Genomic DNA, 114,436 nt, shown 5'->3' on the forward strand with positions numbered 1-114,436 from the left:
TGGCCGCGAGCTACGACGCCGACCACCGCCGCAAGACGGCGAAGGACCCACTCGGCTTCAGCCCTGAAGTCTGGAAGCAGTTCGCCGAGCTCGGCTGGCTGGCGTTGCCGATCCCGGAAGAGTTCGGCGGCCTCGGCGGCGGTCCGGTCGAGATCGGCATCTTGATGGACGCGTTTGGCCGCGGGCTGGTGTCCGAGCCGTACATCGCAACGGTCGTGCTCGGCGCCGCGTTGATCGAGCGATGCGGCGGGACGGAGCAGAAGCAGGCGAACCTGCCCAAGATCGCGGACGGAACATTGAAGCTCGCCTTCGCGCATTCCGAGCGTGCCGCGCGGTTCGATCTTGCCAAGGTCGCGACATCGGCGACCAAGACGGCACAAGGCTGGCACCTCACCGGCAGCAAGATCGCCGTGCTCGACGGCCATGCGGCCGACGAGATCATCGTGTCAGCGCATCTGCATGATCATCGGGGACCATCAGGACGGATCGGGCTGTTTATGGTGCCGGCGACGGCAGCGGGGCTCGCGATTTCCGATTACCAACGTCTCGGCGGGGGACGAGCCTGCAACATCGAACTCTCCGACGTGCAGTTGCCGGACGACGCCCTGCTCGGCGGTGGCGCAAACGCACTGCCGGCGATCGAATGGGCCGTCGATCGTGCGATGGCTGCGCTTGGTGCCGAGGCTGTCGGCATCATGCAGACGCTGCTCGACACCACGCTTGACTACACCAAGATCCGCAAGCAATTCGGCCGGCCGCTCTCCGCCAACCAGGTGATCCGCCATCGCCTGGCCGACATGGCCATTCAGGTCGACGAGGCGCGCTCGATGGCGCTGCGCGCCGCGCTGAAGGCCGACAGCGCGCCGGTCGAGCGGGCCCGCGCTGCATCGGCTGCGAAGGCGAAGATCGGCAAATGCGCCCGCTTCGTCGGCGAGCAGTCGATCCAGCTTCACGGCGGCATGGGCGTCACCGAGGAGCTCGAGGTCGGCGCCTATTTCAAGCGGCTCGTCGCCTTCGATACGCTGTTCGGCGGCAGCGCGCACCATTATGCCCGCCATGCCCAGCTCGGCCGCACGACTTCACCCGCCTGACACAGGAGCGCATCATGGACCTGTCGTTCAATGCCGAGGAGCGCGCCTTCCAGAGCGAGGTGCGCAGTTTCATCGCCAAAAATCTCTCCGAGGAGATGAAGCGTGCCACCGCGCTGACGCCCTCGGTGTTCTCCGATCCGGACATCGGCATGGCCTGGCAGCGTGCGCTGCATAAGCAGGGTTGGGGTGCGCCGGGCTGGCCGGTCGAATATGGCGGCCCGGACTGGACGCCGGCGCAGCGCTGGATCTTCGAGAGCGAGTGCGCGCGCGCCGGCGTGCCGAATGTGAATGTGATGGGCGTGAAGATGGTCGGGCCGGTCATCATCGGCTTCGGCTCGCCCGAGCAGAAGACTTTCTACCTGCCGCGGATTCTCTCCGGCGAGGACTATTGGTGCCAGGGCTATTCCGAGCCGGGCTCGGGCTCCGATCTCTCCTCGCTCAAGACGCGCGCGGTGCGCGACGGCGAGGATTACATCATCAACGGCACCAAGATCTGGACCACGCATGCGCACCATGCCAACCGCATGTTCGCGCTGGTGCGCACCAGCGAGGGACCGCGGCAGCAGGACGGCATCAGCTTCATCCTGATCGACATGAAGGCACCGGGCATCACGACGCGCCCGATCCTCACCATTGGCGGCGACCACGAGGTCAACCAGGTGTTCTTCGACGACGTGCGCGTACCCGTCGCCAACCGCGTCGGCGACGAAGGCAAGGGCTGGACCTACGGCAAATATCTGCTCGAATTCGAGCGCGGCTCCGGCATTGCATCAGCCAAGCTGCGCGAGGGACTGCGCGCGATCACCGAGCTTGCGGAGTCCGATCTCACGGGCCGCGCGATCGTGAGCCCTGACATCGCGTTCCGCATCTCCGAGGTCGAGGTCGACATCGATGCGCTTGAAATGACCGAGCTGCGCGTGCTCTCTGCGCTGCAGACCGGACAAAATCCCGGCGCGGTGTCGTCGATCCTGAAGCTGCGCAACAGCGAGATCCGGCAGGCCGTGACGCGGCTCGGCGTCGACGTGATCGGCCATGATGCGCTGGCGGTCGAGCCGATGCGTCCGCTCTACAAGCTCAACCACGAGCCGGCGCTGCCGGAGGACATGCTGACGGTGGTGCCGGAATATCTCAACGGCCGCGCCTACACGATCTTCGGCGGCACGTCGGAGATCCAGCGCGACATCATCGCCAAGATGATGCTGGGGATTTAGCCCTCTCCTCCGCACTTGAAAGGGCTAGCCCGCCAGCTTCGCATCCCGGATCGCCTGCCAGATCTTCTGCGGCGTCAGCGGCGTGTTCAACTGGGTGATGCCGAACTCGGCAAGCGCGTCCATCACGCCGTTGGTGACGCAGGGCGGACCGCCGATGGCGCCGGATTCGCCGCAGCCCTTGGCGCCGAGCGGATTGGTGCGGCAGGGCGCGGAATCATCCAGCGTCACCACGATCGGCGGCACATCATCGGCGCGCGGGATACAGTAATCCTGATAGCTCGCGGTCAGCAGCTGGCCGTCGGCATCATACGCCACGCCTTCATACAGGGCCTGGCCGATGCCCTGCGCGACCCCACCATGGATCTGGCCGGTGACCAGCATCGGGTTCACGGCAACGCCGACGTCGTCGACGGTGGTATAACGCACGACCTTGGACACGCCGGTCTCAGGGTCGATCTCGACCTCGCAAATATGCGTGCCGTTCGGCCAGCTCGGCCCGTCAACCTCGCCCTCGGAATCGACGCTAAGTTTTGCACCGGCCTCCTTCTCGGCAATGTCGAACAGGCTGATGCGGCGGTCGGTGCCGACCACGGTCAGCATGCCGCCCTGATACTCGATGTCCTCGACCGAGGTCTCGAGCACATTCGCCGCCCTTTCGCGCGCCTTCTGGATCAGATCGTTGGAGGAGACCGCGACCGCCGTGCCGCCGACGAACAGCGAGCGCGAGCCGACGCTGCCAAAGCCCGTGGCGAGATCGGTATCGCCCTGGACGACGTCGATCTTGTCCATGGCGATGCCGAGCGTGTCGGAGATCATCTGCGTGTAGGTGGTCTGCAGCCCCTGCCCCATCGCCTGGGTGCCGGAATGCAGCACGACGCGCCCCTGCGAGGTTGCTTGCAGCGTGACCCTTTCGGTATGCGCGCGGCCGCCGGTCCATTCGATGTAGGAGGCGAGGCCGCGGCCGTAGAGCAGGCCCTTTTTCTTCGCTGCCTTCTTGCGCGCGGCGAAGCCGTCCCAGTCCGCGAGCTTGACCGCACGGTCGAGCATGTGCGCGAAGGCGCCGGAATCGTACACTTGGCCTGCTGCATTCGTGTAAGGCAGTTGCGCCGGCTTGATGTAATTGGCTTTCCGGATCGCGCGCGGATCCATGCCGATCTTGCGCGCGGCAGCGTCGAACAGGCGCTCGACGATGAAGACTGCCTCGGGGCGGCCGGCGCCGCGATAGGCACCGACCGGCGCGGTGTGGGTCATCACTGACTTGATCTCGAAATGCACCAGCGGCAGATCGTAGACGCCGGTCTGCACGAACGGACCGAGCACCAGCGGAATGATGTTGCCCGTGCCGGAGGAGTAGGCACCGGTGCAGCCGATCGACCTGACCCGATAGGCGAGCACCTTGCCCTTCTCGTCCAAGGCGAAGGACGCTGTCGAAGTGAGGTCGCGACCATGAGTGCCGCCGACGAATTCGTCGGTGCGGTCGCCGCGCCAGCGGATCTTCTTGTTCAGCTTGGTCGCGGCATAGGCGACGATGCCGTCTTCCGGATAAAGGCTGGTCTTCTGGCCGAAGCCGCCGCCGATATCGCCGACCAGCACGCGCACGCTGTCCTTCGGACGCTTGAGGATCGATTCCGCGAGGAGGTCACGGGTCGACGCCGGGGTCTGTGACTGCACGTGCAGGAGGAGACGGCCGGTCTTCTTGTCGATCTCGGCGATAGTCGAGCGCGGCTCCATCGCCGAGGGCACCAGACGCTGGCTGACGAGATCGAGCTCGACCGTATGCGCGGCCTTGGCGAAGGCCTCGTCGACCCTGGCGGCATCGCCATAGCTCATCGCGCCGACAATATTGTCGGGAGCGTCCGGCCACACCACCGGCGCGCCTGGCTTCACGGCCTCGACGGGATCGACCACGGCGGGCTGCACGTCATACTCGACGACGATCGCCTCGGCCGCGCTCTGTGCCTCCGCACGCGACGAGGCGACCACCGCCGCAACGGCCTCGCCGGTGTAACGGACGACCTCATGGGCGAGCAGGCGGCGCGGCGGCACCGTCATCGGCTTGCCGTCAGGGCGCTTGAAGATGCTTAGCGTCGGGATGGCGCCGACGTCGTCCTTGACAAGATCGACGCCGGTATAGATCGCGGTCACACCAGGCATCGTTGCCGCAGCGCTGGTGTCGACCGAGACGATTTTCGCATGCGCGTGCGGTGAGCGCAGCACGTGCAACCACAGCGCGCCGTCCTCCGGCTTGTCATCGATGAATTGCCCCTTCCCGGTGAGCAGCCGCTGGTCTTCCAAACGCTTGACGGGCTGGCCCGCTCCGAAACGCAAATTGCCGGGAAGAATATTCATTCCGCTGGGTCCTCTAAGCCTCAAAAGTGCGGCCGCCTTTTAGCGGATGGAGGCAGACCAGACCAGTCGCGGATTTGGGCGGCGGGACCGTGGATTGGTCATGACCGGAGGGACTTTAAGCCAGCTCTTTGAGCGCGGCTTCCACGAGCTTGCGCGCATCGGCGTTGAGCGCCGCCTGCGGCGGGACGGGATCGCCGACGTCGTAGCCCTGGACCGAAAGGCCGGCCTTGATGCAGGCGGCGAGATTGAAGCGGGCGAAGGCCTCGTTGATGCGCCACAGCCTGCGCTGGAGCGCCATGGCCTCGTCCCAGCGACCGGCCTGGCTGAGATCGTAGAGCCTGACGCTCTGGCGCGGAATGATGCAGGCCGGTCCCGCCATCCAGCCGACGCCACCGATCAACATCACAGCGGCCGGAATATGGGCGGAGGCCGAAAACACGCGCAAGGCTTCGCCGCAGCGGTTCATGATCGAGAGCAGCCGTCCGGTGTTGGTCGAGGCATCCTTGATGTAGCCAATGCGCGGATGTTCGGCGAGGCGAGCGATGACATCGAGGGTCAGATCCGAGCGCTGGAATTGCGGATTGGTGTAGATGACGACCGGAATGTCCACGGCGTCGGCAATGCCGCGGAAATAGGATTCGACCTGGGCATCAGAGAGCGGGAAATAGGCCTCGAGGATCGCCAGGATGCCGCCGGCGCCGAGCTTCTGGTAGGCCTGCGCCTGCGCCACTGCATCGGCTGTCGAGGCCGACGCAACGCCCGCGACAACGGGCACGCGGCCCTTCGCCGCCTCAATCGTGGTCTGCACCACAGCCATGCGCTGCGCGGCGTTGAGATAGGCAAACTCGCCGGTCGAGCCGAGCGGCGTCAGACCGTGCACGCCGGCGCCGATCAGATCGTCGCAGAGCCTTGCGAGCACGTCGGTCCGCACCGTGCCGTCGGCACTGACGGGAGAGACGAGGTAGGGGAAGACGCCGCGAAATTCGGTCATGTCGGGAATAAAATCCGGAGGAGCTGAGAGTGTGGCGGGCGCGCGATCCATCGCGTGCTACCATGGGGTATAATTGCCAGCAAGCGATCGGCCTTCGAGCCGATTTGTCGTCTTTGGAATTGTCCTGCAGCGTTGCCGGCTTTCGTTGCGTTGCGTCAACTGCAGCCGCATGCTCCAAGACATCGATTGTGACGCCGGCAAGCCTGATCTGGCGATTGCTGCACGTTCGCGCGAGGGGCTCCCAATCACATGTTCGTCGGCCGTGTCCCTGGGGAGGACTGGCCACCCGGCCAGTTTCGCAATCGGCCGCGACATCCCAGATTGTGGGCAACTTACAGGAGCTTCCATGACCGACCTTACCCCTCTCACCTCGCTGTCATCGGCGCTCGCGGACCTCGTGGCGCGTATTTCGCCGTCCGTCGTCTCCGTGCATTCGCATCGTTCCCGCTCGACCGGCTTCGCCTGGAAGCCCGGCCTGATCGTCACCGCCGACGAGGCGCTGGCCGACGAGGGCGACGTCCAGATCTCCGTTGCCGACGGTACCGCGGTTGCCGCGACAGTTGTCGGCCGCGACCACACGACCGATATCGCGCTGCTGCGCGCCGATACGGCCATCGCCCCGGTCAAGCTGGCGGCGACGATCCCTGCTCTCGGCTCGCTCTCGGTCGTGGCTTCCACCAACCGCGATGCACCAAGCGCTTCGCTGGGATTGGTGTCCGCTTCAGGCAAGGGCTGGCGCTCGCTGCGTGGCGGCGAGATCGATGCCCGGATCGAGCTCGATGTCCGCCTGCGCCCGAGCCAGGAAGGCGGCCTTGCCCTCGATGCCTCGGGCCAGGCCTTCGGCATGGCGGTGCTGGGCCCACGCCGCGTGCTGGTGATCCCAACCGCCACGATCGAGCGGGTTGCGGCGCAGCTCGAGACACGCGGCCGCATCGCGCGCGGATATCTCGGACTCGGGCTCCAGCCGCTGCGGCTCGATGATGGCATCGGCGCGATGGTGATGAATGTCGACAAGGCCGGTCCTGCCGCCACGGCCGGCATCCGCCAGGGCGACGTGATCGTGGCGGTCAACGACGAGAAGCTTTCCGGCGTGCGCGCGTTGCTGCGAACGCTGGGGCCCGCCAGTGTCGGCCGGGTGGTCGATGTCGCGGTCCGGCGTGGCGGCGAGCCAGCGAGCTTCAGGGTCACAATTGGCGAGAGGCCCGAGGCGTGAGCGAGGACACCACGTCCGACATCGTGCTGTCGATCGACATTGACGATCCGGTGTTGGCCGACCGCCTCGCGACGCTGCTCGGCAGTGTCGCGGGGCTTCGCCTTGCCGCGTCCGGGGAGACCGCCAATGCGAGCGTCGTCGCACGCGATCCGCGCGTCATGCCCGAGGATATTGCGCTGACGCAGCGCGAGCTCGACGTGCTCGCGCTGATGGCGGAAGGCGCCTCCAACAAGATGATCGCGCGCCGGCTCAATATCTCCGTGCACACCGTGAAATTCCACGTCGGCTCGCTGCTCGACAAGCTGGATGCGACCGGCCGCACCGATGCGGTGGCGCATGCGGCGCGCCGCGGCGTGATCGAGCTATAGCACGCTCCTGAAGCTGAGCTGCACCGTGAGGCCCGGCGCGTTGTCGTGCAGCGCGATCTCGGCGGCATGCAGGCGCGACACCGCCGCGACCAGGCTCAGGCCCAGGCCGTTGCCCGGGGTATAGCGGCTCTGCTCGAGCCGATAGAAGCGCTTGAACACGTGGTCATGCTGATCGGCGGCAATGCCCGGACCATCATCGGCGATGGCGATCGTCGCACTGTTGCCGGCATTGCGGCACGTCACCGTGACCTTTCCGCCCGGACGGCCGTGCTTGATCGCGTTGTCGACGAGATTGGCGATGGCATCGAACAAGAGGTCGCGATCGCCTGTGACTGCCACTTCGCTGTCACCACCGAGGCTCAGGCGCGTCGCGACCTGTTCGGCGGCGGCGTCGTAGAGCTCGACGACCTCGCCGGCAATTTCAGCCAGGTTGAGCACACGAAACGCGCTGCGGCGCGCCCGGGTTTCGATCTCCGAGATCCGCGTGATCGAGGCGAACATGCCGAGCACGGCGTCGAGATCGGCGATGGTGTCGCCGATCAGTGCGGCATCGGCCTCGCTGTTGCGCTCGTGGTGATAGGCCTTTTCCAGGCGGCCGCGCATCCGCGTCAGCGGCGTACGGAGATCGTGGGCGACGTTGTCGCTGACCTGCTTGACCTCACCCATCAGGGTCTCGATGCGATCGAGCATCTGATTGAGGTTTTCGGCGGCCCGGTCCCATTCGTCATGACTGCCGCGCAAGGGAATGCGCCGGTCGAGGCCTGACAACATGATAGCGCGGCTGGTGGCGTTGATCTCCTCGATCCGCCCGACCGTGCGCCGCGTCACCAGCACGGCGGCCAGACCGGCCAGCAGCACGAGCAGCACGGCGACCGCGATCATCGCGAGTTCGAGCATTGCGACGAAGCCGGAATGATCGCCTTCATCTCCGACCCGGCTCCGCACATAAGCCAGCGTGCCGAAATAGACGTAAACCATGATCGCCGCGACGATCACGCCGAAGATCGCGATGGCAATCAGCGCCAGGCGGAAGGTCGAGGACCGAAGCGTCTTAGCCAGGAGCACGGAGGCAATATCCGATACCGCGAATGGTGTGGATCAATGGATAGGCCTGGGCATCGTCGACCTTGCGGCGGACGCGCCCGACATAAACGTCGATAATGTTGGTGGAGGGATCGAAATGCAGGTCCCAGACGTGCTGCAGCAGCATCGCGCGAGAGACGACACGTCCCTCGTTGCGCACGAGATATTCGAGCAGCTGGAATTCGCGCGGCAGCAGCGGAATCTTGCGGCCGCGGCGGCTGGCGTTGCGCGCGATCAGATCGACGGCGAGGTCGCCGACGCGCAAGATGGTTTCCTTGGCGATGGTCTCGCTGCGGCGGCCGAGCGCCTCGAGGCGCGCGAGCAGCTCGACGAAGGAGAACGGCTTGACCAGATAATCGTCACCGCCCGCGCGCAAGCCGCGCACGCGGTCATCGACCTCGCCGAGCGCGGAGATGATCAGGACGGGCGACGCGACGCCGTCATCGCGCATCTGCCGCATCACGGTGATGCCGTCGATATCCGGCAGCATGCGGTCGATCGTGATCACGGCATAATCGCGCGCCACGCCATGGCTGAGGGCTTCGCGCCCCGTCGCCGCGAGATCGACGTCATAACCCGAGGCCGTCAATTCCTCGACGAGCTGGCCTGCGGTTTCCGGATCGTCCTCGACGACGAGGATGCGGCGGTGGCCTCCGGTCATGACGAACTCCGCGCGACGATCGCCACCAGATTATCCCGTTCCGGGGCTGAGCGGAACCACCCGGCGGCGATCGCGACAATGGTGCGGTCCGGCGATGCTAGTACCAACCATCCCCGCACACATTGACCCATTGCCACCCATAGGGCGTCCAACTCCTGCGCCAGCAGCCGTCGTCGTAGTAATTGGCGTAGTAGAACGGTGCGCCGAAGAAGGCGAACCGGTGGAAGCGGTGATGGCGGAAGAAGAAGGCATGGCGTCCGATGAAAGGCCTGCCGTGCCAGCCCGTGCCGGCAAATCGCGGGCCGAAGGCCGCGCGGGTCGCGAACGGTGCGCCGGCAAAGCGCGGCCCGAAGGCTGCGTGCGCGGCCATCGGCGAACCGGCGAAGCGCGCGCCGCCGAAATGAGCCCCGCCCATGCCGCCAAAGTGCATGGCACCACCCATGCCGCCGGCATGCATTCCTCCGGCGCTGAAATGCCCGCCGCCACCAAAGCCGCCACCAAAGCCGCCGCCGTGACCGCCGCCTCCGCCGCCACCACCTCGGGCGAGAACCGGCGATGCGAGCGCCACCCCAGCGGCGATCGTCACCGCAGTGAGGCCCTTGAGAAGCCTGTTGTCCATCGAAGCATCCTCCGTGCTGTGCGGCGATATTGCTGCCGCACCGGGAGGGATCAGAGAGGAAGGGACAGGCATCTTCAACTTACAAGCGCGCCAGATTCTGACGCGAAAGTTAGGGAGAGGGAGCCCCGCGCTCTCCTCCGTGATGCGTGACAAAATTGCGAAGCAATTTTGCACTGGTACGACGAAGCAATCCCGGACTGTTTCCGCGGAGGAATACTGGATTGGTGCGCTGCGCTCGCAATGACGAGTGGTTAGAGCTCGCCCTAAATCGGCTACTCACCCCTCACGCCCGCTTGCCGTTGTTCTTCTCCGCGGCCCGGCGCATCGCTTCGGCCAGCGCGCCGCCGCCACCGGACGACTCCTGCTTGCGCGGGGCCGATGAGGTCATGCGGGCGGCGTTACGAGAGTTGTTGTCGCGCTGCATGCCGGGCGCGTCCTTCTTGGCGCCAACCTCGTCGTCGAGGCGCAAGGTCAGCGAGATGCGCTTGCGGGCAACCTCGAAGTCGAGCACCTTCACCTTGACGATATCGCCGGGCTTCACCACCTCGCGCGGATCCTTGATGAAGGTCTTCGACATCGCGGAGATGTGCACGAGGCCGTCCTGGTGCACACCGATGTCGACGAAGGCGCCGAAGGCGGCGACGTTGGTGACGGTGCCCTCGAGGATCATGCCCTTCTGGAGATGCTTGATCTCCTCGACGCCTTCCTTGAACACCGCGGCCTTGAACGCCGGACGCGGGTCGCGGCCGGGCTTTTCCAGCTCGCGCAGAATGTCGGTGACGGTCGGCAGGCCAAAGGTCTCGTCGACAAAGTCCTTCGGCTTCAGCGTGCGGACGATCTCACTTCTGCCGATCAGCGCGTTGATGTCGCTCTTGGTGGCCTCGAGAATCCGGCGCACCACCGGATAGGCCTCCGGATGCACGCCGGAGGCATCGAGCGGGTCGTCGCCGCCGACGATGCGCAGGAAGCCCGCGCACTGCTCGAACGCCTTCGGACCGAGCCGCGGCACCTCCTTCAGCGCCCTGCGCGACTTGAACGGGCCGTTGGCATTCCGATGCGCCACGATGCTCTGCGCCAGGCCGGAACCGACGCCCGATACGCGTGCGAGCAGTGGCGCGGAGGCGGTGTTGACGTCGACACCGACCGCGTTCACACAGTCTTCCACCACCGCGTCGAGCGATTTGGCGAGCTTGGCCTGACCGAGGTCGTGCTGATACTGGCCGACGCCGATTGCCTTGGGCTCGATCTTGACGAGCTCGGCGAGCGGATCCTGAAGACGGCGGGCGATCGAGACCGCGCCGCGCAGGGTGACGTCGAGGTCGGGCAACTCCTCGGAGGCGAAAGCGGAGGCCGAATAGACCGACGCGCCGGCTTCCGACACCACGATCTTGGACATCTTCAACTCGGCGAGACCCTTGACGAGATCGCCTGCGAGCTTGTCGGTTTCGCGCGAGGCGGTGCCGTTGCCGATCGCGATCAACTCGACGCGGTGCTTGATGGCGAGCTTGCCGAGGATCGCGAGTGACTCATTCCACTGCCGCTGCGGTTCGTGCGGATAGATCACCGCGGTATCGACGACCTTGCCGGTCGCGTCAGTGACCGCGACCTTGACGCCGGTGCGGTAGCCGGGATCGAGCCCCATGGTGACGCGGGTGCCGGCGGGGGCGGCCAGCAGGAGATCGCGCAGGTTCGAAGCGAACACGCGCACGGCCTCGGTCTCGGCCGAGTTCCACAGCCGCATGCGCAAATCGATGTTGAGATGCACCTGGATCTTGGTGCGCCAGGCCCAGCGCACGGTGTCGATCAGCCAGCGGTCGCCGGCGCGCTTGAGATCGGCGATGCCGAACCGCTTCATGATCTTCAGCTCATAGGCACCGGGCACGCCGGCGGGCGGCGTCTCGGCCTCGGCCTGGATCTGGAGATCGAGGATTTCTTCCTTCTCGCCGCGGAACATCGCGAGGATGCGGTGCGACGGCAGCTTGGTCAGCGGCTCGGAGAAGTCAAAATAGTCGGCGAATTTTTCACCCTCGGTCTTCTTGCCATCGCGCACCTTCGAGACCATGCGCGCATTGGTCCACATCTCCTCGCGCAACACGCCGATCAAATCGGCGTCTTCGTCGAAGCGTTCGACCAGGATGGCGCGGGCGCCGTCAAGCGCAGCCGCGGCGTCGGCAACGCCCTTCTCCGCGTTGATGAAACCCTCGGCGACGACTTTGGGATCGTTGCCGGGCTCCGCGATGAGCTTGAGGGCAAGTGCTTCGAGGCCGGCTTCCTTGGCGATCTCGGCCTTGGTGCGGCGCTTCGGCTTGAATGGCAGATAGATGTCTTCGAGGCGCGCCTTGCTGTCGGCGGCGAGAATGGAGGCTTCGAGCGCAGCATCGAGCTTGCCCTGCTCGCGGACTGATTCGAGGATCGCCTTGCGGCGGTCTTCGAGCTCGCGCAGGTAGACCAGGCGCTCCTCAAGGGTGCGCAATTGCGTGTCGTCGAGCGCACCGGTCGCTTCCTTGCGGTAGCGGGCGATGAAAGGAACCGTAGCGCCGCCGTCGAGCAACGTCACCGCAGCCTCGACCTGCTCCGCCCGAACCCCAAGCTCCTGCGCAATTTTCTGGTTGATATTTGCCACGCGAGAATTCCTCTATGTCCAAGCACGCGACGCAGACCGAAATCCGGCCGCGGGACGCCGCTTATGGACCAACCAAGGTCGATTCATCAAGGTGCGGCGGGTGGCCGTCGACAGAGGATTTTTTGTCGAACCGATGCGATCTCGCCACAATCGTGAGGGCGTCGCGGGGCATTTGCTTGCTTCGATCATCTCCAACGCCAGACATGCTCCAAAGCCAGACATGCGCTCTCGCTCCCGCGGCGCGTTCCGCCCGAGTTTTGCTCGTCTCGTCACGCCCTCGACAGAAAGGGCGCAGGGAAGGCCGGGTGCCGACCTCGCACCCACGGTCTGCTGCGCGAAAGCGTAGCGCAAGGAGACCGCACAGCAGCATACAGGTGCGGCCGAACACACGGCCTTCCCTGCGCGGTGGTCGGACGGCTTATGCCGTGCTCTCCCGGGAGCCGAATTCCTTCTGGCCTCCCTCGCCTTACGGAAGTTACCGGCACCGCGCCGGTTGGCGCCGATGCCGCGTCCGCAAGACTTGACCGTAGCGACGACGGCCAGGACCACACGGTTTTGCCGTACGCAGGCAGATCCCGCTTCGCCCAAAGGGCTTGGCCGGACACGGCGCCGTTCGTCCGACGCGGCTTGCGAGGTGCTCACGAGGCTCGGCTCAATCCACTGCCCCGCCCTGCCACTCACATCCGCGACGGCGCCGCCCACGTCCACCGCAGCCCGATCCGCGGCTCGTGACGACGTACGACCGCCCCTTTTCGCCGGATCAGGATCGGCGACACATACGACAAATCCGAATTTCGGTAAAGCGAAATATTTTGGTGCGGGCTGGTTGACCCAGTGCTCGTGCTTTGCGCGGTGGGCTGCGCCAGCGATGGTGGCTTCTGCAGCCCGCATGGAACGGAGCGGAATGCGGAGGCACCGTCCCGGATTGCGCTTCGCTCCATCCGGACCACGGACCTTGCACTTGACATCCGCCCCGCTTCCCCGACTGGTTAGCCTCCGCCGGACCAGCAAACTTCCCACGAGGATACTCCATGCGCACCACGTCGGTTGGCGTCTTCAAGATTCCCACCAAAGGTCCCGGCGATGTTTCCGGCCTCATGAGCCTGATCGACTCCCGCGCGATCGATCCGACTTGCATCCTGGCGATCCTCGGCAAGACCGAAGGCAATGGCGGCGTCAACGATTTTACGCGGGAATATGCCGTCGCCGCGCTGTGCACGGCGCTGGCGCCGAAGCTCGACGTGGGGCCTGAAGAAGTCGAGCAGCGCATTGCCTTCGTGATGTCCGGCGGCACCGAAGGCGTGCTCAGCCCGCACATCACGGTGTTCACGCGTCAGGACGTTCAACAGCGGCCCGCAAACATCTCCGGCAAGCGCCTGAGCATCGGCATGGCGCAGACCCGCGATTTCCTGCCCGAAGAGCTCGGCCGCTCCGCGCAGATCACCGAGACCGCCAAGGCGGTGAAGGCCGCGATGGGAGATGCGGACATCACCGATGCTGCCGACGTCCATTTCGTCCAGATCAAGTGTCCGCTGCTCACCAGCGAGCGTGTCGAAGCAGCAAGCTCGCGCGGCCACAAGACGACGACGATCAGCGCCTACAGCTCGATGGCCCATTCACGCGGCGCCTCTGCGCTCGGCGTTGCGGTTGCGCTTGGCGAGGTCATGATCGACATCGGCGACGACGATGTGCTGCGGCGACATGATCTGTTCTCGAAGGTGGCCTCGACCTCATCGGGGATCGAGCTGATGCACAACGTCGTCATCGTGCTCGGCAATTCAGATTCGTCGGCGAGCGAATTCGAAATCGGGCATGCCGTGATGAGCGATGCGATCGACGCCTCGGCGGTCTTGTCGGCGCTGAACAGCGTAGGCCTTGGCCCGCAGGCAAAGCCAGGCCGCGAGCTCGTCAACGTGTTCGCCAAGGCCGAGGCCTCGCCAAATGGAAGCGTGCGCGGCTTTCGCCATACCATGCTCGAGGACACCGACATCAGCTCGACACGCCATGCCCGCGCAGCGGTAGGCGGCCTGATCGCGGGCCTTGCCGGCACCAGCGCGGTCTACGTCTCGGGCGGCGCCGAACATCAAGGGCCCGCCGGCGGCGGCCCGGTTGCGGCCATCGCGCGCCTCCTCTAAAGCGCCCCGACCTCTCCGCCCGGCGCAACCCTGCCCTTCGCGCCGGCTCAGTTGATTCACGCCGGCCCTTGCGAAAAAGGTGACGCGACACCTCAAGGGGATCTGACGTCATGACTTTGCCGATGAGCTGGAACGAATGGACGCAGCATGACGGCGTCGGACTTGCAGCGCGCGTCCGCAAGGGCGAGCTGACGGCGAAGGAATTGGCGCGTCAGGCCGCGGCAGCCGTCGCCAAGGTCGATCCGACGCTGTCGGGCGTGGTCGAGCTGTTCGACGACGTGATCGCCGATCCCGCCAAGGACGGCGCCAATCTCTCAGGTCCGTTCGCCGGCCTTCCCTTCCTGATGAAGGACCTCGGTCCGACCATGAAAGGCCGGCTCCAGGAGATGGGCTCGCTGTTGATGCGCGGCAATCGCGCCGCGGCCGACACGTTCCTCACAGGCAAATTCCGCCAGGCAGGTCTCAATCTGATCGGGCGCACGACGACGCCGGAATTCGGCGTGTGCTCTTCGGCCGACAATCCCGCCGTCTATGTCACCCGCAATCCCTGGAATACCGACTACACCACCTGCGGCTCGTCGGCCGGCAGCGCCGCGATGGTCGCGGCTGGCGTGGTGCCGATCGCGCACGCGACGGACGGCGGCGGCTCGATCCGCATCCCCGCCGGCGTCAACGGCAATATCGGATTGAAAGTCTCGCGCGGCGTGTTCTCGCTGGCGCCGCATATGTCCGATCTCACCGGCCTCGTCTCGATCCAAGGATGCCAGTCGCGCTCGGTGCGCGACACCGCGGCTTTCGTCGATCATGCGCGCGGGCCCGCACCCGGCGAGTTCATGCCGTTCTGGACCACGGCACAGCCTTATTGCGAGATGATCAAGCGCGATCCTTCAAAGCTGCGCATCGCGCTGTCCCACACCTGGGGCGACTACACCGCGACACCGGAGATCGCGGCCGAATTGGAGAAGACCGGCCGCTTCCTCGAAGGCCTCGGCCATCACGTCGACTACGCGCTGCCGAACCTCGATTTCCGCGCCGCCTTCGCGGCCCAGACCACCTGCTACATCTCGAATTTTTCGGTCGTGATCTCCAACATGCTCGCCGCGCGCGGACTGGAGCGGCCGCCGGAAGATCTGATCGAGCCGATGAACATCCGGATCTGGGAAGCCGGACTTCACACCAGCTTTGCCGACCGGGCCAGAATGCAGGCCGTGTTCAACACGACCTCGCGCGGCTTCGGCAGCTTCTTCGAGCAGTGGGACGTGATCCTGACGCCGATCACGGCGCTGCCGACGCCGAAGGTCGGCACCAAAGAATATCTCACCACGTCCGACAATCCTGACGTGCTCGACTGGTTCGGCAATCTCTGGCGCTTCTTTGCCTTCACGCCGCTCGCCAATCTCTGCGGCATGCCCGCAATCTCGATGCCGATGGCAGCCCAGGACCACGGCCTGCCGCTCGGCATCCAGGCCATCGCGAAGCAGGCCAATGATGGCCTGCTGCTGCAGCTCGCCGCCCAGATCGAGCGCGCGCTCGACGGCAAGTGGAATGACGGGAGGAAGCCGAAGGTGCATGTCGGCTGAGATTTGGACGACTCTGTCGAGACCCGATTCGATAAGCCTCAGTTCTTCACCGCCGGGATCGTCTCCGCCCGCTCCTGCTGTCCGAGCTTGAGCATCGCGAGCGCCTTGTCGATTGCTTCGCGCAAGGCGAGCGCCGCGGCCGGGCTGCAGCGCAGATGCGCAGTCTGGACCACGTCCACCCTGACGGCGGCACCAACAGGCATCAGGAGGTTTGCGGCAAGCTCGATCTGGATCGCACCATTATGGTGTCCGAAGCAGGATGCGCCGTCGAAATAGATGATCGGCGCCCGTTCGGAGCTTGAATTGGAAATGATCACGGGTCCCTGGTTGGCGGGCGTTTCGGGGTCAGCCATGGGATACTCCTCGCGGCAATGGAACGCCCACCATCGTTGCTTCCACCTGATCTGTCGAGGCAAAACCGGGCTTGCAGAGGCTGCATGCGGGGTTTTGCGCGGCGCGCGACACTGGTCTAGAACGTCACCATGTCTACCTTATCGCCCACGCTTCCGTTCGAGGAACTCGCCGAGGCCATCAAGGGCCGCCGTTCCGATTACGGCCATATCAGCGGGCTCCAGCTCGACCGGTTCGCGCCGGGCGAGGCCTGGTCGAGCCTGCCCTATCGCCCCGTCTTCGTCGGCGATACCGAGACTGGCGTGCTGCATGGCGGCGTCGTCACCGCAATGCTGGATGAGAGCTGCGGCATGGCGGTGCAGCTCGCGCTCGACGGCACCAGCGCGATCGCGACGCTCGACCTGCGCATCGACTACCAGAAGCCGGCGACGCCCGGCCTCGCCATCAAGGCGCATTCGGTCTGCTATCGCACCACGCGCTCGATCGCGTTCGTCCGCTCCACGGCCTACCAGGAGTCCGAGGACGATCCTGTGGCGACCGCCACCGCCTGCTTCATGATCGGCGCCAACCGCACCAACATGCTCGCGGACCGCCCGATGGCGGAGCGCAGCATTCCGACTCTGGAGGCGCCTGACGATCCCAACGGTCCGTTCGCCAACAGCCCGTTCGCGCGCGCCCTCGGCATTCGCGTCAATGATGACGGCACGCTGACGATGCCGTTCTCGCCAAAGATCATCGGCAACCCGATCCTGCCCGCCATCCATGGTGGCATGACCGGCGCCTTTCTCGAAACCACAGCGATCATCGGCGTCCGGCGCGAACTCGGAATCGCGACACTGCCGAAGCCGATTGGGCTGACCGTCAACTACTTACGATCCGGCCGGGCGCTGGATACCATTGCCAATGTCTCGATCGTGAAACAGGGACGGCGTATCGTCGCCTTTGAGGCACGCGCCTGGCAGGACGAGCCGGGGAAGCCGATCGCCTCCGCCTTCGGCCATTTCATGCTGCGTCCGGCGCCCGGAAACGACGAGGTATAGGCGTATTTTACTTGACGGAACGGACCCTGACGCCGAAGGCTTGATGTCGAACGCTGAACGTCGAAGGCTTGGGACTCAACGATAGCGCAAGCTCGCGAAAGGTATTCGGTTGCGACACCCGATCGACATCATCGCCATGTTTGCCGCCATCTGGCTGCTGGCCTCGATGGTGCTGGACGCGGTGACGCCGAAGGAGCTGACGGCGGTCATGATCGCCATCGCGATCGGACCCGCCGTGGTCATCACCGCCGTGTTCTACTATCTGCGCTGCCCGCGCACCGATTTCGCGGTGATGTTCGCTGCGCTCTGGCTTATCTCCGACATCGCGATCGCCTTCATGTCGCCGAAGGAGCTGCCGCAGTTCCTGATCGCGCTCGGTTTCGCGCCCGCCGCACTGATCGGCATCGTGCTGCACTGGCAGCGCTTCCAGCGCCGCCATGAGCAATTGCCCGCGCCGTCGACGAAGCGCGGCTAGCGCCCTGTTCACCTCTCTGCGATGGGGAGAGGTCGGATTGTGCTCGGACAACGCATGAGCGTGACGTCATCACGCTTGTTTGTTGGGGTTTCAGTCTTTCGCAATCGCCCGGTCATAGGCCTCGATCGTCGCTTTCGCGCGCGCAGCGACGTCGGCGGCCGACATGCCTGATTTGTAGAGGCTGGAACCGAGCCCGAAGGCCGTCACGCCGCCCTTGATGTATTCGGCAAAATTCTGGTCGGAGACCCCGCCGACCGCCGCGATCATGACGCCTGCGGGCAGCACCGCGCGGATCGCGGCAATGCCGGACGCACCCAACACACTCGCCGGAAAGAACTTCAACCCTGAGGCGCCGGAGCGCGCCGCGAGCAGCGCCTCAGTCGGCGAGAACACGCCGGGCAGCGTCACCATGCCGTGCTGTTGCGCGCGCGCCAGCACCTCGGTGTCGACGTTCGGCGAGACCATGAGCCTGCCGCCGGCGTCGTTGAGGCGATCGACATCCGCCGCTGATAGCACCGTGCCGGCGCCGATCAACACGTTGGCAGGGGCGAGCTTCGCGGCCATGCCGATCGAGCGGAACGGATCGGGCGAGTTCAGGGGAATCTCGATCGCGGTCATGCCGGCCTCGATCAGCACGCCGACGATGGCCTCGGTCTCCTCCGGCTTGACGCCGCGCAGGATCGCGACCAGGGGCCGCTTCATCGGTGGAAAGGGAACGCTCATCACAAATGTCCTCTCACTTCGTCCAGATCGCCGCCGATGCCATCGAGAGGCCTCGGCGAACCGCTTCATCCGCGTCGATCGGCTTCACGTCGAGCGTCAGCGCCTCGAAGGCGAGCCGGTACAGCGCCGCCAGCCGACCCGACGCAATCAAGGTGATGCCGGCTTTCGGCACCGTGCCGGACAGGCCTGCCGCAAGCTCGGCGCCGATCAAGGTGCCCGACAGCGTCTCGCGGGCCGCGGCCGGCGTGCCGCCGAACAGCAACTGGCGCGACCTTGCGGCAAACAGGAGATTGGCGGTGAACGCCGGCGCATCGAACGCGGCTTTCACGGCGGCCTTGAAGCTCGCGACGTCCTCGGCATCATCAGCGCCGGCGATGGCAAGCGACAGGATCGTCTCGCGCGAGACGACGCTGAAGAGCTCGCCGGTCATGAAGGTCGAGAAATGCGTGACCGTGCCATCCTTCACCCGCACCCATTTCGAATGGGTGCCGGGCATGCAGACCAGGGCGTCGCCCGCAGCCTCGATACCGAGCGCGCCGAGCAATTGTGTCTCCTCGCCGCGCATCACGTCGGGCGCTGATGCGTCGCGCTGTGCGATGCCCGGCAGGATGCGGATGTCGCGCACCTCGCCCGGCACGCGGGCGGCCTGCTCGAGGACCGCGGACAACGGCGCCGGCGTGTCGACGTAGCCGGCCTCAACCCAGCCGGTCTTGGCCCCCGCCATGCCGCAGATCAAAACCGGCAGACGATCCGGCGCGCTGACGGCCGCCAGGTGCGATTGCAGCACGCCGGGGAAGCCGGCCTTGGCCGCCGCCAGCATGCCCTCATCGCTGCGGCGCTCGGCCAACACCTGGCCGGTGCCATCGACAACCCAGAGGCGAAAGCTGCTGGTGCCCCAGTCCACCGCGGCGAATGCGGGTTCGGTCATTTCGAATCGTATCCCTCGTCTCACCGCCGGGACGCCGTCTCGCGACAATGAGACGGACGCTCGGCAAATCTGCCCCGGAATATCGGCTATTACCGCTCTAAACCAGCCTTTTCTCACGGCTCTGAGACGCAAAGCGCGCTGGCACACCGCTTGCTGAAGCTGTTTCTGTTCAAGGGAACGCGCAGCAAGACGCGTCAACATCAGATGAGGAAACCCATGGAGATCGGCTATTTCACGATGCCTTCGCATCCGCCGGAGTGCGGCCTGAAGGAAGGACACGATTGGGACTTGCAGGTCCTGCGCTGGCTCGACGAACTCGGCTATCAGGAAGCCTGGATCGGCGAGCATCACACCGCGCCCTGGGAACCCAATCCCACGCCGGACCTGCTGATCGCACAGGCCCTGATGCAGACCAAGCGCCTGCGCATCGGCCCCGGCGGCTTCCTGCTGCCCTATCACCATCCGGCCGAGCTCGCCAACCGCGTCGCGATGCTGGATCACCTCTCCGAAGGCCGGCTCAATTTCGGGGTCGCGGCCTCAGGCTTGCCGAGCGACTGGGCGATGTTCAACGTCGACGGCATGAGCGGGCAGAACCGCGACATGACGCGCGAGGCACTGGAGATCATCCTGAAGCTGTGGAGCGAGCCGGCACCGTTCACGTACAAGGGCAAGTTCTGGACGGTGACCAAGCCCGACACGATGTTCGACTTCCTCAAGCCGCACATCAAGCCGCTGCAGGCGCCACATCCGCCGATCGGCGTGGCCGGACTGTCGAAGAACTCGGACACGCTGAAGCTCGCCGGCGAACGCGGCTTCATCCCGATGAGCCTCAACCTCAACCCGGCCTATGTCGGCAGCCATTGGGACTCGGTGGAGATCGGCGCCGCCAAGACCGGACGCAAGCCGAACCGCGCCGACTGGCGCCTGGTGCGCGAGGTGTTCGTCGCCGACACCGACGAAGAGGCGTGGAAGCTCTCGACCGGCGACATGATGGGCCGGATGATGAGCGAGTACTTCCTGCCGCTGCTCGGCCATTTCGGCTTCAAGGACTATCTGAAGCACGCCCCCGATGTGCCCGATAGCGACGTCACCGTCGAATATTGCGCCAAGCGGAACTGGATCGTCGGCTCGCCTGCGACCGTCGCCGAGAAGATCGAGAAGATCTATGACGAGGTCGGCGGCTTCGGCGTGCTCTGCGTGTTCGGCTTCGACTACAAGCACAAGCCGGAGGCCTGGCACCACTCGCTTTCGCTGCTGATGAACGAGGTGATGCCGCGCCTGAAGCATCTCGGCTCCGCAAAGAAGGCAGCTTGACGCTTCGCGGGTGCGGCGCGAACCTGCCGCACCCGCTACTGTTCCGGAGATGTCCGCGTGAGCGTCGACGCAAACGATTTCAAGCAGGCGATGCGCCAATGCGCCGGCGCGGTCGCGCTGGTCACCGTCGGCGCCGAGCACGGCAAGCGCACCGGGCTGACGGTGACGTCGGCCTGTTCGCTGTCGGACAATCCGCCCTCGCTGATCGTCTGCGTCAACCGCAAAGCCAGCGCGCACACCCGCATCCGCGAGGAAGCGGCCTTCGCGATCAACTTCCTGCACGAGGATCACGCGCTGCTGGCACTGACCTTCAGCGGCCAGAAGGGCGTCAACGGCGACGACCGTTTTGCCTTCGGGCAATGGACGCGCGGGGTCACGGGCGCTCCGGTGCTGACCGACGCGGTCGCAGCATTCGACTGCGTGCTGGCGCAGGAATTCGAGACCAGGACGCACTCGATCTTCGTCGGCGAGGTGCGCGGCGTATCGCATTCCGCCGCGGCAGCGCCACTGGTGTATTTGCGCAGCAGCTTCCACACCCCACACGAAATCCGCGAGACCGTTTCAGTCGGCGACCTCGATTCGCGGCATCTGAGCTGGATGGATTTTTCGTAAGGGCGAGCTACTGCGCGCTCTCGATCTTCAGCTGCTTGATCTTGCGATACAGCGTGGCGCGGCTCAGCTTCAGCGTCCGCGCAGCTTCGGTGACGCGGCCGCCGTGCTTGCGCAGCACTTCGACGATCGTCGCGCGCTCGGCGGCTTCGAGAGCCTCCGTCGCTCTCCCGCCGAACGGCGGCAGATCGAGATCGGCCTCCATGATCACGCCATCCTCGGCCGTGCAGCCGGCGAGCCGCAGCACGTGGCGGAGCTGCCGCATGTTGCCCGGATAAGAATAGGCTGCGAGCAACGACCAGGCCTCGCCCGAGATACGGCAATCCGGCGCTTCCTCGCGCGCGATCTGGCGGACGATGTCATCCCGATCCGCGCGCTCGCGTAACGCAGGCAACCGCACCTCCATGCCGCGCAGGCGGAAATAGAGGTCGGTGCGGAAGGCGCCTTCCTCCGCCATGCGACCGAGGTCGCGATGGGTGGCGCTGATCAACCGGATATCCACCGGCACCGGCTTGAGCGCGCCGAGCGGCCAGACCTCGCGGTTCTCCAGCACGCGCAACAGCCGCGTCTGCAGCGCGATCGGCATGTCGCCGATCTCGTCGAGGAACAGCGTGCCGCCGTCGGCCTGCACGATCAGGCCTTTCGACCCGTCGCGCCGCGCGCCGGTGAAGGCGCCGGCCTCGTAGCCGAACAGCTCGGCATCGATCAGGCTCTCCGGCATCGCCGCGCAGTTCAGCGCGACGTAATTGTTGCGCGCGCGGTTGCTGGCGGCATGGATGGCGCGCGCGAACGCGTCCTTGCCGACGCCGGTCTCGCCACGCAGCAGCACCGGCAGGTTGTGATCGCCGATGCTCCTCAAGCGCTTCACGCTCTTGACCAGGCCTGGATCTCGGCCGGCGAGCCGGTGCAGCGCGTCGAAGCGATCGATCGGAGCATCACGGCGAAGCGTGGACGATCTCGCGCGCAGCGGCGGGGCAATGTGGCTCCGACCGAGCGGCCGGCCATCGGCGCGGCGCAGCTCGACGATGTCGTCTGCGTTGCGCGAATGATCGAGCTTGATGTAGCGCGACAGATCGATGCCGGAGGCGATCAATCCGTCGGTCAGGCCGAGCAAGGCGCGCGCCGAGCGGCAGGCGCCGACGATGCGGCGGTCCTCGTCAAAGGCGAGCAGGGCGTTGCCGCCGATATCAGGCACGGTCGCGATCCAGGCGTTGCGGAAATGATCGCGGAAGATCGCACGCTCCATCCGCCGCGTCGCTTCCGTCGTCACCGCAAGCGCCAGCTGATGCGCGGCACGGCTGAGGTCATCGCGGCAGGACGTGATGTTGACCGCGCCGGCGAGACGTCCGGCCTGGTCGAACAGGGGCGTCACCGCGCAGGAGAAGATGCCCCACTGCTCGCGAAAATGCTCATCGCGATGGACCAGGATGGGCTTTTGTTCCGCAAGGCACGTGCCGAGCCCGTTGGTGCCTTCAAAAGCTTCCGAAAAATTCGAGCCGGTATAGACCTTCCAGCGCAAGAAGATCTCGGTATCGGCCTCGCCGGGCAAGCGGCTGAACAGCATGGTCGCGTTCGCGTCAGCGAGATTGACGCAATAGCCGGCGTCGCGGAGCACGCGGGCGAGATCGTCGAGTTCGGGCGTCAGCAACCGGATGGTCTCTTCCAGCGGCTCGGCGACGTGACGGATCTCGGCCTCAGTCAGCGTCTGCGGCGGACCCTGACGGGCGGGGTCGAGCTTGTGGCTGATCAGGCAGCGCCGCCAGGAGTTCGCGATCCGCGACTCCGCATCGACGTCGGCCACATGATTTGGCGACGGACAAGACACGGGCGACATGGTTCGAGGCCGAAAGGCTGGCCATCGCGGACGTCTCCACCCTGTATTCTGGTGCAAAGTCTGGCACCAAAGGCGGGGATGTCAATCGGGAACCGGAACGCAGCTATTGCTGCACCGCCCTCACCACGTGTCGATGCACGGCCGCTTCTTGTCCGTCCTTGGCGCCGGCTTAGGCACCGATCGCAGGCCCGCCATGATCCAGCGCCGCGTCTCCGCGGGGTCGATGACGTTGTCGATCTCGAACACCGACGCGATCGAGACCGCCTTGCCGTTGGCATAGAGCTCGGCGACCTTGTTGCGATAATAGGCCTCGCGCTCCTCGGCGTCGGCGATCGCTTCCATCTCCTTGCGGAAGCCGAGCCGGACATAGCCTTCGAGGCCCATGCCGCCGAACTCGCCGGTCGGCCAGGCCGCGGTGAAGAACGAGGCGTGGAAGCCGCCGCCGATCATCGACTGCGCCCCGAGCCCGTAGCCCTTGCGCAGCACGATGCCGAACAGCGGCACGGTAAGGCTGGCGCCCGTCACGAACATGCGCGAGACGTGGCGCACGATCGCGGTCTTCTCGGCTTCGGGGCCGACCATGAAACCGGGCGTATCGCAGAGCGAGACAACAGGCAGATCGTAGGCGTCGCAAAGCTGGAGGAAACGCGCGGCCTTGTCGCCGGCGTCGGCATCGATCGCGCCGCCGAGGTGGCGGGGATTGTTGGCGATCAGGCCGAACGGCTTTCCCTCGATGCGGATCAGCGCGGTGATCATGCCGAGACCGTAGTCGCGGCGCAGCTCCAGCACGCTGTCCTCGTCGGCGACGAGATCGATCACGTTGCGGATGTCGTAGACACGCAGGCGGTTCTCCGGGATGGCGCGCCGGAGCAGGCGCTGATCGGCGGCTTCCCAGTTCTTCACGGCGCCCTGGAAATAGGACAGGTACTTCTGCGCGACTGATGTCGCCTCCTCCTCGTCCTCGACCAGGATATCGATGACGCCGTTCGGCGACTGGAACGAGACGGGGCCGACTTCTGCCGGATGATAGACGCCGAGGCCGCCGCCTTCGATCATCGCCGGGCCGCCCATGCCGATCGAAGCATTCTTGGTGGCGATGATGACGTCGCAGCAGCCGAGCATCGCGGCATTGCCGGCAAAGCAATAGCCGGAGACGACGCCAACGACAGGCACGAGGCCGGAGAGCTTTGCGAACTGCACGAAGGATGGCCCATCAAGCCCGGTCATGCCGAGCCGGTCAGTGTCGCCGGGCCGGCCGCCGCCGCCTTCGGCATAGAACACCAGCGGCAAACGCCAGTCTTCCGCCAGCCTGAGCATGCGGTCGATCTTCTTGTGGTTCATATGGCCCTGCGTACCCGCGAGCACGGTGTAGTCATAGGCCACCACGATGCAGCGCGCGGCGTCTCCGCCGAATTTTTCGGCGTTGACGGTGGCGACACCCATGACGAGGCCGTCGGCCGGTGTATTCTTGATGAGATCGTCGAGCTTGCGCCGGCGCCGCTGCGCGGCAATGGCGAGGCTGCCATATTCCATGAACGAGCCGTCATCGACGAGCTGCGCGACGTTTTCGCGCGCCGTACGCTGGTTGGTGTTGCGCCGGCGCTGGACAGAGGCCGGACGGTTTGCATCGAGCGTGTTGGCCTGCCGCGCGATCAACTCGGCAAGATCGGGGCGGATATGGTCGAGATCGATATCGGTCTCGACAGACGACGCATCGGCAGCGACATCGAGCGGCTCCAGATAGAGGATCGGTTCGCCATGTAGCAGCGTGACGCCGTCGCCTGCTGCGAGCTTCATGACGCGGCCGCCCTGCTCGGCCATGACCAGATGCTCCATCTTCATGGACTCGATCACCGCAAGTTGCTGGCCCGGGCGCACGACCTCGCCTTCCCTGACCTGAATGGTGACGATGGTGCCCTGCAGGGGCGCTGCGACCATCACCGCGCCTTCAGGCACGGCTTGCGCGATTTGGGCCTCCGTGCCGTGAGCGCCGCCTCGCTCAGCCGCGGCAAAGTACAGCGGCTTGGCCGCGCCATCCGCCGCCTCGACCAGCCTGGCGATGTTGCGATCGATGAAGTCGGTCGCGATGCGATTGGTCCGGAAGTCTGGGTGCGCCAGCACGGCCTGAAGGAAGGCGATGTTGGTGACGACGCCATCGATCCGGAATTCGCGCAGGGCTCGCGAAGCTTTGGCGACCACGTTGTGCCAGGCTTCGCCCGGCGTATGCACGATGACCTTGGCCAGCAGCGAGTCAAACGCCGCGCTGGTCTTGTAGCCGGCATAGCCAAAACTGTCGACGCGGACACCGGGGCCCGACGGTGGCTCGAATACGGCGAGCACGCCCCCGCTCGGATGCGTCGCACCCGTCGCGTCCAGCGTCTCCATGTTGACGCGGAGCTGCATGGCATAGCCGCGAGGCTTCGGGATCGCACCCTGCGCGAGACCGAGCGAGGCCAGCGACGCGCCCGCGGCAATTGCGAGCTGGGCGCGGACGAGGTCGATGCCGAGCACCTCTTCCGTCACGGTATGTTCGACCTGGAGCCGCGGATTGGCCTCGATGAAAGCAAAGCTGTCCTCGGCGGTGCCGTCGACCAGGAACTCGAACGTGCCGAGATTGTCATACGAGGCAGCCGCGGCGAGCTGCTTGGCGGCCTCGATGATACGGCCGCGCAAGGCGTCGCTCAGCGACGGGCTCGGCGCCACCTCGATCAGCTTCTGATGCCGGCGCTGGACGGTGCATTCGCGCTCCCACAGATGAGAGATCGCGCCGTGATGATCCCCGATGATCTGCACCTCGATGTGGCGCGCCTGCCGGATCAGCCGCTCGGCATAGACGCCATCAAAACCGAACGCCGCCTTGGCCTCGGATTGGCAGCGCGCATAGGCTTCCGCGAGATCCGCGGCGTTCTCGACCACGCGCATGCCACGTCCGCCGCCGCCGGCCATCGCCTTGATCACCACCGCCGCACTGTTGCCCAGCGAGGTGAAGAACGCCGTGATCTCGTCGAGCGACGACGGCCCGCTGGTGCCGGCAATGATCGGCACACCGCAACGCTTTGCCAGTTGCCGTGCGGCGACCTTGTCGCCGAACAGTTCCAGCGCGGCCGGCTTCGGTCCGACGAAGACGACGCCCGCATCCGCACAGGCTGTTGCGAACGCCGCGTTCTCGCTGAGAAAACCGTAGCCGGGATGCAGGGCATCGCAGCCCGCGCTCTTCGCCGCCTGCACGACAGCTTCGATATCGAGATAGGCCCGCGCGCCGCGACCGGGAATTTCGACCGCCTCGTCGGCAACGCGCACATGCAACGACAGCGCGTCATCGGCCGGATGGATCGCAACCGTGGCAATGCCGGCGTCGGCCGCGGCGCGGGCGATGCGGATGGCGATCTCGCCGCGATTGGCGATCAGGAGCTTCTTGAACGACATCGCTCTCTCGCTCAGACTGCGGCAGGCTGGTTTGGGTTGAGCTCCTGCTTCTTCACCTTGCCGGTGGCGGTCAACGGCAGCGCCTCGATGAGGCGCACCTCCGGAATCTTGTAGACGGCCATGCGCTCGGCACACCAGGCGCGCAGGTCCTCGGCGGTAATCGTGCCGACCGCCTCCGGCTTGAGCTGGATATAGGCCACAGGCACCTGCCCTTTATCAGGGTCGTCACGCCCGACCACACCGGAGCCGAGCACCTTCGGATGCTGGCCGAGCAGCGCCTCGATTTCAGGCGGAAATACGCTCATGCCCTTGACCTTCAGCATCTCCTTGCGACGGCCGAGGAAGTGCAGGAAACCGTCCTTGTCGACGCTGCCGATGTCGCCTGTGCGCAGCCAGCCATCGATCAGCGACTCCGCAGTTGCCTCCGGCTTGTTCCAGTAGCTCTTGAGCAGCGACGGCGTGCGCACCCGGATCTCGCCCTCCGCGCCGAGCGGCAGCAATGCGCCGGTCTCGAAATCGGTGATCTTGAACTCGGCGCCGGGGACCGGCAGGCCGACGAAGATCGGCTGGTTGTTGAGATCGAAATCGTCGTCCTGGAAACCCGCGGTGAACGTGTTGGAGGTGTGGGTTTCGGTCATTCCCCAGGCCGCTTCCATCAGGATCGTGCCGGTGAGATCCTTCCAGCGCTTGCGATAGTCCGCGTTGAGCTTCTTGACGAAGGAGACGACGCGAACCTGCTTCAGCGACGACAGATCGAACTCGCTCCAGCGAGGATGGTCCATCAGCTCCACAGCGCAATCGACCGGCATCGCCGTGATGGTGACCTTGTACTTGTCGATCGCGGCCATCGCGCCGACGGCGTCCCAGCGGGCCAGCAACACCAGCGTCCCCCCGGCGAACAGCGGGAAGATCAGGCCGGCGTTTTCGCCGGCGATCCAGAACTCCGGAAAGAACGACAGGGAGACGCTGCTCTCATCTGATTGCATCGAGACGCCATAATTCGCGGCGGCCGTATAGACCATGTCGCGATGGGTATGGACGCATCCCTTCGGCATGCCGGTGGTGCCGCCGGTGTAGTTGAGTGCAGCGACCTCATCGAGGCCGGGCGGCGGCAGCCGCACAGGCGCGGGCTGTGCTGCGAGCGCAGGCAGCAGATCGGTCGCGCCTGAGATCGCGATACGGGGCGCCCGGATCGAGTCCGGCGTCGGAAATGTGGGCGTCGAGGGGATGACATCGGCAAAGCTTGTGACGATGATCTCGCGCAGGCGCACCTCGCCCTTGACCTGCTCGACGATTGGGATGAGCTGGTCAAGCGCCACGATCACCTCGGCCTGGGTGTCGTTGAGCTCGTAGGACAGCTCGAATGCGCGAGACAACGGGCTGACGGGAACATGGACCGCGCCGAGCTTCAAAATGCCGAAGAACACGATGTGGAATTGCGGGCAGTTCGGCAGGAAGACGGCGACGCGATCGCCCCGGCGCACGCCCTTGGCCTGCAATAGCGCCGCAAAGCGATCGCTCTGCTCATCGAGATCCGCATAAGTCGTGACGTGCCCGTAAAAGATCACCGCGGGCCGTGCAGGGCTCTGCTTCGCCCACGCGCGGAGATATTCCGTCAAGGGAACTTCGCCGTGCAGATAGTTCGGCAAACGCGGCAGGCCCTTCGGCCAGGCCTTCTCCCACAAGCCGTGCAAGGTGGCGAGGTAGTCCTGTTCGTCGAGACCTGCGCTCATGACGTCTTTCCCGCGTGCTTTTCTTTTCGGGCACAGATGTGCCTTTGACCGACCTCATTACACGTCGAGCACGGCGAACGTCATGTCAAGACAAACAGTTCGTCCGCCTCGAGGGCGATGCCGTGACGCGGAAAAATGCCGAACAGGCTTGCGCGTCAGGCCGCCCGCACGCCCGCCACGAAGGCGCTGACCTCGAGCGATTGCAGCTTCTGGGTCAGCCGCGATCCGGTTCGGCGCTGCCCGCCTGCGCGCGCACGCCGTGGTGACGGTGATACGCACTCGGCGCCGGCCAGGGCCAGCCCTTCAGTGTCGCTGCATCCGGCTCGAAGATTTCGATCTTGAGCGGATGACACGCCGCAACATCGCTGGAATGGGTCGCGCTGCAATCCCCGCCGGGACAGGCCGACAACGCTCCGAGCAGGTCGATCTCCGCGAAGAACTCGATGAAGTCGCCGGGCCGGACCGGACTGGCCTTCATGAAGTACTGGTGCGTGTCGTGAGTGAAGCCGGTGCACATGAAGACGTTGAGCACGTCGTGGACATGGTGCTCCGCCGCGGCGGGATCGACGTTCAATTCGGCGGCAAGCGCGCGCGACAGGTTGGAGTGGCAACAGAAATCGTAGGCCGCGCCATTCAACAGGAGATTGGTGTAGGGATCGCAGCGCGTACCGATGACGTCGTGAATGCCGGCTCCATCGGCATCGAAACCGTACCAGCCCAACGTGTCGTGACTGATGGTCGCGATCGGCCGCAGATAAGGCATCGTGCTCCAGAGCCGGTCACCGAGGCCGACATGGGTGCCGTGAAGCGCGCGCGTCTTGCCGCTGAAGAAGCGCTCGGCGAGATCATCCGCGTTCCAGAGATTGAGATCGCCGACCTGGGGACCTTCGATGCCGACGATGCGGAAGAACCGGCCGCGCGCCACACGAAAGGCGCGAGCGTCGCGTGGCGGCACGATGAGCTCGTGCGTCTTGACCATGGTCCGCCGCGCCGATTCGAGCCTGGCCATGTCGGGCCCGGGCATTGTCCCGGCGGGATAGACGATGGCCGGCTTGGCAGCGCGGCGTAAGGCGGCGTCGGCAGGGACGGGTGAGCTATTCAGGGGCATCGTTGGCCTCGGATTCACACAGCAACGCGACAGCCGGCGGCTGACGTTGGGCGCGATGACTCTATCGCCCCACTTCAACCTGAAGCAACACACCCGTCCATGAGTTCGTCCAGCTCGGCCTTCGAGAGCACCCCGAGCTCGGCGATGAAGACGATCCGCGCGCGCGGCGCGCCCGCCGCAGGCGCGTCACCCGGCGCCAGTGTCGCGCGGCCGCCGGCAAACTGGAACAGCATCTGACGCCCGGGTTGCTCGATCGCCTCGAACAGGCCCTTTGCGCGCGCCAGCTTCGGCGCGAGCTGGTTGATGGCCTGCTGCAGGCGCCGCAGCGAGAGTGGCCGGTCCGCGGTCCAGCTCAGCGTCTCGAAGCGTTCTTCCGCCGGGCGCTTCGGTCCCGGCTCGCGCGGCACGGGCGCGCGATCGCTCGCGGGAAACAGCAGCGCGGATGGGATCTCGCCGTGCCTGGCGTCGACAACCACGGCCGGGACGCGCTGCGCGCGGATGGCCTCGCGCATTCGCATGCCTGCGCCTTGGTCCGCCAGATCCAGCTTGCTCAACGCCACGATATCGGCGACGCGCAGCTGCGAGCGCTGCAGCGCATCCTCCAGGGCCGCCGGCGGCGTCGCCGCGTCCATGACGCAAAGCACGGTTTCCAACGGTGCCTCGCGCAGGATCACGGGGTCCATCAGATTGCGGACGATGTCGGCGGGATCGGCAACCCCGCTGGTTTCGATGACGATGTACTCGGGTCTCGGATCACGCCGCAGCAGCGTCGACAGCGTGCGCAACAGGTCGCTCTGGAGCGAGCAGCAGATGCAGCCGTTGGCAAGGCTGACCACCCCGTCACCCGCGCCCGCGATCAACTCCGCGTCGATGTTGATGGCGCCGAAATCGTTGACGATGGCCGCGATCCGCCGCCCGTCCGCATTCGCGAGCAGATGATTGACGACCGTGGTCTTGCCCGCCCCCAAAAAGCCCGTCACCAGGAGAACAGGGACCGGCATGGATCAGCTTCCGACGACAGGACGGCGCACCGGCCGGCCCGGCCGCGCCGCGACATCAAGCACCCCGTCCTCGATCAGCACCTGGCCGCTGACGACGAGATGCCGGACGCCTTCCGACGGACGGTTCATCGCGGCGAAGGTCGCGCGATCCGAGAGCTTCTCGTAGTCGAACACGACGATGTCGGCATCGGCGTCCTTGGCAAGCCGGCCCTTGGCTCGCATCGCGGGCGTGCTCTGCGACAGTATCTCCGCCGGGATCAGCGCGCATTTGCGCACGCCCTCCAAAAGCGAGATCGCCTTGCGCTCGCGGACCCATTCGCGGATGAATTTCGTGAAGCAGCCGGCCGAGCGCGGATGCGAGGTGGCATCGTCGGGCAACGGCCAGGCGTCGCCCTTGTAGGTGGTGCCGTCCGACAGGGTCCACGGCATCGCGTCGGATGCGATCGCGCCGCCGGGATAGAGCACCGACATGTCGAGGAGTTCGCGATGGTGCGAATTGTTCTCGGTGTCGAGAATGTGCCAGAGCACCAGTGAGGACGGCTCTTCGGCCTGGGCCTTGAGCAGCTCCTCACGGTCGTGGAAGCGATGGCCGTCGGTGACGCGCTGCACGGAATCGTAAGCCGTGCCATTGCGCTCGACGAATTGGGGATCGCTGAAAAAGGCAGCCGCCAGTACGGTCGAGCCGGTGCCGTAAGGATAGGCCTCCACCGTGATCGGCAGGCCCTGCGCCTGCGCCTTTTCGATCAGCACGCGGCAGCGCGCGATGTCGGTCTTGCTCGACGAATTGAAATGGCAGATGTGCATGTGCGCGCCGGTCGCACCGGCATAGCCGATCAGGCGGATATAGGCCTCAACGGCACTCTCTGGGTCGATGCGCGCCATGTAGGCGACGTGGGTGAAGGTCGGCACGTTGTGCTTTGCGGCGAGCTGGCACACCGCGGTCAACTCCTGCACACCGGCGCCCGGCGCATAGGCGTTCAAGATGCCGATGCCGATGCCGCCCTCCTTCAGGCCGCGCGCGAGCCGCTCGATGATTCCGGCGAGTTCCGCATCCGTCGCGATATTGTCCATCCAGCGGCGGTCGCGCATGGCGTTGCCGAATGCCTCGAGCGAACTTTCCACGTTGGAGCCCGTCATCGCGCCGATGCGCGCAAACGCCCAATTGGTGGCGGCGCCGTAGTTCAGTACCCGGCCTCGCCGCGCCTGGCGCTCGTACCAGGAGCCGACCGGCAGCACGCCGGCTTCGAGATCGAGCGTCGTCGTCACGCCATCGAACGCCTGCATGCGGTCGGCGGGGATCGACTGGCCATGGGCGTGCAAATCGATGAAGCCGGGCGCCACCACCAGCCCGGTCGCGTCGATCACGCGCTCGGCGCCGCCGAGCGAGGAGCCGACCGCGGCGATCTTGCCGTCCACCACCGCCACATCGCCAACGGAGTCCATTCCGCTCGCGGGATCCACCACCCGGCCGCCAGAGATCACCAAACCGCTCATACCGTCACTCCGCCAAGCTCATGCCAATGCCCCCAAAGGCCGGGCAGCAGCTTCGGAGGCGGAGACCGGGCTCATCGCGCACGTCCGATGCGCATCAAGGCAGATTCTCTGGTGGACCACCACCACCGCTGAAGCCGAGACAGGATGCAGATTGCGGCATGTCGTGGCCGGGGGCTCCGGCTCTGCTCTTCGCGCTGACCGTTCCGCAAGCGAGGCGTGATCCTGCGCACGCCATTGCGTCCACGGTGCCGCGCTCGCGCAAGTCACAGCGCTTGCTGATCTGCCGTTGTGGCTGCGGAGGCTGCCACCGGAAACGTTCGTGCGTCCGAAGCCAGATCCCAACTAATGGCTTGCGCTGGACGAGCAGGCACCCATCGACGCCGCGATGGATTACCATCGCCGCGCCGGGATCCGCCTGCCGAGGGCCGGAAGCGCACGCGAAGTTTTACGCCATCGTCGAGAGCCAGATTGCCGATGCCGAGTTGCCAGTGCGAGGCACGGTGGAGCGACTGATGGCAGAGGGGATTGATCGTCATGAAGCCATTCACGCGGTCGGCTCCGTGCTCCGGACAGATGCAGGACTGATCAGCAGTTCAGTGCGGGCGACGCTACCCCCGGCACGATGTCCGGCGAGGATCCGATGTGGCTTGTTCGCCGGATGGAGGCTCTGACTGCCGAACAGTGGCGTCGGCCCCGCTGAGCCACGCGCGAGACGCGTTCTCGAAAATGGCGCTCCCTAGGGGAATCGAACCCCTGTTTCAGCCTTGAGAGGGCCGCGTCCTAACCGCTAGACGAAGGGAGCGTGAGGGCTAGCCAATAGCCTCGAAATTTGTCCGCTGCAAGGACCGAACCGCCGTTTTACGGCTCATTGGCAAATTTCAGCTTTCCGGCCGGCCTCAAGGTGTGGGCGTCGAAGGTGCGGATCTCGATGACGCCGCCGATATCGAGCGTGACCAACAGGCGATCGCCGGCAATCCCGGTGGAGACGATTTTGGCCCCCTTCGGCAGCATCGCGGTGACGTCGCTCCCGGCATCAGGCGCCCTTCCCTCCGACTTGAAAAGGCGGTAGCCCACCGCGATCAGGACGGCGCAGATGGCCAGCGCCGAGGTCAACCCCGCGATCAGCATCATCCGCCGCACCCGCGCAAACAGCGCGGCCTGCTCGGGGCTCGGTTCGGGAACAGCGGTATCAGACGTCGTCATGGAAAGTTTTGGCTCTGCGCAAAGGTTGGAAGTCGTGGTCGAGGGCGACGAGGGCTCGGCCCGGCTCGACCGCGTGCTGGCGGCGCGCCTTCCCGACCTGTCGCGATCAAGGCTGAAAGCCCTGATTTTGGCGGGCGCCGTGAGCCTGAAGGCCGCCGAGGTCCGCGACCCCGCTTATCACGTCAGTTCAGGCGATACGATCATAATCCACGTGCCGGAGGCAGCCCCGCCGGAGCCGAAGGGCGAGGATATCGCCCTCGATATCGTGTTCGAGGACGACGACATCGTCGTCATCAACAAGCCGAAGGGGCTGGTGGTGCACCCAGCCGCCGGCCACGAGACCGGCACGTTGGTGAACGCGCTGATCGCCCATTGCGGTACCTCGCTGTCCGGGATCGGCGGTGTGCGCCGGCCCGGCATCGTGCACCGGCTCGACAAAGACACGACCGGGCTGATGGTGGTCGCCAAGAACGATCTCGCGCACGCCTCGCTCACCGCCCAATTCGCCGACCATGGTCGCACGGGGCCAATGCGGCGAGGCTATATGGCGTTCGCCTGGGGACTGCCCGGCCGCCATCGCGGCACCATCGATGCGCCGATCGACCGCCATCCCCATGCGCGGGAAAAGATGGCGGTGCGGCAGGGCGGCCGCGAAGCGGTGACGCATTGGGAGCTTTTGCAGAGTTTTACCGGGCGCGATGGCAAGCCGGTCGCGGCGCTGCTCGCATGCGAGCTCGAGACCGGAAGGACCCACCAGATCCGCGTCCACCTCGCCCATATCGGCCATCCCCTGATGGGCGACGCCGTCTATGGCCCGCATTTCAAGACCAAGGCGAACCAGCTGGGCCAGGAGTCGCAAGCGGCCCTGACGGCGCTTGGACGACAAGCCTTGCATGCTTATTTGCTGGTACTGGAGCACCCCCGAACCGGAGAACTTCTTCACTGGGAGGCCGGCTTGCCGGAGGATTTGCTTCTCCTGGAAAGCGTGCTGAAAGCGGCGCTATGACGCAGGGACTTTGAGAAAGTCCTTACCTTACAAAAAGTTATAGCTGCCACACGGGGACGTGACGTCAGCAATCCTTCCCTTTTTGTCCCCTCATGGAGTATATTGCGCCTGCGTTGGAAGTGACCAACTGGAACATCGCAGCTACGACCGGCTTTAACCAAGCGGTCGTCTGCCTGGCCCGCCGCTATCGGGGGCCTGAACCTTGGAGGGCTTCAACATGGCCCGTACCGCTGCTTTGCCGGTCCTTAACGGAGAATCCGGCCTTTCTCGCTACCTCGGCGAAATCCGCAAGTTCCCGATGCTGGAACCCCAGCAGGAATACATGCTCGCCAAGCGCTGGCGTGAACACGATGATCGCGACGCTGCACACCAACTCGTCACCAGCCATCTCCGGCTCGTGGCCAAGATCGCCATGGGCTATCGCGGCTACGGCTTGCCGATCTCCGAGGTCGTCTCGGAAGGCAACGTCGGCCTGATGCAGGCGGTGAAGCGTTTCGAGCCCGAGAAGGGCTTTCGTCTCGCCACCTACGCGATGTGGTGGATCAAGGCGTCGATTCAAGAGTACATCCTGCGTTCCTGGTCGCTCGTAAAAATGGGCACCACCGCGAACCAGAAGAAGCTGTTCTTCAACCTGCGCAAGGCGAAGAGCAAGATCAACGCGCTGGATGAGGGCGATCTTCGCCCCGACCAGGTGAGGGTCATTGCCAAGCGCCTCGGCGTCACGGATCAGGACGTCATCGACATGAACCGCCGCCTCGGTGGCGACGCGTCGCTCAACGCACCGATCCGCGACGACGGCGAAGCCGGCGAATGGCAGGACTGGCTGGTCGACAATTCGCCCAACCAGGAAGCCATGCTGGCCGAGCACGAGGAATATGACGAACGCCGCGACGCCCTGAACGGCGCCATGGGCGTGCTCAACCCGCGCGAACGCCGCATCTTCGAGGCCCGTCGCCTCGCCGATGAGCCGATGACGCTGGAAGACCTTGCCGCCGAGTTTGGCGTGTCGCGCGAGCGCGTCCGCCAGATCGAGGTCCGCGCCTTCGAGAAGGTGCAGTCCGCAGTCAAGGGCACAATTGCAAAGGCCGAACAGGCCGCGCTGGAAGCCGCGCATTGAGCGTGGCTTTTCGAGCGCCAGATATTGGCGGATCGACGAGACAGGAAAGCCGGCGGCAACGCGGGCTTTTTTGTCGTGTGTGACGAGCTGCGGCTTGTTCGCGGGACACGCGGCGTCTTGAACGTAAGCGACGGGGCAGCCGACCAATGACCAAGCCATATTCGAGAACGGACACACGCCGTGTCGATCATCCTGCAATCCACCGTCGGCGGCTTTTCCCCCCAGTTCATGCGCAAGCTGCCGCTGCTCGAGCAGGGCATGCGCGATCGCGGGCTCGAGCCCGGCGAGTTCGTGATCTCCAAGGACCATGCCTCGACCTCGACGATTCCCATCATGGAGCCGTTCTTCTTTAATTACTGCGTCTCCTTCGGCGAGGAAGAATTCACCGTCACCGAGCCGAACGACATGGTGTTCCTGGATTACTTCCTCAATCGCGTGCTGGCCCCGGGCGGCCCGCCGGAATTGCCCGGGCAGGCAGGATCGATCCGGCGCTTGTTCGGCTGGATGACACAGCCGGTATGACGCGCTGTCGTTACTCCCCCCAGGTCCTCGCCAGCGTCGCGAGCCAGCAGCCTTCGCAATAGCGGGCGTCCTTGTAGTCGATCCAGTTGTGGGCATAGACGTGGTCGAGCGGGATGCCGTAGCGCGCGCGCAAGACCTGGACCAGGATCTTCCAGGCCGCGACCTGGGCCGCGGTCGGGCCGATCGTCACATCCGGATAGTTGCCGGCGAACTCGACGCCGATCGAATTGTCGCGCACGACCTGATGATAGGTCACGCTGTGTCGATGTATTTGTTGTCGTTGCGGTTGGCGCCGTCGGTGTGGGTCGGCACCAGATTGTCCGCGACCGACCAGTAGACCGTGCCGTCGGTCTCGACCCAGACCATCACGCCGCGCCGGGTCGGATTCTTCGACTGCGCCTCGGCGCCGCCACGCGCCGAGCCCGTCGGCCCCTCGGTCTGGTGAACGATGATGTTGCGCCAGGCATGCGCGCTCGCGACATCGCCCCACGGCGAAAGCCAGACGATCTTCAGTCCGGGAAAGTCGGGCGTGCCGGTGCTACGCGCGAGCCTGGCGAGTTCGGCGTCAATTGCATCGGCGGGGGCGATCAGAACGAGGGCGGCGAATACCGCCGCGAGCAGGCGAGGCATCATCAGAGGGGTCCAACAACGAACCCCAACCTAGCAGGGTTTACGCGATTTTGCGCGAGACCTCGACGTCACAGGCCGGTTCGGGCGAGAGCGGAGGGGCCGGATCGTAGATCGCAAAATCGTTCTTGCCGTTTTTCTTGGCGTCGTAGAGCGCATGATCGGCGTGAGCGATCAGCCTGTCCGGGAATTGGCTGATGCCGCGGTCCCATTCCGCAACGCCGATCGAGATCGCGATCGGGATGTCGTTGCCGGTGCAGCCGGCGGCGTCCTGGCGGCAGACATCGAGGATACGGCGGGCGATCAGCGCCCCCTCGCGCAAGGAGGAGGACGGCAGCACGACGCAAAACTCGTCGCCACCGGTGCGCGCGAGCATATCGCCGGGCCGCAAGCGCGTCTGCGCCATCAGGGTGAAATGCTGGAGACAGGCATCACCCGCCGCGTGGCCATAGGTGTCGTTGATGGTCTTGAAGCCGTCGAGGTCGATCACCAGCAGCGAAAACGGCTCGCCGCTGCGCTCCGAACGGGCGCATTCCTCGGACAGGCGCTGCAACAGATGCCGACGGTTGGCGACGCCGGTGAGATCGTCGAGCAGAGCGAGGTCGGCAACCTCGTTGCGCAAGCGGTCCATTGCCATCAGCAGGAAGCCGAAATTGAGCGTCATGGTCAGGAACAGCAGCACCAGCACCATGACGGCATGGGCCTGGCTGCCCGCGACGGCCGAGAAATCGCCGCCTAGCGAATTGCCGACCGCACGCGCCACGAAGATCGCAATGATCGTGAGAATGACGATACCGGACAGCCGGGCACCCGGGCTGGCGCGGCCTTCCGGCGGCGACAGCAGCAGACGCAGTGACAGCACCAGCGGCAAGCCCTGCCCGACCGTGTAGCTGAGCATGCGCAGCTGCAGCTGGTCGAAGCCGATCTTGAACAGCGCGACGCCGGCGAGGCTCGCGATTGCAGTCACGGCCATGAGGCGCAGATGGACCGGCCGGTCATAGAAACGCTGAATGCCCATGGCGGCGAGGCAACTCGCCGCAATGATGCCTGCAGCGCCAAACAGAAGCGGCAGCGGAGAATCGATGAACAGGCGGATCAGCGCCGTCATCGCGCCGGCCGCACCGACGAATGCCGACGCCATCCAGTACCGCGCCGCCTCGAATTTCGGATAGGAGCGCGTCACATAAGCCCAGATCAGGCCGAGCGCCGAGAAGTTGACGACGAACACCATCCAAAGCGTTGGTACGTTCAGCATGGCGCGCGCGGCGCGCACATCGTCCCGCCCCCCGTCACCGGCAGAAGTTCGTCCATGACCCGTCCCCGTGTTCTTGCGGAGGATCATGCGCGGGTTGCACTTAACGGAACCTCACTGCGATCGTCGAAAGCGCGCCTTTGGTTTTGGATTCATGAACGCCGCCTCTCGATTATCGGATCGTTAGGCACGTCCGATCACTCGATGCGCGGTCGGGTCACCGCGCCTCGCGATGCGGATTCGCCGGCTAAAATCACCTGAAAACGCATCTGAGCTGTGGATAAGCGGATGACGCAGATGTGACAGCACGGGGCAGCGCCGCGCGAATCTGCTGAGTTTGTCATCGAGGATGTTGCGAGGCTGGCCCTCCGCCGAGCGTTCCTCGTGTCGCGTTTAACCATGAACCCTTGAGAGGATACTATGGCTAAGAAAGCGAAGAAGGCGAAGAAGGCGACGAAGAAAAAGGCCAAGAAGGCCGCGAAGAAGAAGTAGCGCAGCAATTATTTGCCCGGGTGGAGCGTGCTCCGCCCGGGCGTCGGGCAAGGCTGAGAGAATTTGAACATGGCGGGCGCGAGGCCCGCTTTTTTATTGGTTACCGCTCGGCGAAGGCGAGCTTGGCACCCAGCAGCGCGAAACCGGCCGCAAACGAGCGGCGCAGCCAGGCCATCACGGCGGGACGGGAAATGACGCGCTCGCGCACGGATGCCGCGCAGACACCGTAGATGACGAACACCACGAAGGTCATGGCCATGAAGGCGCCGCTCAATTCCAGCATCCGCGCCAGCACATGCGTCTCGTCCACCGCGATGAACTGCGGCAGGAAGGCGAGGAAGAAGATCGAGAGCTTCGGGTTGAGAATGTTGATCAGAAAGCCCGTGACGATGACGCGGCCGCTCGAACGCTCCTTGATCCCAGCATCGACCGCAAGCGCACCGGTTTCACGCAGCGCCTGCCAGGACATGTAGAGCAGATAAGCGACGCCGCACCATTTCAGGGCAGCGAAGGCGAGCGCACTGGTGTGCAGCACGGCGGCCAAGCCAAGCATCGCAGCACAGATGTGCGGCACGATCCCGAGCGTGCAGCCGAACGCTGCGGCCATGCTGGCGCGGGAGCCGCGCGTCAACGCCGCAGCCAGCGTGTAGAGCACGCCGGTGCCGGGCGATGCGACGACGATCAGCGAGGTGAGCAGGAAGGACCAGGACATGCCTCGTCCTTATCATTCACGGCGCTTACGGAGAAGTCACGACGCGGTCAGCGAGGCGCGAACACGCCTCAGTTCAGCTGGGCGATCTCGGCTTCCCGCAGCACGTCGAGCGGCGCCCATGGCTTGGCCCAGAACTTGGCGCCGTCGGGCAATGGCTGGACCAGAGGACGGCCCGAGGTGACGACGACATCGAGCTTCGGATTGCGCCCCTTGGCGACGTGGGCCAGCTCGACGCCGCTCATGCGGCCGGCGAGCTGCACGTCGGTCAGCATCAGGCAGAGCGCGCCGGCGTTCTTGTCCAGCACGAGCTCGGCGGCTTCCGCGCTTTCGCACTGGATGACCTGATACCCGCTTTCCTCGAGGAGGAGACACAGCATCTCCCGCTGCTTGGCGTCGTCCTCAACGATCAACGCGGTCGCTTGAAATGGTTGTGCCTGTCCCATGGGGCTGCTCCAGATGTTCGCATCCTCGTAAGTGTGGTGGGTTAAGGACGGAAGGTGCGATATGGTTCGGTTCCAATCCGAAGAAAAGTAAATCCTGGTTCCCAGCGCGGCCTTGACGGCAGGCATCAATCACGATGATCGGCTCGGTCGTGCGCCGACATCTGTTACTGCCCCATCAGCCGGTCGGCAAAATACCCGATCGTCTTGCGATAGATCACCGCCCTGTTCCACTCTCGCATCGCTTCGAAATTGGCGGAGCCTTCCCCATAGGGCTGGCCCATCCTGAAGCCGTTCGTGTGCAGCAGGTTCGCGGTCGAGGCGAGCACGTCGGCGACGCTGTGGCGGAGATCGACATGGCCGTCGCCGTCGAAATCGACGCCGTATTTGATGTAGGACGACGGCAGGAACTGGGTCTGGCCGATCTCGCCGGCATAGGCGCCGATCAGATCGCGCAGCGGCAGGTCGCCGCGCTGCACGATCTTGAGCGCGGCGAGCAGCTCGCCCTGGAACAGCTCGGTGCGGCGGCAATCATGCGCGAGCGTCGTCAGCGTGCGGATCACCGGCAGCTTGCCCATGTCGCCCTTGCCGAAATCGCTCTCCAGCCCCCAGATCGCAACCAGGATCTGCCGGGGCACGCCGAACTGCTGCTCGATGCGCGAGAGCAGCGCGGCATGGCGCTGCAGCAGCGCGCGACCGCCATTGATGCGGCCGGCGCCGACGCGGGTCGAGACATACTGCTCGAAGCTCTTGTTGAAGGTGTAGCGCTGGCGGCGGTCGAAGGCGAGCACGGCGCCATCCTGGGTGATGCCGCTGAATGCCGCGCTGGTCACGCCCGCCGAGACGCCGGCGGCCTGCGCCTCCGCAGCCATGCCGGCGACGAAGCTGTTGAAGTCGCCGCCGCAACGTGCGGCCTCGGCCGGCCCGCCGACGAGACAAACGACGGTGGCGGCGGCGACAAGCGATCTCAACATGCCGAAAATTCCTCATGCGCGGGCGTGAACAGCTGGTGATCATGCCCGGGAACGGGAGTCGCGTCAAAGCGACACAGGACCGATCATATCTGATGCCCGCGATCAACGACGCCGAAACCAACGCCGAAAAACAACCCCATGCACAGTAGGAGCACGACAGATCAGCGCCTGCTCTTTTTCCGAATCACGCTTGACCCGTCGGGCAAAACAGCGGTATTGTGCTGGCATCGCAGACTCCGGCGTTGGCGCCTGCCCGCGCCGCGTCCGGAACAGCATCGTGCATCCACCATCATGCCGACGACACGGGGATTCCGCTGCGCAAGGTCGCGGCCCCGCAACTCGGCCAACACGCGCGCCTTCTCGCTGCGCCTCCAGAGCGCGGCAGGATGAACAAACGATTTCGACATCTCGAACATCTGCTTTTCGAAATTGCGGGAACCCACCATGACATCTGCCGCATCTGATGCGCCGCTGCGACATCATGGCCACAACGATTTGCCTTGCCATGCCACAGCGCAAGCGATATTCTTCTATCTCAGGTTGTTGCCCTGCCAGCCCCGGGCGACGCCGACGACCGAAATAAACGGCGGGCTTTATGGCCCGCCGTTTATCGAGGCGAAGGCCGATCGCGGCACGTTCGGCCGCTCCCAAAAACAAGCGCGATCAGGCGGTTGCACGGCCAGTCCACCGGCGCGTCTGCCGCAACGCGGATTCCGACATCCGCGAAGTCATTTGACTGCGGCGCCCTGATCGACGACAAGCCGCCATGGCCAAAAAACCCGGAACCAACCCGAAGGGCGAATTCGCCTTTTTCAACGTCGTCTACGAAGACGGCTCCCAACGCTCCAACCGCCGCGTCCCCACCGAGCTGCTCGGCGGCCTCGACGGCGACGAACCCGCGCGCAACTACATCATGGAGCAGGACCGCGAGATCGCGGAAAAGAGCGGCCGACCGGCGCTGGAGATCGAGCGGATCGAGCGGGTCGGGGCGAAGAAGAAGTAGGCTTCGGCCCTATCCGCGTCATTGCGGGTTAAGCTAGGCCGATCCGCACTTGATGTAACGAAATCCATAGACGCGCTTGTAGAGATGGACGGCCGAGCAGACCGGATTTGCTCAACCTGAGTTCTTTCGCATTTTTGACCCACACCGGACTCTGGAGCCGGCCGCTATGGAGTGTAACGAGGGTTCATGTCCCTAAGCCGCCCGAACTGAACTTAGGAATCTGCCGACCTCCAGCTTCAGCCGATTGCTGTCATGCGAGAGCGACTGGGCAGCCGACAACAGCTGAGACGACGCCGAACCTGTTTCGTTCGCCCCTTGCTGCACGTCGGTGATGTGGGTCGAGACACTGTGCGTGCCCTCAGCGGCGTGCTGCACGTTCCGCGAAATTTCCTGCGTGGCAGCACCTTGCTCTTCAACCGCCGCAGCAATAGTCGATGAGATTTCGGAAAGCCGCTCGATAGTTCCGCTGATTTGCCGGATCGCGGCAACCGATTCGTCAGTTGCGCCCTGGATGGACGTAATTTGCTGACCGATTTCTCCAGTCGCCTTTGCAGTCTGTTCCGCAAGCGCCTTTACCTCGGAGGCCACAACAGCAAAGCCGCGTCCGGCATCGCCCGCGCGTGCTGCCTCAATGGTAGCATTCAGCGCGAGCAGATTCGTTTGGCCCGCGATTGTGTTGATCAATTCCACGACGTCGCCGATACGAGATGCGGCTTTCGAAAGCGTGCCGACGCGTTCATTGGTGGCCCGAGCCTGCTGCACGGCCTCATTGGCGACTCGCGCAGACTCCTGAACTTGTCGGCCTATTTCATTGATTGAGGATGACAGTTCTTCACTTGCCGAAGCAACGGACTGCACATTTGTGGAGGCTTCTTCGGAGGCAGACGCAACCATCGTCGTCAATTTCTGCGATCGCTCGGCAGTTCTTGTCAACGTTGAGGCGGAAGCTTCAAGCTCGGTCGAAGCTGTGGAGACGGTCTCGACGATTTCGCCAACGGCGCTTTCAAAAGCGTCAGCCAACTTGCGCATGTCGCGCTTGCGCTGCTCGGCCGCCGACTTCTCCGCCTCGGCCTGTGCATCCCGCATTCGTTCAGTCTCAATCGCGTTGTCCTTGAAAACCTGAACCGCACCGGCCATCTTGCCAATCTCGTCCTTGCGGTCGGCGCCGTCGATTGCAACGGCCCGGTCGCCGCCTGCCAGTCGCCTCATGACGTCTGTCATCGCCACGATTGGTTTCGAGATGCTGGTGATGATCAGGTATCCCATCAGAGCGCAAAGCGTGGCGGCTAGTGCCAACGCGCCCAAAATCCACGTCCGAGCAGAGCGGTAAACGTCGGCGCCCTTGTCCGCTTCTTTCTTGCCCGCATCCACATTGAAGGCGAGATCATCAGAGAATCCCTTGCGGACGGCCCTGAAATCCTCATTGAGCTTGCCGAGATAGAATTGCGCGGCCTCATCCCGACTCTTCCTCGCCAGCTCGGCGAGCTGCTTGCTGTCTTGCAGATAGGTCGCCCAGGCCCTTTTGAGGGGCTCCACGATAGCCAGTTCGGCCGATGTCGTGACCGTTGGCTCGTATTTCTTCCAGACCTGGTCGAATTCCTGGAGCGTCTCTCCTATGAGGCCTTCCGTGCGAGCCACCTCGCTTGCACTTGACGCGAGGACCAACTGCCCCTGGCGGGCCCGCAGTTGCTCGGCGGATCTGGAGAGCGAGCCAAGCCATCCCGTCGCCGGCAGCCAGTTGTCGCGAACTTCGGCAGCGGAATCATTCACTGACGCAAGTCGATCGATGGCGAAGGCGCCTAACCCTAGCGCCGTGAGCAGTACGATGGAGAATGCTAAGAGAACCTTGCTTCGGACCGAAATGTCTGAGAGGCGCATGAAACTGACCTACGGGGGGTTGAATCTGCACAATTATGAGCCACCCTAAGCTGTCTTTCTTGAGTTCAGGTAAATCTTAGCATCAATTTTAAGCAAATGACGTTTTTCTAAGCAACCGTTGGAACGCCTGGCGAGGCGACCTGCTCCCCTTTGGTCACCTGCCTCTTGCAGCCGCAATGAGATCAAAGTCGCGTTCTGGCCCCGAGGCTGCCCGCTCGTCCCGGGCGATGCGAAGCATCGTCCCGCGCGGCGGGTGAGGGTTAGCCCCCTCACCCGATTTGCACGCGACGATGCTTCGCATCGCGAGCGCAAATCGACCTCTCCCCGCTGGGGAGAGGCGTCAGGATCCGCGGCCGGCCTATCGACTCAATCCAAAGCCGCGATGCTCCAGCCGCACGCTCACCATCGTCCGCACCATCTGTTCCAGGCAAACAGCAGATCGGCAAACCGGTCGTAGACGAACCGCGTGACCGGCAGCGCCACGCGATTGCCTGACAGCGCCGCAAGCCACCCCTCGCCCGGTGTCATCCGCCACAGCGCAATCGCAACATCCGCGCCGACGATGAGCCGTCCGGCCTCATCGGTTGCGTGCAGGCGGCGCCTGATGTCGTCGAGCGAAGCGCCAAACCGCGCCAGCGCATCGGGCTGCTCGTTGATGTCTTTGAATTCGATTGTGCCCGCCCGCACCAGCGCCAGCAGCTTGTTGCGCTGCCAGTCGATGCCGGCGTCGCAGACGGGGCAGCGGGTGTTGTACCAGACGGTGAGGTGGGGTGGCATCGATGCGCCTTTCGCGTCGGAAGTATAGTCCGACAGAAAGCCAGGTAAACGTCTTCGGCTGAAGCTGCCGATACGAAGGCACAAAGAAGGAGCGGCCCGACCTAGGCCCGCCGAATTGCTCGGCGGCCTCAATGACGACGAGCCCGCGCGCAACTTCATCAGGGAGCAGGACCGCGAGAGCGGGCGGCCGGCGCTGGAGATCGAGCGGATCGAACGGGTTGGGGCGAAGAAGAAGATCCACGTCATTGCGAGCGCAGCGAAGCAATCCAGAAATGCGGGATGCGCGACAGAGCAGACCGGATTTTCTCAACCGAAGTTCTTCGCATGTTGACCCAAGCAGCTATTGCCTTCGAAGCAGATCACTCTGCTCAAGCCATCCCACGATCCTGATCGCACTCTTCTCTGCGGACAGTTCAGTAACGTCGATAATCTCCGCCACCGTCCAGCAGATTGGCTTCCATTCGCATGCTTGGCAGAGCCTGAGGGTCAACCAGCTTTCGAAGCACAGTACGTTGCGTTGACGCGATCCGGCGCACGTTCTCCTCTATCGAGCAATCCAACACGACATCACAAAGAGCAGTGCCGCGGGTATCAGCCATGGCTCGGATCGTTGCCCAGTTTTCAAGACCAAACGGTGTGTCGGCATACGCGCTGGTCAAAATGATTGGCAGTTTGGCAGGGGCTTTGCTGGCCCGATCAGAAGCAATGCTCCTGAGGCGCAAAATTGCTTGGCAATTTTGTCGCGAGCTCCTCGCAATGTCGGAGCGAGAGCCGGGCCAAAGAAAAACGGCGGGCTGTTGGCCCGCCGTTTACGTTCTGATTGAAACTCGTATCAATTATCCAAGAAGCTCCGCAGCTTCCGCGACCTTGACGGATGCTTCAGCTTCCGCAGCGCCTTCGCCTCGATCTGGCGGATGCGCTCTCTCGTCACCGAGAACTGCTGGCCCACTTCTTCCAGCGTGTGGTCGGTGTTCATGCCGATGCCGAAGCGCATGCGGAGCACGCGCTCTTCGCGCGGGGTGAGGGAGGCGAGCACGCGCGTGGTGGTTTCGCGCAGGTTCGACTGGATCGCGGCGTCGATCGGCAGGATCGCGTTCTTGTCCTCGATGAAATCGCCGAGGTGTGAATCCTCCTCGTCACCCACAGGGGTTTCGAGCGAGAGCGGCTCCTTGGCGATCTTGAGGACCTTGCGGACCTTTTCGAGCGGCATGCCGAGTTTTTCGGCGAGCTCTTCCGGGGTCGGCTCGCGGCCGATCTCGTTGAGCATCTGGCGGGATGTGCGCACGATCTTGTTGATCGTCTCGATCATGTGCACGGGGATGCGGATGGTACGGGCCTGGTCGGCGATCGAGCGCGTGATCGCCTGCCGGATCCACCACGTGGCGTAGGTCGAGAACTTGTAGCCGCGGCGGTATTCGAACTTGTCGACCGCCTTCATCAGGCCGATATTGCCTTCCTGGATCAGGTCGAGGAATTGCAGGCCGCGGTTGGTGTATTTCTTCGCGATCGAGATCACGAGACGGAGGTTGGCTTCCACCATCTCCTTCTTGGCTTGGCGTGCCTCGCGCTCGCCCTTCTGCACGGAGTGCACGATCTTGCGGAACTCGACGATCTCGAGGCCCGTCAGCGCCGCGAGCTGATGCACCTCGTGACGGAGATCCTTGATGCGGTCCTTCTCGTGGTGGACGAAGTTCTTCCAGCCCTTGGCCGAGAGTTTCGAGACGCGGTTGAGCCAGCGCGGATCGAGCTCCGAGCCGGTGTAGTTGCGCAGGAAGTCCTCGCGCGCGACGCCGTGGCTGTCGGCGAGGCGCATCAGGCGGCCCTCATGCGAAACGAGGCGCTTGTTGATGTCGTAGAGCTGCTCGACGAGGCTGTCGATACGGGCCTGGTTGAGGCGCAGCGACTTCACCTCGACGATGATCTCGTCCTTGAGCTTGCGGTACTTGCGCTCCTGGTGCGGCGACAGCGAGGGACCGTGCGAGGTGCTCTCGAGCTGGTTCTGGATGTCCTGCTCCTGAAGCTTGCGCAGCTTCTTGTAGCTCTCGGCGATCCTGTCGAAGATCTCGACGACCTTCGGCTTGAGCTCGGCCTCGATCGCCGCGAGCGACATCTGGTTCTCGAACTCGTCGTCCTCGTCCATGTCGGCTTCGGCGGCGGCTTCGCCCGGATCCTTGTCCTCGCCACCGGGACCGCCGGCGGCGGGCTGCGCGGCGCGGAACGGGGTCGGCGACGGCGGAGCCGCGGGCGGCGCGACATGCGCGGGCGCACCGGCGGCTGCGGCCTCGCCCTCGGCCGGCGCTTCGCCGTTCTCACCGACCGGACCCGCGATCATCGCAGTGTTCATGCCGGCCTTGGCATCGGGACCGGCATAGGTGGCTTCGAGATCGATGATGTCGCGAAGGAAGATCTTTCCTTCGTTCAATTCGTCGCGCCAGATGATGATGGCCTGGAAGGTCAGTGGGCTTTCGCAGAGGCCCGCGATCATCGCCTCGCGGCCGGCCTCGATGCGCTTGGCAATCGCGATTTCGCCTTCGCGGGAGAGCAGCTCGACCGTGCCCATCTCGCGCAGATACATGCGCACGGGATCGTCGGTGCGCTCGCCCGGCTCGCTCTTCTTGACCTCGGTGACGGCCTTCTGCGTGACCTCGACGAGCTCGTTGTCGGTCTCGTCCTCGCCCTCGTCCTTCTCTTCCTCGCCTTCAGTATCGTCGGCTTCGGTGACGTTGATGCCCATGTCCGAGAGCATGGACATGATGTCCTCGATCTGCTCGGGCGAGGTCTGGTCGGACGGCAAAACCTCGTTGAGCTGATCGAAGGTCACGAAGCCGCGCTTCTTGGCCTGCTTGATCATCTTCTTCACTGCCGCATCGGACAGATCGAGCAAGGGCGAGGGCGCGTCCTGGGAGTCCTTCTCCGGCGCGTCCGCTGCCTTGTCGTCCTTTTCCTTGTCCTTCGCCTGCAGCGTCTTTGCCTTGATGGCCATCCATTGCTCCTAAACGCGTTTCATGCAGACGTGCGCGCGCCCGCGTGAAATCACTTGAACCTATTGCTCGACGCTCTCGCTTCGCCAGATCTCGACACGGAAAGGGCGGCGCGCACATCTCTCGCCACCCCGACCTCTCTCTCGCCGGATTTGCCTAACGCTTCGTGAGCCTCTTTGTCGCAGCGGATGCAGGTGAAGTGCCAACAGCGATTGCGCGGATTCATTCCTGACGCGTCTGTTCTGCCTGCGGCCGCCTGGTGGCCAAAGTGCTACAAGACCGTTAAGCCTCGATTAACCCTGTTTTTGCCGCCAAACCTCGGATTTGGCGAGTCTTTTAGCGGTACCTACCCCAGCCGTCCGCATGAATCTTTCATCACACGCTCTTCTGGAACCGGCCCGACAGCTCGCCAAAACCCTCGATCAGGGCCTCGGTACCGTCGACCTCGGCCAGTCGGGCCTTGACGTCACGCAGCCACGCCAAATTGGCCTCGCTGGGGTCCTCCCCCAAGGCCAGCTCGGCGTCCTTCAGCTCCCTAAGTAGTGAATGGTATTGCCGATGCAAGGCAACCAGCTGGTGCCAGGTCGCAAGAACGTCATCCCGCGCCGCGCCCTCGCGGGCGCCCCACACCGCCGCGGTGGTGATGCCGCCTTCAACCCTTTGAAGAACCTGAGAAAACCCGCCCCTTTCGAGGTCGCCGCGCATTTTCTCGGCCTGCTCGCCGGGGTCGGGGGAATGGTGATGGTCGTTGGCAAAAGCGGCGATGATGGCGGCCCGCAGCTTATGGGCCTCGGGATGGGCGAGTTCCAGGGCGGCCACCTCTTCGAGGTGATCGTGCAGCAGCCAGGGGTGGTTGATCAGGGATTGCAGGATCAGGGCCTCCCGGCGGGAGATTGCACTCCTTTGGCCGCGCATGATCGGGCTGGCCGCGAGCTGGGGGCTTGCCGCCTGGTAGGGACCTGACGGCAGCGGGATCGGGCCGGGCGCGCCGCGGCGGCCTCCGCCGAAACCTTGGTTGCCGAATCGATTCGCTCCCCCGCCGCGGGGCGGGAAGGGACGACCGCCGCTTTGGCGGAAATTGCCCCTGCCGGCAAAGCCGCCGCGGCCGCCATCGGGGGCGAAGGTGCGCTGCAGCCGCTCGACGAAATCGTCGCGATAATAGCGCCTGACAACCTCGTCGCGGATGCCGTTGGACAAGTCCCTGATGCGCGCTTCCAGCGCGGCGCGGCGCTCGGGCGTTGCGAAATTGCCGCCTTCGAGTTCGCGCGACCACAGCATGTCGGCGAGCGGACGCGCCGCCGCGATCACCTCCTCGATCGCGCCGCGACCACCGGAGCGTGCGAGATCGTCGGGGTCCTGCCCTTCGGGCAGCAGCGCAAAACGCAGGCTCTTGCCTGGCGCGAGAAACGGCAAGGCAAGGTCCGCAGCACGATAGGCCGCCTTCTGTCCGGCGCGGTCGCCGTCGAAGCAGAGGATCGGCTCGTCCGCCATCTTCCAGAGCAGCGCGAGCTGGCTTTCCGTCAACGCAGTGCCGAGCGGCGCGACGGCGCCCGGAAAACCCGCGGTGACCATGGCGATGACGTCGACATAGCCTTCGACCACGATCAGCGCGCTGCCGTCATGGGTGGCTTTGCGCGCGGTCTGGTGATTGTAGAGATTGTCGCCCTTGTGGAAGAGCGGCGTCTCCGGCGAATTCAGGTATTTGGCCGGAACGTCCTTCTCCAGCGCGCGTCCGCCGAAGGCGATGACGCGGCCGCGGATGTCCGTGATCGGAAACATCACGCGATCGCGGAAGCGATCGTAGGGCACGGGAATGTCGTCGCCGCCGATCAACAGGCCGGTCTCGACCATGTCCTCGACGGAGACGCCGAGCTTGCCGAGATGCTCCTTCAGCGCGAAGCGCTCGGGCGGCGGCGGCGCATAGCCGAGACGAAACTGCAATTGCGTCGCCGGGGAGATGGCGCGATCGGCGAGATAGCCCCGCGCCTTCGCACCGACGCGCGAGGCCAGCGTCTCCGAAAAGAACTTGGCGGCGAGCTCCATGACGTCATGCAGGGTGCGGCGGCGCTGCTCGTGGCGGGCGGCATCCGGCGTCACCGCGGGCAGCGGCAGGCCCGCCATGCCGGCGAGCCGCTCGACCGCTTCGGCGAACGGCAGGCCGTCGGTCTCCATCACGAAGCTGATGATGTCGCCGTGCTTGCCGGAGGAGAAGTCGTGGTAAAAACCCTTCTGGTCGTTGACGTAGAAGGACGGTGTCTTCTCCTGCTGGAACGGCGAGAGCCCCTTCCACTCCCGCCCCGCCTTCTTCAGCTTGACGCGCTTGCCCACGACTTCGGAGACCGAAAGCCGGGCACGCAGCTCGTCGAGGAATTGGGGCGTGAAGCGCACGGCCATGGTGTAGCGCAATCCAGAGTGAGTCGGGCGAAGGGATCAGGGATATAGGTGCGGCCAGCCCAGAAGTCAGGTTTGCGCGGGTTATCCGGATTATTCGACCTATGCACAGGGTGTGGAAAGGCTTGAACCCCGTCCGGTTCCACGCTTCCATGGGTCATGTTCAGGACCTTTCGGGGCGGTCAGAGCGGGGGCTGGCGCGTGACCTCGATCTCGCCTGTCGCGGGCGAGCCCCTGCCTTTCATGCCGGCGCTGTCGGTGATCGACGGCGACGCCGTCGCGCTGCCGCTGGTGCCCTCGCGCAATGCGTGGCGCCTGGTCGGGGCACCGAGCAACTTGCGCTACACCGAACGGCCCGAGCAGCAGCAGCTCGAGAGCGTGCAGGCCGGCCTCGGCCGGTGGGAGGCGACCTGCGCGGCACTGATCCCGATCCGCAAATCGCAGGCGTGGTGGGGGCTGACGCAGGAAGAGCGGCGCAAGATATTCGAAGACAAGTCGCACCACATCGCGAGCAGCCTTCGCTTCGTGCCCGCCATCGCGCGCCAGCTCTATCACTGCCGCGATCTCGGCGAGCCCTTCGATTTCCTGACCTGGTTCGAATTCGCGCCCGCGCACGCCTCGCTGTTCGAGGAGCTGGTGGAGATGCTCAGGCAGACCGAGGAATGGAGCTATGTCGAACGCGAGGTCGATGTGCGCGTCGTGAAGGAAGTGTTGTCGGCTTGATGATCGAGATTGCATCTTCGATGCAATCCGACCTCTCCCCGCATGCGGGGCGAGGTGAAGACAGAAGCTGTTAGTGCTCCAGAAAGCGGCCGGAGGCGATGGGCGGCAGGCCGATCACCGGCCAGTTGTAGACATAGGTCCAAGCCTTCTCCGTGGCGCCATCGGCGCCGGTCACGTCGATCAGCATCCGCAGATATTCCGTCGGCTCCGGAAAGCCCTCGCCGCAGGCCTCGTACATGTCGAGCTCGCGCAGGAGCTCATCCCCCGCACGCAGCCGGAAGAGCTCACCGTACGCGCGCTCGGTCGGCGCGTCGGACAGCAGCAGTCCCGGATAATGCTTCACCAGAACGAGGCGGCCACGGCAGCTCGCCTCGCCCAGAAAATCCGCATGCTGCGCCAACAGCCGCGCCATCGGATGATCGAAGCCGCGCATCAGGGTGCCGTAGACGAAGAGACGATCGGAGGTCATGGGCGGTTCTATAGACTCTCCAGGCCGTCATTGCGAGCAGCTCCATCTAGAGAGCCGCCGCTTCCAGCTCCTCGCTGCGCTCCGCGGCCGAGACCACCCGGACGCTCACGTCCATGACATCGAAAGCGTCCCGGGCGCCGATATAGACGCCGTGCAGCGGGATCGCCTGGCGCGGGTCGCGCGCCACCGCGACGCGGATGAGATCGCGGGTTCCGACGATGCCGTTGGTCGGATCGAACTCGATCCAGCCCGCGCTCGGCAAATAGACCTGCACCCATGCATGGGTCGAGCCGCCGCCGACATGGCGCGGCGCGATGTCATCGGGCACGAAGACGTAGCCGGAGACGAAGCGCGCGGCGATGCCGAGCCGGCGCAGCGCCTCGATCATGAACAGCGCGTAATCGCGACAGGTGCCGGTGCCCCATCGCAACGTATCGCACGGGGCTTGCGTGCCCGGCTCGTGACGCCTGCGGTATTCGAACTGCTTGCGGATGGCGTGGGTGATGCGGCTCAGGATCGCGAACGTCGGCGACGGCATATCCTCATCGACGAAGCTGCGCGCCCATGCCGCGATCTTGCCCTCGGGATCGGCGTATTGCGGCGTGATGTACTGGACGAGATCGGGCAATTCCGCATCGTCATAGACGAACGGATAGAAATAGGCGGGATCGTCAGGCGTCAGCGCGAAGTCTTCGACCGGATTGTGCGCGACGGTGACATGCCAGTCGAAAACCAGACGATCCGCGCGCGCGTCGAAATCGGCGATCGCGACGGAATTGCCGAATACGTCGTGAATCCAGCGCAACGACATCGGCTCGGGCGAGATCTTCAGCCTGGAGTCGAGCACGCGCAGATCATGGCCGTCGCTTGGACGCAGCATAAACCTGTGCTCGCCGAAGGCCACGGGACTGGTGTAGCGATATTCGGTCTTGTGATGAATCGTCAGCAGCGGCATCGTCGGCAGATCATGGTGATGTTGGGCAGACCGAGTTGTCGATCGTATGCCCGATGTCCGGGGCGACTGCTTTATCGATAGGCAATCAGGATGGCTTTCAACACAGCCGGGGCTGCGGATCAACTCCTTGGAGAAGGCGATATTCCGCCAGTGCATGAGGTGAATGCGGAGGGGACATCGCCCTTCCTGCTCACATCGGACCATTACGGCCGCATTCTACCGCGCGCGCTCGGCGATCTCGGTATATCGGAAAGCGAGCTATCGCGGCATATCGGCTGGGACATCGGCATCGCCGGCCTCGCCGAACGGATGGCCAACATGCTCGACGCGCATCTGATCGCGCAGCGCTATTCGCGCCTCGTGATCGACTGCAACCGCCCGCCCGGCGTGGCGAGCTCGATTCCCGTGATATCGGAGGCGACGGCGATCCCGCGCAACGAAGGCATTTCCGAGAGCGAGCGCACGGCACGCCGGCGCGAGATCTTCGATCCCTATCATCAGCGCATCGACGCTGTGATCGACAGCCGCCTGCGTGACAAGCGGCCGACGGTGCTGGTGTCGCTACACAGCTTTACGCCCGTTTATGCCGGCGTCGCGCGGCCCTGGCACATCGGCGCCCTCTACAACCGCGACACCATGCTGCCCAAACTCCTGCTGAAACATCTGCGTAGCGAGGGCGACCTCGTCGTCGGCGACAACGAGCCCTATGCGGCAAGCGATCTCACCGACTACACGATCCCCGTTCACGGCGAGGCGAGAGGTCTCGTCAACACCGGCATCGAGATCCGCCAGGATCTGATCGCCGATCAATCCGGCCAGCAGCAATGGGCCGAACGCCTGGCGCGGATTTTTGCGGAGATCGAGACGGAGCTGAAGCCGGGGCTGTTGGCCGGCTAGCCGCCGCGCCGTCCTGATGGCGCGACAGCTTACTTGCCCTTGCTCACCTGGCCCGGATCAGCGCCAGCCAGATGCCGCCGCCGATCATGAAGCCGCCGGAGACGCGCGACACCATGCGGGTACGGCGGGCCGAGAAAAAGCCGCGGACTTGACCGGCGAGCAGCGCATAGATCCCGTCCGTCATGCCGGCAAGCACCATGAAGGTGATCCCGAGCACCAGGACCTGCGACAGCTGATCCTTGCTCATGTCCATGAACTGCGGAATGAATGCGCCGAAGAACACCAGCAGCTTCGGGTTCGACAACGCCACGACAAAGCCCTGCAAGAGAAAGCCACCTCGAGGCGGCGGCGGCGGCTCATCAACGGAGACGCCCTCGACCGGAGAGCGGATCAGCTTGATGCCGAGCCAGACCAGGTAGGCCGCGCCCGCAAAGCGCACCCAGTTGAACCAATAGCCCATCGTCGCCATCAGCGTGGTGAGACCGACCGCAAGGACGCCGATCGCGATCAACAAGCCCATCTGCACGCCGAGAATGTTGGTCAGCGCCGCGCGCGTGCCGTGGCGCAGGCCGTTGGCGATGACGATGGTGACGATCGGCCCCGGCAGCAGCGCGAGCGCAATGCAGGCGGCGACAAAGGCGAGATAGGCTTGCATGGACATCATGGGGAGAACTCGCTGATGGCGATTTGCCTGCATTAATGCATGGCACTCACTTTCCGTCCAGCGCCGCCGCCGCCCACGCCTTGATCTCCGGTGTGCGCAGGAACACGAGCGCGGCATGCTGCATCGCGCCGGCTTCGCCACGCCCCTGCACCGCCACGACCAAGAGATCGCAGCGGCGTGAGAGCGCGACGCCGATGGCGGCGTGGCTCGCCGCCTCATGGGTGGCGAGATCGTAGTGCCGCGCACGGCCATGCATCTCGCCCATGTGCACCGCCTCACCCGGCGCAGTGGCGCTAAAGCGCGGCGTGATCAGATCGATGTCGGCAACGCGATCGATCTCATCATCATCGGCAACGCCGCTCTCGCAGTTACAGAAGCCACGCTTGGCGCGGACGTAGAGCTCGGCACCGTCGCAAGCACCGCCCCCGCAACGAAAGGCGCGGCCGGCAGGCCAGCCGTCGCGCGGGAACGGCCAGGCGAGCTCGCGCCAATGCTCCGAGGTTTGCGCTTGCGGTGACGCGAGCTGATAGGCGCCGACGCCCGATGCGCCGAGCACGGCAAGGACGAGCGCGAATGCCGCCGCGGGCCGCATCGTCAGTTCTTCGGCAGGCCGGCGACGGCGCGGGCCGCCCCGGTCAGCTCGAGAATGTGCAGGCCGGTGTTGGCGCGATCGACGATATAGATGTAGCCGCGCTCGTCGGTCTCGACATTGTTGGTCTGGATCGCGACCTTGCAGCGTTCGCCGCCCTCGACCGGAATGCAGCGCTTGTCGGTCGCCTGCGTGATCGCCGGGATGAAATAGCCGACTTCCCTGGGATGATAGGGATCGCGGATGTCGAGCGCCCGCACGCCGGCATTGAAGAAGGCGATGAAGGCCATCTTCTTGTAGTAGACCGGCGCCATGCTCTCGTTCGAGGAGTGCGAGCCGAACCGGCCGCCGCGCTGGCAGAACTGGCCGCTGGCCTCCGGCACGGTGTAGCTCGAGATCATCATGGGCCGCGTCTCGGTGGTGACGTCGGCGAACCACACCATCTGCCGCGCTTCGCCGCATTCGTTCAAGATCGCCTCGTCGACGATCATGACGATGTCGCGGGTCTTGCCGTCCTTGTCCTCGGCGAATTCGGCGACGGGCATGTCGAGCATCGGAAACGTGGTGTGCGCGCCGTTGAACGCGGACATCGGCAGCCGCGAGATCTCGGGAGAGCGCAGATTGTCCGGCGTCGGCTCCTTCGGCCCATTCAGGAGCTTCTCGCGATCGACGATCTGCAAGATGCCGGCCTTGTCGGTGCCGTAGCCGAAATAAACGCGGTTGCCTGCGGGCCCGGTCGAGATCGGCCCGTGCAGTTCGGTCGGCACCGCGCCGGTCGAGCCGGGCTCCTGGCCGGGCAGGCCGAAGTCGCGGATTTTTTGCGGATGGGCGGGATCGGAGAGATCATAGACCTGCGTCATCCGCCTCGTGCGCCAGTCCGGCGCGCCCGAAACGAGATAGGCAATGCCGGTGTCGCATTCCCACCAGCTCTTGTGCGTGTCCTTCAAGCCACCGAGGCGCGTGACCAGCACGGGATTGGCGGGGTCGGCGACATTCCAGATCTCATGCGCCTCGCTGCCGAAGGTGCGCAGCAGGTAGACCGCGTTGGGATCGGCCTTCGGCAAGCCCTTGCCATCGCACACCCGCACCATCTGTGCGCCGCCTGATTCGTACTTGCCTGGCTGGCCCGGCAGATGCCTGAGATATCTGGGATGCGCGGGATCGGTGACATCGACGATCGAGGTCCCGTTCGGCTCCGCTTGGCCGGTCATCGGATTGACGGGATCAGGCACGTCATCGGTGCCGCCGTGGTGGCCGATATAGGCGATCCAGCGGTCGCCCTGATGATGGATGGTCGGCTGATAGGCGCTTCGCGCCTGAAGATCGTTGGTGCCGACCAGTTTCATGTTGGACGCCTCGGGCGGCGCCCCGATCGTCTGCTTCTGTGCGTGGACCAAGGCGCTGCCGGCGAAAAGGACGAGGGCGGCAGCAGTCAGGACGCAACGGAACATCAAAGTCCTCCCGGAACCAATCTGCGTTGGCTGAGATACGAGGCTAGCACAGCCATCTGCACGCGCCAAAGACATCATCTTGACATGCAACCATTTGGTTGCTTATTTATGGCTGACATGGATGAAGTCTTCAAAGCGCTCGCCGATGCATCGCGACGGTCGCTGCTGGACCGGCTTCACGCCAGGAACGGCCAGACGTTGAACGATCTTTGCGAAGGCCTGGAGATGACGCGCCAGGCGGTGGCAAAGCACCTGGTCATCCTCGAAGAGGCCAATCTGGTCACGACGATCAGGCATGGCCGCGAGAAGCTGCACTATCTCAACCCGGTGCCGATCCACCAGATCGGCGAGCGCTGGATCAGGAAATTCGAGCGCGGCAAGCTCGCCGCACTCGGCGAATTGAAACGTCAGCTGGAGAAGCGCGATGAGTAGGCCGCGATTCGTCTATGTCACCTCTATCGAGGACAGCCAGGTGCCCACCATTCCGCGCACGGCGCTCAACAACGGGTTCGACGCAAAATGAATCTCGATCAGTTCAATCCGCTGACCGTCTACACCATCTACATCGCCTCCACGCCGGAGAAGGTGTGGGAGGCACTGACCTCGGCCGAGTTCAGCAAGCAGTACTTCTTCGGCAACGCCGTCGAGGTCGAGCCGCGGCCTGGGGGCGCCTTCATCGTGCGCACGCCCGATGGCGCCCTGCATATCAGCGGCGAGGTGCTCGCCTACGATCCGCCGCGCAAGCTCGCAGTGACGTTCAACGTCAACTGGCCCGAGCTGATCGAGAAACTGGGGCCAACCCTCGTGAGCTACGACATCGAGCAGGTGGGCGATGCCGTGCGGATCACCATGAGCGAAGGCCATGATCGTCCGCTCAGCGACGATATATTGTCGGGCGGCCGATCGGGCTGGCCCGCGATCCTGTCCAGTCTCAAGAGCCTGCTCGAGACCGGCAAGCCGCTCGTCGTCAAGCTCGGGCCGCCGCAGCGGATGCTGGATGCGCTCAAGGCGATGGGAATTAAGACGCCATAGAAGCGGCAATCTCCACCGTCACCGCAATGCGAGCAGAAGGGCCACGCCGAGATTGGCCGCGAGCAGGCCTCGGTCGATCACGAAGATCCCGAGCATCGGACCTTTCAGCACCGCCACGAGCCCGCAGTTCGCGCCGCAGGGTGGATGCAGCTCAGCGCACCGTCGCGAAGAATGTCCGGACGTCGCGCACAAACAGCTCCGGCTGCTCGAAAGCGGCGAAATGCCCGCCCTTCTGCATCTCGCTCCAATGCGTGATGTTGGCGAAGCCAGGCTCCATCCAGTGCCGCACCGGCGCGATGATCTCCTTGGGAAACACCGCAACGCCCGTTGGAACGTTCACGGCCGGCGTGGTCCGCCGTTTCCCGAAACTCTCCCAGTAGAGCCGCGCGGACGACGTCGCCGTCGCCGTGGTCCAGTAGAGCATGACGTTGTCGAGCAGCTCGTCCTTGTCAAAGATGTTTTCGGGATGACCGTCACAGTCGGTCCAGGCCCAGAATTTCTCCAGGATCCAGGCGGCCTGCCCGCTCGGCGAATCCGTCAGGCCATAGCCGAGCGTTTGCGGCCGCGTCGCTTGCTGCTTGGAATAGCCGGAGTCGAGATCGACATAATGCTTGAGGCCGGCGAGCGCGCGCTTCTCTTCCCCTGTCGGCTCACCCTCGATCTTCGGTGCCGTGTTGAAGGCGAGCGTGATGTGGATGCCGGCGCAATGTTCGGCGTCCTGTGCGCCGAGCGAGGTCGTCACCGCCGAGCCCCAATCGCCACCTTGGGCGCCGTAGCGCGCGTAACCCAGCCGGTCCATCAGCTTCGCCCAGGTCGCGGCGATGCGGTCGACGCCCCAGCCGGTGCTCTTGGGTTTTGCGGAGAAGCCAAAGCCCGGCAGCGAGGGACAGATCACGTGAAAGGCATCTTCGGGATTGCCGCCATGCGCGGCGGGATCGACCAGCGGCGCAATCACCTTCTGGAATTCGACGATCGAGCCGGGCCAGCCATGGGTGATGATCAGCGGAAGCGCGTTTGCCTCTTTCGAACGGACATGCAGGAAGTGGATATCGAGCCCGTCGATCTCGCTGATGAACTGATCGAAGCGATTGAGTTTTGCCTCGCGCCCCCGCCAGTCGTAACCGTCGGCCCAATAGGCGCAGATCTCCTGGATCCATTTCAGCGGCACGCCCTGGCTCCAGTCGTCGACCAACTCGGCCTCGGGCCATCGCGTGCGGGCGAGGCGTGACTTGAGGTCGGAAAGGACGTCGTCGCTGATCGCGATACGGAACGGTTTGACGGCGGTCATCGGCGGCCTCCTCTTGTTCTTCTTTGTCGAAGAGACTAGACCGGATCGGAGCCGCGACAAAGGTACTCATCCTCCCCTGGAGGGGTCCGAGACGAGCGTAGCTCGCTCGTGGATCGGTTCGCATCGAGCGAAGCGGCATGCGAACCGAGGTAGGGTGAGAGTCTCTCCACGGAAGCGGAGCCCGAATGGAGAGATCACCCCACCCCGCTCGCGCTTTCCGCGATCGACCGTCCCCCTCCGGGGGAGGGGAAGCGGTTAGCCCGACAGCGCGGCCTTCACGAGACCGGATGCCTTGCCGAAATCCATCTGTCCGGCGTATTTCGCCCGCAACGCCGCGATCACCTTGCCCATGTCCTTCATGCCGGCGGCCCCGGTTTCAGTGATGGCGTTTGCGATCGCCTTCTGCACCTCCTCCTCCGACATCTGCTTCGGCAGGTACGCCGAGATCACTGCGATCTCCTCGCGCTCTTGCGCGGCCAGCTCGGCGCGGCCCCCCTTGTCGTAGAGCTCGACCGCCTCCTGGCGCTGCTTGATCATCTTTTGGAGCACGGCGAGCAGGTCGGCGTCCGAGAGCGGCGGCTTGCCCTGGCCGCGGGCGTCGATGTCGGCGTTCTTGATGGTCGAATTGACCATGCGCAACGTGGAGAGCTTGCGCTCGTCCTTGGCCTTCATGGCCTCCTTGACCGCATTGTTGATGTCGTCGCGCAGCATGATCGTGATCCCTTCGAATATCCGAGGCCTGATCTAGGCCGTTCGCCGGAAAGAGGCCAGACCGAACCTTGCACGAGCGGTTCATTGTTTCCCGGCCGGCGGGCAAAATTGCCCAAAATTTCTCGAGCCAGCCTAAGTGCCTGAAGCGGCCCGTCAAATATGCAAAAACGCATGTGAATCCGCCGTTTCCCGCTTTGACGGGGGGGCGTGGGGGCCTTATGAAGCGGGCTCATGACACAACATGACAACGATCCCGCCTGGCCGGACCACAAACCGACCGCGCTCCTCGTGCTTGCCGATGGCACGGTGCTCGAAGGCTTTGGTCTCGGCGCCGAAGGCCACGCGGTCGGTGAAGTCTGCTTCAACACCGCGATGACGGGCTATGAAGAGATCCTCACCGATCCCTCCTATGCCGGCCAGCTCATCACCTTCACCTTCCCGCATATCGGCAATGTCGGTACCAACGAGGAAGACATCGAGACCGTGAACATGGCCGCGACGCCTGGTGCGCGCGGCGTGATCCTGCGCACTGCGATCACCGATCCCTCGAATTACCGCGCCACCAAGCATCTCGACCAGTGGCTGAAGGCACGCGGCATCATCGGCCTCTCCGGCATCGACACCCGGGCGCTGACTGCGCTGATCCGCTCCAAGGGCATGCCCAACGCCGTGATCGCGCACGCCAAGGACGGCGAGTTCGACATGCATGGCCTCAAGGAGGAAGCGCGCGAATGGCCGGGCCTCGAGGGCATGGACCTCGTGCCGATGGTCACCTCCGGCCAGCGCTTCACCTGGGATGAGACGCCCTGGCTGTGGGACAAGGGCTTTGGCCGGCAGGAGAAGCCCGAGTTCAACGTCGTCGCGATCGACTACGGTATCAAGCGCAACATCCTGCGCCTGCTCGCCGGCGTCGGCTGCAAGGTGACGGTGGTGCCGGCGACGACCTCGTCCGAAGACATTCTGGCGATGAAGCCGGATGGTGTGTTCCTGTCGAACGGTCCGGGCGATCCGGCCGCCACAGGCAAGTACGCCGTGCCTGTGATCAAGGACGTCATCAAGTCGGGCACGCCGACCTTCGGCATTTGTCTCGGCCACCAGATGCTCGGCCTCGCAGTCGGCGCGAAGACGAAGAAAATGCATCAGGGCCATCACGGCGCCAATCATCCCGTCAAGGACGAGACCACCGGCAAGGTCGAGATCACCTCGATGAACCACGGCTTTGCCGTGGACGAGACGACGCTGCCTGATGGCGCGACACAGACCCACATCTCGTTGTTCGACGGATCCAATTGCGGCATCCAGCTCGACGGCAAGCCGGTGTTCTCCGTGCAGTACCACCCCGAGGCCTCACCGGGTCCGCGCGACTCGCACTATTTGTTCCAGCGCTTCGCCGACCTGATGCGGCAGAAGAAGAGCGCGTAAGGCGCACGTGAGCAGGACGACGAGATCGAGCCCGGGCCATGTCCCGGGCTTTTTCGTCAAAGGAACGTCGTTTCACCCGCGCCGTTAATTCCTGTCACTTTCGCGCGGGAGCCCTGCCATGTCCGTCGTCCGCGACAACGCCGAGCCGCTTGCCATCGTGTTCGAGGACGACGGGCGCGTGCCGAACAACATCCTTCCGTTCCTGGTCTACCAGGGCGCGGTGGCGCTCGATCCGAAGCAGCCGGAACAGGCCATCGAAAACCTGTTCGCGACCAACGATTGGGGCGGCACCTGGCGCAATGGCGTTTACGACTATCTGCACTATCACGCGACGGTGCATGAGGTGCTCGGTGTCGCGCGCGGCCACGCCCGCGTTCGCTTCGGCGGCGATCACGGCCAGGAGCTGGACATCAAGGCCGGTGATGTCGTGATCCTGCCCGCCGGCACGGGGCATCAGTGCATCAAGGCGAGCGATGATTTCTGCGTGATCGGCGCCTATCCGCCGGGCAGCAAGATGGAGATCACGCGGCCGACGCCGGAGAACCACGCCAAGGCGCTGAAGACGATTCCAGAGGTGGCGCTGCCGCCAGCCGACCCGGTGACGGGCAAGCATGGCGCGCTGATGCGGCTGTGGCGATAGGACAAAGACGGTGCCGTAGGGTGGGTTAGCCGAAGGCGTAACCCACCACGGTATTTATCCGCGGAAACAGAAGAGGTCGGTTACGGCCCTGCGATTGCGCTTTGCGCTATCGCAGGGCAAACCCACCCTACGGCAGCGCGCCCTTATGCCTCGTTGCCGCCCTCCTGCCGCGTCGCCTCGAACAAGAACCACGTCCGGCGTTCGGTCTCGTCAATGAAGACTTCCAGAATGCTGGCGCTGGCGACGTCGCCGGCGTCGTCGCAGACCTCGTGCGCCTTGCGCATCGCCGCCGCGACATGCTTGTTGTCCTGCATCAGCTCGCGCAGCATTTCGCGCGGCGGGACGTAATCGTCGTCGTTGTCCTTGATGGTCTGGAGCTTGGCGACCTGGCCGATCGACCTCAGCGTGGTGCCGCCGATCTTGCGGACGCGCTCGGCCAGCTGGTCGGTGGTGGCGAAGATCTGGTCCGACTGCTCGTCGAGCAGCAAGTGATAATCGCGGAAATGCCGGCCGCTGATGTGCCAGTGGAAATTCTTGGTCTTCAGATACAGCGCGAACGCGTCGGCCAGAAGCACGTTGAGCGCTTCCGAAACCTTCTTGGTTGCCGCCGCGGGGAGATCGGTGGGGGTGTCGAGATCGGGCGAGACCTTGCTGGGGGCTTTGCTCACGGGAAACCTTCCTGTTAGGACGCAGACGTTGACGGCGGGCCGTCGCACCCCTAACGCAAGGCAGGCAACGCGGTTCCCCCTTGGGGAACCGTTGGGCGGGACACTATGGACGATTGGATCGACTACTACGACTCGACGCATACGATCTATGTCAGCAAGCTGCATCGCGACTTGCACTTCCAGATCATCGCGCGGGACATCATCGGTTACATCACCTCGCCGGAGGCGACCGTGCTGGACTATGCCTGCGGCGAGGCGCTGTCTGCGAGCCAGGTGGCGTCGGCCTGCGGCCAGCTGATCCTGGCCGAGCCCGCGCCCGGCGTGCGCGGCCGGCTGATCGCGCGCTTTGCCCCGAACACCAAGATCCGCGTCCGCTCGCTCGACGACGTCCGCAAGATGCAGGACCAGTCCATCGACCTCGTCGTGATGAACTCGGTCGCACAATACATGACGGCGGAGGAGCTCGATGCCGCGCTCCTCAATATCAGGCGGATTTTGAAGCCATCGGGCAAGCTCGTGCTCGGCGATATCCTCCAGCCCCAGGTCGGCATGGTCAGGGACGTGACGGCGCTGCTCTCGTTCGGCCTGCGTCACGGCTTTTTGAAGGATGCATTGATCGGGTTGGTCAGCACCGCGCTATCAGACTACCGTCATCTGCGCACGCGCATCGGTCTCCAACGCTACAGCGAGGACGAGATCACCGCCAAGCTCAAGGCCGCCGGCTTCGCCAGCCAACGCGCCAACACCAATATCGGCCACAACCGCTGGCGTATGACCTTCATCGCAAGGCCGCCACTGGTGCGTTAAGCATAACCACCGCCTGAGGTGGCTTGTCGCACCCCGATCGGACATGATCGCCGCGGCCCGGTGGCGGAAGCGTCTACGCGAGAGCAGTGCATTGCTCTTCATCCTGGTTCAAATCCAGGCCGGGTCTCCACGCTTCGCCCTTTCGGGGCTACGCGTGGCGCAGCCAGCAAGACCCGAAGGGGCGAAGCGTGTCCGGCGTAGCTGGAGCGCAGCGCAAGCGAAGACGGACTCCCTCCCCGCGGCTCAATCCGCCTCAACCGCATCGCACTCCGCAACCAGCTTTAGCCGCTCCGCGTCCTTCGCCGCTGACTTCAGCACCGCATCGAGCAGGCCCGGAAAGCGCGCCTCCAAATCGTCGCGGCGCAGCCGCATGAAGCGGTTCGTGCCTGCCACACGCGTCTGCATCAGCCCGCAATCGCGCAGCTTTGCGAAGTGATAGGTGAGGTTCGACTTGGCGGAGAGCCCATTGAAGTCGCCGCAGCGAAGCTCGCTGCTGACACGTTCCTGCTGGGCGAGCTGATAAACGATCGCCAATCGGATCGGATCGCTCAGACAATCCAGAACCAGCGGCAGCTCGATCTGCTCGCGGGCGGGGTGGGGAAGCGTGCGGCTCATGATTTCCGAATCATAGCGATACCACCGGGATGTTCAATAGTTCTTGAACCAATTGACTCCTAAATCGCCATGTTCGATGGTTCAATAATCATTGAACATAAGGATTGCTTCCGATGAGCGTCATCTGGCTGGCCCTCGCGGCCTTTGCGATCGGCACCGAAGGCTTTGTCATTGCTGGGCTTTTGCCGGCGATCGCCAATGATCTCTCGATTTCGGTCGCCGCCGCCGGCCAACTGGTCACCGCGTACGCCCTCACCTATGCCGTGGGCTCGCCGATCCTCGCGGTGACGCTGAACAACATCGACCGCCGAACGGTGCTGGCGCTCGCGCTGTCGACCTTCATCGCCGGAAACGTCGCGGCAGTGGTGGCGTCCAACTACGCCCTGCTGCTGGCCTCGCGGATGCTGATGGCGTTGGGATCCGGACTGTGCATGCCGACGGCGCTCGCCGTCTCGGTTGCGGTCGCCTCGCCCGAACGGCGTGGCCGGGCGGTGGCGCTGGTCACCTCGGGCCTGACCATCGCTACCGTCGTCGGAGTCCCCGTCGGCAATCTCGTCGGCAGCCTGTTCGGCTGGCGCGCAACCTTTGCGATGGTCGCCGTGATCAGCGCGGCCGCGCTCGCCGGCCTGCTGCTCGGCCTGCCCCGCGGCCTGCCGCGCAACACGGCCTCGCTCAGCGAACGGCTGGCGCTGGCACGTCACAGCAATGTTTTGATCGCTCTGCTCATCACGATTTTATGGGCGCTCGGTGGCTTCACCGTATTCACCTATTTCGCGGTGCCGCTGCGCGGCCTCGGCTTCGATGCCTCGCAAATCAGCCTTGCCCTGCTGGTGTTCGGCGGCGCGGCCGCGATCGGGAACATGCTCGGCGGTGTGCTTGCGGACCGGCTCGGAACGCTCGCAACCGCAGCTCTCGGGCTCTCCGGCATGGCCGGCGCGCTGATCCTGCACTCGCTGGTGCTGAAGCTGATGCCCGCCCAGGCGCACTATGCGGTGCTGGGCGCGATCTTCCTCTGGGGCATTTCGGGCTGGGCGTTCTATCCAGCCCAGATCGCGAGCCTGATCCGGATCGAGCCGCAGGCCTCGATGATCGCCCTCTCGCTCAACGCTTCCGCGATGTATCTCGGCTTCGCCATTGGCGGCGCGCTGGGCGGCGCGGTGCTGGCGACCCTCTCGCCAAACGACCTCGGCTGGATCGGTGGATCAAGCGTTGCGGCGTCGCTTCTGATGCATCTCGCCCGAGGCTGGCAGGCGCGGCCAAAACCCGTCAAAATTGCCGGTTGATGGGCGTTTTTCGGGGTTTCGCCGCCCCGAAAACTGGTCTAAGACCCACCCGCGCGCGAGGGAGACCACCGCGCTCTCGGCCAAAGGGACGCGCAGCAGCGCGCCCTTTTTTTGTGCCCAAATCCGACTTCGGCGAGAGTTGATGCCCAAACGTACTGACATCACCACCATCCTGATCATCGGCGCCGGTCCCATCGTGATCGGCCAGGCCTGCGAGTTCGACTATTCGGGCACGCAGGCGGTGAAGACGCTGAAGGAAGAGGGCTATCGCATCGTCCTCGTCAACTCCAATCCGGCCACGATCATGACGGACCCGGAATTGGCCGATGCGACCTATATCGAGCCGATCACACCCGAGATCGTCGCCAAGATCATCGAGAAGGAACGTCACGTGGTTCCCGGCGGCTTTGCGCTGCTGCCGACCATGGGCGGCCAGACCGCGCTGAATTGCGCGCTGTCGCTGCGCCGGCAGGGCACGCTGGAAAAGTTCGACGTCGAGATGATCGGCGCGACGGCCGATGCCATCGACAAGGCCGAGGACCGCCAGCTGTTCCGCGAGGCCATGACCAAGATCGGGCTCGAGACGCCCAAGTCGCGTCTCGCCAACGCCTCCGAGCTCAAGAAATCCTTCCGCGACAAATACCACGCCGAACGCGAGAAGCTGTCGGGCGCTGCGCTCGAAGAGCTCGACCGGCAATGGACGCTCGGCGAGAGCGATCGCCGCAAGCGCTACCAGGAATACGCGTTCGGCCAGGCCATGATGGCGCTGTCCGAGATCGGCCTGCCGGCGATCATCCGCCCGTCCTTCACCATGGGCGGCACCGGCGGCGGCATCGCCTACAACAAGGAAGAGTTCCTCGACATCATCGAGCGCGGTCTTGATGCGTCCCCCACCAACGAAGTCCTGATCGAGGAATCCGTTCTCGGCTGGAAAGAGTTCGAGATGGAGGTGGTGCGCGACAAGAAAGACAATTGCATCATCGTCTGCTCGATCGAGAATTTCGACCCGATGGGCGTGCACACCGGCGACTCCATCACGGTGGCGCCGGCGCTGACGCTGACGGACAAGGAATACCAGATCATGCGCGACGCCTCGCTGGCGGTGCTGCGCGAGATCGGCGTCGAGACCGGCGGCTCAAACGTGCAGTTCGGCGTCAATCCAGAAGACGGCCGCATGGTCGTGATCGAGATGAATCCGCGCGTGTCGCGCTCGTCCGCGCTGGCCTCGAAGGCCACCGGCTTCCCGATCGCCAAGGTCGCGGCCAAGCTCGCGATCGGCTACACGCTCGATGAAATCGCCAACGACATCACCGGCGGTGCGACGCCGGCTTCGTTCGAGCCGACCATCGACTACGTGGTGACCAAGATCCCGCGCTTCGCCTTCGAGAAATTCCCCGGCGCCTCCTCCACGCTGACCACCTCGATGAAGTCGGTCGGCGAGGTCATGGCGATCGGGCGCACCTTCCAGGAGAGCCTGCAGAAGGCGCTGCGCGGGCTTGAGACCGGGCTGACCGGCCTCGACGAGATCGAGATCGAGGGCCTGGGCCGCGACGACGACAAGAACGCGATCCGCGCCGCGCTCGGCACGCCGACGCCGAACCGCATTCTCCAGGTCGCGCAAGCCATGCGGCTCGGCTGGTCGAACGAGGACATCTTCAACTCCTGCAAGATCGATCCCTGGTTCCTCGGCGAGATGCGCGGCATCGTCGACATGGAAGACAAGGTCAGGAAGCACGGCCTGCCCGGCAATGCCTTCGGCATGCGCACGCTCAAGGCCATGGGCTTTTCCGATGCGCGGCTCGCCGTGCTTGCCCAGACGACGGAAGCCGAGGTGACGGCCAAGCGTCACGCCCTCGCCGTCCGTCCGGTCTACAAGCGGATCGACACCTGCGCGGCCGAATTCGCCTCACCCACCGCCTATATGTACTCGACCTACGAGTCGCCGTTTGCGGGCAGCGCCGCCGACGAGAGCACGCCGTCCGACAAGAAGAAGGTCATCATCCTCGGCGGCGGCCCGAACCGTATCGGCCAGGGCATCGAGTTCGACTATTGCTGCTGTCACGCCTGCTTCGCGCTGCATGACGCCGGCTACGAATCCATCATGGTCAACTGCAACCCGGAAACGGTGTCGACCGACTACGACACCGCCGACCGGCTCTATTTCGAGCCGCTGACCGCCGAAGACGTGCTGGAGATCATCGCCAAGGAACGCACGAAGGGCGCGCTGCATGGCGTCATCGTGCAGTTCGGCGGCCAGACCCCGCTCAAGCTCGCGCGCGCCCTGGAAGCCGCCGAAGTGCCGATCCTCGGCACTTCGCCCGATGCGATCGACCTTGCGGAAGACCGCGACCGTTTCAAGCGCGTGCTCGACAAGCTCCGCCTGAAGCAGCCGAAGAACGGCATTGCCTATTCGGTCGAGCAGGCTCGCCTCGTCTCCGCCGATCTCGGCCTGCCGCTGGTGGTGCGCCCATCCTACGTGCTCGGCGGCCGCGCGATGCAGATCATCCGCGAGGAGAACCAGCTCAACGATTATCTGCTCGGCACGTTGCCGGAGCTGGTGCCGGCGGACGTCAAGGCGCGCTATCCGAACGACAAGACCGGGCAGATCAACACCGTGCTCGGCAAGAACCCGCTGCTGTTCGACCGCTATTTGTCCGACGCCACCGAGATCGACGTCGACTGCCTCTGCGACGGCAGGGATACCTTCATCGTCGGGATCATGGAGCACATCGAGGAAGCCGGCATCCATTCCGGCGACTCCGCCTGCTCGCTGCCGCCGCACTCGCTCGAGCCCGAGATGATCGCGGAGCTGGAGCGGCAGACGCGCGAGCTCGCGCTCGGCCTCGACGTCGTCGGCCTGATGAACGTGCAATACGCGATCAAGGACGCCGAAATCTACGTGCTCGAAGTCAATCCGCGCGCCTCGCGCACGGTGCCGTTCGTCGCCAAGGTGATCGGCACGCCGGTCGCCAAGATCGCGGCGCGCATCATGGCCGGCGAGAAGCTCGCCGACTTCAAGCTGAAGAAGGCCGACTTCAAGCATGTCGGCGTGAAGGAATCGGTGTTTCCGTTCGCCCGTTTCCCCGGCGTCGACACGGTGCTCGGTCCGGAGATGCGCTCGACCGGCGAAGTCATGGGCATCGACCGCTCCTTCGCCGTCGCCTTTGCCAAGAGCCAGCTCGGCGGCGGCACGCGGGTACCGCGCAAGGGCACGGTATTCGTCTCGGTGCGCGAGAGCGACAAGGTTCGTATCGCCGAAGCCGTGCGCCAGCTGCATTCGCTCGGCTTCAAGGTGCTGGCGACCTCGGGGACCGCGCGCTTCCTGACCGATCAAGGCATCCCGGCGGAGAAGGTGAACAAGGTGCTGGAGGGACGGCCACACATCGTCGACGCCATCACCAATGGCGACGTCCAGCTCGTCCTGAACACCACCGAAGGCCCGCAGGCGCTCGCCGACAGCCGTTCGCTGCGGCGTGCGGCCCTCTTGCATAAAGTGCCGTATTACACCACTCTTTCCGGGGCCGTGGCGGCCGCGCAGGGCATCCGCGCCTATCTGGGCGGGGACCTTGAGGTTCGGACCCTGCAGAGCTACTTTTCGGAAACCTGATCGCGAGCGGGAAGCCAAAGTTTCCGCTAAGTGACTGGCAATGAAGCCACAATGGCCGGAGGAACTGTCCGGCCATGTGGTTGTTCTGTTCCGGCGCCAGACCCACATAACGCTCCGGCGGCGGCGTGTTCAGCCCCCGGACAGACTGACGAATCAAGGCTGCCGCGCCCTCCGCTGGGCGGGCGCGCAGCCGAAGGACGAGAGAAGAGATGGAAAAGGTTCCGATGACCGCGAGCGGCTTTGCCGCGCTCGGGGAAGAATTGAAGAAGCGCCAGTCCGAGGACCGTCCGCGTATCATCGAGCATATTGCGGAGGCGCGTTCGCACGGCGACCTGTCCGAGAACGCGGAATACCATGCCGCGAAGGAAGAGCAGTCCCACAATGAGGGCCGCATCGCCGAGCTGGAGGACAAGCTCGCGCGCGCCGACATCATCGACATCTCCAAGCTCTCCGGCGACACCATCAAGTTCGGCGCCACCGTGACGCTGGTCGACGAGGACACCGAGAAGAAGACGGTGTGGCAGATCGTCGGCGAGGTCGAGGCCGACGCCAAGAAGGGCCGCATCTCCATCACCTCGCCGCTGGCGCGCGCGCTGATCGGCAAGAAAAAGGGCTCGACCGTCGAGGTCAACGCGCCCGGCGGTGCCAAGGCGTACGAGATCACCAAGGTGGAGTGGCGGTAATCCACTCGAAAGCTGCCTGAAAAGCCGCGCTCTGCGCGGCTTTTTCTGTTTCGCGATATGCTCGGTGTGCAATTGTGGACCGCACCGTCCTTCGTCATGCTCGCCGCTGCCGTCCGGGGATGGGAGGACACGATGGACATCGATCGCATTGCCGCACAGAGTCAGCCTTATCTGCTCAGCCTCTTCCGCTTCGTCACCGGGCTAATGTTCTTTCACTACGGTGTCGCCAAGCTGTTCAAGTTTCCCCTGGTGGAGATGTTTTCCGACGTCGCGCCGCTATCGCTTTGGGGCGTTGCCGGCATGTTGGAATTCGTGCTCGGCGGTCTGCTGATGATCGGCCTCTTCACGCGGCTGGCCGCCTTCATCCTTTCCGGTGAGATGGCCTTCGCCTATTTCATCGAACATCTGCCGCACAGCTTCTTTCCCGTGGTCAACGACGGTGCGCTGGCGATCGTGCTGTGCTTTGCGTGTCTCTTCCTCGCCGTCGCCGGTGGCGGCCCGATCAGCGTGGATGCGCTGCGGCGCTGACTCGTCGTCTCTAGCGCCGCCCCTTCACGTCCAGCGGCACGGCGGCTTCATACTTCGAATTGTGCAGCACCAGCGACGTGCGCACGTTGCGCACATGCGGCGCGGCGGTCAGGTGCGTCACGAAGTCCTGGAAGGTGGCCATGTCGGGCGCGACGCATTTCAGGATGAAATCGACCTCGCCGGACAGCATCCAGCATTCGCGCACCAAGGGTTCGGCGCGGACGAACTGCTCGAAGGCACGCAAATCCGCTTCCGCCTGGCTGGAGAGGTGCACTGCGGCAAATACCGTGACGTCGAAACCGAGCTTTCGCGCATCCAGCAGCCCCCGGTAACCGTGGATATAGCCCTCCTCCTCCAGCGCGCGGACCCGGCGCAAGCACGGCGGGGGGGAAATACCGACCCGTTTGGCGAGTTCGACATTGGTGATTCGACCGTCGGCCTGAATCTCGGCGAGAATTTTGAGGTCGATCTCGTCTAGGTTCCGCGACACGTGATTGGAACTCCTGGCCTTACCGGCGGTATCGAATGGGTCTGTCGCAATCCTCATAGCCGAGTCCAGGAGAAATGAGCAATTTTATTGCGCGTGCGGCGCAATCGACTTTTGTTCCTTGTTGGAAAAATCCGCCGACAGGGAATGCAATTCTTGCATAGCTCACCAGAAGGCTTAGATTAGCTCTGATATTTCAGCGCCTCCGCGAGGCCTCCCGGCCCGTTCCGCGCGCGCGCTGCAAATCCCCCGTGAAAGGCGTCCATCGAAATGTCCGCTCCTGTTCATGCAAAGGTCGTCATCATTGGCTCCGGCCCCGCCGGCTACACCGCCGCGATCTACGCCGCGCGCGCGATGCTCGAGCCGATCCTGATCCAAGGCATCCAGGCGGGCGGTCAGCTCACCATCACCACCGACGTCGAGAACTATCCGGGCTTCGCCGACGTGATCCAGGGCCCCTGGCTCATGGAACAGATGGAGAAGCAGGCGGTCCATGTCGGCACCAGGATCGTCTCCGACCTCGTGGTCAAGCTCGACACCTCGCAGCGGCCGTTCCGCCTCACCTGCGACTCTGGCGACGTCTATCTCGCCGAGACCGTGATCCTGGCCACAGGCGCGCAAGCGCGCTGGCTCGGGCTGCCGTCCGAGCTCAAATTCCAGGGCGGCGGCGTGTCGGCCTGCGCCACCTGCGACGGCTTCTTCTACCGCAACAAGGAGGTCGTGGTGGTTGGCGGCGGCAATACCGCGGTCGAAGAAGCCCTGTACCTGACCAACCATGCCTCGCAGGTCACCATCGTGCATCGTCGCGACCATTTCCGCGCCGAGCGCATCCTGCAGGAACGTCTGTTCAAGCACCCGAAGATCAAGGTGGTGTGGGACTCCGCCGTCGACGAGATCTGCGGCACCGAGAACCCGAACAAGGTGACCCATATCAGGCTGAAGAACGTCAAGACCGGCACGCTGACGGATTTGAAGACCGACGGCGTCTTCATCGCCATCGGCCACGCGCCGGCGACCGAGCTCGTGAAAGACCAGATCAAGCTGAAACCGTCGGGCTATGTCGAGGTTGCTCCGAACTCGACCGCGACGTCCATCCCCGGCCTGTTCGCCGCCGGCGACGTCGCCGACGAAACCTATCGCCAGGCCGTGACGGCCGCAGGCCTCGGCTGCATGGCAGCGCTCGAGGCCGAACGTTTCTTGGCCCTGCGCGCCAGCGAGCGCGCGGCAGCGGAATAACGATCATGCCCCGAACACGCGACGGATTTACGGATATGGACTGGGACAAGCTGAAGGTGTTTCACGCGGCGGCGGAAGCGGGCAGCTTCACGCATGCGGGAGAGCAACTCGGCCTGTCGCAATCAGCGGTCTCACGCCAGGTCTCGGCGCTGGAGCAGGAGCTCTCGGTCTCGCTGTTCCACCGCCACGCCCGCGGCCTGATCCTCACTGAACAAGGCGACCTCCTGTTCCGCACCGCCCATGACGTGTTCATGCAGCTCCAGGCGGCGCGCGCGAAACTGACTGACAGCCGCGAGCGGCCGAGCGGCGATCTCAAGATCACCACCACGCCCGGCGTCGGCATCAACTGGCTGATCCCGCGGCTCGGGGAATTCACCGCGCTGTATCCGGAGATCCGGATCTCGCTCATCGTGACCGACGAGGAACTGGACCTGTCGATGCGCGAGGCCGACGTTGCGATCCGCACCCGCAAGCCGACGCAGCCGGATCTCATCCAGCGCAAGCTTTTCGCGATGGGCTTTCACGCCTATTGCTCCCCCGACTACATCAAGCGCTTCGGCACGCCGCGGACGCTGGAGGAGCTCGACTCCCACCGCATCATCACGCTCTCCGACGGCAACTTCGCGCCGCATCTGCAGAACCGCAACTGGCTGGTCGAAGCCGGCCGCAACGGCTCGGGTCCGCGCGAAGCCTATTTCAGGGTCAATAACATCCTTGGCCTCGTGCGCGCCTGTCAACAGGGCCTCGGCATCGCGGCGCTGCCGGATTATCTGATCGAAGAACAGAGCCGCCTCGTACAACTGTTCGGCGAGTCGGACTCGATCCAGCTCGATACGTATTTCGTGTATCCGGAAGAGCTGAAGACCGTGGCGCGCGTGCAGGTGTTCCGCGACTTCGTGGTGAGCAAGGCGCAGCGTTGGCCGTCCTGATTTCCGCATGACTGACATGCGGCCTCGGCTGTTGCTGCATACCGCTCGCCAAGCCCATACTGTTTGCACGCTGAGCCTTCGCGTTGCGCATTTGTCCCCCTCCTCCAGTGGCGCGGGAGTTCAGTAATCCCTCTTGGAAGGTGATTGTGTCGGCCTCACGTGGCCAATACCTAAGCCGGGCCCTTCGGGTCCGGCTTTTTTTCTGTCCAAAAGTCGTTTCGCCCTCCGCGTGTATTGACAGTGCTGGGCATACCCCGCATCATTTGCAAATGATCACGAAGTCGTGCGCAGTCTTGTCGAAGGCATCAGCCTCGAAAAAAGGCCCCCATCCGGGGACCTCGGATTTTTGCGCGCGCTAGGCTAACTTCGTCATCGCTGCCAAATCCCGGAAACCCCGCCACCTGGACGGGGTTTTTTTCATGTGCCCTCCGTCTCAGGTTCATTTGTGAGAAGGAGATAAAACATGACCGATTTGCGAACTCGTATGCACGGGCTCTGGCTGCCGCTGGTGACACCGTTTCGCGACGGCCGCCTCGACGAGGTGTCGCTGCGGCGACTGACGCGACACTACGGCGCGCAAAGCATCGACGGCTTCATCCTGGGAGCGACCTCGGGCGAAGGGATGACGCTGCGGGACGCCGAGCTCGAACGCCTCGTCGCCATCGTGCGCGACGAGATGGCGACCGGCCGCCGCTCCATTCCGATCGGCCTCGGGCTATCGGGCGCGGACACCTCGCGGCTGAAGGAGCGGCTCGATGAGACCGCGGACTGGCCGATCGACTTCTATCTGATCGCGAGCCCCTATTATGTGCGGCCGTCGCAACGCGGGATATCAGCGCATTTCGAGGCGCTGGCCGATCACGCGGCCTGGCCGCTGGCGCTCTACAACATTCCCTATCGCTGCGCCGTCGGCATCAGCAACCAGACACTGCTGCGGCTGGCCGAACATCCCAACGTCGTCGGCCTGAAGGATTGCGGCGCAAGCCGTGAGCAGTCCATTGCATTGCTGCGCGACCGGCCCAAGGATTTTCGTGTGCTCACCGGCGAGGACGCCAATTATTTCGAGGCGCTCAGCGATGGCGCCGATGGCGGAATCCTGTTGTCCGCGCATCTCGAGACCGACACCTTCGCGGCCGTCTATAGCGAGCTGAAGCGCGGCAATGCCGATGCAGCCGCAGCACGCTGGCTGGAGGTCGCGGAGCTGACCCGGCTGCTGTTCACCGAACCGAGCCCGGCGCCGGCGAAGTACTGGCTGTGGCGAGCCGGCCTGATCGATAGCCCCGAGGTGCGCCTGCCGATGGTGGAGGTGAGCAGCGAGCTCGCAGTCACCCTCGATCGCGAGATTGCACGACGGATGATGGTCGCGGCATGACTTCGTTCCTTCGCCTCTCCCCGTCACGACGAGGAGGGAGCGAGAGAGCGTGGCCGTGGTTAACCCGTTACGAACGGGCTTCGCTACCGCCGCATAGGGCATCCACGCCTCGTTTACGCAATGGGGCCTATCGTTCGGCTTCAACGTCTTTCAGAAGGGGGGAATGATCATGGGACATCGCGTTCGCCCGACCGCGGCGGAAATGTTCGCGCCTGCCGATTTTTTGCAGGGAATTCTGGTGGTGTCGTCGTTCGGCTTCTGGGCCGTGATGCTCGGCCTGATGCCGGTGTTGCTGTTTCGGGTCTGCCTCGCCGGCTGAGCAAGCCGGCGTGCATGGTTAACCCGGGCATCGCGATTGCGCTCAAATGCGAGCGGAACTGCAAGCCGGAATCTTAAAACCTTTCGCCTATCGTTCATGCCCATAAGCGAAGAAATCGCGGGGGCGATCTTGAACAATCAGAATGATATGGCGTCGCGCTACGACGCCACGCAGAGCTTTGACAACGCCGAGCAACAGGGCTTTTCCACCGCAGACATCATCTGGGCCGTCGGCATCTGGTCGGTGATCCTGACGTTGTCGCCGGTCATCGTGTTCTACATGCTGATGGTCGCCTGACCGTCAGTCCCCACAAACGCAAAACGCGCGGGATGGTCCGCGCGTTTGTCGTCCGGGGAAATGGATGATGAAATTAAGCCGCCTGCTTGTGCATTGCGCCTGAAGCCGACGCCGTGCCGCGAATAGCTTTCACTGAACGCTCGATCGCCGCCCACAACCTTGCAATTTCCTGGGCCGCACGGCTCTCGGCCTGATACTCACGCGCGCCTTCGCCGTGGCTGAGTGCCATCAACAAATCCGAACGATTGGTGATCTGACCGCCCCACACCGGAGCGCGGAACTTGGCCAGCGCCTCGCGGGCGATGGTGACGATCGGGCTTTCGGCCTCGTCGCGCTTGGCCGGTGCACCGTTGAGCACGACCGCATAGGGCTTGCGCGCCGCGCGGCACATCTGAATGGTTTCCTGCACCGCGTTGACGTCGAACACGCCGGGACGCGCGGGGATGACCACCATGGTGGCATTCTTGATCGCATCGTCGACGACGGCCGACAGGTTCGGCGGCGTATCGATCAGCACCCACTCGTAACCATCGCGCCTGGCAGCGGAGACGATGCCGCTGACCGAGTTCACCGCCGGCTTGATCGGCGGCTCGTTGGTGCCACGCAGCTTGTGCCACAGCGTGAGCGAGCCTTGCGGATCCGCATCCACGAGCATCACCTGCTTGCTCGCCTTGATCTGCGCAGCAAGATGTGCGGCCAGGGTACTCTTGCCCGAGCCGCCTTTACGCGATGCAAAAACAATGACGTTCATACCTCTGGCCTCCAGATTGACCCCAGGCCGCGAAAATGAATCACCACGCTGATTCGGGAAAGAAAAATTTATCGGCAGTCGTCTCGGCGCCACGAAATAACAAGACGTGTTGGCTTTTGAGTCACACTGCCTTGCGCAACGACGGACAAATATACTGGCATGAACCGCCGTTCGCGCGGAAAAAACCCGATCACAACCTGGCCGCGCAAATCCTTACCGCGCTTTTTCATCGGGCGCGCTGGCGATTGCTGCAAGCGGTTGCGCCAGTGCCGCGAACGGGCTGTCGCGGCCTGGGGAGTTCGCGCAATTTGACGTGGGAGGCATGACGAGGTTTCAGCGAGGGAACGCGGACCGCGAGCGGCCCGGCCTTCTCTAGCCGTCCTCCGTCGTTTTCTTCCTGGGCGCCTTCGCCTTGCCGGTCTTCTTCGCCTTTGACGTTGCCCTGGGCGCGATGTTGGTCGGCGTGGCCGCATCCCCCGACTCCGGCCCGCGGCGGAAGAACGCCGCGCATTGCGGCGACAGCTGCGACTTCTTCCGGATCATGCAGGCGGTGATGGCATCGACGTCAGGCACGAACTCGCCGCACAGCTGCATCGCATCCGGCGTGCAGGCCTGCTGCTGCTCGGGCGTGTAGGCATGGCCGGTGCCCGGCCGGACCAGAACGGCCAGGACGAGCGAGAGGCTCGCGGCAACCATGGATGTCGTGATGCGAGATGCCGGCATCTGATCCCCCAAAGTGTCGAGTCGGGCGGGATTGTGGGTGAACGGGCGTTGGTTGGCAACGAGGGCGGAGGCGAAAGGTCGGCGGCTGTGCGGTCTCGGCAACAGGAGGGACGGTATGCCGCAAGCGTGGCCCAAACCTCGAAAACAACCCCATGCACAGTAGCCAGCGCGCCGGCCCGCCTCGCGATCCTCCGCCGCTTGCGGATTTTTCGAAATTTCCTTTGACACGTCGGGCAAAACACCGGCATGATGGCATCATCCAGAAAGCGCGTGGGGTGGTGGGCCTGATCTCCCCGTGAGGGGGAGGACCGCATGGCCACCGTGTTGATCGTCGCGCCGGTGTTTGCGCTGATTGCGGCCGGCTATGCGTCGGTGCTGTTTCGCTTCGTCTCCGAGGGCGCGCACAAGGGCATCTCCGAATTCGCCTTCAGCATCGCGATCCCCGCGCTGCTGTTTCGCACCATCGTCGTGTCTGATTTCCCCGACGTCAGCCCCTACAGGATGTGGGGCGCCTATTACGGCGCGCTCGCGCTGACCTGGACCGCGGCGCTTCTGATCTCGGCGCTGTTGCGCGAACGTCGCGAGGACCGGGAGGACGGCGTCGTGTTCGCGATCGGCTCGGTCTACGGCAACATCGTGATGCTCGGCATCCCCTTGGTGCTCTCGGCGCTCGGCAACGAGGCCGCGGGGGCCGATGTCGCTGATCCTGTCGGTCAACACGCCGCTGCTGTGGCTCTGCGGCATTTTGCAGATGGAGTTCGTCAGCCGCAAGAAGGGCAGCTCGCTTCTCGCGGTGCTCCGGCCCGTGCTCGCCGATCTCGCGCGCAATCCGCTGATGCTCGGCATCGGCTTTGGCGTGGTCTGGCGCTTCACCGGCCTCGGCCTCAACCCGGTCGTTGACAGGACGATCGAGCTGCTCGCGCAGGCGGGATCGCCGGCCGCGCTGATCGCGCTCGGCATCAATTTGTTTCGGTTCGAGGTGAAGGGCGAGACGCTGAGCGTCGTCGTGATGTGCGGGCTCAAGCTGCTGGCGATGCCGGCCACAGCCTTTGCGCTCGCCAAGCTGTTGAACCTGCCGCCGGTGGCCACCGGCGTCATCGTGCTGTTCGCGGCGATGCCGACCGGCGCGAATGCCTATATCTTTGCTGCGCAATATCAGCGGCTGGTGAACCCGGTATCCGGCGCGGTGGCACTGGGGACGCTGCTGGCGGCGGTGGCATTGCCGGTGGTGGTGATGGCGGTGGCAGGGTGAGGCAGGCCGGAAGAACCGCGCAGCGGATGTCCCTCATCCTGAAGTTGTTCATGACGTATAACACCCGCCCGCCACGCGATCGCCATCTTGATCTGGCTCAACTCACCCCGGATAAAAGTCGATATGGTGGCCTCGGTGATCACCCCCGGCAGATATTCCGTTTGGTTCAAGACGCCCGTCGGCGAAGGCGCCGGCGTCGTCGAGTTCGCCCCTGACGGGACGCTCGACGGCGGCGATTCCACGTTTGCCTATGCGGGGCACTGGTCGCAGCAGGGCGAGCACTTCAAAGCCAGCCTTTCCGCCCGGCGCGTGGAGTCGGGGCCCCCGGTGTCTTCGGATTGGATGAGCTCGACATCGTCGTCTCGGGCCGCTCGACGGACGACTCATCCACCCCCTGCACGGGCTTCGCAAAACAAGCGCCGGGGTTGAAGCTCGAAGTGGAGCTGGTGCGGATCGTTGGGGATCATTGACGGTGGTGCGCGCGCTCGCTGGATGACGGCACGCGCTCAGCAGCGATCGAGAGTTTGGTGTGCTCTCCTGCAATCCCCCTGTCCGATCCGAAACATGGCGCCTCTTGGCTTGATGGCGAACCCGGCGTAGCATCGATATGCGTTCATCGGAGGATGACACAATGCACTGCTACCGGCTGGTCTGCGTTGCCATCATTTGCTTTGCGGCCGCCCTTCTCATCAGCTTCCCGCAAGCGAAGGCGGTCTATTGGCGCGGCATTACAGCGCCCACCGATATCGACATTCACGGATGGCCTATCATCAAAGAGCCGCCTCCAAGCCGATGTCAGTGGATACGGGTCAGCGGTGGCTATTGGGTCCGGCAGTGCCTCTACTAGGCTGAGATGAACCGCACGGGCCAGCCGGCTTTGATGGCGATGCGCATCATTGCGGCGGCTTGTCGTTTGGGTGAGCGCGAGGCTCTGGATCGGTCGCGGCCATCGTGATGCGCGTGCAAAACCTCAGCTTTGATGCCTGGCTGGAGCACTCATTTGGACGTGAGGTTCGCTTTCAGCAAGCACCGTGGTATTTCGATCCCGAACATGATTGGTGGGACCCGCATCCCGCGGAAGCCGTATCCCATCTCACGCGCCTGTTTGACGATCCCGAGCCGGCGTTATCGGGCTTTGCCGACAGCCAAATTGCGCAGGGCTTGGCCTACCTCGTCAATACGAGCGCAAGCGGCGACGTCGGATGGCTTTGCTCGACTGATGTGCCGGTCAGGGACCGGCTCCGCTGCGTGGAGTCCGTCGCAACGCTGTTTGCGAAATTGTTCGAGCCGCGCTGCACGCCCAGTCTGTGTCACCTGAGCGAAGCCGATGCCGGAACACTGAACTGTGTCTGCTACATGTGGTGGGATACGTTTCCGCGCTTGACGCTTGCCGGCGAACCCGATCTGCCGACTCTCCACGAGACCGCGCTGCGCACGATGGAGCGCACCCTCTGCCTCAACTCGATTGCGTGCCAGGAAAGCGCTCTGCACGGGTTGGGACACTGGCAACGAGACTACGATCAGAAGGTCGGCCAAATCATCGATCGCTTTTGCGACGCGCATCCCCGAGCCGACCCGCGGCTTTTGGCCTACGCGAAATCGGCCCGTTGCGGATGCGTGTTGTGATCGTTGAGCAACGCGGCGTGCCATTGGCTGACGCCAGCGGCGAGGATCTGCCGACGAGACGGCTGAAGGGGGAGCTCAATTAAGGAACGTCGTTGGTTCGGCGGACGAGAAGGAGGGTGAGCTAGAACTGCGCTGGCAGCACGCCGTAACATCCCAGTGAAATTACGGAATTGCGGTGACAGTGGAGGACTGCACAAAACTCCGGCAGAACAGTGCGCGCCATCCGCCAGGTTACTACCAAACATTTAAGCGTTTGGTTGCAATTGCGAAGTATCGTGACCGCAGATGATCGCGCGGTTTTGCCTGGTGCCATGATGTCAGATCTTTCCTTTCCGGAACGCTCATCCGTCGGTCGACAGAAGGGCATCAGCCTGCGATGGCGGTTGCTGGTCGGCAATCTGATCACGAGTCTTCTCGCGGTGGCTTTCGCGGCGGCAATCGCCTGGAACGGATGGGGCGATCTCCGCAAGAGCGAGGCCGCGGCGCGCGCGCTGTCCGCATTCGAGCTGGTGATGAAGGCCAACAGCCGGATCCCGGCCGAACGCTCCGCCTGGTTCGTGGTCATGGGTCTGGCCGACGCTGCCACGCCCGAGAACCTGTCCGCTCTGGACAAGGCAGTCGCCACCACGGATGACGCGATCGGTGCCGCAAAGCAGGCCATTCGCGCGGCTGAGCTGCCGGTGGGATCGATCGAAGCCGCCGAAACAGCCTTGCAGAATACTCGCAATGTCGCGCGTCAGGCGGCGATGCAGCCCAAGGCGCAGCGCCCCGCCAACAGCCAGGCGACCATCGTCGACGGTCTGGCCCGCGCGGTCGATGCGCTCACGGCGGCGACAAGCGAAGCCTTGATCAGCCTGTCGCGCGCCGGAAGCGACATCGAGAATCTGCTGCCGTCGGCAGAACTCGCGCAAAGAGCGCAAGGCATGCGCGCGATCAACGGGTCCCGTGCGGCCGTGCTCGGCCTTCTGGTCCGTAAACAACCGCTGTCTGCGGCACAGATCGTCGAAGCGACCGAACTGAGCGGCCAGGTCGCGCTGATCTGGAAGCAGATCGAGCAAGGTGTGCACAATGCCGGAGATCCGCCCGAGCTCGTGAACGCCATCAAGCAGGTGCGCACGACGCTGATGGATGAAGGCGAGCCACGGTTTCGTGACGTCGCCGCGGCCGCACGCGAAGGCCGTCCCTCCCCGGTCGGCGAGGCCGACTGGGGGACCGTCCTGAACAGTGTGCTGGGTCTGCGCGACGCCGCCTTAAGCTTCGCCCACAAGGCCAATGACGCCGCGATCGCGCAGGCGCAGACGCGGCTCGTCTGGGCGCTTGCGGCTCTCTTCGTCGTACTCGCCACCTCGCTCGCAGTGGTCGTCGCGGTGATGCGCCAGGTCATCCGCCCGCTGACGCGACTGACGGGCGCGACGCTGCGGCTTGCCGACCGCGACCTCGATGTTGCAATTCCGGACGGACATCGCGGGGACGAGATCGGGACCATGGCGAACGCGCTCCAGATCTTCAAGGATGCGTTGATCGCGAAGAAACTCGCGGACGAGGCAGCCGCGCGTGATGCCGAAGCGCAGATCGCGCGCAGTCGCCGCGTCGACACCATCACGCGCAATTTCGAGGCCATGGTCAGCGAGATCGTTGACACGGTTTCGTCCGCAGCGACCGAACTCGAGGCTTCCGCCGGCACACTGAACACCACGGCCGATCGGTCCAAGGTGCTGACGATGGCTGTCGCGGACGCCTCGAATGAAGCCTCCGCCAACGTGCAGTCGGTAGCCTCCGCCACCGAGGAGCTGACCTCCTCGGTCAACGAGATCAGCCGCCAGGTTCAGGAATCCGCACGCATCGCCGGAGACGCAGTCGAGCAGGCTTGCCGCACCAATGAACGCGTCAGCGAATTGTCGCAGGCCGCGGGTCGGATCGGTGACGTCGTGGAACTGATCGACTCGATCGCCAGCCAAACCAATCTGCTGGCGCTGAACGCCACCATCGAGGCGGCGCGCGCCGGCGATACCGGCCGCGGCTTTGCCGTGGTCGCCTCCGAGGTGAAAGCGCTGGCGCAGCAGACGGCGAAGGCAACCGAGGAAATCCGTCAACAGATTACCAGCGTCCAGTCCGCGACACAGGAATCGGTCGGCGCCATCAGGGAGATCAGCGGCACGATCGAGAAGCTGTCGGAGATCTCCTCGACCATCGCTGCCGCCGTCGAAGAGCAAGGCGCGGCCACGCAGGAAATCGCCCGCAACGTGCAGCAGGCGGCGAACGGCACCCAGCAGGTCTCCGCAAACGTCACCGACGTCCGGCACGGCGCGAGCGAGACCGGCTCCGCCTCCTCGCAGGTGTTGGCGACCGCCCAGTTGCTCGCCGCAGACTCCGGCCGTCTCAAGCTCGAGGTCGGGAAGTTCCTGGAAGACATGCGCGCGGCGTAACCGCATGCGGTCGGCCGGCGAGCGCCGGCGCTGTGATCAGCGCTCAGCGAAGGATAGTCTGCGCAGATCTGCGCGGCGCGCCCGATGGCGAGGTGTCAATATCTGACGATGATCTCGATCTGACGCGATTGGTACAGTTGGGTGGGAACCGCGAACCGGCACCATCAGCACTGAAAAACCTTGAGAATTTGCACTCGCGCGCCGTCGCTTTGTATCCGAGTTTTGTATTTTATAGCAATGGCCCTTTCCTCGCTCGCGAGGGGCACCGCTATCATCTTCCTTCAGGATCAAACTCACGTCGGATGGTCGCTAGGACTTCGCCAAATGTCTCCCTGATGTTTCCTTTGGCGAAAGGGATGTACTGCACGCCCGCAATGTTAGAAAACTCTGCACACCCATCCTCCAGAAGAACTATAGCCCGGCGAAAACCCAAGCGGCCTTGGAACAGCCCTACCTCGTGAATGACGTTCTCTCGTGCGTGCAGACCACCATGCTGATCCTCGTTCTCCCCCGTCATGACCAGTATTGCGAAGCTCGCCTCGTCCTCCATCGTTTCGAGCACGTCAGCAATGTGCAATCCAACGCGGGGGCCGGTCTCGTACGCAGTAACATTGTAGCCATGCTTGTCGCTCAGATGGTCTTTCAGGTCTCGCCAAGCTGGATTGCGACCATGACCTACAAAAATCGCAAGTTTCTCCCGAAGAAACTGCTCCGTTTTCGCTGCTGGTAACTTACAATCGCTCGCCGCGCTCTCGAAAACCTCAAAAATGTGCTCTACCTCACTTCGTGAACTTTGCCGAACCCTAACTCGCGTCGTGTTGTACAGAAGAGAAACGGAGAGGCTCTTCTCGCCGCCTAATTCATGGAAGACAAAATCAGCATTCTGGACGTCGACCGCCCGATAGGCGGCAAAAAATTCATCTAGATTGGAGAATGACCATCCGATGTCGCTGCTCTCATCGACATCCAGTTGTATCGCTTTGATCGTGTCTTCTGGCCCCATTCGTCGAAGTGCTTCCCGCAATACGTCCGGGGTGAATTTGGTCTGAACGTAACGTTTCTTCTTAGACAATGACATGTGAATTGCCTGTCCGTCCATGCGCGGGGTTGTCGCGTGAAAACCCGAGCGTAGTAAGAGCTGCGAGTGGATCGCTAAGGCCGATCCGGCTTGTCAGTTTCCGGACGAAGACGACGCGTTTATCCGGATCAGATATTCGTTGAACATTGGAACCGTAAATGCCGTGTCCCCGTGGGCAGGGCTGTAGACCATCCCTTTCTTGATGAGCGAGCTACGCACGGGCGCAACGCTCTCTACGTTCACGCCCAATTCGGTGGCAATGTCTCCAGACCTATGAGCGCCAGGTCCCAAGGCGGCCATGGCGAACATGTACTCTTTCTCTCGGGGGGAAACGCGATCAAATCGCACACGGAAAAAGCTATCATCTAAATTCGCTCGCGCGGTGTCGCTTGCGGCCTTTACGTCCCGAGTTAAAATTTTCCCCGATCCGGCCTTTGCAGCGTTCCAAGAATGATATCCCCATTCTTGAAGGAAGTAGGGGTAACCGCGAGTCAGCTGCACAGCAAGCTTGAGAGCCTGAGGCTGCCAAATCACCCCCTCTCGCTTCGCAGGCTCTTGGAGGGCGCGTTCGGCGTCCTTAGGATTCAATGCATCCACAACAGGGTAGTCAAAAAGTCGCTCGGCATAGGATTTGGCCTTGCCTGCCGATCCAACCAGTTGGGGTAAGCCAGCTCCTATTACGATCAACGGGAGTTGTTTCTGAGAAATTCGATGCACTGCCATAATCAGCGAGCTGAATTCCTCCTCTTTGATGTACTGAAGCTCGTCTATGATGATTGCGACCGCGGTGCTTCTTGCTTTTGCGGCATGGCCGATTGCCTCGAACAAATCAGCCAAGTCGGTGTCGAGGTCGCCACTGTCACCGGTGCCCTTTTCGGCATCAATGTCTAAGCCTAGCTCAAGTTCGCCAACCTTCACCTTCACCGCACCTGCGAAGGATTTAAGGATCATCATCCCACGCTTGACCGTGACGTTGACCTTCTCTTTTGTGTCGAGCTGGAATAGGACCTTCCTAAGACATGGGACCAGGAGCTCTGGAAGCGATTTTCCTTCGGGAGCTTCAATAACATTTGCCGTGTATCCATTGGTCTGGGCGATAGAGGCGATCCTGTTAAGAAGAACCGTTTTGCCAACGCCCCGTAAGCCCACGAGCATAAAGCTCTTTGCGTGGCGGCCTGCTTTCACCCGCGCCAGCGTTGTTTCGGTCCGCGAGACAATTTCGTCTCTTCCAGAAAGTTCGGGAGGCTGGCTGCCTGCTCCGGGTGCATAGGGGTTTGTAACGCTGTCCATCTTAGTAATCTTATCCCGTTCTCGATAAGACGAGCTAAGACAACTAACCTGGGCGCGTCAATTGAAGCATGACAATTATGCAACCGATTCGACAGGGGCGCCAGCTTATGATTCTTGAGCCATCTTATGAGTACTTTGCATAAGATTTATAAGATGAAAAAGGCGGGGTGACGCTGCGATTGCCCCCGTACTTTAGCGCGGGGGATCGCCCTACGACCGAGCCGGCCACTGTCTCAGTCGAGGTATGCAAATTGGAATCAGAGGGATTCCGAAAGGCAGGTCGTAAATAATCTAAATGGACGATAAGGTTCTTTACAGTCGACCTTCGGAGGCTGCTGTGATGACCGAACGCAACCTAATCACCTATATTCGTGTCTCGACTTCCCAGCAGGGGCGCTCAGGGTTGGGCATAGAAGCGCAGCGGCAGACGCTGGCTCACTTCGCTCAGACTGAGGGCTTCACTGTGGTGCGCGAGTTTGTGGAGGTGGAAACTGGCAAGGGCGCTGATGCTCTTGACCGCCGACCACAGCTGAAGGCGGCCCTCGCTGCCGCAAAGAAGCTCAGGTGCCACGTAGCTGTAGCTAAGCTGGACCGGCTCAGCCGAGACGTTCATTTCATCTCGGGCCTCATGGCCCACAAGGTGCCCTTTGTGGTCGCTGAACTCGGGCCTGACGTTGATCCTTTCGTCCTGCACCTGTTCGCCGCATTGGCCGAGAAGGAACGCGCGCTCATCTCCACGCGCACCCGTCAGGCTCTCTCGGCTGCTAAGGCCCGTGGGGTTACGCTAGGCAACCCAAGGCTCCACATGGCCCGCAACGGCGCTGTGGAGGCTGTGAAGGCTGAGGCTGATCGCTATGCGGCCAATGTACTCCCCATCATCCGCGAAGCCCAGAAGGCCGGTGCGAGCACGCTGCGGCAGATTGCTGAGGCGCTCAATGCACGAGGAATACCCACGGCACGCGGCGGACGCTGGTATGCGCAGTCCGTAGCTAACGTGCTTGAGCGGGGCTGAGCGGGCCGCAAAGACCAATGGCCGCAAGCGAATCCAGCGGCTTAGCGGACAAACGCACTTACGCTGTACAGCAAGGAGCGCCCTCACGCATTGCGGCCCGGAACGTTAGCTACGGGACTCCGATGCCGACCTGGGGCCCCTGCCGGAAATTTTGCGCCCCCGTGGCTTCAAAAAGGTCGGGCTAAAGGCTTTGGCCTCTGCTCAGCTAAACAGGGCGGTGCTTTCCTGAGAGTACCGTAGGGGCCCAACGGGCAGCATGGGGCCCAAACGCCGACAACTAAATGATTTCAAATGCATGACTGTTTTTCGGGCCCACGTACTACAGCAAGGTATCAATCCGGCTGAAAGCAACAGACTCAAGCACTTAGCCGATGAACATGCTTACGCATAGAGGAAGGGGCCTTAGCTCCCTCTCAGCGCACAGCACAACAGCATCACAGATGACCAACCAATCACAGCACCCACTCGGGTTCGCTGTCAGGTGATGCTTGTCCAAGATCAGCAACCACACACCGCACTCAGCCGCGCTCCAGCGGCGTTAGAAAGGAACACAGAGAACACAATGGCTCGATTACCAAGAGGCAAGACTGCCCACCCACCGTCTCACTCAGCGGCCATGAAGGTTAAGTGGCAGGACCCTGAGTACCGGGCAAAGATGGCCGAGCGGGACAGCAGAAGGGAGGATCTTCGCAAAGCTAACCCTGATCGTTTCAAGCGGACGGGAATTCCCAACGGGATGCGTCGCGAGGAGGCTGACCGCCTTTGGGCTATTGCTGACACACAGGCCGATAGGGCCATCCAGACCCTAAGGGATGCTAGTGTGCTTCCAGAAACAGCAGAAGCAACCTCGGCAGCAGCAGCGCAGTCTAACATCCCTGTTCCAGACACAGAGGATGGGATGGCTGAAGCTGTGCTCAGAGAAGCCTTCAGGCTGGCCTTTGGGCCCACAGGTACACGGGCCAAGCTGGCGGCGCTGGCTATCATCATGAAGTACACGAGGCTACCGCCCTCGGCCGTCCTACAATTAGCTACGGGTACTGCTGAGGGTGTGCTCGATGAGCTTGCTAACAGAGGCCCGTAGAAAGCAGCAGAGGGAGATAACAGCAGCAATCAATTACTGTCTAATAAGCTTCTGCAACCTGCTCTCTGTGCTGGGCTAGTCGAAATCGCCAGGTGAAATCGGCAGGGTAAGTCCTGTGCCCTTGGAAAGCGGACTGCTCTCCATTACGCGCTGATACATTCCTGCCCCGTCCGTAAAGGACCCCCTGAACCTTCTAATGTCCTTCTTATTAGGGCTTTCGAGGGGTGCTTTCTGTCAAGGTCGGTATTCAGGCGCGGCAAGCGCCGCTCGACCGCCACCAATCCCCTAATCCCATTCACAAGCCGACCGCCTGTTGCTCCCCAAGGGCAGCCATCGGCTTGTCGTGTCCCATCAGGAACACCACCCACCATGACCCCTACCACCGCTCTTCTTCGGGAGCAGCACGCTCTCGCCCTTGTCTGCCCTGTTGAGTTCGCCCATCGGATGAACCAGCACTGGACCACGCCCCGGACTGTTGGTCTAGGTGTGGTCTCTCAAGAGGTTGTCCATCTGGTCTGAACCGAGGAAGCTGAGGTTGCGAAGCTTCAGTGTTCCAAGGAGAGACCAGATGAACGTCCACAAGAATGCGCCTTTGACGCCCAAAGGTCGAGAGGCGATGGTGCGAAGCGTGGTCGAGGGTGGGTTGAGCCAGGCCGGCGCGGCTGACCTTTTCAACACGACGCCGAAGACGGTCGCCAAATGGGTCAAGCGCTTCCGCGAGAACGGTGTGGCTGGCTTGCTCGACCGCTCGTCTCGACCTCATTCATCGCCGAGCCAAACCCTGCCGGCCACGTGCACCGCCATCGAGGCCTTGCGCCGGCAGCGCCACACCGGCCAGCAAATCGCAATCGAGGTCAAGGTGTCGCCAGCCACGGTCAGCCGAGTGCTTCGTCGTTTGGGCTTGAACCGGATCCGCGATCTTGAACCGGCCGAGCCGGAGCGCCGTTATGAGCGTGAGTCTCCAGGCGAGATCATTCACATCGACATCAAAAAGCTGGGGCGTTTCGAGCGGGTTGGTCATCGCATCACCGGCGATTCAAGTGGTCCAAACAGGAGCCGAGGCGTCGGCTGGGAGTTCGTCCACGTCTGCATTGACGACCATTCCCGCGTCGCTTTCTCGGAGATCAAACCGGACGAGACGGTGGACAGCGCGGTGTCTTTTCTCAAGGCGGCTGTGGCTTATTATGGAGGCCTTGGGGTCACCGTCACGCGCGTCATGACCGACAATGGCGGTTGCTACCGATCTCACGCCTTCGGCGAGGCGTGCCGCGACCTGGGCATCAAGCACATCCGCACCAAACCCTACACGCCGAGAACGAATGGCAAGGCAGAGCGCTTCATCCAAACCGCACTACGGGAATGGGCTTATGCCAAAGCCTATCCAACCTCCAATCGCCGCGCCCAAGAGCTGCCGATCTGGCTGCATCGATACAACTGGCACCGGCCTCATGGTGGTATAAAGTCACAAACCCCGATCAGCCGCCTCGGTCTGACTGAGGACAACCTCTTGAGGCTCCACATCTAGGGCACCACTCATCACCAGCCTTGATGGCCCTATGGCGCATCATGGGCGAAACCTTCCAGCTAGCAACAGTGGAATCTGCCATCGGCGTTCGATCACCTTGGCGCATTTTACAACCACCAACCGGCACAGGCAAAACCCAAGGCACCTGTGTTTACGCGGCCATGCAAGCGGGCCTCAATCACGAGGCCGAAGGCACCCAACTAAAGCCCGTGGGTATCCTCATCGTTACGCGGCTGAAGGAGGACGCCAACACGATACGGAATGCCATCAACACCTTGGCAGGACGTGATGTGGCTGTCGTGCATCATTCCGACAGCTACGCTACGCCTGAGCAGCTACACGCTAGTGATGTTGTGGTCATCACCCACACGGCATTCATTGCAGCCAAGCGTGAAACCAAGGGGCGCGATTGGAAATCTTGGGACCGCTTGGTGTCTTGGCGTGGTGGAGAAAGGCACCTCAGTGTTATCGATGAGGCGCTGGCCAACGTAGTCGATGAAAGCAACGCAACCACCGAGAACCTGGGCTTTGTCATTAGCCTCATTCCACCGGAATTGCGCTCCGCATTCCCAGAGCAGGTTGGCGTTCTCGAACAGGTGCATCGTGTGCTTGTTAGCTTCGCCGACTCTGATCACGCAAGTCCCATGTCGCTGATCTGGGGAGAAGGGGGAGCGCCGGTTGCTGTAGACTTCGCCCCCTTCATCTTGGCGATGAGCGCGCTGCCCTATGATAAGATTGTGTACGCCAAGAGCAGCACCAAGGACCGAACCCAACTAGCCGAACGTGTAGCGGACACCATCACGACGGTGCAGACGTGTCTTGAGCAGTTCGCCTATTACTCCCGCTCAGGTGATTGGCATTCGATCAACACAGCGTCCCTAGCCGTTCCCTTGGACGCCCCTGGACCTGTGGTGCTGGATGCTACCGCCAGAGCTAACTTTCTCTGGGACCTATTTGAAGAGCACCACAGGCTGATTCCGGTCCCCAGCCATACGCGAGACTACACCCGCGTAACGCTCCATGTGGCTCGGGGCGGCGGCGTCGGAAAGAACACCATGACTGACAGGATCAATGAGCGCCTGCCCCGCATCAAGAAGGGTCTCGAAAAAGCCATCGGTCCAGAACGCTCGGTGTTCCTGTGCGTCCACAAAGATGTTGAGGCCGTCATCACGAAGAAGCCGAAGAACGGAGGCAAAAGCTGGGTTGAGAAATTGCCATTCAGGGAGTGCTCAGTCGGGCACTGGGGCGCTGTAGACGGTCGGAACACATGGCAGGACTGCGATACGGCGGTGATCCTTGGATTGCCCTACCTACCTCAGACGTGGGCCACCAACATGTTCTGCGCGCTGCAAGGGGCACAGGATGACGAATGGCTGCAATCGCCGGAGTGGAAGCAATACAAGAACGTTCGGAGGACGATGGAACAACGTCAGATGTCCGTGTCGGTGATCCAAGCTGCCAACCGCATCTGCTGCCGACAAGTGATCGATGCTGAAGGCCGCTGTCCTCCTGCTGACATCTTTATCGTGCTGCCCAAGGATTCCTTAGGTGACGCGGTGCTTGATGATATTAAGGCCGATATGCCGGAGATCAAGGTGACAGACTGGGCCTTCGCACTGGACGCCCCGAAGGAGAAGAAGCCTCGCATCGGTAGCTCTCACGCTCGACTTATTTCCTATATGGAGAAGCAGGCGCCCGGCCCGGTCTCCCTCACCGTTATTCAACGCGACCTACAGCTCAGCAGTGTGAAGAAACTACGTGAAATGTTGAACGACAGCGAACACCCGGCCTCACAGGCACTCAGGGAGAGAAAGGTAAGCTACCTTCCCGGCGTCGGTCGGGGATCGAAAAGCTATCTCGTGAAGGCGGCATAGCAAGACTAGGGCCGCACACAGCTTTCTCTCGGGAGCCCGGTGCGGCCATTTTTCCCTATTGGCAGGTCGTGTTAGTGCCGCCGATGCCATTGGGCATGGTGGTGCAGTGAACCGTAGGCGGGTTAATGCTCTGCATTGCAGCGCCCGCCTGCTGAAGCCTCTGCCCCACCTCGTGCATACGTGCTCGCCGGTTCGCTTCGTCCGCAGCGGCTAGCTGTTGATCCTGCAGATACAGGCTTTCGAGACACTTGCTGTAATCGGGCGTGCCCAGCTTGTATCCGAAGGAAGCGCACTGCTTTTCCCTGTTGGCTTGTGCCATCTGCCTCCGCGCGGCCATCTCCTCCTCAGATACGCACGCGGAGAGCGCGAGGCCCGCAAGCATCAGCGTCACAATTGCTTTCCGTTTCATGGGCTTCCTTAATTTTCTTTGGTGTTGCCGCGTGTACGCTTCGTTGCCCCCAGTGGCCGGACACGCGACCTGTCCAAACGAGGGCTTACACGTTCAATCCAGCGCGTATCGCGGGAATTTCTTGAGAGCTTCGTGCATGGCCACCGCAGTCGGCGCGCCGTATTTGCGCCCCTCGGTCGCCTGCGTGTGTCCTGTGATAGCGTCGTTCATTTTCTCCGCCATCCCAATTTCATCACCCGTCCTTTTGAAGAGGTGGCGCCAAGCATGGTTAGGGCTGAGTTCAGGATCATCAACCCCCAATCCACGAACCCATGTTCCCAATTGAGCGCGAGCAGTGTCGGCGCGAGAACGCGACGGCTTCAGAGGGTCATTGCTTTTGTTCTGGGGCGTCTTGTCATTGTAAAACAGCGCCCCGTTCCCAACCTGCTGCACCATTTCAATGAAGCCCTGAGCGATCAGGTGCTCATGGATTGGCACAACGCGCGGCTTTCCAGTCTTGAGCGTGCCTGCCTCGGGCGTCAGCTTCATTACGTAAAATCCATTGCGTTCTTCAATGTCGCCGCCGCGCAACTGAGTAATTTCACCTGACCGCGCGCCCGAGTACGCGCACAGCCAAGGTACCCAACGGCGCGTCCTCTCGGTTGGCGTGACGGGCTTCTTATACGCAAGGCTGGCTTTCAGAATGATGCTGGCCTCTGCGGCGGTGAAGCTGCGGCCGTCTTCGCGCGTCTGCACCTTACGGGGAACGTCAACCTTGACTTCCTTGAAGGGATTTTGGCGAACGCGCTTGTGCTCACGCGCCCAACTAAACACTCGACGCGACGCTGAAAGCCAAATCTCCCGGACGGTGATCGCTGTACGCCTCTCTGTGATCAGACCATGCACCCACTTGCGCGCAGCGTCCTCGGTGATCCCATCCGCCCCCACCTCGGCAAACTCGCGTTGCATTTCGAGGAATACGGCTCGCCAGCGTGACACGGTATTAGGTGCGGGCTTTGTCGCAGTAACGAAAGCCTCGAACAATTCCCAGCAGCTCACGCCTGCCGCGCGGACTTGCCCCTCTGTGAACGGCGGGAAGCTGTCCGGCGTATCGTCACGAGAGTAATCGCCATTGGCGCGCCGCTCTAGCACCGAAAGCGCTTGCAGTAGGTTGTCGCTAACTGCATCCACAAAGAGAGCATAGGCGCTGGAATTGAGCGCCATTCCCTCGCTGGCGAGAAACGTCGCCACCCGCGCACACTCGGCGGCTTGTGGCCGCACTGCCTCGCGAGCCTCCGGGGCCTTTTCCCAATCGTTGTAGCGGTGGTGGTGCTCTTCGTGGTCATCGGGCCTATGGGGCAGCAGCACTTCCGACACCCAAAGGTCGCCTAGCTCCCGCCAATGGCCTGCGCGGCCCGGTTCGTCCTCATGCTGCTTTAGGAACCAGTTGTACCAACGGCCCGCGAGAGCAATCGCGTTGAGCCTCGTGAGTGGTTGGCCCCCGCCGTTCCTTTGCGCTCGCAAGGTTGCGATGCGCGTTTCGACCTCTGCTTCCCACTCGCCGAGGCGGGCCTTCGCTTCATGCCGGGGCGTGTCGGCTGCGAGTTTCAGATGAGCTTCACGCTTGGTCCCGTAGAGCCTTTGATAGTCCTCGCGAACGTCCTCGGGGATACCTTTGCGGGCAAGCCACCGACCATCAGAAGCTCTATTCAAACCGACCATACGCAATGCCATTTGTAGCGCCTTTTGTATTTTAGGCGGCACAAATCCTGCTGGTCTATCAATAAGATGCTGAGAATGCGGAGTTATCCGCAACGGTGGTACAGTTGGGTGGGCTCGAACCACCGACCTCCTGTTCCACAGACAGGCGCTCTAACCAACTGAGCTACAACTGCATCCTTGCGAGCCGCGCCTTGGGGGGCGCCCTGAGAGGGCCGTGCCGAGGGGGGCTGGACGGGGCGGAAACTAGGTGCAACCGGGGTTTTTGGCAAGGCCGCAAACGGAGGAAAAACCGGGGTAAAGCACCTTCGGCGCGATCAAATCGGGCTTCGGGGCGCCCCCGAGGGTGTTGCGCTCACCTTGACCGCATGCGGCGAGATTCCCCTGGAGGAGAGAGCCCTCTCCCGGCCTCTCCCGCGAGCCGAGCGGGAGAGGTGAAGAAAAAACCCGGGCCGCTGGGCGCCCGGGTTTCCTGACTTGCTCGATCCGCCGTTTTGATCAGGCCGCGGGATGGGAGAACTTCGCGACGCTGGCCTTGATCGGCTCGGCGGCCTCGGCGGCGACGCGCTGGGTCAGCTCGACGAGCTCCTTGGCCTGGGCCTGGAAAGTCTCGAGCTGCTGGCGGGCGTGGCCGGTCCAGAGCTGGAAGGCGTCGGTCGGCGACTTGGTGCCGAGCAGCTCCTGGGTGAAGTCGAGATGGGCCGTGGTGTTGGCCTTCGCGAACTCCATCAGCTTGGCGGTGTACTCGCTCGCGCCCTTGCTGGCGGAGGCGAACACGGCCTCGACGGTGCCGTTGTGGGTTTCAGCGGCGTCCTTGAACTTGGCGTAGTTCTCGCGGGCCTGCGAAACGCCCTTTTCGGCGAACGCACGCATCTGCTCGGGAACCTCGAACGGAATGATCGAGGCAGAAAACGGATCAGTCGCACCTGTCATGGTTGGTCCCTCTCGATAATGAAAAAATGGAGTGAGCCTTCTGGCGCGCCCGCCGGCCAACCGGGGCCATTTCTTGTTACGAATGGCGGGAACGAAGACTGGAAACGCAAAACAAACGAGATAGATCGTTCCAGCGGCAGTACTATCGCTGCCTAACATGTCAACATTGTGCAGCGCAATGCGACATCGAGCTGCATTGCGAGAATTTAATCCCGGAAGGCGAGGTTCCCAGGGTTGGGAACCAAGGGTTGCGGTGGCGAGCACCGCTCTTTCCGTTTCCACTCCCTTCGCCCGAATCCTGCGGATGCCGCCGCACTGCGCCTTGCGGGTTCGGCCACATTAAGGTTATCGCGGCATTAGGGCTCTCAGGCTAGGCTCGGCCGTGGACCTGCCCACGCCCGGGCGCGATACTAACCCTTTCTTAAGGCTGCCATTCCGGCAAGCCGACGTGACGCGTGACAGCGAGAACCAAGCCGGTCGGATGACGAATTCGGATTTCCAGTTGCGAGGCGTCGGCGATCCCCGGTTGTCCGTGCATGCGACCTCAGCGCTGCCGGCGTGGCTCTGGTCATCAGACGGTTCGCGCCTGCTGTGGGCCAACGCGGTCGGCGCCAAATTCTTCGGTGCGGCGAACGCGGCCGCGCTCGCGCAAAAGAGATTCGGACCGGCCGACAGCCATCGCCGCCAGGTCATCAGGCTCGCCCGCCAGCTGCCGGCGAGCGGCGCGATCAGGCTCGAGCGGCTGCGCGGTTTTGGTGCCGGGCTCGGTTCGCTGATGACCTGCGCCTGCGCGCGGCTCTCCTTCGCCGACGGCGGCGAAGGCGTGCTCATCACCGCGATGGTGACAGGCGCGCGCAGCATGCCGCTGGTCGAGCGGCTGCTTCGTCTCGTCGACGGCGCGGCCGTGCCGATGGCAGCGTTCGCGCCGGACGGATTGTTCATCGGCGCCAGCGAAGCCGCGCGCGCCCTGCTCGGCTTTCGCGATCTCGGCGAGGCCGGGCTCGAACAGGCGCGCCGCGATGCGCTGGCGCAAGGCCGCGCCGAGATGCCCGTCGGCATCGGCAAGATGGTGCTGCAACGGGTCGGCGCCGGGGCCGATGTCGGTCTCGTCGCGCTGATCGAGCCGGCGGGCGCGCAAGCGGCAGCTTCGGGCGAGACCGTGCCGGAGGTGGTGCCTGAACCGATGCCGCATGCTACGGAGATGCCGCCGGCGAACCAGCCCGACGCTGGAATCCCGTTGTTCGACCCGTTCGCGGAGCCGGACGAAACGCCTGATCCGGCCGAGATGATCGCGCGTGAGCCGCCCGCAAGCGAGATGGCGGCAGAGATCGTCGCGATCCCCGATGCCGTGAAGGAAGCGACCGCAGAGCCTGTCCAGGACATGATCGCGGATGCAGCGGAGGCCCCGGTTGAAAACCCGCCCGCAGCCATCGTGCCGCCGCAAGCCGCGTCGATCACGAGCCACATGGCCGAGCCGCAATCCGGACACGCGCCGCCGCGGTCTGAACACGCGGAGACACCGCGCCAGCATCCGCTGCGCTTCCTCTGGCAGATCGATGCGGAGGGACGCTTTGTGCTCGCGGCCAGCGAGTTCACCCGCCTGATCGGCGCGCACACCGCGAACCGCTTCGGCCGGCCCTGGCGCGAGATCGCCGACGAGTTTGCGCTCGATCCCGATGGCCGCGTCGCGCAGGCGCTGGCGAGCCACGATACCTGGGCCGGCATCACCGTGAACTGGCCGGCCGATGGCGGCGAGCACCTGCCGGTCGAGCTTGCGGGCCTGCCGGTCTACGACCAGACGCGCAACTTTGCGGGCTTCAAGGGCTTTGGCGTTTGCCGCGATCTCGACGGCCTCAACCGGCTCGATGCCCTCAGGCGCTACGAGCTGTTGGCCGAGCCGGTCGCGCAGCACGGCGTTTCGGCCGATGTGGTCGAGCCCGATCCGGACCCGGAGGCGCCGCCGCTCGAGGCATCGCCGCCGGGCGAGCCAGAACCGCCGACAGCCAGTGAACCCGAACCTTCAGCACTTTTCATCGAAGCGAATTCACACCCAACCGATCCGGAAACGCCAGTGGAAACGCCTCCGAATGTCGTGCCGTTCCGCGCACCGGGTGACCTCAGGTCACAAGGTGACCAGAAGTCACAAGGTGACCCGAGATCGCCGATGCTGACGCCGGTCGAGAACAGCGCGTTCAACGAGCTTGCGCGGCAATTGTCCGAGCGACTTGAACGCGAGCGCGAACAGATTGCATCGGCAGCAGTCGAGCCGGCGGCGGACGAAACCGCAGCCGAACCGAAGGCGTCGATCGCGCCAGAAGCACCGCCGGCCGTAGCCGCTGCCGAATGGCTGACCGAGCCCGCGCCGCCCGCGCACGGCCACAGCACGCGCGACCGTGCATTGCTCGATCTGGTGCCGACGGGCATGCTGATCTACCGGCTCGATCGCCTGCTCTACGCCAACCCCGCCTTCCTCGCCCGCATCGGCTATCCGAGCCTGGCCGCGCTGGAAGATGCCGGCGGGCTCGATGCGCTCTATGTCGAGCCGGGCGTCTCGTCCGCGAGCAGCAGGTCGCAATCAGGCACACCGGTGACGATCAGCGCCACCATCGCCAATGGCGAGCAGCCGCTCGCGACGACGGACGCGCATCTGCACACGATCGACTGGGACGGCGCCAGCGCGCATGCGCTGATCTGCGCGCCGCCGCAAGCCGCGCCCGTCATGGTCGCGCCGACTGTCGTCACAGAGACCATCGTCCCGGAAACCTTCCCCTACACGCCCGATCTCGCGCCCGAGGCCGGCGACGCCGACGCCGAAGATCTCGCCGCGATCCTCGACACCACGGCCGAGGGCATCGTGATGTTCGATGCCGAGGGCAACATCCACGCCTGCAACCGCAGCGCCGAGGCGCTGTTCGACTATGACGGCGAGGCGCTGATGCAGCAAAATCTGGTGACGCTGTTCGCGCCCGAGAGCCAGCAGGTCGTCGTCGATTATCTCGACAGCCTCAAGAGCCAGGACATCGCGAGCCTGCTCGACCATGGTCGGGAGGTGCTGGGCCGCGAGAAGAACGGCGGCGTGCTGCCGCTCGCGATGATCATGGGCCGCACCCGGCCGGATGGCCCGAACTTCTTCGCCGTGTTCCGCGATCTCTCGCAGAGCAAGAAGGGCGAGAGCGAGCTGACCCAGGCGCGACGCCTGGTCGAGGGCGCCGCCAACGCCAAAGCCGACATGCTGGCGCGGATCAGCCACGAGATCCGCACGCCGCTCAATGCCATCATCGGCTTTGCCGAGGTGATGATATCAGAGCGCTTCGGTGCGCTCGGCAACGAACGCTATGGCGAATACCTGAAGGACATCCGCGCCTCCGGCGAGCGTGTGATCGCCATCATCGACGATTTGCTGGAGCTGTCGCGGATCGAGACCGGCAAGCTCGATCTCGCCTTCGCCAACCTCAACCTCAACGATCTCGTCGAGGCCTGTGTCGCCGTGATGCAGCCGCAAGCCAATCGCGAGCGCATCATCATCCGCACCTCGCTCGCGCATGCGCTGCCACAGGTGACGGCGGACGCGCGCGCGCTGCGCCAGGTCACGATGAACCTGATCTCGAACTCGATCCGGCTTGCGAGCGCCGGCGGCCAGGTCATCGTCTCGACCGCGCTGTCCGACCGCGGCGAGGTGTGCTTGCGCATCCGCGACACCGGCCACGGCCTCAGCGAAAGTGAAGTCGCCGCCGCCATGGCGCCGTTCCGCACGCCACCGCCCGGCGATGCCGCCGACAAGTCCGCGCTCAGCCTGTCCCTGACCAAGGCGCTGGTCGAAGCCAACCACGCCCAGTTCAACATCAAGAGCGCCGGCAGCTCGGGCACGCTGATCGAAGTGACCTTCGCGCCTGTCGTGGCGCGGGCGTGAGGGCGTAAGCCTGTCTCCACCGTCATGCCCGGGCTTGTCCCGCGCATCCAGGTTCTTGGTCCCGCAAAAAAGGTCGTGGATGGCCGGACAAGTCCGGCCATGACGAGCTAGGCGTTTACGCCGCGCGCACCGTATCCAGGAACCTGCCGACCTCGAGCTTGAGCCGGTTGCTGTCGCCCGACAGCGATCTCGCCGCCGACAGCACCTGCGACGACGCCGAGCCGGTTTCGACCGCGCCCTGCCTGACATTGCTGATGTTGGCGCTGACCTGCGAGGTGCCGGCCGCCGCACTCTGCACATTGCGCGAGATCTCGCCGGTCGCGGCGCCCTGCTCTTCGACCGCGGCCGCGATCGTGGACGAAATCTCGGACAGGCGCTCGATGGTGCCGCCGATGGTCCTGATCGCGCCGACGGACTCGTTGGTGGCACCCTGGATGCTGGCGATCTGCTGACCGATCTCGCCGGTCGCTTTTGCAGTTTGCTCGGCCAGTGCCTTGACCTCGGAGGCGACGACGGCGAAGCCGCGTCCAGCTTCGCCGGCGCGCGCCGCCTCGATGGTGGCATTGAGCGCCAAGAGATTGGTCTGGCCGGCAATCGCATTGATGAGCTCGACCACGTCGCCGATGCGCGCGGCTGCCTTCGACAATTCGCCGACGCGATCGTTGGTTTGCCCGGCCTGGCTGACGGCCTCGCCGGCGATGCGTGCGGACGCCTGCACCTGGCGGCTGATCTCGTTGACCGAAGCGGCCAACTGTTCGGCCGCGGACGCCACCGATTGCACGTTGGTCGCGGCCTCTTCCGAGGCGGCCTCGACCAGCGTGGCCAATTCGGTCGAGCGGCTCGCGGTCGTCGTCAACGACGTCGCCGAAGCCTCGAGCTCGGTCGCCGCCGACGACACCGTCTCGACGATCTCGCCGATCGCGCCCTCGAAATCGTCGGCCATCCGGATCATGTCGGCGCGGCGGCGCTCGGCGGCGAGCCTGTCCTGCCTGATCTTCTCTTCGGCTTCGTCGCGCGCTTTCTGTTCGGCATTGATCTTGAAGGTCTCGACCGCTTGCGCGATCTCGCCGATCTCGTCGGGGCGGCCGAGCCCGGGCAGCACGATGGCGAAATTGCCCTTGGCGAGCTCGATCATCGCCACCCGCATCGCCGACAGCGGTTTCGAGACCGAGCGCCCGATGAAGATGCCGAGGCCGAGCACGCCGGACGCGATCAGCGCGATTGCAATGGCGATCCAGAACTGGATGGCGTTCCGCTCGGCATCGTTGAGCCGGTCGGCCTCGGCGCGCATGGTGTCGACCGATTTCGAGACCTGCTCGATCACCGGCTCGACCGCTGCGAACGCTTCCGACATGCCCTTCGATTCCGTCGCGAGCTTCAGGGCCGACACCATCCAGGCGGAGAAGTCGCGTTGATAGTCGGCGAGCTTCTGGCGCAGCTCGGTCTTTGCCGCGTCGGGAATGGCAGCGGCATCGATGCCGTCCGAAAATTCCGAGCTACGCTTCTTCATCTCGTCGCCGTATTTGGGGTCGCGGCGCAGCATGAAATCCTTCTCGTGCCGGCGCATCATCAGCATGATCACCTTGAGCGCGGAATCATGGAGCTGATCGACCTTGCTCTCGATCTCGTGGACGGAGGCGCGCAGGCGGCCTTCGAGGCCGGAATTCTCATCCAGCCCGAGACGTTGCCGCTCCTCGACGACCGCGGCGAAACGCGCCTGATAGGTCTTCAGCGAGGCGGTCATCGCGTCGATCTCCTGCGCCAGATCGGGCTTGCCGATCGCCGCGATCCGGTCGCGAAGCTGTTCGATGTCGACGGCAACCTTTTTGCCGATCTCGATCTGGCGCTGGGCTTTGCTTGCATCGCTGCGCAGCAGGAAATCCTTCTCGGCCCGGCGTCCTTCCAGCAGCTCGATGGCGATCCTGCTGTTCAGCTCGTGAATCGTGCGCGCGTTCTCGGCCGCGTCGCGATAGACGCCCATCGCCCGCTCGCCATAGAGATGGATGCTGCCGATCAGGACGACACCGACAACGCCGATGACGCCGATGGCCGTGATCTTGTGTGTAAGCCGAAGAGGGAAAATCCGCATCGTAATCGCAATATCGTTTGTGACTGATGCGGTTCATGAAAGCGCTTATGTGTAGAAATTTCCGTTAATTTGCGGGCACGTAAGACTACTTGCATTGTGACCAAATGCACGCAAGGGTGCACAGAGAATGCACGCAAGAGTGCACAGCCGGACCTTCATTCGCCGAACCATCGCGCTGCGGCTCGGGCGATCTCCTCTTCATCGATTGCGCCGTCATCGGCCCACGCGACGAATCCGTCCGGGCGCACCAGCACGGCGCTCACGCCCAGCCGGTCCCTGGGCTCGCCTGCAATATACATGATGCGATCATCCCCGCGGTTTGCGAGCGCTCGAAGCGATGCGCGCGCGTCGAAGTCCGGCAACAGGCCTTTCGCGGCTCTGAGACGTTCTCCGATCAGCGTGCCGGGATGCGCAACAAAAAGGCACGGCGCTCGCGCGCGCCGTGCCTTTTACGGTCCTGCGTTCAGATCAGCTGTAGATCTCGAACAGGCCGGCGCCGCCCTGGCCACCGCCGATGCACATGGTGACGACGCCCCACTTGGCCTTGCGGCGGGCGCCTTCCTGCAGCAGATGGCCGGTGAGACGGGCGCCGGTCATGCCGAAGGGATGGCCGATCGCGATCGAGCCGCCGTTGACGTTGTACTTGGCGGGATCGATGCCGAGCTTGTCGCGCGAATAGAGGCACTGGCTGGCAAAGGCCTCGTTGAGCTCCCAGAGATCGATGTCGTCGATCCTGAGGCCATGGCGCTTCAACAGCTTCGGCACGGCGAAAATCGGACCGATGCCCATCTCGTCAGGCTCGCAGCCGGCCGCTGCCCAGGCGACGAAACGGCCGAGCGGCTCGAGGCCGCGCTTCTCGGCGTCCTTGGCTTCCATCAGCACCACGGCAGCGGCGCCGTCGGAGAGCTGGCTGGCATTGCCGGCGGTGACGAACTTGCCCGGGCCCTTGACCGGCTCGAGCTTTGCCAAGCCCTCAAGCGTGGTCTCGGGACGGTTGCATTCGTCGCGATCGACGACGTAATCGACGATGCTCTCGGCCTTGGTGGCCTTGTCCACGACCTTCATCCTGGTTTTCATCGGGACGATCTCGTCCTTGAACTTGCCCGCCTGCTGCGCCGCGGCCATGCGGCGCTGCGACTCCAGCGAATATTCGTCCTGATATTCACGGCTGAGCTTGTAGCGCTCGGCGACGATGTCGGCGGTGTCGATCATCGCCATGAAGATGTCGGGCGCGGTCTTGAGCAAATCGGGATCGATCGATTCCTTCGGCGTGCCGCCGCCGGGGATCGAGATGCTCTCGACGCCGCCGGCGACGATGCAGTCGGCGCCGTCGGAGCGGATCGAGTTGGCGGCCATCGCGATGGTCTGCAGGCCCGAGGAGCAGAAGCGGTTCACCGAGACGCCGCCGGTCGACTTCGGCAGGCCCGCGAGCAGCGCGGCCTGGCGGCCGATGTTCGGCGCACCATGGGCGCAATTGCCGAGATAGCAGTCCTCGACATAGTCCTTTTCGACGCCGGCGCGGCTCACAGCGTGATGGATGGCGTGCGCCGCGAGCGACATCGGCGGCGTGATGTTGAACCCGCCGCGGCCTGACTTGGCGAGGCCGGTGCGCGCATAGGAAACGATGACGGCTTCACGCATTGTTTTCTCCCTGTCGAATGCTTGGTTGGTGCGTTCTGACGGCATTGGTACACTGAGATCACCGCCTGCGGAAAACAAAAACGTCGCCTCCGGTCACAGAGGCGACGTTGTTCCGCGGGTCGGAATATCCATCTGTACGTCACTCCATCCATTCGTCATGCCGGGCTTGTCCCGGGTATCCACGTTGCTCGTGCCGCGCGGTAAGACGTGGATTGGCCGGGACGAGCCCGGCCATGACGACAGCGAGAGCAGGATCAGAACGTCAGCGCCTTGACCTGCTTGACCTGCGGCAGCGCCTGCACCTTGGCGAGCACGTCCGCCGGCACCGCGCCATCGACCTCGACCAGTGCGATGGCGTCGCCGCCCTGCTCGACGCGGCCGAGATGGAAGGTCGCGATGTTGATCCTGGCGTCGCCCAGCAGGCCGGCGAAGCTGCCGATGAACCCGGGCTTGTCTTCGTTGGTGACGTAGATCATCGACTTGCCGAACTCGGCGTCGACGCGGATGCCCTTGATGTCGACCAGGCGCGGCTTGCCGTCATGATAGACGGTGCCGGAGACCGAACGCTCCTGGCGTTCGGTTGCGACCGTCACGGTGATCAGGCTCTCATAATCGCTCTGGGCGGCGCGCACGATCTCGTCAACGACCATGCCGCGCTCCTTGGCGACAACAGGCGCGGACACCACGTTGACTTCGCCCAGCATCGGCCGCAGCAGACCCGACAGCACGGCCGAGGTGATCGCCTTGATCTTCATTTCGGCGACGTGGCCTTCATAGGTGATCTCGACCTTGAGGATGCCGCTTTCGGTCAGCTGGCCGGCGAACGAGCCGAGCTTCTCGGCGAGCGCGATGAAGGGCTTCAGCTTCGGCGCTTCTTCCGCCGTGATCGAGGGGAAGTTCACGGCGTTCGAGATCGCGCCGGTGAGCAGGTAGTCCGACATCTGCTCGGCGACCTGCAGCGCGACGTTCTCCTGCGCTTCCGTGGTGGAGGCGCCGAGGTGCGGCGTGCAGATCACGTTGGGATGGCCGAACAGCACGTTGGTGTTCGCGGGCTCCTCGACGAACACGTCGAAGGCGGCGCCCGCAATGTGCTTGGAATTGAGCGCATCGACCACGGCCTGCTCGTCGACGAGACCGCCGCGGGCGCAGTTGATCAGGCGCACGCCCTTCTTCATCTTGGCGATGGCGGCCGCATCGATGATATTTTTGGTCTTCTCGGTCAGCGGCGTGTGCAGCGTGATGAAGTCGGCGCGCTTCAGGAGGTCATCGAGCTCGACCTTCTCGACGCCGATATCCTTGGCGCGCTCCGGCGACAGGAACGGATCGAACGCGATCACCTTCATGCGCAGGCCGAGCGCGCGATCGGCGACGATCGAGCCGATATTGCCGCAACCGACCACGCCGAGCACCTTGCCGGTGATCTCGACGCCCATGAAGCGGTTCTTTTCCCACTTGCCGGCCTGGGTCGAGGCGTCGGCCTGCGGAATCTCGCGGGCGAGCGCCAGCATCAGGGTGATGGCGTGCTCGGCGGTCGTGATCGAATTGCCGAACGGCGTGTTCATCACGATGATGCCCTTGGCCGTGGCCGCGGGGATCTCGACGTTGTCGACGCCGATGCCGGCGCGGCCGATCACCTTGAGATTGGTCGCCTTCTCCAGGATCTTGGCAGTCGCCTTGGTCGCCGAGCGGATCGCGAGGCCATCGTAATTGCCGATGATCTCGGCGAGCTTGTCCTTGTCCTTGCCGAGGTTGGGCTGGAAATCGACCTCGACGCCGCGGTCCTTGAAGATCTGCACGGCAGCGGGGGAGAGCGCGTCGGAAATGAGAACTTTGGGTTTGGTCATGGAGATGTGTCCTTCACACCCTCCCCTGGAGGGGGAGGGTCGGCGCGAAGCGCCGGGGTGGGGTGAAGCCGCGGAAAGAAAATCGCCGGTGCGCCGCGTGGAGAGATCACCCCACCCCGCCGCACCTGGCGGGTGCGTCGACCCTCCCCCTCCGGGGGAGGGTCAGAACTTAGGCCGCCTTGGCGAGCATGGCCTTGGTCTCGGCGAAAGCCCAGTCGATCCACTGCGTCAGCAGCTCGACGTCCTTGGCCTCGACGGTGGCGCCGCACCAGATGCGCAGGCCGGCCGGCGCATCGCGATAATATGCGAAGTCGTAGCCGGCGCCTTCCTTCTCGACCAGCGCGACCAGCTTCTTGGAGAACTCCGCCTGCGCGTCGTCCGAGAGCGAGGTGATCGCGGGGTCGGTGAACTTCAGGCACACCGAGGTGTTGGATCGGATCGCGGCATCCTTGGCCAGGAAGTCGATCCAGGGCGTCTTCGCCTTCCAGTCGGCCAGCACCTTGGTGTTGGCGTCGGCACGCGCGATCAGCGCCTTGAGGCCACCGATCGACTTGGCCCAGTTCAGCGCGTCGAGATAATCCTCGACGCAGAGCATCGACGGCGTGTTGATGGTCTCGCCGACGAAGATGCCTTCGTTGATCTTGCCGCCCTTGGTCATGCGGAAGATCTTCGGCAACGGCCACGCCGGCTTGTAGGTCTCGAGGCGTTCCACCGCGCGGGGCGACAGGATCAGCATGCCGTGCGCGGCTTCGCCACCGAGCGCCTTCTGCCAGGAGAAGGTGACGACATCGAGTTTTGCAAAATCGAGCGGCTGCGCGAAGGCGGCAGACGTCGCGTCGCAGATCGTGAGACCTTCGCGGGTCGCGCTGATCCAGTCGGCGTTCGGAACGCGCACGCCTGAGGTGGTGCCGTTCCAGGTAAAGATGACGTCGCTCGCAGGGTCCACCTTGGAGAGATCAGGGATCTCGCCGTATCCAGCGTTGAGCTTGGTGACGTCCTTGAGCTTCAATTCCTTGACGATGTCGCTGACCCAGCCTTCGCCGAAGGATTCCCAGGCCAGCGTGGTGACGGGCCGCGCACCGAGCAGCGACCACAGCGCCATCTCGACCGCGCCGGTGTCGGACGCCGGCACGATGCCGATGCGGTAATCGGCGGGCACTTCAAGCACTTCGCGGGTCAGGTCGATCGCGAGCTTGAGCTTGGTCTTGCCGACCTTCGCGCGATGCGAACGGCCGAGCGCTGCGTCCTTGAGATTTTGGGCGTTCCAGCCGGGGCGCTTGGCGCAGGGGCCGGAGGAGAAATGCGGCACGTTCGGCCGCGAAGCGGGCTTCGCTACAGTCATCGTCTACCCTTCCAGATAGTAAGCCTCCCGTTGGGGGGAGGTGTCCCGCCGCGGCTGATACGGGAATCGGGAAGAGCAGTCAAGGAAGTTCCGGCGCTTCACCCTGGCGTGATGGCTCCGCCGGCACGACACCGGGGGACGCGACGGGCGCGAGCGCGTTCAGTAAGTCCGTGGCCTCGCTGATCAATTGCGCGGCGCGGCGGCGGCTGCCGACTTTCAAAATGCATTTGTCATCGGCCTGCACGACGTAATCGTTGCCGACCTTGACCATGGAATAGCTTGTCATCGAAATCCCCGAACCGACCCGAGCCCGGTGTGAGACGCTGCCGTAGCACCCTTCGTTCCCCAATCAACGTGAACGACGAACGGGTAGTTTATCAGCCCTTAAGATGAACGAACGCGCGATCGGATTTCGTTGATCGCGCAACGGCTGCCACGGGCTGCATCAAAACCGCACAGTCATGCCGGCGTGGCTCAACGCAAATCCAAGGCGCTTGTAGAAGCGCTGCGCATCCACGCGGCTCGAATGCGTCAGCAATTCGACCAGGTTGCAGCCGCGTGCTTTCGCTTCCGTCACGGCCCATTGCACCAATTGCTCGCCGATGCCGCGGCTGCGGCAATCGGTGGCAACGCGGACATCCTCGAGCAGACCGCGAATGCCGCCTTGCGAGCTGATGCCTGCGAGCACCGCGAGTTGCAGGCAGCCAACCACCCTGCCTTCGCTCTCCGCAACCACGAGCGTGAGATTGGCATCGCGCTCGACCCGCTCGAAGGCCTGGTAGTAGACGGCAGGCAGGGGATCCTCGACCCGCTCGCGGGCGCGGCCGAGATGATCGTCGGCGAGCATAGCCACGATCGCCGGAACATCCTCGCGGCGCGCGGGACGAATGAACACGGACTTGTCGCTCATGCGGAAAACTCCGGGCTAAACGCAAGGGGCTCAACGCGCCGGCGGCAGGCCAAGACAGGCCTCGGCTTCTGCAATCCAGCGCCGGATGGCGGCGTAACGGCCGAGATCGAAGCCACCTTCATGCGCCAGGCGCGTATAAGCGAGCAGCGAGACGTCGGCGAGCGAAACCGCATCACCGATGAAGAAGCGACTCGTTCCGAGATGCTGCTCCATGCGCTCGAGCGCCGCATGACCGCGCTTGACCTTGTCAGGGTCGAGCTGGGAAGCATCCTTGCCGAGATACACCAGTTGGAAGCGGCACACCGCGACATAGGGTTCGTGGCTGTACTGCTCCCAGAACAGCCACTCGTCCATTTTGGCAGCGACAAAGGCGTCGCGCGGAACAAGCGCGCTGTCGCGGGCGAGATAGCGGATGATGGCGTTGGACTGCGCCAGCGTGCGGCCGTCGTCGAAAGCCACGGTCGGCACCTGGCCGGCGCCGTTCATCTTCAGGAACTGCGGCGTGCGCGTCTCGCCCTTGCGGGTGTCGATCTCGATCCAGCGATAGGGCAATGCGAGATGATCGCACACCCACTTCACCTTCAGGCAATTGCCCGAATTGCTGTCGCCGTAAATCCGCATCGCGCCGCCCCATGCCGGGCGACAGAGCATCAGGACGTAACCGGCCTGTCAACCGCGACGCGGGGAAGCCGCGCCTAGAACTTGTAGCCGAGGCCGGCACGAACGGTGTTGATGCTGGTGTCGACCTGGGAGGTGAAGCGAATGTATTCCCACTCCGCCCGCATGAAGAGACCGCCAACCAGGTTGACGTCCATGCCGAGACCGGCCGTGTAGCCGTAGATCAGGTGGTTATGCTGGGTATCGTTCGCCGACAGCGGCTGCAGCGGCGTAAAAAAAACTCCGTCGGTGCTGACCGCATCGGTGACGCGAACCGACCGCGAGATGTCGGCCTTGCCGAGGGCGAGCCCGCCGAATACGTAGGGCAGGAAACAGCCCCAGGAATAAGCCGCGCGTCCACGGAACGTCGCCATGTCCGAGATCGCGATCGCCGCCGAGGACGTTACCGCAACGTCGTGAAAGGAGCCGTCGGAAAGCTTGCTTCCGCTGACGAGCTCCTTGAACGCATTGGATGAGCCGCCAAAAGAGCCGTGCAGATAGCTCATTTCGAGACCGTAGACGACGTCTTCCCACTGCTCGTTATACCCGAAGAAGGCACCATAGCCGCTGGCGCGGCTCGATTGCTTGCCGAGCCCGAGATTCCATTGCGAGACCTGCATCTGCTCGATCACGTTATGGTCGAGCAAGGCGGCAAGCATGTTGGCGTTCGTGCCACTGAAGCTTTCGTCCGAGGCTCCATAGCCGCCCTGGGCACCGGCATAGAAGCCCTGCCAGATGACGTTGGAGTTGCTCAGTCCGTCGGTCAGCGCGCCGCGCAGGACGGGGAGATCCGGCATATCGGCCGCGTGTGCGACGGATACCGATCCCAACATCGCCGCTGCCAACAAAAGCCTACGCATTGCAACGCTCCATTGAACTCGAACTCTTGCCCGTGATCATGGCCCGTTAACCTTAACCAATGGTTGCGCCTGAGGCTTTCGTCGCCGCCAGGCCATGAAAAATGCGCAAAGCAAAACGGCGCGGGATGATCCCGCGCCGTTAAGACAGATTAACCGATGAGGCTTGCGATCAGCCCTTGGTGACGAGCGGCGGCGGCGCGTAGACCGGCGGGCTGTCGAGCTGCCAACGTACGCCGAGCTTCACGTCATGCGAGGTGACGTCCTTGACGGTGAACGGACTTCCGTTCACGACCGTGACACCGTCGAAGGAATTCGTCGGGCCAGTTTTGAAATCGCCGAGGTCCATGTACCGATAGGCGAGTTCGATGGTGACGTTCCGCGTGACCTGATAGCCAAGACCGGCATGCAAGGCCCAGGCGAAATTCCATTTTGATGAGTCGGCAGCGTAAGTCGTCGACGGCGACGTTCCCAACCCGGTGCGCAGGGAAACACCGTCGTCGCGGAAGCCGCTGATGCTGTTGCGCGACATGCCGACGCCGGCACCGATAAACGGGGTCACGCACCACCACGTCCCAAGATCGACGTAGGCATTTGCCATGACGACCCACTCGGATTTGCTGGCTGTGTAGTTGTCCGCGACACCGAAACCGGCAAACGCTGCGTTCAAAGGAAGGTTTTGCGAGCCGTGAAAGTTGGCTTTGCCGCGATATTCGCCGGTGACGTCACCGCGGAACCAGTTGTTGAATTTATAGCCGACGCCGAGGCCGAACATCGTCGAGCTGTCCCACCCGAATCCGTGATCCTGTAGCGCGCCGGGAAAGCTAGCGTTGACCGAATCGATGCTCGCGCTGTGCAGGCTCTTTGAACTCTGGTTCGTCATGCCGATGTCGCCACGCAGATACCAGCCGCCGAAGTCGGCGGGCGGGGGCGGCGCGTACATGGGGGGCGGAGCCGCGATCGGCATATCGGCGGCGAATGCCATCGACGAGATCAGTGATGCCGCACCCGCGGCAAGGAGAGACTTAACGCTACGCATTGGCTTCGTCCTTATGGCCGGTGAGGCTCAATACGAGCGCCTCACGTTCTGGAAACTCACGGGCCGGACGATGGCACCAAACTCTTAAGCGCCACTTAACCCTAATTTTTAAGGTTGATTTTTTCTCTACCTGCACGCGGATGCCGCGCAAGCGTTGCAAAAATGCGGCGCTTGCACGCCGCAATTGCTAACGATTGGTGAAGCCGCGTGGCGGCAAGGGAGGAACTGTTAACGCGCGTGCCGTGGCAGTTTTGGCAGGAACACGGCAAGCAGGCCGATCGCCGGCAGGTAGGCGCAGACCTGATAGACGAACTCGATCGACGTATGGTCGGCGACCTTGCCGAGCACGGCCGCCCCCAGGCCGCCGATGCCGAACGCGACGCCGAAGAACACGCCGGAGATCATGCCGAAGCGATGCGGCACCAGTTCCTGCGCGAACACGATGATCGACGACGTCGTCGAGGAGATGATGAGGCCGATGATCACCGACAGCACTGCGCTTGCATAGAGCCCGGCATGGGGCAGCGCCAGGGTGAACGGCAGCGCGCCGAGAATCGAGATCCAGATCACGATCTTGCGGCCGAAGCGATCGCCGAGCGGTCCGCCCAGGAACGCGCCGACCGCGTTGGCCGCCAGGAAAATGAAGAGGTAGATCTGCGCCGCCTGCGTCGACACGCCGAAGCGGTCGATCAGATAGAAGATGTAGTAGCTCGACAGGCTCGAGACGTAGAGCTGTTTCGAGAACAGCAGCGCCACCAGCACGAGAAGCGCAACAGCGACGCGGCGCGAGCTCGGGGCATCGGGATGGGCCTGAACCGCCGCCGTCTTCCTGGCCTTGATCTGCGGTTCGTACCAGCGGCCGATGCGCCAGAGGATGATGATGGCAAGGCCCGCGATCGAAGAGAACCAGGCGATGCTGCCTTGACCGAACGGCACGACGATGAGGGCTGCGAGCACCGGCCCCATCGAGGTACCGAAACTGCCGCCGAGCTGGAACACCGATTGCGCGAAGCCGTAACGCCCCCCGGAGGCAAGCCGTGCGATACGGGCGGATTCGGGATGGAACACCGCGGAGCCGAGACCGACCAGCGCAGCCGCGATCAGGATGATGAGATATTGGTGCGCGGCGCTGAGCAGCAGCAGGCCGAAGAAGGTCGAGGCCATCCCGATCGACAGCGAGTAAGGCTGCGCCTTCTTGTCGGTGTAGTGGCCGACCACCGGCTGCAGCAGCGACGCCGTGAACTGGAACGCCAGCGTGATCATGCCGATCTGCGCGAAGTCGAGCGCGTAGGTGTCCTTCAGGATCGGATACACCGAGGCGATCAGCGACTGCATGGTATCGTTGAGGAAGTGCGAGAAGCTGATGCCGGCGAGCACGACATAGGCCGGCCCCGCGGCCGCCTTGGCGGCAGGCGCGACGTCGCTGACGACGACGGGCTCGGTGAGCGTTTCCTCTGAGACGACGACAGGCTTGTTCAATGCAGCATCCCGGCGCGGCAGATTGCCGCGACCTCACAGGTACGATGCTGGCGGCAGCCGATCCACCGCCAATCGGAAATGGCTGGGATGCGCGATGGAGCTCCGGCGTTCACCTCTCCCCGCTGGAGAGAGGTGAAGAGCGTACGCGGAAACCGGTGTGCCTCAAGCCGCAGCCTGCCCCAGCGCGGAGACGATGGTGTCGACGACGTCCTCGACCAGGATGCGGTCCTCGCCCTCGCCCATGACGCGGATCACGGGCTCGGTGCCCGACGAGCGGATCAACAGACGGCCATGGCCGTTGAGCCGCTTCTCGCCGTCCGAGATCGCCGACTTGACGTCGGAATCATCGAGCGGCTTGCCGCCCTTGTGACGGACGTTCTTGAGGATCTGCGGCAGCGGATCGAAGCGATGGCAGACCTCCGACACCGGCCGGCGCAGCTTCTGCACGACCGCGAGCACCTGAAGCGCGGCAACGAAGCCGTCGCCTGTCGTGGCGTAGTCGGACAGGATGATGTGGCCGGACTGCTCGCCGCCGAGATTGTAGCCGCCGTTCAGCATCTGCTCGAGCACGTAGCGGTCGCCGACCGGCGTGCGCACGAGATCGAGACCCTGCCCTTTCAGGAAGCGCTCGAGGCCGAGATTGGACATCACGGTGGCTACGATGCCCGGACGCGAGAGGCGGCCGTCTTCCTTCCAGCTCTGCGCGATCACGGCCAGCAGCTGGTCGCCGTCGACGACATGGCCGCGCTCGTCGACCAGGATGACGCGGTCGGCGTCACCGTCGAGCGCGATGCCGATGTCGGCGCGCATCTCGCGCACCTTCTTCGACAGCGCTTCCGGCGAGGTCGAGCCGCAATCCTTGTTGATGTTGAAGCCGTCGGGCTCGACGCCGATCGGCACGACGTCGGCGCCCAATTCCCACAGGGCTTCCGGCACCACCCTGTAGGCAGCGCCGTTCGCGCAATCGACCACGACGCGCAGGCCGTCGAGCGAGAGATCGCGCGGCAGCGTGCGCTTGGCGAATTCGATGTAACGATCATGGACGCCGTCGATACGGCGGGCGCGGCCCAGGCTCGCACTTTGCGCGAGCCGCTTCTCGATCGGCTCGTCGAGCAGCTGCTCGATCTGCTTCTCGACATCGTCCGAGAGCTTGAAGCCCTGGGGGCCGAACAGCTTGATGCCGTTATCCTCGAACAGATTGTGCGAGGCCGAAATCATGACGCCGAGATCGGCGCGCATCGACTTGGTCAGCATCGCCACCGCCGGCGTCGGCATCGGGCCGACCAGCAGCACGTCCATGCCGACCGAGGTGAAGCCCGCGACCATCGCGTATTCGATCATGTAACCGGACAAACGGGTGTCCTTGCCGATCACGACCCGGTGGCGGTGATCACCGCGCTGAAACGCAAGGCCCGCGGCCTGGCCGACCTTGAGCGCGAGCTCCGGCGTGATCAGTCCGTTGGCGCGGCCCCTGATACCGTCCGTCCCGAAATATTTGCGGCTCATATCGTCCCCCACGCAACAACCAGGGATCCCCAAGACAAGCTGCGACTGCCCTGGCGGGCCCCGCATCCCTGATTTGCTGGGCGTGTTATAGAGCCATCGGGGCTAATTTGGTTTCAAAAAATGTGATTAATCATTACGGGGCCAGGAGCCGCCATCGCCCCTGTAACCCATTGTTAACACTATTTATCCTTCTGGAACCCTGGAACGAGAGGGAACCTGCCTCCTAGTCCGTCCGCTTTACATGACCATCCGCGCGGCTCGGCGCCGGCTGGGTCACGTTGACGGGATCGGAGCCCGGAAAGGTCTCTTCCAGACCCTCCTCCAGCGCATCCTCGAGGTCCTGCTTTTCCTTGATCTCTTCCGGTGAAGGTCCGGCGTGCGGCTTGGTCATGACGCCCTCTCGCAAACGATTTGGCTGTGCATCCAACCATGCTAGATGACCCCTCGATCTTCCGATGCAAGACACCTGGGACAAGACGGGCTGGGGAACGTTCATGAAGCACATCACCTGTATCGACGATCTTCGCGCGCTGCATAAACGCCGCGTGCCGAAGGCGTTCTTCGACTATTGCGACCGCGGCTCCTATTCCGAGGAAACGCTGCGCGCCAACCGCGAGGACCTGCAGGCGATCAAGTTCCGCCAGCGCATCCTGGTCGACGTCTCCAAGCGCGACACCTCGACCACGATCCTCGGCGAGCCCTCGACGATGCCGCTGATCCTGGCGCCGGTCGGCCTGCTCGGCATGCAGCATGGCGATGGCGAGATTCACGCCTGCCGCGCGGCGCAGGCCGCCGGCATCCCGTTCACCCAATCGACGATGTCGATCTGCTCGATCGAGGATATCGCCGCCGCCGTCGACAAGCCGTTCTGGTTCCAGCTCTACGTGATGAAGGACCGCGGCTTCATCAAGGATCTGGTCCAGCGCGCGATCGCGGCGAAGTGCAGCGCACTGGTGCTGACGGTCGACTTGCAGGTGATCGGCCAGCGCCACGCCGACATCAAGAACGGCATGACCATTCCCCCGGAATGGTCGCTGTCGAAGTTCTTCGATTTCGCGACCAAACCGGCCTGGGTCTCCGGTGTGCTGCAGGGCAAGCGCCGCACCTTCGGCAATATCGCGGGCCATGTGAAGAACACCGAGGACCTCAACCGGCTCGCCGAATGGACCGCCTCTCAGTTCGACACCTCCTTGAACTGGAAGGACGTCGAGTGGATCCGGAGCATCTGGCCGGGCAAGCTCATCATCAAGGGCATTTTGGACGTCGAGGACGCCGAGGAAGCGGCCAAGACCGGCGCCCAGGCGCTGGTGGTCTCGAACCATGGCGGCCGCCAGCTCGACGGTGCGCCGTCCTCGATCGAGGTGCTGCCGGAGATCGTCGACACCGTCGGTGAGAAGATGGAGATCATGTTCGACGGCGGCATCCGTTCCGGCCAGGACGTGATGCGCGCGCTCGCGCTCGGCGCAAAGTCCTGCATGATCGGCCGCGCCTATGCCTATGGCCTGGGTGCCGGCGGCCAGGCCGGCGTGGCGAAGGCGATCGACATCATCCAGAAAGAGCTGCTGACCACGATGGGCCTTTGCGGCGTCAACAGGATCGACGAGATCGACGAGCACATCATCGCGGAGGCACCGTAACGTGTCGGAGGGTGCGCAAGGCGTCAGCGCGCCCCCCCGCCCCCTCGGGACTTGCGGCGATCAGACGCGGCAACCCCGCCCGACCGCCGCTATTTTAGTCCGGCATACGTCGATCACATCGGCGGGGTCAGGCCGTCACGGCCGACGCTGACGCGGTTGGTCTCGAACGAGCCATCGGGCAACTGCTTCATGAAGGCGATGATCTTGGTGCCGGCCTTCAGCTCGGACTTGTCGCCAGGCACGAAGGTCACGACCGGCGTCATATCGGAAACGAACACCTTCTTCTCGCCGTCCTTGTACTTCACCAGCAGCGTATGGCCGTCATTGCCGACCACGCTCTCCGACACCGTGGCATTGGTCATGCTCGAGTTCGGCTTGAGATCGTAGGGCCGCGAGCCCTCGCCGGTGCCGCGCATGCTCTCCGGAAACACGTGAACCTCGAGGGCGTTGTTGCCGCCGCCAGGCCCCGGCACGGTGGTGGCGCCGACGAAAGAGCCGACCTTGATGTCGGCGAGCGAAATCTTGGCGACGCCGGCGATGCGCGCGTCGGAAGCGATACGCAGCTTGACGTCCTCGCCGGAGCGCGACTTGACCTGCATCGTGTCGCCATCGACGCTCTCGATCGTGCCGCGCACGCGGGTCGGCACCGGCGCCTTTTGCGCGACGGCGGCAAGGGTGGAAGCAGCCACCATCGCAACAGCGATGAGCGGGCGTGTGAAACTGGCACGTTGGATCGTCATTGATGTCTCCGGATAGTCCCCACGGAGGTAGAACGCCGGAGACGGCGCACTATTCGCTCAAGTCTTTGTGAGATCGGCCTCGACCAGCGCGCGCAACTCGGCTGTCACCAGTGGCCGCTGGCCGAACCACAGTTCGAAGCCGCGCACGGCCTGGTGCAGGAGCATGCCGAGCCCGTCGGCGGTCCTCAACCCGCGGGCGCCGGCGGCCGCGAGCAGCGGCGTCACCAGGGGGACGTAGACGAGGTCGGCGACCACGGCGTCAGACGGCAGGCGGGCCACATCGACCTCGAGCGCGCCCTGGCCGTGCATGCCAAGCGAGGTCGTGTTCACGAGAAGTTTTGCGCGCGCCAGGACCTCGTTGATCCCGTCCCACGACAGCGGAAGCACCTTCGGCCCGAACTGCGCGGCCAGCGCCTCGGCCCGCGCCGGCGTGCGGTTGGCGAGATGAACGCGCGTGAAGCCACGTTCGAGCAAGCCGAACACGACCGCGCGCGAGGCGCCGCCGGCTCCCAGCACCAGTGCCTCGTCGGCCTCGTCCCAAAGGCGCGCGCTGGCGTCGAGATTGCCGAGAAAGCCCTCGACGTCAGTGTTCGTGGAACGCAGCTCACCATCGGCAAACCACAATGTGTTGGCCGCGCCCACGGCCCTGGCACGCCCGTCCGGGCTCGACAGCGCCATCACGCCTTCCTTGTGCGGGATGGTGACATTGGCGCCGACGAAGCCGCGCAACGACAGCCGCAGGACGAAATCCCTGAGGCCCTCGGGCGGAACAGCCTCGATGACGTAGCCGCCTTCGATGCCGAGCGTACGCAGCCAGTAACGATGGATCAGCGGCGAGCGCGAATGCGCGGCCGGCCATCCGATCAAGCAGGCCGCTGGAGCCTTGGTCACGTTCATCCTTTGCCTCGGGTCATGTTCGAGCGCGATCCATTTCGCGTCCGGCCGGCCCTGTCAAGCAGGCGGGGCTATGCCGTGGCTTCGGTCGCGCCCGAGGCTGCCTTGATATCCGCGACCGCGCGCTCGATGGTCTGACGATAACGCGCGCGTCGCGGGCTCACTCCGTGCGTCAGCAATGCGCGGCGGACCGTGGGCGAAGCCCCCGTGATGAACAGCCGGATGCCCTGGCGCTGGGCCTTGGCTGCGACGCGCCCCAACACATTCGCCGCGGTGGAGTCCAGGAACGGCACCGCCGCGAAATCGACGACGAGCGCCTTGCGCCTGTCCGCGACGCCCTCGAGCACGCCTCCGATGGCCGAAGCCGCGCCGAAGAAGAACGCGCCGGTGATGCGGTAGACCAGCACGTCGGGGTCGACCGCGAGTGCGGAATCGTAAGGCACGCGCTCGCCATTGCCATCGTCGGGGCGGTCGGCCACCACCAGCGGCGACCGCTGCTCGATGCCGGTCATCTCTGCCATGCGATGGATGAACAGCACCGCACCCAGCGCGAAGCCGACCAGAATGCCTTCGGTCAGGTCGCGGAAGATGGTCAGCAGGAAGGTTGCGAGCAGCACGATTGCATCGCCCCGGGAGGAACGCAGCAGCGTCGCGAATTCGTGCTTCTCCGCCATGGTCCAGGACACCACGACGAGAACGGCGGCGAGCGCGGCCAGCGGGATATAGCTCGCAAGCGGTGCTGCGATCAGCATGAACAGCAGCAGAAAGAGCGAGTGCAGCATGCCCGCGAGCGGGCCGCGAGCGCCGGCGCGGATATTGGTCGCGGTGCGCGCGATCAGCCCGGTGACGCAGATGCCGCCGAACAGCGCGGCGCCGATATTGGCGGCACCTTGCGCCACCAGCTCGCAATTGGAGCGATGGCGGCGGCCCGTCATGCCGTCGGCCACCACCGCCGACAACAGCGATTCGATGGCCGCGAGCAGCGCGAACGAGATCGCATCCGGCAGCACCGCCGCCGCCTTCGCGAGTGAGAACGCCGGCAGCGCCGGTGACGGCAATTCGCGGGGAATGCCGCCGAAGCGGCTACCGATGGTTTCGATCGGCAGCGACAGCACAGCCGACGCGACCGCCGCGAGCACGACCGCGATCAGAATTCCGGGCCAGGACGGCCGCCAGTGCCGCAGGCCGGCGATGACAGCGATGCTGACGACAGCGACGCCGAGCGCAGATGGATTGACGGTGTGCAGACCACCCGCGAGCGCGACGAGCTTTGGCACGAACTCGCTGGGTTCTTTTCCGGCGAGCGTGATGCCAGCGAGATCGCGCAGCTGGCTCGCAAAGATGATGATGGCGATGCCGGCCGTGAAGCCGATGGTCACCGGATAGGGAATGAACTTGATGTAGGTCCCGATGCGCAACAGGCCCGCGGCGATCAGGACCATGCCGGCCATCAGGGTGGCGAGGATGACGCCGTCGACGCCGTGGCGCTCCGCTGTCACCGCGACCAGCACGATGAAGGCGCCCGCGGGCCCGCCGATCTGAAACCGGCTGCCGCCGAGCAGCGACACGATGAAGCCGCCGACAACGGCCGTATAAAGGCCGCGATCCGGCGTCACGCCCGATGCGATCGCGATGGCCATCGACAGCGGCAGCGCGACGATGGCGACGGTCAGCCCTGCGAACACGTCGGCGCGGAAATCCGCGAAGCCATAGCCTTCGCGCCAGACGGTGACGAGTTTCGGCAGATAGAGTTCGGCGAAAGTCGGCCGACGCAACTGACGCAGTTCGCCTGCGTGATCGCTCGTGATGCTCATGTCGGCAAAGTGCTCCGCTGGCCCCACAATGCTTCGGCGCATCGTGCAGCGCGCGCGACGATGCGTTAGTCCATCTTGATCGCGGGCACGATCATCGCGATCATGCCCCCACGCGACGCGGCGGCCCCGGCTCCTTCAGGCGAACGCCGCGTCCGCCGCTGTCGCTGCGGGCCTGTTCGCCGATCAACTCGACGCCGGCCCGGTCGAACGCCTCGACGACCCTCATCAGGGTCTCGACCACGCCGCGCACATTGCCGGTCGAGGCCTCCATCCGCTGGATTGTCGGCAACGACACGCCGGCAAGCTCGGCCAGGGTTTTCTGATCAATGCCGAGCAGCGCACGGGCCGCCCGCATCTGGAATGACGTGATCACCTTAGCCTCACGTACCAGCTACTATAAGTGATATTTTACGCGTATACAATGATGTAAAATACATCATGTTGAAGGCGAATGCAAGCCTCTCCGTCATTGCGAGCGAAGCAATCCAGGAATCCCTCCGCGGAAAGACCCTGGATTGCTTCGCTTCACTGGCAATGACGGGTGGTCAGATCATCGCTCCCCGCTCTCCCTCTCCCGTGAAACAGAGAGAGAGAGAGAGAGAGAGAGGGCTCCTGACCAATCACGCCGCGTGCTGATGCGCGGCGATGATCTGGTCGGCGGCACGGCCGGTCACCTCGGCCATGTGGTCGAACTGACGGGTGAAGCTGCCGGCGCCTGCCGTGGCCGAACGCAGCTCGACGATGAGCTCGCCGATCTCGGCTTCCGGCATCATGGCACGGACGCTATCCCAGCCACTCCAGCCGTCGCGGGTGTCGAAACCGAGGATCTGGCCGCGCCGCGCCGACAGGATCGCATTGATCTTGGCGGTGGCATCGGTCGGACAGACGATCTCGACGACGTGGATCGGCTCCAGCAATACCGACTGGCATTGCGGCAGGCCTTCGTTGAGCCCGATCCGCGCCGCCGTGCGGAAGGCGAGATCGGAGGAATCGACGCTGTGATAGGAGCCGTCGGTCAGCGTCACCTGCACATCGGTCACGGGGAAACCGAGCGGGCCGCGCGCGAGCCCGTCGACCACACCCTCTTCCACCGCACCGATATAATTGCGTGGCACCGCGCCGCCGACGACCGTCTCGGCGAACTTGAAGCCCTCGCCGCGCGGCAGCGGCTTGATCTCGAGCACGACGTCGCCGAACTGACCATGACCGCCGGACTGCTTCTTGTGGCGGCCGCGCTGGGTGATCGACTTGCGGATGGTCTCCTGGTACCCGATCGCGGGCGGATGCGAGGAGATCTTGACGCCGAAGCGATCGCGCAACCGCTCGCTGGCGACGCGCAAGTGCATCTCGCCCTGCCCCCACAGCACGGTGTCGTGAGTCTGGGCATTCTGC

100 protein-coding genes, 3 tRNA genes and 2 pseudogenes (2 of these 105 running past the window's edge) are annotated in these 114,436 nt (G+C 63.9%); 43 read left to right on the forward strand and 62 right to left on the reverse strand.

What is annotated here, in order from left to right; all coding sequences use genetic code 11:
• On the forward strand, window positions 1–1,091 hold the 3' portion of the coding sequence (locus ACVIIW_RS03720; RefSeq protein WP_456699499.1) for an acyl-CoA dehydrogenase family protein. 58 nt of this gene lie to the left of the window's left edge; 1,091 of the gene's 1,149 nt are visible here — the last part of the coding sequence; its start codon lies beyond the left edge, outside the window; its stop codon occupies window positions 1,089–1,091.
• 14 nt (window positions 1,092–1,105) lie between these two features.
• Window positions 1,106–2,302 carry an acyl-CoA dehydrogenase family protein gene (locus tag ACVIIW_RS03725; protein WP_456699500.1) on the forward strand — a complete coding sequence of 399 codons (1,197 nt, stop codon included), beginning with the start codon at window positions 1,106–1,108 and terminating at the stop codon, window positions 2,300–2,302.
• 24 nt (window positions 2,303–2,326) lie between these two features.
• Here the strand turns inward: ACVIIW_RS03725 and ACVIIW_RS03730 are convergent, their stop codons facing one another.
• Both ACVIIW_RS03730 and ACVIIW_RS03735 read right to left on the reverse strand, forming a co-directional pair.
• On the reverse strand, window positions 2,327–4,651 hold the full coding sequence (locus ACVIIW_RS03730) for a xanthine dehydrogenase family protein molybdopterin-binding subunit (RefSeq protein WP_456699501.1): 2,325 nt from the start codon (window positions 4,649–4,651) through the stop codon (window positions 2,327–2,329).
• A gap of 115 nt (window positions 4,652–4,766) precedes the next feature.
• Entirely contained in the window at window positions 4,767–5,642 is an 876-nt protein-coding gene (locus ACVIIW_RS03735) for a dihydrodipicolinate synthase family protein (RefSeq protein ID WP_456699502.1), read from the reverse strand.
• Between the two features lie 346 nt (window positions 5,643–5,988).
• Here ACVIIW_RS03735 and ACVIIW_RS03740 point away from each other — a divergent pair, with 346 nt between their 5' ends.
• Both ACVIIW_RS03740 and ACVIIW_RS03745 read left to right on the forward strand, forming a co-directional pair.
• A complete protein-coding gene (locus tag ACVIIW_RS03740; protein ID WP_456699503.1) occupies window positions 5,989–6,855 on the forward strand; it encodes a S1C family serine protease in 867 nt (288 codons plus the stop codon).
• Window positions 6,852–7,223 (forward strand): response regulator transcription factor, encoded by a 372-nt coding sequence (locus ACVIIW_RS03745; protein WP_456699504.1) that lies wholly within the window; start codon window positions 6,852–6,854, stop codon window positions 7,221–7,223. The genes ACVIIW_RS03740 and ACVIIW_RS03745 overlap by 4 nt, the downstream gene beginning before the upstream one ends.
• Here ACVIIW_RS03745 and ACVIIW_RS03750 read toward each other — a convergent pair.
• The 3 genes from ACVIIW_RS03750 to ACVIIW_RS03760 form a co-directional block, all read right to left on the reverse strand.
• Entirely contained in the window at window positions 7,218–8,288 is a 1,071-nt protein-coding gene (locus ACVIIW_RS03750; RefSeq protein WP_456699505.1) for a sensor histidine kinase, read from the reverse strand. The genes ACVIIW_RS03745 and ACVIIW_RS03750 overlap by 6 nt on opposite strands.
• Window positions 8,275–8,967, reverse strand: a complete 693-nt coding sequence (locus ACVIIW_RS03755) for a response regulator transcription factor (protein WP_456699506.1) — start codon at window positions 8,965–8,967, stop codon at window positions 8,275–8,277. Before ACVIIW_RS03755 ends, ACVIIW_RS03750 begins: the two co-directional genes overlap by 14 nt.
• A 97-nt stretch (window positions 8,968–9,064) precedes the next feature.
• A complete protein-coding gene (locus ACVIIW_RS03760; RefSeq protein WP_456699507.1) occupies window positions 9,065–9,586 on the reverse strand; it encodes a hypothetical protein in 522 nt (173 codons plus the stop codon).
• On the opposite strand from ACVIIW_RS03760, the gene ACVIIW_RS03765 reads away from it, so the two are divergent.
• On the forward strand, window positions 9,579–9,830 hold the full coding sequence (locus tag ACVIIW_RS03765) for a hypothetical protein (protein ID WP_456699508.1): 252 nt from the start codon (window positions 9,579–9,581) through the stop codon (window positions 9,828–9,830). The two genes, ACVIIW_RS03760 and ACVIIW_RS03765, sit on opposite strands and share 8 nt — an antisense overlap.
• A 39-nt stretch (window positions 9,831–9,869) precedes the next feature.
• Here the strand turns inward: ACVIIW_RS03765 and ACVIIW_RS03770 are convergent, their stop codons facing one another.
• Window positions 9,870–12,209, reverse strand: coding sequence for a Tex family protein (locus ACVIIW_RS03770; protein ID WP_456699509.1), 2,340 nt, complete (start codon window positions 12,207–12,209; stop codon window positions 9,870–9,872).
• Between the two features lie 1,031 nt (window positions 12,210–13,240).
• On the opposite strand from ACVIIW_RS03770, the gene atzD reads away from it, so the two are divergent.
• Window positions 13,241–14,344, forward strand: coding sequence for a cyanuric acid amidohydrolase (gene atzD, locus ACVIIW_RS03775; protein WP_456699510.1), 1,104 nt, complete (start codon window positions 13,241–13,243; stop codon window positions 14,342–14,344).
• 110 nt (window positions 14,345–14,454) lie between these two features.
• Window positions 14,455–15,924, forward strand: a complete 1,470-nt coding sequence (locus ACVIIW_RS03780; RefSeq protein ID WP_456699511.1) for an amidase — start codon at window positions 14,455–14,457, stop codon at window positions 15,922–15,924.
• A gap of 38 nt (window positions 15,925–15,962) precedes the next feature.
• Here the strand turns inward: ACVIIW_RS03780 and ACVIIW_RS03785 are convergent, their stop codons facing one another.
• Window positions 15,963–16,277, reverse strand: a complete 315-nt coding sequence (locus ACVIIW_RS03785; RefSeq protein ID WP_456699512.1) for a hypothetical protein — start codon at window positions 16,275–16,277, stop codon at window positions 15,963–15,965.
• 129 nt (window positions 16,278–16,406) lie between these two features.
• On the opposite strand from ACVIIW_RS03785, the gene ACVIIW_RS03790 reads away from it, so the two are divergent.
• On the forward strand, window positions 16,407–17,315 hold the full coding sequence (locus tag ACVIIW_RS03790) for a PaaI family thioesterase (protein WP_456699513.1): 909 nt from the start codon (window positions 16,407–16,409) through the stop codon (window positions 17,313–17,315).
• 109 nt (window positions 17,316–17,424) lie between these two features.
• A complete protein-coding gene (locus ACVIIW_RS03795; RefSeq protein WP_456699514.1) occupies window positions 17,425–17,790 on the forward strand; it encodes a hypothetical protein in 366 nt (121 codons plus the stop codon).
• Between the two features lie 90 nt (window positions 17,791–17,880).
• On the opposite strand, the gene ACVIIW_RS03800 is transcribed toward ACVIIW_RS03795, so the two are convergent.
• Both ACVIIW_RS03800 and ACVIIW_RS03805 read right to left on the reverse strand, forming a co-directional pair.
• Window positions 17,881–18,513 (reverse strand): 2-dehydro-3-deoxy-6-phosphogalactonate aldolase, encoded by a 633-nt coding sequence (locus ACVIIW_RS03800; protein ID WP_456699515.1) that lies wholly within the window; start codon window positions 18,511–18,513, stop codon window positions 17,881–17,883.
• A 13-nt stretch (window positions 18,514–18,526) separates the two neighbouring features.
• Complete coding sequence (locus ACVIIW_RS03805) at window positions 18,527–19,441, reverse strand: 2-dehydro-3-deoxygalactonokinase (RefSeq protein WP_456699516.1); 915 nt, start codon at window positions 19,439–19,441, stop codon at window positions 18,527–18,529.
• Between the two features lie 216 nt (window positions 19,442–19,657).
• On the opposite strand from ACVIIW_RS03805, the gene ACVIIW_RS03810 reads away from it, so the two are divergent.
• Both ACVIIW_RS03810 and ACVIIW_RS03815 read left to right on the forward strand, forming a co-directional pair.
• Window positions 19,658–20,755: an LLM class flavin-dependent oxidoreductase gene (locus ACVIIW_RS03810; protein ID WP_456705080.1), complete on the forward strand. Its 1,098-nt coding sequence runs from the start codon at window positions 19,658–19,660 to the stop codon at window positions 20,753–20,755.
• 57 nt (window positions 20,756–20,812) lie between these two features.
• The gene (locus ACVIIW_RS03815) at window positions 20,813–21,367 is read left to right on the forward strand and encodes a flavin reductase family protein (protein ID WP_456699517.1); all 555 of its coding nucleotides are present in this window, start codon (window positions 20,813–20,815) and stop codon (window positions 21,365–21,367) included.
• Between the two features lie 7 nt (window positions 21,368–21,374).
• Here the strand turns inward: ACVIIW_RS03815 and ACVIIW_RS03820 are convergent.
• From ACVIIW_RS03820 to ACVIIW_RS03855, 8 genes and pseudogenes are all read right to left on the reverse strand, one after another.
• Window positions 21,375–23,223: pseudogene (locus ACVIIW_RS03820) on the reverse strand (sigma-54-dependent Fis family transcriptional regulator).
• Between the two features lie 95 nt (window positions 23,224–23,318).
• Entirely contained in the window at window positions 23,319–26,624 is a 3,306-nt protein-coding gene (locus tag ACVIIW_RS03825; protein ID WP_456699518.1) for a carboxyl transferase domain-containing protein, read from the reverse strand.
• An 11-nt stretch (window positions 26,625–26,635) separates the two neighbouring features.
• On the reverse strand, window positions 26,636–28,357 hold the full coding sequence (locus tag ACVIIW_RS03830) for an AMP-binding protein (RefSeq protein ID WP_456699519.1): 1,722 nt from the start codon (window positions 28,355–28,357) through the stop codon (window positions 26,636–26,638).
• Between the two features lie 214 nt (window positions 28,358–28,571).
• A complete protein-coding gene (locus ACVIIW_RS03835; protein WP_456699520.1) occupies window positions 28,572–29,465 on the reverse strand; it encodes an urea carboxylase-associated family protein in 894 nt (297 codons plus the stop codon).
• Between the two features lie 74 nt (window positions 29,466–29,539).
• Window positions 29,540–30,466: a CobW family GTP-binding protein gene (locus ACVIIW_RS03840; protein ID WP_456699521.1), complete on the reverse strand. Its 927-nt coding sequence runs from the start codon at window positions 30,464–30,466 to the stop codon at window positions 29,540–29,542.
• Between the two features lie 3 nt (window positions 30,467–30,469).
• Entirely contained in the window at window positions 30,470–31,960 is a 1,491-nt protein-coding gene (locus tag ACVIIW_RS03845) for an amidohydrolase family protein (RefSeq protein ID WP_456699522.1), read from the reverse strand.
• Between the two features lie 727 nt (window positions 31,961–32,687).
• Window positions 32,688–32,762, reverse strand: a tRNA-Glu gene (locus tag ACVIIW_RS03850).
• A 56-nt stretch (window positions 32,763–32,818) separates the two neighbouring features.
• The gene (locus ACVIIW_RS03855; RefSeq protein WP_456699523.1) at window positions 32,819–33,163 is read right to left on the reverse strand and encodes a hypothetical protein; all 345 of its coding nucleotides are present in this window, start codon (window positions 33,161–33,163) and stop codon (window positions 32,819–32,821) included.
• On the opposite strand from ACVIIW_RS03855, the gene ACVIIW_RS03860 reads away from it, so the two are divergent.
• The 3 genes from ACVIIW_RS03860 to ACVIIW_RS03870 all read left to right on the forward strand — a co-directional run bounded on the left by ACVIIW_RS03860 (window position 33,162) and on the right by ACVIIW_RS03870 (window position 35,808).
• On the forward strand, window positions 33,162–34,169 hold the full coding sequence (locus ACVIIW_RS03860; RefSeq protein WP_456699524.1) for an RluA family pseudouridine synthase: 1,008 nt from the start codon (window positions 33,162–33,164) through the stop codon (window positions 34,167–34,169). The genes ACVIIW_RS03855 and ACVIIW_RS03860 overlap by 2 nt on opposite strands.
• A 217-nt stretch (window positions 34,170–34,386) precedes the next feature.
• Entirely contained in the window at window positions 34,387–35,286 is a 900-nt protein-coding gene (rpoH, locus tag ACVIIW_RS03865; RefSeq protein ID WP_456699525.1) for an RNA polymerase sigma factor RpoH, read from the forward strand.
• 180 nt (window positions 35,287–35,466) lie between these two features.
• Window positions 35,467–35,808: a hypothetical protein gene (locus ACVIIW_RS03870; protein ID WP_456699526.1), complete on the forward strand. Its 342-nt coding sequence runs from the start codon at window positions 35,467–35,469 to the stop codon at window positions 35,806–35,808.
• 10 nt (window positions 35,809–35,818) lie between these two features.
• On the opposite strand, the pseudogene ACVIIW_RS03875 reads toward ACVIIW_RS03870, so the two are convergent.
• The 5 genes and pseudogenes from ACVIIW_RS03875 to ACVIIW_RS03895 form a co-directional block, all read right to left on the reverse strand.
• Window positions 35,819–36,441 (reverse strand): annotated as a pseudogene (locus ACVIIW_RS03875) (peptidoglycan recognition protein family protein).
• 37 nt (window positions 36,442–36,478) lie between these two features.
• Window positions 36,479–37,690, reverse strand: a complete 1,212-nt coding sequence (locus tag ACVIIW_RS03880; protein ID WP_456705081.1) for a GGDEF domain-containing protein — start codon at window positions 37,688–37,690, stop codon at window positions 36,479–36,481.
• A 589-nt stretch (window positions 37,691–38,279) separates the two neighbouring features.
• A complete protein-coding gene (locus ACVIIW_RS03885) occupies window positions 38,280–38,891 on the reverse strand; it encodes a LysE family translocator (RefSeq protein WP_456699527.1) in 612 nt (203 codons plus the stop codon).
• A 68-nt stretch (window positions 38,892–38,959) separates the two neighbouring features.
• Complete coding sequence (locus ACVIIW_RS03890; RefSeq protein ID WP_456699528.1) at window positions 38,960–39,334, reverse strand: response regulator; 375 nt, start codon at window positions 39,332–39,334, stop codon at window positions 38,960–38,962.
• Window positions 39,335–39,498: 164 nt separating this feature from the next.
• Window positions 39,499–40,305, reverse strand: coding sequence for a lytic murein transglycosylase (locus tag ACVIIW_RS03895; RefSeq protein WP_456699529.1), 807 nt, complete (start codon window positions 40,303–40,305; stop codon window positions 39,499–39,501).
• A 766-nt stretch (window positions 40,306–41,071) separates the two neighbouring features.
• Between ACVIIW_RS03895 and ACVIIW_RS03900 the strand changes: the two genes are divergently transcribed.
• Entirely contained in the window at window positions 41,072–41,308 is a 237-nt protein-coding gene (locus tag ACVIIW_RS03900) for a hypothetical protein (protein WP_456699530.1), read from the forward strand.
• 192 nt (window positions 41,309–41,500) lie between these two features.
• On the opposite strand, the gene ACVIIW_RS03905 is transcribed toward ACVIIW_RS03900, so the two are convergent.
• From ACVIIW_RS03905 to dnaG, 4 genes are all read right to left on the reverse strand, one after another.
• A complete protein-coding gene (locus ACVIIW_RS03905; RefSeq protein ID WP_456699531.1) occupies window positions 41,501–43,186 on the reverse strand; it encodes a methyl-accepting chemotaxis protein in 1,686 nt (561 codons plus the stop codon).
• 399 nt (window positions 43,187–43,585) lie between these two features.
• Window positions 43,586–43,963 (reverse strand): thiol-disulfide oxidoreductase DCC family protein, encoded by a 378-nt coding sequence (locus tag ACVIIW_RS03910; RefSeq protein ID WP_456699532.1) that lies wholly within the window; start codon window positions 43,961–43,963, stop codon window positions 43,586–43,588.
• Window positions 43,964–44,795: 832 nt separating this feature from the next.
• Complete coding sequence (rpoD, locus tag ACVIIW_RS03915) at window positions 44,796–46,946, reverse strand: RNA polymerase sigma factor RpoD (protein WP_456699533.1); 2,151 nt, start codon at window positions 46,944–46,946, stop codon at window positions 44,796–44,798.
• A gap of 373 nt (window positions 46,947–47,319) precedes the next feature.
• A complete protein-coding gene (dnaG, locus tag ACVIIW_RS03920; protein ID WP_456705082.1) occupies window positions 47,320–49,332 on the reverse strand; it encodes a DNA primase in 2,013 nt (670 codons plus the stop codon).
• 162 nt (window positions 49,333–49,494) lie between these two features.
• On the opposite strand from dnaG, the gene ACVIIW_RS03925 reads away from it, so the two are divergent.
• Complete coding sequence (locus ACVIIW_RS03925) at window positions 49,495–50,058, forward strand: chlorite dismutase family protein (RefSeq protein WP_456699534.1); 564 nt, start codon at window positions 49,495–49,497, stop codon at window positions 50,056–50,058.
• 70 nt (window positions 50,059–50,128) lie between these two features.
• On the opposite strand, the gene ACVIIW_RS03930 is transcribed toward ACVIIW_RS03925, so the two are convergent.
• Both ACVIIW_RS03930 and ACVIIW_RS03935 read right to left on the reverse strand, forming a co-directional pair.
• Window positions 50,129–50,527 (reverse strand): gamma-glutamylcyclotransferase family protein, encoded by a 399-nt coding sequence (locus ACVIIW_RS03930; protein ID WP_456699535.1) that lies wholly within the window; start codon window positions 50,525–50,527, stop codon window positions 50,129–50,131.
• Window positions 50,528–50,573: 46 nt separating this feature from the next.
• A complete protein-coding gene (locus tag ACVIIW_RS03935; protein WP_456699536.1) occupies window positions 50,574–51,482 on the reverse strand; it encodes a transglutaminase family protein in 909 nt (302 codons plus the stop codon).
• 90 nt (window positions 51,483–51,572) lie between these two features.
• Here ACVIIW_RS03935 and ACVIIW_RS03940 point away from each other — a divergent pair, with 90 nt between their 5' ends.
• Complete coding sequence (locus tag ACVIIW_RS03940; RefSeq protein WP_456699537.1) at window positions 51,573–52,379, forward strand: N-formylglutamate amidohydrolase; 807 nt, start codon at window positions 51,573–51,575, stop codon at window positions 52,377–52,379.
• Window positions 52,380–52,422: 43 nt separating this feature from the next.
• Here the strand turns inward: ACVIIW_RS03940 and ACVIIW_RS03945 are convergent, their stop codons facing one another.
• The 3 genes from ACVIIW_RS03945 to ACVIIW_RS03955 are packed head-to-tail and all read right to left on the reverse strand — an operon-like array spanning window position 52,423 to window position 55,083.
• Window positions 52,423–53,040, reverse strand: coding sequence for a LysE family translocator (locus ACVIIW_RS03945; protein WP_456705083.1), 618 nt, complete (start codon window positions 53,038–53,040; stop codon window positions 52,423–52,425).
• 49 nt (window positions 53,041–53,089) lie between these two features.
• Entirely contained in the window at window positions 53,090–53,635 is a 546-nt protein-coding gene (locus ACVIIW_RS03950; protein WP_456699538.1) for a hypothetical protein, read from the reverse strand.
• 2 nt (window positions 53,636–53,637) lie between these two features.
• Window positions 53,638–55,083, reverse strand: coding sequence for an LVIVD repeat-containing protein (locus ACVIIW_RS03955; protein ID WP_456699539.1), 1,446 nt, complete (start codon window positions 55,081–55,083; stop codon window positions 53,638–53,640).
• A gap of 117 nt (window positions 55,084–55,200) precedes the next feature.
• Here ACVIIW_RS03955 and ACVIIW_RS03960 point away from each other — a divergent pair, with 117 nt between their 5' ends.
• The gene (locus ACVIIW_RS03960) at window positions 55,201–55,515 is read left to right on the forward strand and encodes an ArsR/SmtB family transcription factor (RefSeq protein ID WP_456705084.1); all 315 of its coding nucleotides are present in this window, start codon (window positions 55,201–55,203) and stop codon (window positions 55,513–55,515) included.
• An 87-nt stretch (window positions 55,516–55,602) separates the two neighbouring features.
• Complete coding sequence (locus ACVIIW_RS03965; RefSeq protein WP_456699540.1) at window positions 55,603–56,115, forward strand: SRPBCC family protein; 513 nt, start codon at window positions 55,603–55,605, stop codon at window positions 56,113–56,115.
• Between the two features lie 151 nt (window positions 56,116–56,266).
• Here the strand turns inward: ACVIIW_RS03965 and ACVIIW_RS03970 are convergent, their stop codons facing one another.
• Together ACVIIW_RS03970 and ACVIIW_RS03975 are read right to left on the reverse strand one after the other, a co-directional pair.
• A complete protein-coding gene (locus tag ACVIIW_RS03970) occupies window positions 56,267–57,403 on the reverse strand; it encodes an epoxide hydrolase family protein (protein WP_456699541.1) in 1,137 nt (378 codons plus the stop codon).
• A gap of 255 nt (window positions 57,404–57,658) precedes the next feature.
• The gene (locus ACVIIW_RS03975; RefSeq protein WP_456699542.1) at window positions 57,659–58,114 is read right to left on the reverse strand and encodes a GatB/YqeY domain-containing protein; all 456 of its coding nucleotides are present in this window, start codon (window positions 58,112–58,114) and stop codon (window positions 57,659–57,661) included.
• Window positions 58,115–58,345: 231 nt separating this feature from the next.
• Between ACVIIW_RS03975 and carA the strand changes: the two genes are divergently transcribed.
• Entirely contained in the window at window positions 58,346–59,536 is a 1,191-nt protein-coding gene (gene carA, locus ACVIIW_RS03980) for a glutamine-hydrolyzing carbamoyl-phosphate synthase small subunit (RefSeq protein WP_456699543.1), read from the forward strand.
• 118 nt (window positions 59,537–59,654) lie between these two features.
• Window positions 59,655–60,176 carry a cupin domain-containing protein gene (locus tag ACVIIW_RS03985; RefSeq protein ID WP_456699544.1) on the forward strand — a complete coding sequence of 174 codons (522 nt, stop codon included), beginning with the start codon at window positions 59,655–59,657 and terminating at the stop codon, window positions 60,174–60,176.
• 143 nt (window positions 60,177–60,319) lie between these two features.
• On the opposite strand, the gene ACVIIW_RS03990 is transcribed toward ACVIIW_RS03985, so the two are convergent.
• Complete coding sequence (locus ACVIIW_RS03990; RefSeq protein ID WP_456699545.1) at window positions 60,320–60,844, reverse strand: Dps family protein; 525 nt, start codon at window positions 60,842–60,844, stop codon at window positions 60,320–60,322.
• A 105-nt stretch (window positions 60,845–60,949) separates the two neighbouring features.
• Here ACVIIW_RS03990 and ACVIIW_RS03995 point away from each other — a divergent pair, with 105 nt between their 5' ends.
• Together ACVIIW_RS03995 and ACVIIW_RS04000 are read left to right on the forward strand one after the other, a co-directional pair.
• Complete coding sequence (locus ACVIIW_RS03995) at window positions 60,950–61,651, forward strand: class I SAM-dependent methyltransferase (RefSeq protein WP_456699546.1); 702 nt, start codon at window positions 60,950–60,952, stop codon at window positions 61,649–61,651.
• A 54-nt stretch (window positions 61,652–61,705) separates the two neighbouring features.
• Window positions 61,706–61,781, forward strand: a tRNA-Ala gene (locus ACVIIW_RS04000).
• A gap of 113 nt (window positions 61,782–61,894) precedes the next feature.
• Here the strand turns inward: ACVIIW_RS04000 and ACVIIW_RS04005 are convergent.
• Window positions 61,895–62,266, reverse strand: a complete 372-nt coding sequence (locus ACVIIW_RS04005; RefSeq protein WP_456699547.1) for an ArsR/SmtB family transcription factor — start codon at window positions 62,264–62,266, stop codon at window positions 61,895–61,897.
• A gap of 113 nt (window positions 62,267–62,379) precedes the next feature.
• On the opposite strand from ACVIIW_RS04005, the gene ACVIIW_RS04010 reads away from it, so the two are divergent.
• From ACVIIW_RS04010 to ACVIIW_RS04025, 4 genes are all read left to right on the forward strand, one after another.
• Window positions 62,380–63,549, forward strand: coding sequence for an MFS transporter (locus ACVIIW_RS04010; protein ID WP_456699548.1), 1,170 nt, complete (start codon window positions 62,380–62,382; stop codon window positions 63,547–63,549).
• Window positions 63,550–63,691: 142 nt separating this feature from the next.
• Window positions 63,692–67,156, forward strand: a complete 3,465-nt coding sequence (carB, locus tag ACVIIW_RS04015; RefSeq protein ID WP_456699549.1) for a carbamoyl-phosphate synthase large subunit — start codon at window positions 63,692–63,694, stop codon at window positions 67,154–67,156.
• A gap of 209 nt (window positions 67,157–67,365) precedes the next feature.
• Window positions 67,366–67,839, forward strand: coding sequence for a transcription elongation factor GreA (gene greA, locus ACVIIW_RS04020; RefSeq protein WP_018318257.1), 474 nt, complete (start codon window positions 67,366–67,368; stop codon window positions 67,837–67,839).
• Window positions 67,840–67,977: 138 nt separating this feature from the next.
• The gene (locus ACVIIW_RS04025) at window positions 67,978–68,367 is read left to right on the forward strand and encodes a DoxX family protein (RefSeq protein ID WP_456705085.1); all 390 of its coding nucleotides are present in this window, start codon (window positions 67,978–67,980) and stop codon (window positions 68,365–68,367) included.
• 10 nt (window positions 68,368–68,377) lie between these two features.
• On the opposite strand, the gene ACVIIW_RS04030 is transcribed toward ACVIIW_RS04025, so the two are convergent.
• Window positions 68,378–68,857 carry an Lrp/AsnC family transcriptional regulator gene (locus ACVIIW_RS04030; RefSeq protein ID WP_027551801.1) on the reverse strand — a complete coding sequence of 160 codons (480 nt, stop codon included), beginning with the start codon at window positions 68,855–68,857 and terminating at the stop codon, window positions 68,378–68,380.
• 267 nt (window positions 68,858–69,124) lie between these two features.
• Here ACVIIW_RS04030 and trxB point away from each other — a divergent pair, with 267 nt between their 5' ends.
• From trxB to ACVIIW_RS04055, 5 genes are all read left to right on the forward strand, one after another.
• A complete protein-coding gene (gene trxB, locus ACVIIW_RS04035; RefSeq protein ID WP_456699550.1) occupies window positions 69,125–70,090 on the forward strand; it encodes a thioredoxin-disulfide reductase in 966 nt (321 codons plus the stop codon).
• Between the two features lie 5 nt (window positions 70,091–70,095).
• Complete coding sequence (locus ACVIIW_RS04040) at window positions 70,096–71,019, forward strand: LysR family transcriptional regulator (protein WP_027534296.1); 924 nt, start codon at window positions 70,096–70,098, stop codon at window positions 71,017–71,019.
• Between the two features lie 463 nt (window positions 71,020–71,482).
• The gene (locus ACVIIW_RS04045; protein WP_456699551.1) at window positions 71,483–72,391 is read left to right on the forward strand and encodes a 4-hydroxy-tetrahydrodipicolinate synthase family protein; all 909 of its coding nucleotides are present in this window, start codon (window positions 71,483–71,485) and stop codon (window positions 72,389–72,391) included.
• A gap of 169 nt (window positions 72,392–72,560) precedes the next feature.
• Window positions 72,561–72,710 (forward strand): hypothetical protein, encoded by a 150-nt coding sequence (locus ACVIIW_RS04050; RefSeq protein ID WP_456699552.1) that lies wholly within the window; start codon window positions 72,561–72,563, stop codon window positions 72,708–72,710.
• Window positions 72,711–72,806: 96 nt separating this feature from the next.
• Complete coding sequence (locus ACVIIW_RS04055) at window positions 72,807–73,007, forward strand: hypothetical protein (protein ID WP_456699553.1); 201 nt, start codon at window positions 72,807–72,809, stop codon at window positions 73,005–73,007.
• Window positions 73,008–73,080: 73 nt separating this feature from the next.
• Here the strand turns inward: ACVIIW_RS04055 and ACVIIW_RS04060 are convergent, their stop codons facing one another.
• Both ACVIIW_RS04060 and ACVIIW_RS04065 read right to left on the reverse strand, forming a co-directional pair.
• On the reverse strand, window positions 73,081–73,758 hold the full coding sequence (locus tag ACVIIW_RS04060) for an AAA family ATPase (RefSeq protein ID WP_456699554.1): 678 nt from the start codon (window positions 73,756–73,758) through the stop codon (window positions 73,081–73,083).
• Window positions 73,759–74,130: 372 nt separating this feature from the next.
• Window positions 74,131–74,481, reverse strand: a complete 351-nt coding sequence (locus ACVIIW_RS04065) for a hypothetical protein (RefSeq protein ID WP_456699555.1) — start codon at window positions 74,479–74,481, stop codon at window positions 74,131–74,133.
• A gap of 312 nt (window positions 74,482–74,793) precedes the next feature.
• Here ACVIIW_RS04065 and ACVIIW_RS04070 point away from each other — a divergent pair, with 312 nt between their 5' ends.
• The 5 genes from ACVIIW_RS04070 to ACVIIW_RS04090 all read left to right on the forward strand — a co-directional run bounded on the left by ACVIIW_RS04070 (window position 74,794) and on the right by ACVIIW_RS04090 (window position 79,785).
• Window positions 74,794–75,381: an AEC family transporter gene (locus ACVIIW_RS04070; protein WP_456699556.1), complete on the forward strand. Its 588-nt coding sequence runs from the start codon at window positions 74,794–74,796 to the stop codon at window positions 75,379–75,381.
• Window positions 75,317–75,733 (forward strand): AEC family transporter, encoded by a 417-nt coding sequence (locus ACVIIW_RS04075; protein ID WP_456699557.1) that lies wholly within the window; start codon window positions 75,317–75,319, stop codon window positions 75,731–75,733. The genes ACVIIW_RS04070 and ACVIIW_RS04075 overlap by 65 nt, the downstream gene beginning before the upstream one ends.
• A 338-nt stretch (window positions 75,734–76,071) precedes the next feature.
• Window positions 76,072–76,203, forward strand: coding sequence for a hypothetical protein (locus ACVIIW_RS04080; protein ID WP_456699558.1), 132 nt, complete (start codon window positions 76,072–76,074; stop codon window positions 76,201–76,203).
• A 484-nt stretch (window positions 76,204–76,687) separates the two neighbouring features.
• Complete coding sequence (locus ACVIIW_RS04085) at window positions 76,688–77,359, forward strand: hypothetical protein (RefSeq protein WP_456699559.1); 672 nt, start codon at window positions 76,688–76,690, stop codon at window positions 77,357–77,359.
• 314 nt (window positions 77,360–77,673) lie between these two features.
• Window positions 77,674–79,785, forward strand: a complete 2,112-nt coding sequence (locus tag ACVIIW_RS04090; protein ID WP_456699560.1) for a methyl-accepting chemotaxis protein — start codon at window positions 77,674–77,676, stop codon at window positions 79,783–79,785.
• 271 nt (window positions 79,786–80,056) lie between these two features.
• On the opposite strand, the gene ACVIIW_RS04095 is transcribed toward ACVIIW_RS04090, so the two are convergent.
• Window positions 80,057–80,884 carry a TIR domain-containing protein gene (locus ACVIIW_RS04095; RefSeq protein ID WP_456699561.1) on the reverse strand — a complete coding sequence of 276 codons (828 nt, stop codon included), beginning with the start codon at window positions 80,882–80,884 and terminating at the stop codon, window positions 80,057–80,059.
• Between the two features lie 72 nt (window positions 80,885–80,956).
• Window positions 80,957–82,153 carry an AAA family ATPase gene (locus tag ACVIIW_RS04100; protein ID WP_456699562.1) on the reverse strand — a complete coding sequence of 399 codons (1,197 nt, stop codon included), beginning with the start codon at window positions 82,151–82,153 and terminating at the stop codon, window positions 80,957–80,959.
• Between the two features lie 340 nt (window positions 82,154–82,493).
• Here ACVIIW_RS04100 and ACVIIW_RS04105 point away from each other — a divergent pair, with 340 nt between their 5' ends.
• The 4 genes from ACVIIW_RS04105 (at window position 82,494) to ACVIIW_RS04120 (ending at window position 87,645) form a co-directional block, all read left to right on the forward strand.
• Complete coding sequence (locus tag ACVIIW_RS04105) at window positions 82,494–83,165, forward strand: recombinase family protein (RefSeq protein WP_456699563.1); 672 nt, start codon at window positions 82,494–82,496, stop codon at window positions 83,163–83,165.
• Between the two features lie 616 nt (window positions 83,166–83,781).
• Entirely contained in the window at window positions 83,782–84,246 is a 465-nt protein-coding gene (locus ACVIIW_RS04110; protein ID WP_456699564.1) for a hypothetical protein, read from the forward strand.
• A gap of 568 nt (window positions 84,247–84,814) precedes the next feature.
• Entirely contained in the window at window positions 84,815–85,771 is a 957-nt protein-coding gene (locus ACVIIW_RS04115; RefSeq protein ID WP_456699565.1) for an IS481 family transposase, read from the forward strand.
• 41 nt (window positions 85,772–85,812) lie between these two features.
• Window positions 85,813–87,645 (forward strand): hypothetical protein, encoded by a 1,833-nt coding sequence (locus ACVIIW_RS04120; RefSeq protein ID WP_456699566.1) that lies wholly within the window; start codon window positions 85,813–85,815, stop codon window positions 87,643–87,645.
• A 55-nt stretch (window positions 87,646–87,700) separates the two neighbouring features.
• Here the strand turns inward: ACVIIW_RS04120 and ACVIIW_RS04125 are convergent, their stop codons facing one another.
• The 4 genes from ACVIIW_RS04125 to ACVIIW_RS04140 all read right to left on the reverse strand — a co-directional run bounded on the left by ACVIIW_RS04125 (window position 87,701) and on the right by ACVIIW_RS04140 (window position 90,685).
• A complete protein-coding gene (locus ACVIIW_RS04125; RefSeq protein WP_456699567.1) occupies window positions 87,701–88,054 on the reverse strand; it encodes a hypothetical protein in 354 nt (117 codons plus the stop codon).
• A gap of 93 nt (window positions 88,055–88,147) precedes the next feature.
• On the reverse strand, window positions 88,148–89,767 hold the full coding sequence (locus ACVIIW_RS04130) for a hypothetical protein (RefSeq protein WP_456699568.1): 1,620 nt from the start codon (window positions 89,765–89,767) through the stop codon (window positions 88,148–88,150).
• 84 nt (window positions 89,768–89,851) lie between these two features.
• Window positions 89,852–89,928 (reverse strand) — tRNA-His (locus tag ACVIIW_RS04135).
• Between the two features lie 322 nt (window positions 89,929–90,250).
• The gene (locus ACVIIW_RS04140) at window positions 90,251–90,685 is read right to left on the reverse strand and encodes a phasin (protein ID WP_456699569.1); all 435 of its coding nucleotides are present in this window, start codon (window positions 90,683–90,685) and stop codon (window positions 90,251–90,253) included.
• A gap of 481 nt (window positions 90,686–91,166) precedes the next feature.
• Between ACVIIW_RS04140 and ACVIIW_RS04145 the strand changes: the two genes are divergently transcribed.
• Complete coding sequence (locus tag ACVIIW_RS04145) at window positions 91,167–94,595, forward strand: PAS domain-containing protein (RefSeq protein WP_456699570.1); 3,429 nt, start codon at window positions 91,167–91,169, stop codon at window positions 94,593–94,595.
• Window positions 94,596–94,710: 115 nt separating this feature from the next.
• Here the strand turns inward: ACVIIW_RS04145 and ACVIIW_RS04150 are convergent, their stop codons facing one another.
• The 13 genes from ACVIIW_RS04150 to ACVIIW_RS04210 form a co-directional block, all read right to left on the reverse strand.
• A complete protein-coding gene (locus ACVIIW_RS04150) occupies window positions 94,711–96,684 on the reverse strand; it encodes a methyl-accepting chemotaxis protein (RefSeq protein ID WP_456699571.1) in 1,974 nt (657 codons plus the stop codon).
• Between the two features lie 155 nt (window positions 96,685–96,839).
• Window positions 96,840–97,082, reverse strand: a complete 243-nt coding sequence (locus ACVIIW_RS04155) for an aromatic-ring hydroxylase C-terminal domain-containing protein (protein ID WP_456705086.1) — start codon at window positions 97,080–97,082, stop codon at window positions 96,840–96,842.
• Between the two features lie 70 nt (window positions 97,083–97,152).
• A complete protein-coding gene (locus ACVIIW_RS04160; protein ID WP_456699572.1) occupies window positions 97,153–98,325 on the reverse strand; it encodes a thiolase family protein in 1,173 nt (390 codons plus the stop codon).
• A 254-nt stretch (window positions 98,326–98,579) separates the two neighbouring features.
• Window positions 98,580–100,169 carry a phosphoglycerate dehydrogenase gene (serA, locus tag ACVIIW_RS04165; RefSeq protein ID WP_092239881.1) on the reverse strand — a complete coding sequence of 530 codons (1,590 nt, stop codon included), beginning with the start codon at window positions 100,167–100,169 and terminating at the stop codon, window positions 98,580–98,582.
• Window positions 100,170–100,338: 169 nt separating this feature from the next.
• Window positions 100,339–101,511 carry a phosphoserine transaminase gene (locus ACVIIW_RS04170; protein WP_456699573.1) on the reverse strand — a complete coding sequence of 391 codons (1,173 nt, stop codon included), beginning with the start codon at window positions 101,509–101,511 and terminating at the stop codon, window positions 100,339–100,341.
• 79 nt (window positions 101,512–101,590) lie between these two features.
• Window positions 101,591–101,797 carry a hypothetical protein gene (locus ACVIIW_RS04175; RefSeq protein WP_456699574.1) on the reverse strand — a complete coding sequence of 69 codons (207 nt, stop codon included), beginning with the start codon at window positions 101,795–101,797 and terminating at the stop codon, window positions 101,591–101,593.
• Between the two features lie 159 nt (window positions 101,798–101,956).
• Window positions 101,957–102,421, reverse strand: coding sequence for an N-acetyltransferase family protein (locus tag ACVIIW_RS04180; protein WP_456699575.1), 465 nt, complete (start codon window positions 102,419–102,421; stop codon window positions 101,957–101,959).
• A gap of 30 nt (window positions 102,422–102,451) precedes the next feature.
• A complete protein-coding gene (locus ACVIIW_RS04185; protein ID WP_456699576.1) occupies window positions 102,452–103,042 on the reverse strand; it encodes a glutathione S-transferase family protein in 591 nt (196 codons plus the stop codon).
• Between the two features lie 74 nt (window positions 103,043–103,116).
• A complete protein-coding gene (locus tag ACVIIW_RS04190; protein WP_456699577.1) occupies window positions 103,117–103,938 on the reverse strand; it encodes an outer membrane protein in 822 nt (273 codons plus the stop codon).
• Between the two features lie 169 nt (window positions 103,939–104,107).
• Window positions 104,108–104,974: an outer membrane protein gene (locus tag ACVIIW_RS04195; protein ID WP_456699578.1), complete on the reverse strand. Its 867-nt coding sequence runs from the start codon at window positions 104,972–104,974 to the stop codon at window positions 104,108–104,110.
• Between the two features lie 228 nt (window positions 104,975–105,202).
• Entirely contained in the window at window positions 105,203–106,453 is a 1,251-nt protein-coding gene (locus tag ACVIIW_RS04200) for an MFS transporter (RefSeq protein ID WP_456699579.1), read from the reverse strand.
• A 162-nt stretch (window positions 106,454–106,615) separates the two neighbouring features.
• Window positions 106,616–107,959 (reverse strand): phosphoglucosamine mutase, encoded by a 1,344-nt coding sequence (gene glmM, locus ACVIIW_RS04205; protein WP_456699580.1) that lies wholly within the window; start codon window positions 107,957–107,959, stop codon window positions 106,616–106,618.
• 223 nt (window positions 107,960–108,182) lie between these two features.
• The gene (locus ACVIIW_RS04210) at window positions 108,183–108,350 is read right to left on the reverse strand and encodes a hypothetical protein (protein WP_456699581.1); all 168 of its coding nucleotides are present in this window, start codon (window positions 108,348–108,350) and stop codon (window positions 108,183–108,185) included.
• 103 nt (window positions 108,351–108,453) lie between these two features.
• Between ACVIIW_RS04210 and ACVIIW_RS04215 the strand changes: the two genes are divergently transcribed.
• On the forward strand, window positions 108,454–109,596 hold the full coding sequence (locus tag ACVIIW_RS04215) for an alpha-hydroxy acid oxidase (protein ID WP_456705087.1): 1,143 nt from the start codon (window positions 108,454–108,456) through the stop codon (window positions 109,594–109,596).
• Window positions 109,597–109,709: 113 nt separating this feature from the next.
• On the opposite strand, the gene ACVIIW_RS04220 is transcribed toward ACVIIW_RS04215, so the two are convergent.
• The 5 genes from ACVIIW_RS04220 to ACVIIW_RS04240 form a co-directional block, all read right to left on the reverse strand.
• On the reverse strand, window positions 109,710–110,336 hold the full coding sequence (locus ACVIIW_RS04220; RefSeq protein ID WP_456699582.1) for a hypothetical protein: 627 nt from the start codon (window positions 110,334–110,336) through the stop codon (window positions 109,710–109,712).
• A 57-nt stretch (window positions 110,337–110,393) separates the two neighbouring features.
• Window positions 110,394–111,233: a shikimate dehydrogenase gene (locus ACVIIW_RS04225; RefSeq protein WP_456699583.1), complete on the reverse strand. Its 840-nt coding sequence runs from the start codon at window positions 111,231–111,233 to the stop codon at window positions 110,394–110,396.
• Window positions 111,234–111,301: 68 nt separating this feature from the next.
• Window positions 111,302–113,044 (reverse strand): SulP family inorganic anion transporter, encoded by a 1,743-nt coding sequence (locus tag ACVIIW_RS04230; protein WP_456699584.1) that lies wholly within the window; start codon window positions 113,042–113,044, stop codon window positions 111,302–111,304.
• Window positions 113,045–113,144: 100 nt separating this feature from the next.
• Window positions 113,145–113,417, reverse strand: a complete 273-nt coding sequence (locus tag ACVIIW_RS04235; protein WP_018647504.1) for a helix-turn-helix domain-containing protein — start codon at window positions 113,415–113,417, stop codon at window positions 113,145–113,147.
• A 247-nt stretch (window positions 113,418–113,664) separates the two neighbouring features.
• A protein-coding gene (locus ACVIIW_RS04240) for an elongation factor G (protein WP_456699585.1) crosses the window boundary here: on the reverse strand, window positions 113,665–114,436 show its 3' portion. Its footprint extends 1,277 nt past the window's final position; only the last 772 of its 2,049 coding nucleotides appear in the window; the start codon falls outside the window, past its right edge — the gene reads right to left on this strand; the stop codon is at window positions 113,665–113,667.

Source organism: Bradyrhizobium sp. USDA 4449 (assembly GCF_054056275.1).

Bases quoted from the DNA above. Each gene is read 5' to 3' on its own strand.
- ACVIIW_RS03725 (WP_456699500.1), top strand. From the start codon at position 1,106: ATGGACCTGTCGTTCAATGCCGAGGAGCGCGCCTTCCAGAGCGAGGTG.
- ACVIIW_RS03730 (WP_456699501.1), bottom strand. From the start codon at position 4,651: ATGAATATTCTTCCCGGCAATTTGCGTTTCGGAGCGGGCCAGCCCGTC.
- ACVIIW_RS03735 (WP_456699502.1), bottom strand. From the start codon at position 5,642: ATGACCGAATTTCGCGGCGTCTTCCCCTACCTCGTCTCTCCCGTCAGT.
- ACVIIW_RS03740 (WP_456699503.1), top strand. From the start codon at position 5,989: ATGACCGACCTTACCCCTCTCACCTCGCTGTCATCGGCGCTCGCGGAC.
- ACVIIW_RS03755 (WP_456699506.1), bottom strand. From the start codon at position 8,967: ATGACCGGAGGCCACCGCCGCATCCTCGTCGTCGAGGACGATCCGGAA.
- ACVIIW_RS03760 (WP_456699507.1), bottom strand. From the start codon at position 9,586: ATGGACAACAGGCTTCTCAAGGGCCTCACTGCGGTGACGATCGCCGCT.
- atzD (WP_456699510.1), top strand. From the start codon at position 13,241: ATGCGCACCACGTCGGTTGGCGTCTTCAAGATTCCCACCAAAGGTCCC.
- ACVIIW_RS03780 (WP_456699511.1), top strand. From the start codon at position 14,455: ATGACTTTGCCGATGAGCTGGAACGAATGGACGCAGCATGACGGCGTC.
- ACVIIW_RS03785 (WP_456699512.1), bottom strand. From the start codon at position 16,277: ATGGCTGACCCCGAAACGCCCGCCAACCAGGGACCCGTGATCATTTCC.
- ACVIIW_RS03790 (WP_456699513.1), top strand. From the start codon at position 16,407: ATGTCTACCTTATCGCCCACGCTTCCGTTCGAGGAACTCGCCGAGGCC.
- ACVIIW_RS03800 (WP_456699515.1), bottom strand. From the start codon at position 18,513: ATGAGCGTTCCCTTTCCACCGATGAAGCGGCCCCTGGTCGCGATCCTG.
- ACVIIW_RS03805 (WP_456699516.1), bottom strand. From the start codon at position 19,441: ATGACCGAACCCGCATTCGCCGCGGTGGACTGGGGCACCAGCAGCTTT.
- ACVIIW_RS03810 (WP_456705080.1), top strand. From the start codon at position 19,658: ATGGAGATCGGCTATTTCACGATGCCTTCGCATCCGCCGGAGTGCGGC.
- ACVIIW_RS03825 (WP_456699518.1), bottom strand. From the start codon at position 26,624: ATGTCGTTCAAGAAGCTCCTGATCGCCAATCGCGGCGAGATCGCCATC.
- ACVIIW_RS03830 (WP_456699519.1), bottom strand. From the start codon at position 28,357: ATGAGCGCAGGTCTCGACGAACAGGACTACCTCGCCACCTTGCACGGC.
- ACVIIW_RS03835 (WP_456699520.1), bottom strand. From the start codon at position 29,465: ATGCCCCTGAATAGCTCACCCGTCCCTGCCGACGCCGCCTTACGCCGC.
- ACVIIW_RS03840 (WP_456699521.1), bottom strand. From the start codon at position 30,466: ATGCCGGTCCCTGTTCTCCTGGTGACGGGCTTTTTGGGGGCGGGCAAG.
- ACVIIW_RS03845 (WP_456699522.1), bottom strand. From the start codon at position 31,960: ATGAGCGGTTTGGTGATCTCTGGCGGCCGGGTGGTGGATCCCGCGAGC.
- ACVIIW_RS03860 (WP_456699524.1), top strand. From the start codon at position 33,162: ATGGAAAGTTTTGGCTCTGCGCAAAGGTTGGAAGTCGTGGTCGAGGGC.
- ACVIIW_RS03855 (WP_456699523.1), bottom strand. From the start codon at position 33,163: ATGACGACGTCTGATACCGCTGTTCCCGAACCGAGCCCCGAGCAGGCC.
- rpoH (WP_456699525.1), top strand. From the start codon at position 34,387: ATGGCCCGTACCGCTGCTTTGCCGGTCCTTAACGGAGAATCCGGCCTT.
- ACVIIW_RS03880 (WP_456705081.1), bottom strand. From the start codon at position 37,690: ATGCTGAACGTACCAACGCTTTGGATGGTGTTCGTCGTCAACTTCTCG.
- ACVIIW_RS03885 (WP_456699527.1), bottom strand. From the start codon at position 38,891: ATGTCCTGGTCCTTCCTGCTCACCTCGCTGATCGTCGTCGCATCGCCC.
- ACVIIW_RS03890 (WP_456699528.1), bottom strand. From the start codon at position 39,334: ATGGGACAGGCACAACCATTTCAAGCGACCGCGTTGATCGTTGAGGAC.
- ACVIIW_RS03895 (WP_456699529.1), bottom strand. From the start codon at position 40,305: ATGTTGAGATCGCTTGTCGCCGCCGCCACCGTCGTTTGTCTCGTCGGC.
- ACVIIW_RS03900 (WP_456699530.1), top strand. From the start codon at position 41,072: ATGGCCAAAAAACCCGGAACCAACCCGAAGGGCGAATTCGCCTTTTTC.
- ACVIIW_RS03905 (WP_456699531.1), bottom strand. From the start codon at position 43,186: ATGCGCCTCTCAGACATTTCGGTCCGAAGCAAGGTTCTCTTAGCATTC.
- ACVIIW_RS03910 (WP_456699532.1), bottom strand. From the start codon at position 43,963: ATGCCACCCCACCTCACCGTCTGGTACAACACCCGCTGCCCCGTCTGC.
- rpoD (WP_456699533.1), bottom strand. From the start codon at position 46,946: ATGGCCATCAAGGCAAAGACGCTGCAGGCGAAGGACAAGGAAAAGGAC.
- ACVIIW_RS03925 (WP_456699534.1), top strand. From the start codon at position 49,495: ATGTTCAGGACCTTTCGGGGCGGTCAGAGCGGGGGCTGGCGCGTGACC.
- ACVIIW_RS03930 (WP_456699535.1), bottom strand. From the start codon at position 50,527: ATGACCTCCGATCGTCTCTTCGTCTACGGCACCCTGATGCGCGGCTTC.
- ACVIIW_RS03935 (WP_456699536.1), bottom strand. From the start codon at position 51,482: ATGCCGCTGCTGACGATTCATCACAAGACCGAATATCGCTACACCAGT.
- ACVIIW_RS03940 (WP_456699537.1), top strand. From the start codon at position 51,573: ATGGCTTTCAACACAGCCGGGGCTGCGGATCAACTCCTTGGAGAAGGC.
- ACVIIW_RS03945 (WP_456705083.1), bottom strand. From the start codon at position 53,040: ATGTCCATGCAAGCCTATCTCGCCTTTGTCGCCGCCTGCATTGCGCTC.
- ACVIIW_RS03950 (WP_456699538.1), bottom strand. From the start codon at position 53,635: ATGCGGCCCGCGGCGGCATTCGCGCTCGTCCTTGCCGTGCTCGGCGCA.
- ACVIIW_RS03955 (WP_456699539.1), bottom strand. From the start codon at position 55,083: ATGTTCCGTTGCGTCCTGACTGCTGCCGCCCTCGTCCTTTTCGCCGGC.
- ACVIIW_RS03960 (WP_456705084.1), top strand. From the start codon at position 55,201: ATGGATGAAGTCTTCAAAGCGCTCGCCGATGCATCGCGACGGTCGCTG.
- ACVIIW_RS03965 (WP_456699540.1), top strand. From the start codon at position 55,603: ATGAATCTCGATCAGTTCAATCCGCTGACCGTCTACACCATCTACATC.
- ACVIIW_RS03970 (WP_456699541.1), bottom strand. From the start codon at position 57,403: ATGACCGCCGTCAAACCGTTCCGTATCGCGATCAGCGACGACGTCCTT.
- ACVIIW_RS03975 (WP_456699542.1), bottom strand. From the start codon at position 58,114: ATGCTGCGCGACGACATCAACAATGCGGTCAAGGAGGCCATGAAGGCC.
- carA (WP_456699543.1), top strand. From the start codon at position 58,346: ATGACACAACATGACAACGATCCCGCCTGGCCGGACCACAAACCGACC.
- ACVIIW_RS03985 (WP_456699544.1), top strand. From the start codon at position 59,655: ATGTCCGTCGTCCGCGACAACGCCGAGCCGCTTGCCATCGTGTTCGAG.
- ACVIIW_RS03995 (WP_456699546.1), top strand. From the start codon at position 60,950: ATGGACGATTGGATCGACTACTACGACTCGACGCATACGATCTATGTC.
- ACVIIW_RS04005 (WP_456699547.1), bottom strand. From the start codon at position 62,266: ATGAGCCGCACGCTTCCCCACCCCGCCCGCGAGCAGATCGAGCTGCCG.
- ACVIIW_RS04010 (WP_456699548.1), top strand. From the start codon at position 62,380: ATGAGCGTCATCTGGCTGGCCCTCGCGGCCTTTGCGATCGGCACCGAA.
- carB (WP_456699549.1), top strand. From the start codon at position 63,692: ATGCCCAAACGTACTGACATCACCACCATCCTGATCATCGGCGCCGGT.
- greA (WP_018318257.1), top strand. From the start codon at position 67,366: ATGGAAAAGGTTCCGATGACCGCGAGCGGCTTTGCCGCGCTCGGGGAA.
- trxB (WP_456699550.1), top strand. From the start codon at position 69,125: ATGTCCGCTCCTGTTCATGCAAAGGTCGTCATCATTGGCTCCGGCCCC.
- ACVIIW_RS04040 (WP_027534296.1), top strand. From the start codon at position 70,096: ATGCCCCGAACACGCGACGGATTTACGGATATGGACTGGGACAAGCTG.
- ACVIIW_RS04045 (WP_456699551.1), top strand. From the start codon at position 71,483: ATGACCGATTTGCGAACTCGTATGCACGGGCTCTGGCTGCCGCTGGTG.
- ACVIIW_RS04050 (WP_456699552.1), top strand. From the start codon at position 72,561: ATGGGACATCGCGTTCGCCCGACCGCGGCGGAAATGTTCGCGCCTGCC.
- ACVIIW_RS04055 (WP_456699553.1), top strand. From the start codon at position 72,807: ATGCCCATAAGCGAAGAAATCGCGGGGGCGATCTTGAACAATCAGAAT.
- ACVIIW_RS04060 (WP_456699554.1), bottom strand. From the start codon at position 73,758: ATGAACGTCATTGTTTTTGCATCGCGTAAAGGCGGCTCGGGCAAGAGT.
- ACVIIW_RS04065 (WP_456699555.1), bottom strand. From the start codon at position 74,481: ATGCCGGCATCTCGCATCACGACATCCATGGTTGCCGCGAGCCTCTCG.
- ACVIIW_RS04070 (WP_456699556.1), top strand. From the start codon at position 74,794: ATGGCCACCGTGTTGATCGTCGCGCCGGTGTTTGCGCTGATTGCGGCC.
- ACVIIW_RS04075 (WP_456699557.1), top strand. From the start codon at position 75,317: ATGCTCGGCATCGGCTTTGGCGTGGTCTGGCGCTTCACCGGCCTCGGC.
- ACVIIW_RS04085 (WP_456699559.1), top strand. From the start codon at position 76,688: ATGCGCGTGCAAAACCTCAGCTTTGATGCCTGGCTGGAGCACTCATTT.
- ACVIIW_RS04090 (WP_456699560.1), top strand. From the start codon at position 77,674: ATGTCAGATCTTTCCTTTCCGGAACGCTCATCCGTCGGTCGACAGAAG.
- ACVIIW_RS04095 (WP_456699561.1), bottom strand. From the start codon at position 80,884: ATGGACGGACAGGCAATTCACATGTCATTGTCTAAGAAGAAACGTTAC.
- ACVIIW_RS04100 (WP_456699562.1), bottom strand. From the start codon at position 82,153: ATGGACAGCGTTACAAACCCCTATGCACCCGGAGCAGGCAGCCAGCCT.
- ACVIIW_RS04105 (WP_456699563.1), top strand. From the start codon at position 82,494: ATGACCGAACGCAACCTAATCACCTATATTCGTGTCTCGACTTCCCAG.
- ACVIIW_RS04110 (WP_456699564.1), top strand. From the start codon at position 83,782: ATGAAGGTTAAGTGGCAGGACCCTGAGTACCGGGCAAAGATGGCCGAG.
- ACVIIW_RS04115 (WP_456699565.1), top strand. From the start codon at position 84,815: ATGAACGTCCACAAGAATGCGCCTTTGACGCCCAAAGGTCGAGAGGCG.
- ACVIIW_RS04120 (WP_456699566.1), top strand. From the start codon at position 85,813: ATGGGCGAAACCTTCCAGCTAGCAACAGTGGAATCTGCCATCGGCGTT.
- ACVIIW_RS04125 (WP_456699567.1), bottom strand. From the start codon at position 88,054: ATGAAACGGAAAGCAATTGTGACGCTGATGCTTGCGGGCCTCGCGCTC.
- ACVIIW_RS04130 (WP_456699568.1), bottom strand. From the start codon at position 89,767: ATGGCATTGCGTATGGTCGGTTTGAATAGAGCTTCTGATGGTCGGTGG.
- ACVIIW_RS04140 (WP_456699569.1), bottom strand. From the start codon at position 90,685: ATGACAGGTGCGACTGATCCGTTTTCTGCCTCGATCATTCCGTTCGAG.
- ACVIIW_RS04145 (WP_456699570.1), top strand. From the start codon at position 91,167: ATGACGAATTCGGATTTCCAGTTGCGAGGCGTCGGCGATCCCCGGTTG.
- ACVIIW_RS04150 (WP_456699571.1), bottom strand. From the start codon at position 96,684: ATGCGGATTTTCCCTCTTCGGCTTACACACAAGATCACGGCCATCGGC.
- ACVIIW_RS04160 (WP_456699572.1), bottom strand. From the start codon at position 98,325: ATGCGTGAAGCCGTCATCGTTTCCTATGCGCGCACCGGCCTCGCCAAG.
- serA (WP_092239881.1), bottom strand. From the start codon at position 100,169: ATGACCAAACCCAAAGTTCTCATTTCCGACGCGCTCTCCCCCGCTGCC.
- ACVIIW_RS04170 (WP_456699573.1), bottom strand. From the start codon at position 101,511: ATGACTGTAGCGAAGCCCGCTTCGCGGCCGAACGTGCCGCATTTCTCC.
- ACVIIW_RS04175 (WP_456699574.1), bottom strand. From the start codon at position 101,797: ATGACAAGCTATTCCATGGTCAAGGTCGGCAACGATTACGTCGTGCAG.
- ACVIIW_RS04180 (WP_456699575.1), bottom strand. From the start codon at position 102,421: ATGAGCGACAAGTCCGTGTTCATTCGTCCCGCGCGCCGCGAGGATGTT.
- ACVIIW_RS04185 (WP_456699576.1), bottom strand. From the start codon at position 103,042: ATGCGGATTTACGGCGACAGCAATTCGGGCAATTGCCTGAAGGTGAAG.
- ACVIIW_RS04190 (WP_456699577.1), bottom strand. From the start codon at position 103,938: ATGCGTAGGCTTTTGTTGGCAGCGGCGATGTTGGGATCGGTATCCGTC.
- ACVIIW_RS04195 (WP_456699578.1), bottom strand. From the start codon at position 104,974: ATGCGTAGCGTTAAGTCTCTCCTTGCCGCGGGTGCGGCATCACTGATC.
- glmM (WP_456699580.1), bottom strand. From the start codon at position 107,959: ATGAGCCGCAAATATTTCGGGACGGACGGTATCAGGGGCCGCGCCAAC.
- ACVIIW_RS04210 (WP_456699581.1), bottom strand. From the start codon at position 108,350: ATGACCAAGCCGCACGCCGGACCTTCACCGGAAGAGATCAAGGAAAAG.
- ACVIIW_RS04215 (WP_456705087.1), top strand. From the start codon at position 108,454: ATGAAGCACATCACCTGTATCGACGATCTTCGCGCGCTGCATAAACGC.
- ACVIIW_RS04220 (WP_456699582.1), bottom strand. From the start codon at position 110,336: ATGACGATCCAACGTGCCAGTTTCACACGCCCGCTCATCGCTGTTGCG.
- ACVIIW_RS04225 (WP_456699583.1), bottom strand. From the start codon at position 111,233: ATGAACGTGACCAAGGCTCCAGCGGCCTGCTTGATCGGATGGCCGGCC.
- ACVIIW_RS04230 (WP_456699584.1), bottom strand. From the start codon at position 113,044: ATGAGCATCACGAGCGATCACGCAGGCGAACTGCGTCAGTTGCGTCGG.